This is a genomic window from Acinetobacter tianfuensis, assembly GCF_003611465.1.
Lineage (GTDB): Bacteria > Pseudomonadota > Gammaproteobacteria > Pseudomonadales > Moraxellaceae > Acinetobacter > Acinetobacter tianfuensis.
Map to the genome: position 1 here is coordinate 1 of NZ_RAXV01000006.1, position 103,944 is coordinate 103,944.

At 42.5% G+C, this 103,944-nt stretch carries 120 protein-coding genes and 2 pseudogenes; 26 read left to right on the forward strand and 96 right to left on the reverse strand.

The genetic code is table 11. The features are described 5' to 3' along the window. The 42 genes and pseudogenes from D7V32_RS04040 to D7V32_RS04240 all read right to left on the reverse strand — a co-directional run. Positions 1-670: pseudogene (locus D7V32_RS04040) on the reverse strand (hypothetical protein); the annotation flags it as partial. A 2-nt stretch (positions 671-672) separates the two neighbouring features. Beyond that, complete coding sequence (locus tag D7V32_RS04045) at positions 673-903, reverse strand: hypothetical protein (RefSeq protein WP_120376134.1); 231 nt, start codon at positions 901-903, stop codon at positions 673-675. Next, positions 896-2,803 carry a hypothetical protein gene (locus tag D7V32_RS04050; RefSeq protein WP_120401637.1) on the reverse strand — a complete coding sequence of 636 codons (1,908 nt, stop codon included), beginning with the start codon at positions 2,801-2,803 and terminating at the stop codon, positions 896-898. Before D7V32_RS04050 ends, D7V32_RS04045 begins: the two co-directional genes overlap by 8 nt. Positions 2,804-2,810: 7 nt before the next feature. Next, positions 2,811-3,203: a hypothetical protein gene (locus D7V32_RS04055; RefSeq protein ID WP_120401638.1), complete on the reverse strand. Its 393-nt coding sequence runs from the start codon at positions 3,201-3,203 to the stop codon at positions 2,811-2,813. After that, positions 3,200-3,496: a hypothetical protein gene (locus D7V32_RS04060; protein ID WP_120401639.1), complete on the reverse strand. Its 297-nt coding sequence runs from the start codon at positions 3,494-3,496 to the stop codon at positions 3,200-3,202. The genes D7V32_RS04055 and D7V32_RS04060 overlap by 4 nt, the downstream gene beginning before the upstream one ends. Then, a complete protein-coding gene (locus tag D7V32_RS04065) occupies positions 3,493-4,776 on the reverse strand; it encodes a hypothetical protein (RefSeq protein ID WP_120401640.1) in 1,284 nt (427 codons plus the stop codon). Before D7V32_RS04065 ends, D7V32_RS04060 begins: the two co-directional genes overlap by 4 nt. A gap of 52 nt (positions 4,777-4,828) precedes the next feature. Then, complete coding sequence (locus tag D7V32_RS04070) at positions 4,829-8,443, reverse strand: hypothetical protein (protein ID WP_120401641.1); 3,615 nt, start codon at positions 8,441-8,443, stop codon at positions 4,829-4,831. Further along, positions 8,433-8,846, reverse strand: a complete 414-nt coding sequence (locus D7V32_RS04075) for a hypothetical protein (protein WP_106985239.1) — start codon at positions 8,844-8,846, stop codon at positions 8,433-8,435. The genes D7V32_RS04070 and D7V32_RS04075 overlap by 11 nt, the downstream gene beginning before the upstream one ends. Then, positions 8,846-12,172, reverse strand: coding sequence for a tape measure protein (locus tag D7V32_RS04080; protein ID WP_120401642.1), 3,327 nt, complete (start codon positions 12,170-12,172; stop codon positions 8,846-8,848). The genes D7V32_RS04075 and D7V32_RS04080 overlap by 1 nt, the downstream gene beginning before the upstream one ends. 373 nt (positions 12,173-12,545) lie before the next feature. Continuing rightward, complete coding sequence (locus tag D7V32_RS04085; RefSeq protein ID WP_120401643.1) at positions 12,546-13,046, reverse strand: Pmp3 family protein; 501 nt, start codon at positions 13,044-13,046, stop codon at positions 12,546-12,548. 7 nt (positions 13,047-13,053) lie between these two features. Then, the gene (locus D7V32_RS04090) at positions 13,054-13,332 is read right to left on the reverse strand and encodes a DUF2845 domain-containing protein (protein WP_120401644.1); all 279 of its coding nucleotides are present in this window, start codon (positions 13,330-13,332) and stop codon (positions 13,054-13,056) included. A gap of 68 nt (positions 13,333-13,400) precedes the next feature. Continuing rightward, on the reverse strand, positions 13,401-13,967 hold the full coding sequence (locus D7V32_RS04095; RefSeq protein WP_120401645.1) for a hypothetical protein: 567 nt from the start codon (positions 13,965-13,967) through the stop codon (positions 13,401-13,403). Beyond that, positions 13,964-14,122: a hypothetical protein gene (locus D7V32_RS17200; RefSeq protein ID WP_171407572.1), complete on the reverse strand. Its 159-nt coding sequence runs from the start codon at positions 14,120-14,122 to the stop codon at positions 13,964-13,966. The genes D7V32_RS04095 and D7V32_RS17200 overlap by 4 nt, the downstream gene beginning before the upstream one ends. 135 nt (positions 14,123-14,257) lie before the next feature. After that, entirely contained in the window at positions 14,258-15,007 is a 750-nt protein-coding gene (locus D7V32_RS04100; RefSeq protein ID WP_120401646.1) for a phage tail tube protein, read from the reverse strand. Continuing rightward, positions 15,000-15,179 carry a hypothetical protein gene (locus D7V32_RS04105; RefSeq protein WP_106985246.1) on the reverse strand — a complete coding sequence of 60 codons (180 nt, stop codon included), beginning with the start codon at positions 15,177-15,179 and terminating at the stop codon, positions 15,000-15,002. Before D7V32_RS04105 ends, D7V32_RS04100 begins: the two co-directional genes overlap by 8 nt. A 7-nt stretch (positions 15,180-15,186) precedes the next feature. Further along, positions 15,187-15,609 (reverse strand): phage tail terminator protein, encoded by a 423-nt coding sequence (locus D7V32_RS04110; protein ID WP_120401647.1) that lies wholly within the window; start codon positions 15,607-15,609, stop codon positions 15,187-15,189. After that, complete coding sequence (locus D7V32_RS04115; protein ID WP_120401743.1) at positions 15,584-16,081, reverse strand: phage virion morphogenesis protein; 498 nt, start codon at positions 16,079-16,081, stop codon at positions 15,584-15,586. Before D7V32_RS04115 ends, D7V32_RS04110 begins: the two co-directional genes overlap by 26 nt. 7 nt (positions 16,082-16,088) lie before the next feature. Further along, positions 16,089-16,529: a gp436 family protein gene (locus tag D7V32_RS04120; RefSeq protein WP_120401648.1), complete on the reverse strand. Its 441-nt coding sequence runs from the start codon at positions 16,527-16,529 to the stop codon at positions 16,089-16,091. An 8-nt stretch (positions 16,530-16,537) separates the two neighbouring features. Beyond that, on the reverse strand, positions 16,538-16,897 hold the full coding sequence (locus D7V32_RS04125; protein ID WP_120401649.1) for a hypothetical protein: 360 nt from the start codon (positions 16,895-16,897) through the stop codon (positions 16,538-16,540). Between the two features lie 10 nt (positions 16,898-16,907). Further along, the gene (locus D7V32_RS04130; protein ID WP_120401650.1) at positions 16,908-17,984 is read right to left on the reverse strand and encodes a major capsid protein; all 1,077 of its coding nucleotides are present in this window, start codon (positions 17,982-17,984) and stop codon (positions 16,908-16,910) included. 3 nt (positions 17,985-17,987) lie between these two features. Continuing rightward, a complete protein-coding gene (locus D7V32_RS04135) occupies positions 17,988-18,356 on the reverse strand; it encodes a hypothetical protein (protein WP_120401651.1) in 369 nt (122 codons plus the stop codon). Between the two features lie 3 nt (positions 18,357-18,359). After that, a complete protein-coding gene (locus D7V32_RS04140; protein ID WP_120401652.1) occupies positions 18,360-19,331 on the reverse strand; it encodes a hypothetical protein in 972 nt (323 codons plus the stop codon). 58 nt (positions 19,332-19,389) lie between these two features. Continuing rightward, a complete protein-coding gene (locus tag D7V32_RS04145) occupies positions 19,390-20,232 on the reverse strand; it encodes an NPP1 family protein (RefSeq protein WP_120401653.1) in 843 nt (280 codons plus the stop codon). Between the two features lie 112 nt (positions 20,233-20,344). After that, positions 20,345-21,541, reverse strand: a complete 1,197-nt coding sequence (locus D7V32_RS04150; protein WP_120401654.1) for a phage head morphogenesis protein — start codon at positions 21,539-21,541, stop codon at positions 20,345-20,347. Further along, entirely contained in the window at positions 21,542-22,996 is a 1,455-nt protein-coding gene (locus D7V32_RS04155) for a phage portal protein family protein (protein ID WP_120401655.1), read from the reverse strand. Between the two features lie 8 nt (positions 22,997-23,004). Then, positions 23,005-24,414, reverse strand: a complete 1,410-nt coding sequence (gene terL, locus D7V32_RS04160; RefSeq protein ID WP_120401656.1) for a phage terminase large subunit — start codon at positions 24,412-24,414, stop codon at positions 23,005-23,007. Next, positions 24,404-24,868: a DUF2280 domain-containing protein gene (locus D7V32_RS04165; RefSeq protein WP_120401657.1), complete on the reverse strand. Its 465-nt coding sequence runs from the start codon at positions 24,866-24,868 to the stop codon at positions 24,404-24,406. Before D7V32_RS04165 ends, terL begins: the two co-directional genes overlap by 11 nt. 57 nt (positions 24,869-24,925) lie before the next feature. Beyond that, positions 24,926-25,567, reverse strand: a complete 642-nt coding sequence (locus D7V32_RS04170; protein WP_120401658.1) for a putative metallopeptidase — start codon at positions 25,565-25,567, stop codon at positions 24,926-24,928. Next, positions 25,527-26,003: a hypothetical protein gene (locus tag D7V32_RS04175; protein ID WP_120401659.1), complete on the reverse strand. Its 477-nt coding sequence runs from the start codon at positions 26,001-26,003 to the stop codon at positions 25,527-25,529. The genes D7V32_RS04170 and D7V32_RS04175 overlap by 41 nt, the downstream gene beginning before the upstream one ends. Before the next feature lie 71 nt (positions 26,004-26,074). Further along, positions 26,075-26,260, reverse strand: a complete 186-nt coding sequence (locus D7V32_RS04180) for a hypothetical protein (protein ID WP_120401744.1) — start codon at positions 26,258-26,260, stop codon at positions 26,075-26,077. A gap of 360 nt (positions 26,261-26,620) precedes the next feature. Beyond that, entirely contained in the window at positions 26,621-26,848 is a 228-nt protein-coding gene (locus tag D7V32_RS04185) for a hypothetical protein (protein WP_120401660.1), read from the reverse strand. A gap of 82 nt (positions 26,849-26,930) precedes the next feature. Next, a complete protein-coding gene (locus D7V32_RS04190) occupies positions 26,931-27,161 on the reverse strand; it encodes a hypothetical protein (protein ID WP_120401661.1) in 231 nt (76 codons plus the stop codon). A gap of 502 nt (positions 27,162-27,663) precedes the next feature. Further along, on the reverse strand, positions 27,664-28,404 hold the full coding sequence (locus D7V32_RS04195; protein WP_120401662.1) for a hypothetical protein: 741 nt from the start codon (positions 28,402-28,404) through the stop codon (positions 27,664-27,666). A 10-nt stretch (positions 28,405-28,414) separates the two neighbouring features. Further along, entirely contained in the window at positions 28,415-28,819 is a 405-nt protein-coding gene (locus tag D7V32_RS04200) for a PDDEXK family nuclease (protein WP_120401663.1), read from the reverse strand. Then, positions 28,816-29,079: a helix-turn-helix domain-containing protein gene (locus D7V32_RS04205; protein WP_120401664.1), complete on the reverse strand. Its 264-nt coding sequence runs from the start codon at positions 29,077-29,079 to the stop codon at positions 28,816-28,818. The genes D7V32_RS04200 and D7V32_RS04205 overlap by 4 nt, the downstream gene beginning before the upstream one ends. Then, positions 29,076-29,846 (reverse strand): DNA cytosine methyltransferase, encoded by a 771-nt coding sequence (locus D7V32_RS04210; RefSeq protein WP_213072539.1) that lies wholly within the window; start codon positions 29,844-29,846, stop codon positions 29,076-29,078. Before D7V32_RS04210 ends, D7V32_RS04205 begins: the two co-directional genes overlap by 4 nt. Before the next feature lie 23 nt (positions 29,847-29,869). Further along, complete coding sequence (locus D7V32_RS04215) at positions 29,870-30,610, reverse strand: ATP-binding protein (protein WP_120401666.1); 741 nt, start codon at positions 30,608-30,610, stop codon at positions 29,870-29,872. Then, entirely contained in the window at positions 30,607-31,518 is a 912-nt protein-coding gene (locus D7V32_RS04220; protein ID WP_120401667.1) for a hypothetical protein, read from the reverse strand. The genes D7V32_RS04215 and D7V32_RS04220 overlap by 4 nt, the downstream gene beginning before the upstream one ends. Continuing rightward, positions 31,515-31,823: a hypothetical protein gene (locus D7V32_RS04225; RefSeq protein WP_120401668.1), complete on the reverse strand. Its 309-nt coding sequence runs from the start codon at positions 31,821-31,823 to the stop codon at positions 31,515-31,517. The genes D7V32_RS04220 and D7V32_RS04225 overlap by 4 nt, the downstream gene beginning before the upstream one ends. Then, complete coding sequence (locus D7V32_RS04230; protein ID WP_120401669.1) at positions 31,820-32,074, reverse strand: hypothetical protein; 255 nt, start codon at positions 32,072-32,074, stop codon at positions 31,820-31,822. The genes D7V32_RS04225 and D7V32_RS04230 overlap by 4 nt, the downstream gene beginning before the upstream one ends. A gap of 50 nt (positions 32,075-32,124) precedes the next feature. Then, positions 32,125-32,616 (reverse strand): phage regulatory CII family protein, encoded by a 492-nt coding sequence (locus tag D7V32_RS04235; protein WP_120401670.1) that lies wholly within the window; start codon positions 32,614-32,616, stop codon positions 32,125-32,127. Between the two features lie 56 nt (positions 32,617-32,672). Beyond that, positions 32,673-32,921 carry a hypothetical protein gene (locus tag D7V32_RS04240; RefSeq protein WP_120401671.1) on the reverse strand — a complete coding sequence of 83 codons (249 nt, stop codon included), beginning with the start codon at positions 32,919-32,921 and terminating at the stop codon, positions 32,673-32,675. A gap of 117 nt (positions 32,922-33,038) precedes the next feature. Here D7V32_RS04240 and D7V32_RS04245 point away from each other — a divergent pair, with 117 nt between their 5' ends. The 6 genes from D7V32_RS04245 to D7V32_RS04270 all read left to right on the forward strand — a co-directional run bounded on the left by D7V32_RS04245 (position 33,039) and on the right by D7V32_RS04270 (position 35,704). Continuing rightward, positions 33,039-33,791 carry a S24 family peptidase gene (locus tag D7V32_RS04245; protein ID WP_120401672.1) on the forward strand — a complete coding sequence of 251 codons (753 nt, stop codon included), beginning with the start codon at positions 33,039-33,041 and terminating at the stop codon, positions 33,789-33,791. Between the two features lie 23 nt (positions 33,792-33,814). Next, positions 33,815-34,147, forward strand: a complete 333-nt coding sequence (locus tag D7V32_RS04250) for a hypothetical protein (RefSeq protein ID WP_120401673.1) — start codon at positions 33,815-33,817, stop codon at positions 34,145-34,147. 5 nt (positions 34,148-34,152) lie between these two features. Beyond that, positions 34,153-34,368, forward strand: coding sequence for a hypothetical protein (locus D7V32_RS04255; protein ID WP_120401674.1), 216 nt, complete (start codon positions 34,153-34,155; stop codon positions 34,366-34,368). A gap of 49 nt (positions 34,369-34,417) precedes the next feature. Then, the gene (locus D7V32_RS04260; RefSeq protein ID WP_120401675.1) at positions 34,418-34,756 is read left to right on the forward strand and encodes a hypothetical protein; all 339 of its coding nucleotides are present in this window, start codon (positions 34,418-34,420) and stop codon (positions 34,754-34,756) included. 54 nt (positions 34,757-34,810) lie between these two features. Next, positions 34,811-35,317, forward strand: a complete 507-nt coding sequence (locus D7V32_RS04265) for a hypothetical protein (protein WP_120401676.1) — start codon at positions 34,811-34,813, stop codon at positions 35,315-35,317. Between the two features lie 192 nt (positions 35,318-35,509). Then, positions 35,510-35,704, forward strand: coding sequence for a hypothetical protein (locus D7V32_RS04270; RefSeq protein ID WP_120401677.1), 195 nt, complete (start codon positions 35,510-35,512; stop codon positions 35,702-35,704). Between the two features lie 86 nt (positions 35,705-35,790). Here D7V32_RS04270 and D7V32_RS17205 read toward each other — a convergent pair whose 3' ends face one another. Next, positions 35,791-35,949, reverse strand: a complete 159-nt coding sequence (locus D7V32_RS17205) for a hypothetical protein (RefSeq protein WP_171407573.1) — start codon at positions 35,947-35,949, stop codon at positions 35,791-35,793. Positions 35,950-36,147: 198 nt separating this feature from the next. On the opposite strand from D7V32_RS17205, the gene D7V32_RS04275 reads away from it, so the two are divergent. The 9 genes from D7V32_RS04275 to D7V32_RS04310 are packed head-to-tail and all read left to right on the forward strand — an operon-like array spanning position 36,148 to position 40,642. Next, positions 36,148-36,570 carry a hypothetical protein gene (locus tag D7V32_RS04275; RefSeq protein ID WP_120401678.1) on the forward strand — a complete coding sequence of 141 codons (423 nt, stop codon included), beginning with the start codon at positions 36,148-36,150 and terminating at the stop codon, positions 36,568-36,570. Beyond that, a complete protein-coding gene (locus D7V32_RS04280; RefSeq protein ID WP_120401679.1) occupies positions 36,570-37,151 on the forward strand; it encodes a hypothetical protein in 582 nt (193 codons plus the stop codon). The genes D7V32_RS04275 and D7V32_RS04280 overlap by 1 nt, the downstream gene beginning before the upstream one ends. A 19-nt stretch (positions 37,152-37,170) precedes the next feature. Next, positions 37,171-37,872: an ERF family protein gene (locus D7V32_RS04285; protein ID WP_120401680.1), complete on the forward strand. Its 702-nt coding sequence runs from the start codon at positions 37,171-37,173 to the stop codon at positions 37,870-37,872. A 15-nt stretch (positions 37,873-37,887) separates the two neighbouring features. Next, complete coding sequence (locus D7V32_RS04290) at positions 37,888-39,081, forward strand: hypothetical protein (RefSeq protein ID WP_120401681.1); 1,194 nt, start codon at positions 37,888-37,890, stop codon at positions 39,079-39,081. Then, the gene (locus D7V32_RS17210) at positions 39,078-39,221 is read left to right on the forward strand and encodes a hypothetical protein (RefSeq protein ID WP_171407574.1); all 144 of its coding nucleotides are present in this window, start codon (positions 39,078-39,080) and stop codon (positions 39,219-39,221) included. The genes D7V32_RS04290 and D7V32_RS17210 overlap by 4 nt, the downstream gene beginning before the upstream one ends. Then, complete coding sequence (locus D7V32_RS04295; RefSeq protein WP_228200169.1) at positions 39,221-39,577, forward strand: hypothetical protein; 357 nt, start codon at positions 39,221-39,223, stop codon at positions 39,575-39,577. The genes D7V32_RS17210 and D7V32_RS04295 overlap by 1 nt, the downstream gene beginning before the upstream one ends. Continuing rightward, positions 39,577-40,224: a hypothetical protein gene (locus D7V32_RS04300; protein ID WP_120401682.1), complete on the forward strand. Its 648-nt coding sequence runs from the start codon at positions 39,577-39,579 to the stop codon at positions 40,222-40,224. The genes D7V32_RS04295 and D7V32_RS04300 overlap by 1 nt, the downstream gene beginning before the upstream one ends. Further along, a complete protein-coding gene (locus D7V32_RS04305; protein ID WP_120401683.1) occupies positions 40,221-40,421 on the forward strand; it encodes a hypothetical protein in 201 nt (66 codons plus the stop codon). The genes D7V32_RS04300 and D7V32_RS04305 overlap by 4 nt, the downstream gene beginning before the upstream one ends. Continuing rightward, positions 40,421-40,642 carry a hypothetical protein gene (locus D7V32_RS04310; protein ID WP_120401684.1) on the forward strand — a complete coding sequence of 74 codons (222 nt, stop codon included), beginning with the start codon at positions 40,421-40,423 and terminating at the stop codon, positions 40,640-40,642. Before D7V32_RS04305 ends, D7V32_RS04310 begins: the two co-directional genes overlap by 1 nt. A 129-nt stretch (positions 40,643-40,771) precedes the next feature. Here the strand turns inward: D7V32_RS04310 and D7V32_RS04315 are convergent. Then, positions 40,772-41,224, reverse strand: a pseudogene (locus D7V32_RS04315) (SOS response-associated peptidase family protein); the annotation flags it as partial. Positions 41,225-41,425: 201 nt separating this feature from the next. Here D7V32_RS04315 and D7V32_RS04320 point away from each other — a divergent pair. Continuing rightward, the gene (locus tag D7V32_RS04320) at positions 41,426-42,118 is read left to right on the forward strand and encodes a hypothetical protein (protein WP_120401685.1); all 693 of its coding nucleotides are present in this window, start codon (positions 41,426-41,428) and stop codon (positions 42,116-42,118) included. 78 nt (positions 42,119-42,196) lie between these two features. Here the strand turns inward: D7V32_RS04320 and D7V32_RS04325 are convergent, their stop codons facing one another. From D7V32_RS04325 to D7V32_RS04340, 6 genes are all read right to left on the reverse strand, one after another. Beyond that, on the reverse strand, positions 42,197-43,639 hold the full coding sequence (locus D7V32_RS04325) for an aldehyde dehydrogenase family protein (protein ID WP_120401686.1): 1,443 nt from the start codon (positions 43,637-43,639) through the stop codon (positions 42,197-42,199). Between the two features lie 112 nt (positions 43,640-43,751). Beyond that, complete coding sequence (locus D7V32_RS17215; RefSeq protein WP_171407575.1) at positions 43,752-43,925, reverse strand: hypothetical protein; 174 nt, start codon at positions 43,923-43,925, stop codon at positions 43,752-43,754. 23 nt (positions 43,926-43,948) lie between these two features. Continuing rightward, on the reverse strand, positions 43,949-44,098 hold the full coding sequence (locus D7V32_RS17220; protein WP_171407576.1) for a hypothetical protein: 150 nt from the start codon (positions 44,096-44,098) through the stop codon (positions 43,949-43,951). A 217-nt stretch (positions 44,099-44,315) separates the two neighbouring features. Beyond that, the gene (locus D7V32_RS04330; protein WP_120401687.1) at positions 44,316-46,478 is read right to left on the reverse strand and encodes a malate synthase G; all 2,163 of its coding nucleotides are present in this window, start codon (positions 46,476-46,478) and stop codon (positions 44,316-44,318) included. A 372-nt stretch (positions 46,479-46,850) separates the two neighbouring features. After that, positions 46,851-48,005, reverse strand: a complete 1,155-nt coding sequence (gene zapE, locus D7V32_RS04335; RefSeq protein WP_120401688.1) for a cell division protein ZapE — start codon at positions 48,003-48,005, stop codon at positions 46,851-46,853. A gap of 84 nt (positions 48,006-48,089) precedes the next feature. Next, on the reverse strand, positions 48,090-49,097 hold the full coding sequence (locus tag D7V32_RS04340; protein ID WP_120401689.1) for an AraC family transcriptional regulator: 1,008 nt from the start codon (positions 49,095-49,097) through the stop codon (positions 48,090-48,092). Between the two features lie 165 nt (positions 49,098-49,262). Between D7V32_RS04340 and D7V32_RS04345 the strand changes: the two genes are divergently transcribed. Together D7V32_RS04345 and D7V32_RS04350 are read left to right on the forward strand one after the other, a co-directional pair. Beyond that, the gene (locus tag D7V32_RS04345; RefSeq protein ID WP_120401690.1) at positions 49,263-50,771 is read left to right on the forward strand and encodes a flavin-containing monooxygenase; all 1,509 of its coding nucleotides are present in this window, start codon (positions 49,263-49,265) and stop codon (positions 50,769-50,771) included. Between the two features lie 49 nt (positions 50,772-50,820). Beyond that, positions 50,821-51,729 (forward strand): lysine exporter LysO family protein, encoded by a 909-nt coding sequence (locus D7V32_RS04350; RefSeq protein WP_120401691.1) that lies wholly within the window; start codon positions 50,821-50,823, stop codon positions 51,727-51,729. 111 nt (positions 51,730-51,840) lie between these two features. Here the strand turns inward: D7V32_RS04350 and D7V32_RS04355 are convergent, their stop codons facing one another. The 29 genes from D7V32_RS04355 to D7V32_RS04495 all read right to left on the reverse strand — a co-directional run bounded on the left by D7V32_RS04355 (position 51,841) and on the right by D7V32_RS04495 (position 74,053). Then, positions 51,841-52,038 carry a hypothetical protein gene (locus D7V32_RS04355; protein WP_120401692.1) on the reverse strand — a complete coding sequence of 66 codons (198 nt, stop codon included), beginning with the start codon at positions 52,036-52,038 and terminating at the stop codon, positions 51,841-51,843. A gap of 74 nt (positions 52,039-52,112) precedes the next feature. Continuing rightward, complete coding sequence (gene pyrF, locus D7V32_RS04360; RefSeq protein ID WP_171407579.1) at positions 52,113-52,811, reverse strand: orotidine-5'-phosphate decarboxylase; 699 nt, start codon at positions 52,809-52,811, stop codon at positions 52,113-52,115. Positions 52,812-53,030: 219 nt separating this feature from the next. Continuing rightward, positions 53,031-53,396 carry a lipopolysaccharide assembly protein LapA domain-containing protein gene (locus D7V32_RS04365; RefSeq protein ID WP_120401694.1) on the reverse strand — a complete coding sequence of 122 codons (366 nt, stop codon included), beginning with the start codon at positions 53,394-53,396 and terminating at the stop codon, positions 53,031-53,033. A gap of 15 nt (positions 53,397-53,411) precedes the next feature. Continuing rightward, positions 53,412-53,717, reverse strand: coding sequence for an integration host factor subunit beta (locus D7V32_RS04370; protein WP_067730193.1), 306 nt, complete (start codon positions 53,715-53,717; stop codon positions 53,412-53,414). A gap of 165 nt (positions 53,718-53,882) precedes the next feature. Further along, complete coding sequence (gene rpsA / locus D7V32_RS04375; protein ID WP_120401695.1) at positions 53,883-55,562, reverse strand: 30S ribosomal protein S1; 1,680 nt, start codon at positions 55,560-55,562, stop codon at positions 53,883-53,885. A 108-nt stretch (positions 55,563-55,670) separates the two neighbouring features. After that, a complete protein-coding gene (gene cmk / locus D7V32_RS04380) occupies positions 55,671-56,354 on the reverse strand; it encodes a (d)CMP kinase (RefSeq protein WP_120401696.1) in 684 nt (227 codons plus the stop codon). Between the two features lie 17 nt (positions 56,355-56,371). Continuing rightward, a complete protein-coding gene (locus tag D7V32_RS04385; RefSeq protein WP_120401697.1) occupies positions 56,372-56,803 on the reverse strand; it encodes an SRPBCC family protein in 432 nt (143 codons plus the stop codon). Positions 56,804-56,859: 56 nt separating this feature from the next. Further along, entirely contained in the window at positions 56,860-57,378 is a 519-nt protein-coding gene (tadA, locus tag D7V32_RS04390; RefSeq protein WP_120401698.1) for a tRNA adenosine(34) deaminase TadA, read from the reverse strand. A gap of 3 nt (positions 57,379-57,381) precedes the next feature. Next, a complete protein-coding gene (locus tag D7V32_RS04395; protein WP_120401699.1) occupies positions 57,382-58,509 on the reverse strand; it encodes an enoyl-CoA hydratase/isomerase family protein in 1,128 nt (375 codons plus the stop codon). After that, positions 58,506-59,219, reverse strand: coding sequence for a uracil-DNA glycosylase (ung, locus tag D7V32_RS04400; protein WP_120401700.1), 714 nt, complete (start codon positions 59,217-59,219; stop codon positions 58,506-58,508). The genes D7V32_RS04395 and ung overlap by 4 nt, the downstream gene beginning before the upstream one ends. 44 nt (positions 59,220-59,263) lie before the next feature. Next, positions 59,264-59,860, reverse strand: coding sequence for a 6-pyruvoyl trahydropterin synthase family protein (locus D7V32_RS04405; protein WP_120401701.1), 597 nt, complete (start codon positions 59,858-59,860; stop codon positions 59,264-59,266). Positions 59,861-59,981: 121 nt separating this feature from the next. After that, on the reverse strand, positions 59,982-60,941 hold the full coding sequence (gene gspK, locus D7V32_RS04410) for a type II secretion system minor pseudopilin GspK (protein WP_120401702.1): 960 nt from the start codon (positions 60,939-60,941) through the stop codon (positions 59,982-59,984). Continuing rightward, positions 60,941-61,582, reverse strand: coding sequence for a type II secretion system minor pseudopilin GspJ (gene gspJ / locus D7V32_RS04415; protein WP_120401703.1), 642 nt, complete (start codon positions 61,580-61,582; stop codon positions 60,941-60,943). Before gspJ ends, gspK begins: the two co-directional genes overlap by 1 nt. Beyond that, positions 61,579-61,959: a type II secretion system minor pseudopilin GspI gene (gspI, locus tag D7V32_RS04420; protein WP_120401704.1), complete on the reverse strand. Its 381-nt coding sequence runs from the start codon at positions 61,957-61,959 to the stop codon at positions 61,579-61,581. The genes gspJ and gspI overlap by 4 nt, the downstream gene beginning before the upstream one ends. Then, positions 61,949-62,503: a type II secretion system protein gene (locus D7V32_RS04425; protein WP_120401705.1), complete on the reverse strand. Its 555-nt coding sequence runs from the start codon at positions 62,501-62,503 to the stop codon at positions 61,949-61,951. The genes gspI and D7V32_RS04425 overlap by 11 nt, the downstream gene beginning before the upstream one ends. Positions 62,504-62,511: 8 nt before the next feature. Then, on the reverse strand, positions 62,512-63,126 hold the full coding sequence (locus D7V32_RS04430) for a TetR/AcrR family transcriptional regulator (protein WP_120401706.1): 615 nt from the start codon (positions 63,124-63,126) through the stop codon (positions 62,512-62,514). A 44-nt stretch (positions 63,127-63,170) separates the two neighbouring features. Continuing rightward, the gene (locus D7V32_RS04435; RefSeq protein WP_120401707.1) at positions 63,171-63,944 is read right to left on the reverse strand and encodes a TatD family hydrolase; all 774 of its coding nucleotides are present in this window, start codon (positions 63,942-63,944) and stop codon (positions 63,171-63,173) included. Positions 63,945-63,975: 31 nt separating this feature from the next. Next, positions 63,976-64,317, reverse strand: a complete 342-nt coding sequence (locus tag D7V32_RS04440) for a PilZ domain-containing protein (RefSeq protein ID WP_120401708.1) — start codon at positions 64,315-64,317, stop codon at positions 63,976-63,978. 14 nt (positions 64,318-64,331) lie between these two features. Beyond that, positions 64,332-65,315, reverse strand: a complete 984-nt coding sequence (locus D7V32_RS04445) for a DNA polymerase III subunit delta' (RefSeq protein ID WP_120401709.1) — start codon at positions 65,313-65,315, stop codon at positions 64,332-64,334. A 12-nt stretch (positions 65,316-65,327) separates the two neighbouring features. Then, positions 65,328-66,089, reverse strand: coding sequence for a 3-deoxy-manno-octulosonate cytidylyltransferase (gene kdsB, locus D7V32_RS04450; protein ID WP_120401710.1), 762 nt, complete (start codon positions 66,087-66,089; stop codon positions 65,328-65,330). Beyond that, on the reverse strand, positions 66,086-67,105 hold the full coding sequence (lpxK, locus tag D7V32_RS04455) for a tetraacyldisaccharide 4'-kinase (protein ID WP_120401711.1): 1,020 nt from the start codon (positions 67,103-67,105) through the stop codon (positions 66,086-66,088). The genes kdsB and lpxK overlap by 4 nt, the downstream gene beginning before the upstream one ends. 2 nt (positions 67,106-67,107) lie before the next feature. Further along, positions 67,108-68,835 carry a lipid A export permease/ATP-binding protein MsbA gene (msbA, locus tag D7V32_RS04460; protein ID WP_120401712.1) on the reverse strand — a complete coding sequence of 576 codons (1,728 nt, stop codon included), beginning with the start codon at positions 68,833-68,835 and terminating at the stop codon, positions 67,108-67,110. Then, positions 68,835-69,257: an ExbD/TolR family protein gene (locus D7V32_RS04465; RefSeq protein WP_120401713.1), complete on the reverse strand. Its 423-nt coding sequence runs from the start codon at positions 69,255-69,257 to the stop codon at positions 68,835-68,837. Before D7V32_RS04465 ends, msbA begins: the two co-directional genes overlap by 1 nt. An 8-nt stretch (positions 69,258-69,265) precedes the next feature. Further along, a complete protein-coding gene (locus D7V32_RS04470; RefSeq protein WP_120401714.1) occupies positions 69,266-69,907 on the reverse strand; it encodes a MotA/TolQ/ExbB proton channel family protein in 642 nt (213 codons plus the stop codon). A 31-nt stretch (positions 69,908-69,938) separates the two neighbouring features. After that, complete coding sequence (locus D7V32_RS04475; RefSeq protein ID WP_120401715.1) at positions 69,939-70,826, reverse strand: ParB/RepB/Spo0J family partition protein; 888 nt, start codon at positions 70,824-70,826, stop codon at positions 69,939-69,941. Further along, positions 70,823-71,605: a ParA family protein gene (locus tag D7V32_RS04480; protein WP_120401716.1), complete on the reverse strand. Its 783-nt coding sequence runs from the start codon at positions 71,603-71,605 to the stop codon at positions 70,823-70,825. Before D7V32_RS04480 ends, D7V32_RS04475 begins: the two co-directional genes overlap by 4 nt. Before the next feature lie 26 nt (positions 71,606-71,631). Then, the gene (rsmG, locus tag D7V32_RS04485) at positions 71,632-72,264 is read right to left on the reverse strand and encodes a 16S rRNA (guanine(527)-N(7))-methyltransferase RsmG (protein ID WP_120401717.1); all 633 of its coding nucleotides are present in this window, start codon (positions 72,262-72,264) and stop codon (positions 71,632-71,634) included. 86 nt (positions 72,265-72,350) lie between these two features. Then, entirely contained in the window at positions 72,351-73,040 is a 690-nt protein-coding gene (murU, locus tag D7V32_RS04490) for an N-acetylmuramate alpha-1-phosphate uridylyltransferase MurU (RefSeq protein WP_120401718.1), read from the reverse strand. Further along, positions 73,040-74,053, reverse strand: coding sequence for an aminoglycoside phosphotransferase family protein (locus D7V32_RS04495; protein WP_120401719.1), 1,014 nt, complete (start codon positions 74,051-74,053; stop codon positions 73,040-73,042). Before D7V32_RS04495 ends, murU begins: the two co-directional genes overlap by 1 nt. 120 nt (positions 74,054-74,173) lie before the next feature. On the opposite strand from D7V32_RS04495, the gene D7V32_RS04500 reads away from it, so the two are divergent. Both D7V32_RS04500 and D7V32_RS04505 read left to right on the forward strand, forming a co-directional pair. Next, positions 74,174-76,660 (forward strand): LPS-assembly protein LptD, encoded by a 2,487-nt coding sequence (locus D7V32_RS04500; RefSeq protein WP_120401720.1) that lies wholly within the window; start codon positions 74,174-74,176, stop codon positions 76,658-76,660. After that, entirely contained in the window at positions 76,660-77,979 is a 1,320-nt protein-coding gene (locus tag D7V32_RS04505) for a peptidylprolyl isomerase (protein ID WP_120401721.1), read from the forward strand. The genes D7V32_RS04500 and D7V32_RS04505 overlap by 1 nt, the downstream gene beginning before the upstream one ends. A 115-nt stretch (positions 77,980-78,094) precedes the next feature. Here the strand turns inward: D7V32_RS04505 and hfq are convergent, their stop codons facing one another. The 4 genes from hfq to tsaE form a co-directional block, all read right to left on the reverse strand. Beyond that, on the reverse strand, positions 78,095-78,613 hold the full coding sequence (gene hfq, locus D7V32_RS04510; RefSeq protein WP_120401722.1) for an RNA chaperone Hfq: 519 nt from the start codon (positions 78,611-78,613) through the stop codon (positions 78,095-78,097). A 92-nt stretch (positions 78,614-78,705) separates the two neighbouring features. After that, entirely contained in the window at positions 78,706-79,650 is a 945-nt protein-coding gene (gene miaA, locus D7V32_RS04515; protein WP_120401723.1) for a tRNA (adenosine(37)-N6)-dimethylallyltransferase MiaA, read from the reverse strand. A gap of 6 nt (positions 79,651-79,656) precedes the next feature. Beyond that, positions 79,657-81,669 (reverse strand): DNA mismatch repair endonuclease MutL, encoded by a 2,013-nt coding sequence (gene mutL, locus D7V32_RS04520; RefSeq protein ID WP_120401724.1) that lies wholly within the window; start codon positions 81,667-81,669, stop codon positions 79,657-79,659. Beyond that, a complete protein-coding gene (gene tsaE, locus D7V32_RS04525) occupies positions 81,666-82,136 on the reverse strand; it encodes a tRNA (adenosine(37)-N6)-threonylcarbamoyltransferase complex ATPase subunit type 1 TsaE (protein WP_120401725.1) in 471 nt (156 codons plus the stop codon). The genes mutL and tsaE overlap by 4 nt, the downstream gene beginning before the upstream one ends. 133 nt (positions 82,137-82,269) lie before the next feature. Between tsaE and D7V32_RS04530 the strand changes: the two genes are divergently transcribed. The 3 genes from D7V32_RS04530 to D7V32_RS04540 all read left to right on the forward strand — a co-directional run bounded on the left by D7V32_RS04530 (position 82,270) and on the right by D7V32_RS04540 (position 84,162). Further along, complete coding sequence (locus tag D7V32_RS04530) at positions 82,270-83,175, forward strand: pseudouridine synthase (protein WP_120401726.1); 906 nt, start codon at positions 82,270-82,272, stop codon at positions 83,173-83,175. Between the two features lie 111 nt (positions 83,176-83,286). Next, the gene (locus D7V32_RS04535) at positions 83,287-83,625 is read left to right on the forward strand and encodes a type II toxin-antitoxin system RelB/DinJ family antitoxin (RefSeq protein ID WP_120401727.1); all 339 of its coding nucleotides are present in this window, start codon (positions 83,287-83,289) and stop codon (positions 83,623-83,625) included. Positions 83,626-83,718: 93 nt separating this feature from the next. Beyond that, the gene (locus D7V32_RS04540) at positions 83,719-84,162 is read left to right on the forward strand and encodes a GNAT family N-acetyltransferase (RefSeq protein ID WP_120401728.1); all 444 of its coding nucleotides are present in this window, start codon (positions 83,719-83,721) and stop codon (positions 84,160-84,162) included. 76 nt (positions 84,163-84,238) lie between these two features. Here D7V32_RS04540 and D7V32_RS04545 read toward each other — a convergent pair whose 3' ends face one another. Continuing rightward, positions 84,239-84,955, reverse strand: a complete 717-nt coding sequence (locus D7V32_RS04545; RefSeq protein WP_120401729.1) for a pseudouridine synthase — start codon at positions 84,953-84,955, stop codon at positions 84,239-84,241. 231 nt (positions 84,956-85,186) lie between these two features. On the opposite strand from D7V32_RS04545, the gene D7V32_RS04550 reads away from it, so the two are divergent. Further along, a complete protein-coding gene (locus D7V32_RS04550) occupies positions 85,187-85,648 on the forward strand; it encodes a DUF441 domain-containing protein (protein WP_120401745.1) in 462 nt (153 codons plus the stop codon). A 99-nt stretch (positions 85,649-85,747) separates the two neighbouring features. On the opposite strand, the gene D7V32_RS04555 is transcribed toward D7V32_RS04550, so the two are convergent. The 9 genes from D7V32_RS04555 to hrpA form a co-directional block, all read right to left on the reverse strand. Continuing rightward, complete coding sequence (locus D7V32_RS04555; protein WP_120401730.1) at positions 85,748-86,938, reverse strand: MFS transporter; 1,191 nt, start codon at positions 86,936-86,938, stop codon at positions 85,748-85,750. Between the two features lie 234 nt (positions 86,939-87,172). Then, a complete protein-coding gene (locus tag D7V32_RS04560) occupies positions 87,173-87,499 on the reverse strand; it encodes a gamma-glutamylcyclotransferase family protein (RefSeq protein WP_120401731.1) in 327 nt (108 codons plus the stop codon). A 14-nt stretch (positions 87,500-87,513) separates the two neighbouring features. After that, the gene (locus tag D7V32_RS04565; protein WP_120401732.1) at positions 87,514-88,434 is read right to left on the reverse strand and encodes a LysR family transcriptional regulator; all 921 of its coding nucleotides are present in this window, start codon (positions 88,432-88,434) and stop codon (positions 87,514-87,516) included. Positions 88,435-88,690: 256 nt separating this feature from the next. Then, positions 88,691-89,677, reverse strand: a complete 987-nt coding sequence (locus D7V32_RS04570; RefSeq protein ID WP_120401733.1) for an ion transporter — start codon at positions 89,675-89,677, stop codon at positions 88,691-88,693. A 103-nt stretch (positions 89,678-89,780) separates the two neighbouring features. Further along, entirely contained in the window at positions 89,781-91,496 is a 1,716-nt protein-coding gene (locus D7V32_RS04575) for an AAA family ATPase (protein ID WP_120401734.1), read from the reverse strand. An 86-nt stretch (positions 91,497-91,582) separates the two neighbouring features. Continuing rightward, on the reverse strand, positions 91,583-93,610 hold the full coding sequence (locus tag D7V32_RS04580; protein WP_120401735.1) for a hypothetical protein: 2,028 nt from the start codon (positions 93,608-93,610) through the stop codon (positions 91,583-91,585). 228 nt (positions 93,611-93,838) lie between these two features. After that, a complete protein-coding gene (locus D7V32_RS04585; protein ID WP_120401736.1) occupies positions 93,839-94,600 on the reverse strand; it encodes a 1-acyl-sn-glycerol-3-phosphate acyltransferase in 762 nt (253 codons plus the stop codon). Between the two features lie 11 nt (positions 94,601-94,611). Then, positions 94,612-95,727, reverse strand: coding sequence for a beta-ketoacyl-ACP synthase III (locus D7V32_RS04590; RefSeq protein WP_120401737.1), 1,116 nt, complete (start codon positions 95,725-95,727; stop codon positions 94,612-94,614). A 30-nt stretch (positions 95,728-95,757) separates the two neighbouring features. Continuing rightward, positions 95,758-99,666 carry an ATP-dependent RNA helicase HrpA gene (gene hrpA / locus D7V32_RS04595; RefSeq protein WP_120401746.1) on the reverse strand — a complete coding sequence of 1,303 codons (3,909 nt, stop codon included), beginning with the start codon at positions 99,664-99,666 and terminating at the stop codon, positions 95,758-95,760. 492 nt (positions 99,667-100,158) lie between these two features. Here hrpA and ahpC point away from each other — a divergent pair, with 492 nt between their 5' ends. Then, a complete protein-coding gene (gene ahpC / locus D7V32_RS04600; RefSeq protein ID WP_120401738.1) occupies positions 100,159-100,722 on the forward strand; it encodes an alkyl hydroperoxide reductase subunit C in 564 nt (187 codons plus the stop codon). Positions 100,723-100,836: 114 nt separating this feature from the next. Here the strand turns inward: ahpC and D7V32_RS04605 are convergent, their stop codons facing one another. Continuing rightward, complete coding sequence (locus tag D7V32_RS04605) at positions 100,837-101,883, reverse strand: linear amide C-N hydrolase (RefSeq protein ID WP_120401739.1); 1,047 nt, start codon at positions 101,881-101,883, stop codon at positions 100,837-100,839. Positions 101,884-102,350: 467 nt separating this feature from the next. On the opposite strand from D7V32_RS04605, the gene D7V32_RS04610 reads away from it, so the two are divergent. After that, on the forward strand, positions 102,351-102,557 hold the full coding sequence (locus tag D7V32_RS04610) for a KTSC domain-containing protein (RefSeq protein WP_120401740.1): 207 nt from the start codon (positions 102,351-102,353) through the stop codon (positions 102,555-102,557). A 169-nt stretch (positions 102,558-102,726) separates the two neighbouring features. Here the strand turns inward: D7V32_RS04610 and D7V32_RS04615 are convergent, their stop codons facing one another. Both D7V32_RS04615 and D7V32_RS04620 read right to left on the reverse strand, forming a co-directional pair. After that, positions 102,727-102,942 carry a DUF1653 domain-containing protein gene (locus D7V32_RS04615; RefSeq protein WP_120401741.1) on the reverse strand — a complete coding sequence of 72 codons (216 nt, stop codon included), beginning with the start codon at positions 102,940-102,942 and terminating at the stop codon, positions 102,727-102,729. 143 nt (positions 102,943-103,085) lie between these two features. Next, positions 103,086-103,610 (reverse strand): GTP-binding protein, encoded by a 525-nt coding sequence (locus D7V32_RS04620; RefSeq protein WP_120401742.1) that lies wholly within the window; start codon positions 103,608-103,610, stop codon positions 103,086-103,088. Between the last annotated feature and the right edge of the window lie 334 nt (positions 103,611-103,944).

Sequence of the window (103,944 nt, forward strand, 5' to 3'; positions counted from 1 at the left end):
TATGAGTTGTCTGCTTAATCCAGCTCGCAACATCATCATTGAAATATGCGCCTTCAGATGAATGCGTAATGCTTCCTTGCTTGCTCCACGTTAAACCAAGTGATCCATAATCAACGGCATTTGTTGTGAGTGGCAAAAACACAAGAAGTTTTTCTGATGTTACCAGTTTTTCAGCGCTAATTTTTTCAATGCCATTTTTCACAGACCCAATACGAACATAATAAGTTCTCCCAGCTTCAATATCGGTATCAACATAAGCTCGCGCATCTCCTGCTAAAACAGCTTTCGGCACTGGCAAATTTTCAGTATTAATAGGCGTTTCAGAGCAGTAATAACGCTGCTCATCAACAAAGCCGTCTAGTTTCCAATTTAATTCGAGTCTATTGGTTTCATCATTCTTAAATTCAACCACCAAATCGTATGGTGGGTCGAACTCAATGAGTGTTTTTACATGGAATTCTTCACTAAAATTCTCAACTGAGCCTCTAATCACTCCAGCTCGATAGTAATAATCTTGATTTGGCTCAACAGTTAAGTCCTCATAATACATTGTTAACGATATGCCAATCGGCTCGCCCAAATTTTCTATAGCCGTTGAAACTGAATTTCTATAAATATTGAAATATTCAAAGTGCCCAAACTGCGCAAACTCAAGCCTTACTCCTGCCATTTTTACACCTCAATTTGAATCACATCACCGCTTGTAGCCAAGCGCTTTATCTCCGCATCACTAATAAACACGGTGGCACCTAAGTTATAACGTGTTGTGCTGGTACACATCACAAGACCCGAACCATCGATAACCAAAACTTTGTAATTCGGATGGTCTTCGCTGGTGATCGTGCCAATAAACTCAGGTGCTTTAGGTAGCAGTCCAATCAGTCGCTGCAATGCATTACTCATGATTTACACGCTCCACTTTGATAGTTTGATTGACTACCGCATGGCCGAATGAAACACTAACGCTGTCTACAATGCCCCACCATTCAGCATTAAAGGCTAATACTTCTCCTGGCATACACTCACCAACTTCAGTTGAAATCGGCATCGTAAATGTGTGGGTTTCAACCATACCTGCTTTTGCTAATTTTGCTTTACCGAAAGCACCCATGCTGCTGTGGTCAAACAGCGGATTATTCTCAGTAGGTAAAAGCGTATCAGCATTTGTCCCTGCACGTTTGACTTGAGCTGTCTTTCCGCTGCGGTCGTTTGTGAGTGTGATGCCGTTGTAGTCTGGATATAACTCGTAGTCAGTAGACTGTGTTGTGACAATGCTTTCAGGAATTAATCGATCATATTCATCAATGGTCAGTGAATCCCAAAAGGTCTTTTTATAAAGCGGTTTAACGGTCAGTGTATTGCTATTTTTTTCGCTATACACAAACCCGCCGCCACTTTCAGCAATCATTTTAATCACGGAAATCGGCGCTAAATTGCTGTAGCTCAAGCTATTGTTTGCAACGATCCAGCCCAGTTCATCAATCAGCTGCCAATTCAATTGCGTAGCGCTAAAAACACGATCCAATTCAGCCTGACATAACTGTACTGACGTTCGCTCATTCTCTTGTAAAAATGAACGTACAGGAGCATAAGGCTCTGAAAGCAATGCAGTTTGGCTTCGTCCAGTGAGCACATAAACATCTTGTGCAAACTTGCGTGAGCGACTGCGGTTTTCAAGAAGCATTTGGTGTTCATTGCTATTCACCATGATTTTTAGAATCACAGGCTGACCATTAATCGGTTCAAGTTTTGGCAATTCGCTTGTTGGTACAGTCAAGCTATAAGACCAACACCATCGACTGCGGTCTGTGCTGTAATTTCCATCCAGCACATTTATTTCTTTGCCATTGTCTAAGCGAATCACAGATAAAGTATTCAATATGTGCCACCAATTTTTATTTGGAATTGCTGGAATGCAGTCATCTGCCCCAAAGTTAAGAATGACGTTGTGTGAGTCAACCTCATGACAGAGGCATACAAAATTAAGGTCGCCCGTGCCTTCATATTTGGGAATCTCAGGTTCTGGCCACGGTTGAATTGGATGTTTGCGATAGTGGATAGATTTGGCTTTATCCCAAGCAATGTCATCCTTTGTGACCAGCTCTAAGCCTTTATCCCATTCAAAGCTGAAGCGCTTTTCAAAGACATGCGCGACCTGATGTGAAAACGTAATATTTCGGCGTTTACGGATCAGCTCTTGATGAGCAAATTCACGGTTTAATCGAAGCTTGATTGACTCATCAAAATACAGATCACGCGCAATTCGAATCTTCAGGTTTTCTTGCCAAGATACTCTTTGGTTTCGACTCAGCTTTAAGCCTTGGTCAAAAGCCGAGTGAATGGATTCAGACAAAGTAAGTGCTCGATCAAATCCAATTTCTTGACCTACGCTCATCACCAAACCCTGATCAAAAAAAAGAGCCTCATTCGAGACCCTTAAAATAGGTTTAGACCACGGTATTTGCGTGACACTAATTTGGGCTATGGCCCTCTTAAAGGCTGCGCTCAATTTTAGCTCAACACCAAGCTGGTGATTAATATCCTGCAGACCAGCTGAAACTGAAATAAAACCACAGTTGATGTATGCATTAATATAACCGCTGTTATCAACCGGCTGCAGATTTGAGCCTGAGATTTGCGCAGTAAAGCCAGTATTAATTACAGCTCTAACATAATTAGCAACTAGATCTGGATCATAAACAGCATGTAGATCGAAGGGTGCTGTAAGAGCGCTTGGCACAACAATATCAAGATAAGATGCTGTGAGCGAATACGGTTTCTTGTGTTCGTAATTGTCGCTCATATCACACCTAAATCACTGGTTTTAATATTATAGAATCTAGGCGCTGTGTGGCACCCATCACGATGTCATAACTATTTAAAATAATGTCTGCACCCATTTCAAGGTCTGCCACTGCATCACCATTTGCATTAAACAGCCTCGCCCAGACCACGGTACCTGTTTTAAGCGCTAAAACATCATTGGTTGGTTTGAGTTCAATGCTGTCCTCGTTAAGTCGACTAAAACAAGGTTTTGGCAATGTGAGTGTTGCTAGTTTGGCGGTGTCATCTGCAGGGATTAATACGCTTTCAGGTTTTGCAGAGTCATAATAAACAAAGGAAGCATTTCCGCTTCCTTGATCAATAAAATCAGCCAGCGCACGCAGTTGTGCGAGTCCAGCTTTAAGAGATGGTGTAATCATTTAGGCACCACATTATCTTGAATAACAGCATTGAATCGATGGTTGCTGTCGAAAGCAACAACGAATGTTTTTAAATTTGCATTAAGACCTGTGAATTGATACTGACCGTTTGCATCTGGTTTTCTCACAGTGATTGGCTGCAAATTGGCTTTACTGTATAAAACCACAAGTGAATCTTTATATTTTTCACCTAGTTTTTTTGTTGAGCCTTTAATAGCAGCAAGCACAGGGCCTGCTACCACCACTTGCAGCATATTTGAAGAGTGCAAAATCCTTCTAGATATTGGTTTCAATCCAACTCTCCTAGATAAAAATAAAATCCGCCTTTTTGATAACTTCCAGTACCGCCAGACGCAACAATATCTTGCACATACATAGATGAATCAGCTATCAAAGCAGTTAGTGCGTCCTCTTGAGTAGCCTTACCTGCAAAACAAATATGAAATAAACTTCCTCTTAGATATGTTTCCTTATCAAGAAAAGGTATCTCTAAAGCAGGAAAATTATTTTTATATGAATTGTCCATACCGGAGCGATATCCAAGAAAAAGTGGATAGGCCTCAGTATGATTAGAAAGTCTATTTAATATGTCGTACTTGGGGGTGAAAAATTTACCAGAATTTTGATTATGGCAAAGCATAGACACTCCATTTCCGTTATACATCAACACACCAGAAATTGAACTCGCGCTTCGATCGGTCAAGTGTGCTGATAAAAACCAATTTGGAATTACATCATTCGTCATGGAAGACTGAAATAACCCCGCCCCATGCAAAACGTTCCAGAGGCCATTACCAGGATTCTCATTTACTACGGCGTAAAAGCAGTTTTTATCACCCACCAAAGTAAAGTTGCTATTTGCTGCGGCACCGCCATTAGAATCTGAATAATTACCGGCCGCCGGGTTTCCAGTTCTAGACCAATACCATCGGGCCCAGCCGCGAACGCAATCACCGCCGGTTCCTGAAATTTTCCAATTCTTAGGTGGGTTAGCTGGATCAAAAGGAAGCTGTAAAACATCAGGATTTTGATAATCATCAATATGATCCATGTGCTCAAGCAAACCCACCATTGCATATTTGGCATAAGTGGAATTGTATGAGTTCACACCATCAGAAATAGACTCATCAACACGAATAAAAGGATGTTGCGGTGTTGGATTTTTTGCACGATAGACCCGCTTCACATCCTTGTCATCACGAAAAATAATGTCATAACCCAATGATGCTAATTTACTTGCACCTTTGGTTGTAACGGCAGTTTCATCAATCGCAACCTGAGGCTTTAGAATCAATTGCGTATCACTTGGTACACCTTTAATTCGATACTTTTGATTTAAAGATGCTGGCTCAAAACCTGTGAGCTCAACAATCTGCAGTAGCATGACTTTATGCGGTGCAAACAAGGCTAGATGCACATCGCCCTGCTCATCAATTGAAGCAGATGTCACACTAGGTAATGCAACGCCATTTACAAGACAGGCATCAAAAAGGCGGATCATGTCGCCCCATGTATTGCTAAGAACCAAGCCATTCAAGTGGCTAAAAAATTGAACTTCTACATCTGTTGCCATATTTGAAAACCCATAAAAAAGACCGCCAAGGCGGTCATATTAAAGTTGAAGTCTAAGCAACCCGGTCAATATCACCGCGCAGCATGATTTGGAATGAGTCTGAAAGCACGGTTGGCTCAGACTGTTTTACGGTGCGAATCACCCAAATCGGGTAATTTGCAGCAATCGAGTTAAAGCGCATAGTATTGCCATTCGCCCAGCCGCTGCCCCAGCCTTCTTTTTTAATTTTGAAGTATGGTGCATTGGTGATTGGATTGAGTGGTGCATAATCAGCTGTGGTGGTGCCGCGCTGCGCCAGCTCACCAGTGTATTCTCCAACACACTTAAACGTGGTTGCATCAGTAAATACCATGGCCCAGCGCTCTTGAATAGCGCCCTTATTACTCACTTCAATTGGATATAAAGAATCATTGTAGTTTGCTGAAATTGCGCCGCCAGTCGCTTCATCTGACCACACGGAATTCCATGTCGGTTGAACAAATAAACGTGTGTAGCGTGATTTCACATCACCAATGACCAATGCTGAGCCGACAATGGTATGAGCTGGATCATAGTTGTGCGTCAAAGGCTTAGTAAAAGTCACTTGGCCATTGATTTTGACATCACGCACCAAGCCCATATCCTGATAGCGATACTTAGCAGTAAGTGGTCCAGTCAAATTACCTAGCGCAAAATCACCACTTAAAGTCACTTTACCGTAGTCATAGTCCACAACATACATATCAAATGGCACTTTAGCTCCATCTGCATCTTCAAGTTCACACCAAGAAATTCGCTGATCAGCCAAAGCATAAACCTTGCCCGCGATATAGTCTGGCAACTCCTGCGATTTGCTCGCGCTGACAATGCCGATTTCACCGCTGCGGAAAATCGGCACCCGGCCATCAATGGGTAAACGCACTGCAGATAAACCAAGCAGGTCGGCATCAATTGGAATGTAGCTAAATCCGACTGCACTGTATTTGATGGTTTCAGGCAGCACCATGATTGGCTTGTGAATCCATTGCTTGCCATCTTTTGCATACTCAAGCTCAGCCACATACCAATCCTGCGCCATAATTTCCGCGCGGTTTGCTTCAGTGATAATCACTTTTTCACGAAATACAAACTGACCATAGCCCTGATCAAAATTAAAGAAGCCATCGCAGTCAGCCGTATCAATCGCACCCGAGCCATCTGGCACAATATTCAGCACACCGCCTTCAACTTTCACTGCAGATAAAGTCAGTGACTGAGCGCGAATTGGAATCATCGGAGCGCGGTATGACACCTGATTGGTTTTCACACTTTCCAGCTGTGTTGCCAGTGACTCCAAAACTGGATTATTCGCTCCACCTACATCCCATGATGTGATTTCAATATTACCGTTGCTGTACTGGATCTGACCCGCAAGCGTTCCAGCACCCGTGGTTACAGATGGGTTGCGATACAATGAGCCTAGCTTGTCCACATAGGTTGAACTGGCCAGTGCAAGCCTTACCGATCCCGCCAAAATCTGCTCTGCAAAACCTTCCGTTAAGTCAGTTTTAAGCACAGATCCAATTACGGTGTCGTTCCAGCTTTGCGCTGCAGATTCATCACGATATGAAACGCTCACCGTAACCGCAGTCGCCACTTCATTTAAAGTCAGCGTATTTGTGGTTTTGACATTCTGGTAATTAATTGTCATCCCCAGCATGCCTGCTTCAATTGCTGCAGCGCTTGAGTTGTATTTGCCAAAAAATGGCTGCACGATTTTTTCACGCTCAATGGATTCAAGCGTAGTGCTTGGTGTTACGCTTATCGTTCGCGTGGTGTAATTAATCGAACCTTGCTGCTGCCCCGCACCATTGATCATGCGGCCTGTAGTCGCATCAATCGGCATATCGCGCAGTTCAACTTCGCCCGAATGTCCCATATAACGCACTGGCACGCGGATTTTCACAGACTTCGGGACCAGCGGTGCAGAGCCGTTGTCCAACTCAACCGTAATTGATCCGCCTGACGGTACAGCTGAAAGGCTAACCGCAGACTTAGGGCCCTTTTGGCCAGACACATTGAAAGTGGTACCGCCATTCGGCAGTAAGGTCGGCATAAGCTTAGCCACGCCATCCGCATAGTCGATCGTACCTGTCGCATCCCCAGTAAATTGACCTTGACCATTGTCTGTTGCTGTCTTAGACACACCATTCAGTAGCCAGTCTACAGTCAGCGTGCCTGCCACAATCGAATCGTTTACAGGGATTTCAATATAGGCCTTATTAATGGCCAGCCCTGAACGCTCCTGCGCTGTGATCATATTGCTCCACGTTAGCAATATTGCGCTGCCAACGTCTGCCAATTCACCAACTGTAACCGCCATGGTGCCCGTTTCATAATCAATGCTGCCAGACCCAAATGAAGAGTCGGAACCGCGCAGCTGGCCCGCACCATTGTCACGCAGTGTGTAGACTTGGTTTTGCACTAAATATGAAAACTGCAAACTGCCCGGCGACGGCAGCGGCACCAGATTCTTAATCCAGTTAAAACCATTATTTTCCTGATTCACATAAATCAGCATCGATTCAACTGGCGCAGTTACTGCGGCAGCCGGCATAAATGTGACTGTTAGATTTGTTGTACCGGTTCCCGCATTGGCATTCCATGCAATTGCGCCATTTTGGTAGTTGATTGTACCAATTGAAGTGCCGGCACTATTCTTGAGTTCACCGCCTACATCGGTAATAGCCGACCCAAACAGAGTAAATTCAACTGATTTAGGCATTACGCTTGAACCGATAAAAAGCCCTTGCACCGTATTGACTGTAATATTTGAAAACGTCTTGCTTAACGCACCACTGGCTGTTTTGACCAACGCCGCAGAATCACCTGCAGCATTAATGTTCACCATCGGCGTTTCAGTCTGCGCGGATGGTACCAGCTGCGTGTAAACACTATCCGCAACGACAGAATAATCACCGACCTGAGCAGCTTCTTTCAGATTTGCGCTGGCATAGTATTTACCAGTATCCGCCACAATTGTGTCACGAATGATGGTCTGGCTTTTTTCACCGTTGTACCACTGCTTAGCAGATAGGCCTACAAAATCAGCTTTCAGTGCATCGCTTAAACCATAAGTTGCAATCTTATATTCAACCTGCTTACCGTCAATCGGTAAGATTGCTGTGCGTGTAGAGACCTCAGTAATACGCAAATACTGCTCAATTTCTAGAGACTTGCCTTCATTTGAAATCAACACAATTGATGCACCAATCGCGCTTTCGGCCTCTTGCGGGAACATAGCCACTTGCAGCGACTTCATGCCAAGCCAGTGCGTATCCAGCGGTGTGCCTGTCAGCTGCGCACCTTTAGCTAAGTAGTTTTCAATGCGGTTCTGTGCACTTGAGCGCTCATCTGTCCAGCTATTCGTACTGAATAATATGGCGGATACATTCGGATCTTTTGGATTTTCAGAAATAAAGACTGTAGCACCCATGAGTGCATCTGTATCAGCGGTATCCACTGCAGCATAAATTTTTTGGATTGATGTGCGACCTGTCGTGCGATCCATTTCAGAAATGTCATTGAACAGGTTGTTGCTTTGGCCATCGACAATTTCACGGCCAGAATATTTACCGCCACCATCTTCCGCATCAGTCTTAATGCGCTCAGATTCCAGCAGTTTTAAGTTATTGGTTTCAATCGCCATCGCTTACCTCGGTGAATCGCATAGTGACATTAAAATAGGTATCAAGTGATGTTGCTGGTGTACCTTTGATTGTTGAGCTTTCAAGAGCGCCATCTTTGTGGTTAAAAACCACATTGAAGCGCCGCTGATCATGCGGCCACTCAAACTGCAATGTGAATTGCTCCTGCAGGTTCTGCCATTCGCGCAGCTTGTTTAAATCACGCAGCTTGATCCAGCCTTTGGTCTTATTGGCTGGCTGCAACGTGATTGGGCGGCCCGCCTGTTTTCGGCCCTCTTGAATAATCAAGGCGCCATTAATGGCATATTCTTGGTTCTGCTGAATCGCAGACCAGTTTTCATCAGACCAAAAAAAACCATCCTCCAATTGGATGGTTTCTGATGAACTTTTACGGACTAATTTCATTACATGCTCCGTTTAAGCATTTCAAATTCTTGAAGCATTTCTTCAACACTGTTAACCGCTTCGGGTGTTCCTTGTAGCTCAGCTACTTTCCCGCCCGACTGTAACTCTAGAATCTTCTTCTCCGTCGGCTGAATATCTTGCAATGGCGTAATATCAAAACTTGAAGCAACCATTGGAGCATCAGGCATTGCCGGCGCTTGATAAGCAGGCTCATTGCTACCAGTAAGCCCTGAGCCAGTATTACCAGAACGACCACCTGACCGCTGTGCTTGCGCTCTTGCATTTGCCGCATCCGTTTTGGCTTTCATTTCGGCTTTAAAGTTATCCCAGTAATCATCAGAAGCCTTTTTCTCAGCGCTAACCTCTGGCTGATTCTGCGTAACTGGCTGACTTACCTGACTCACACTGCGCTGGGTTGCATCTGCAGCACGCTGAATCTCACCGAGTTTGGAAACAGTGGCTTTGCCAGTGGCATCAAGTTGAACCTCAAGGCCAAGTGATGCAGCTTTGGCCTGAGCCACAGCGATCTTAGCCTTGTTGCCGCTAGCAATAGTTGCGTTAAGCATTAACTCATAAGCAGACTGAATACCCTCTGCAGTAGCTTGGCCACTTTTACTGATAACATCAAAGTTCGCCTGTGCTGACTGAGCTGCTGCATCTAACTGCGCCTGTGTCTTGAGACCCATAGCACTAAAAGCAGCCTGCGCGGGATTAAGAGTGTCTGGCAACTGAGCTAATTTTTGCTCAATTTTACCTAAGCCTAAAGCGACCTGCTCACCAGTAATTAATCCCTGTCTTCCATACTCAACAAGCTTGCCCTTGGCATAATCAAGTTCAGCACCTGTCTGAGCTGTGTTAATTACATTATTAAGATTTGTGCTTAGTGCTATACCCGTATCAATCCCTTGGGCTTTATATGCACCTAGGTTGTCAATAATAATTTGGACGTCATTACTAGCCGAATTAAAGGTTTCAGAAAACCGGCCTTTCAGTTGTTCAGTATCTAAACCTGTACGCCCTAACGCCTCCTTCATTACAGCTTCAGTCAATGCTGCTGATTTCGCCGCTTCCTTTGCTGTTCCCGTGAATGCGGCTTTTGCATTAGCTTGGAATACTGTTAGGTCTTTTCCGCTTAATGCTTGCCCCAGCCTTAACTGTAGTTCTTCAGCTGTGATTTTTCCTTGATCTTTTAATAGGATTAATGCGGTAACTGAATCATTAATTCCTTTAGTTGAGTCAAACTTCATTGCATTCGAAATCTTTTCTAATGCCTCTTTAGTTGGCTCACCTTTTTTAATTAAAGCATCAAACTCGGTTACAAGCTTTTTAGACTCAACTGTAAGCTGATAAGCTTTATCACGGGCTTTTTCTGCAGCTAGCGCAAATGATTGCTTAACTTCAGCGGCAGCCTTAACTGCAGCCTCCTCAGCCTTCATTTGTGATTCCAGCTGCTCAATTGAGGTGAGAACTTTTCTATTTGCATCACCTGCAGAAGTGCCTAAATTGCTAATAGCAATTTCAGCATGTTCAATACCTTTAGCAACACCCTCACCTATAGCTGTACCAATTGGCTGAAATACAGTGGGGACCAACACACCAACCGCGGTAACTGCCACTCCTAAAGCGCCAAGGCGACTTATTAATGTCATAATTGATCCGCTAGTTGCTATAGATGCTGTTGTTGCGGCAGCAGAATTTGCGGCTAATTGCACCTTAGATGCAGCTGCTGACTTTGTGGCTGTGGCGTTGGCGATTTGCGCTTGAGTATTAGCGACCACGGCCACTGTTTCCTGTGTAATTGCAACTGATGCCACTCTCACACCAGCTGCTTTATCAAGGAACACACTTGCAATATTCAGTGCTTTATAAGCAATGAAAGTCTGCCCAGCTAACACTAATGTTGAAACAATCTGATCTAGATTTTCAGCAACAAATTTAAGTGCTTCTGCTACCTTCGCACTCGCACCAGTGGCCGCATCTGCCTCACCAATATACAAAGTCCATGCTGTTTTTAGGTTTTCAATGGACTGTCCAATCGTAATAGGCATTTTGGCGAATTCTTCATTAAGCGCCTTAGATTGACTTTCAAGCGCCTTAACAATCACCTCGGATGTGAGCTTCCCTTGTCCCGCCATCTCACGTAATTTACCAACATTTACACCTAAGCCATCCGCTAGAGCCCGTGCCAACCGCGGTGCTTGCTCCATCACACTGTTGAACTCTTCACCGCGGAGAACACCAGACTGCAAGGCTTGGTTAAATTGATAAATTGCCGCTTCGTTTGAGGCTGCTAGGCCGCCCCCTACAATTAATGACTTGTTTACTAGGTCAGTAATCCCTAAAGCACGCTCTTGAGAGTATCCAAGCTGATCCACTGCACTTTTGACACGGGTAAATAGTTCCGCTGTAGCTGTAAGATTTGATCGGGTTTCAATCGCAATCTTTTTTACCCCCTCGAAAGCATCTGTAAAGTTTCCGCTTTTGGATGTGGCAAGCCCAATCCTTGCCTCTAGAACCTTAAACTCATCAGCAGTTCGACCAATTTCTGCTGCCGATACGCCTACACCAAGTGCGGCCATTGCACTTGTTAACGCTGTATAGCCTGTTTTTAAACCTTGGATTTCCACACTTGCTTGTTTAACAAGTGTCTCACTCTTCTGAAGTTCTGCATTTGTTTTACCAAGTTCTGCATCTAGCTTGGTTGCCTCGGGTGTAATTAAACTTAGTTCAGACTTAAATGCGCCAAATGCCTGATCCGCTTGCTGCACCTCTTTCTCTAAAGCATTGATTTGCTGCTGTGCTTTAGCAATATCTTCCGGTGTGGCATTGGTTCTAGAGAATTCTTCAAGTTTGGTTTTTGCGGTAGCAAGGTTGGCCTTTAGTAAATTAAGAGACCGGACCGAATCCACACTAAATTTATTAAAACTTTCTGATGCGCCTATAACACCAGTACCTGTGCTTTTAATAATTTCAGTTGTTTCATTCAGTGACTTAATTAACGCAGACGCACGCTCACTGGCATTTTTAGGAATAATATTCCCAATTTCCTGACCAGTATCCTTGGCTGTGCTGGCTACATCCTGAAATTCACTGCCTAGTTCATCTAACTTACCTTTTGCCTGATCTGCTTTTTTGGGTAGATCGGCTGGTATGATTTTACCAATCTCTTTTGCAGTCTCAGCACTTGTTTTCTTGAGTCTCTCAGCTTCACTCTCAATGGTTTCGAATAGCTTTTTGCTAACATCTTTGGATTGCTTTGCCGCAGCAACAAGGCCTTTGCTATCGCCATCCATAATGAGTTTAAAAGTTAGGTTCTTACTAGACATGGCGACCTCAAATTTTAGGCATAAAAAAACCCGCTAAGTAGCGGGTAGGTATTCAGGAGGGTTTTATTTTCCAATTTTTCGATTGATCACGTAAAATCGTTTGCCATTTTTACAATCTACAAATGATGCAATTTGCTCTGGAAGGTTGCTTTTACTTTCAGAATATCCAACATACATGACTTCATCGCACTCGCTTAGTTTTGCAACAATGATTGCAGCATCATGATCATGCTCTTAAATAGCCTTAAGCCCATCATCACCAACTTTCTTGTGGAGTTTTGGATATAAATCCTTTGTATATTCAGTTACTGCATATTTATTGATTTTAGGCATCACAAATCCCTTATTAAAACTATTGGTTCAAAAAAGCACCCTAGGGTGCTTTATATTTTCCATCTTTAGAGCCTTTACAGTCTTTTTGGATTTGATCCAGAGCCAAAGTCTTACCATCTTTTAAAATTGGATACTCACCTTGTTTGTGGTAGTACGACATACCACTCCTTAGGCAATTCCCTTCCAAATCTCTTTGTGATAACTGTGGCTCTGGCGCATTCCTGTTCTTGTAAGCATTGATAGCGCTACCCGCTAAAGCATAAATAGCAACCACAACAATACCGCCAGCAACCCCTAGCACACCCAGAATTATCAAATCCCCAACATCAGATGGCTTATTGGTGGCACAAGAATTTGATGGCACAACCAAATCACTACCACAGCTCTCACAAACACCCAGTCCAGTCCTGCGCCAAATCTCATAAATAATTGCCGGCACAACAAAGAAAATCGCCAAAACAATCGTGATTAAAAAATTACCGCGGTTTTCAGACCATCCTGTGTGGCCACAGTTATTACAGCTAACGCATTTATTTGCCATTCAACCCTCAGCGCGAAGTCTTAATATGCGTTACTTTGCCGTTCTCGATAGTAATCGTATAGGTTTTATTGCCATCCACATAACTAACTTCACGCACTGGCGTTTCTTTACCGCCTACGTTTTTTGTGTAGTCATAAGTTGCAACAGGCTGACCAAGCTTAGCAACGATCTGCCCGTAAGTATCACCAACGCGAACGCGCTCACCATTAACACTGGCATTCGTCAAGTTAGCATTAGCAAATGAAAATGCAGTCATCAAAGTTGCAGCAACAAGTAATTTTTTCACTATATCCCCCAGTGTTTTAAGTATTTACTAGATATTAGCGTGATCAATTAGACATCACAATGTGAAAATCACTGATCTTTCTCAAGGCTCTTAATAAAAGCATCAAACTTCTTGTTTATAGCGTTCTGAGCTCGGGTTGCAATCGCCAGATTACGCATCTTTATCCGTTCAGCTTTTTGAGCTGCTTTAAGATAATAGCGGAATGAGCCATAACTCATTTGCATAACGCTTTCAGGCTGATGACCGTTTGATACCAGCACCTGAAATGCATCAAACCAGCTACTCTTTTTACGCGGATCCACATCATCACGGTGTTTTGGTTTCGGCTCAGAGAAGAATGCATCATTCACCTTAATCACAGCATCCAACAATTGGGTAATAAGCTGCTCATCACTCTTAAATAGCTCAATGAGCTGCTCAATACTGTATTTCAATGAATGAGCTATCAATTGAGTTGATTCAAATGCATGGGCCTCAAAGAGCTTGCTTATGGTTTCATCTGGATGATTATTCAAAAAGTCCTTAATGACCTGTGCTGCACCTGACCACTCATCAAAGTTATGCATTTGCAGCTGGTGTACCGATAGCTCACCAACTTTGATAGGTCGATTTGAGGCTATAAAAAAATCATTCATTGAAGTACCTTAGCTAAAGCCACAAATGCATTAATAATGTTTGAGAGTTGCCAGATGAAAATACCCATCAAAATGGCACCTGTTACCTTCCAATAACCATGTTTTTCCATTACAACCTCTACTTTTTGTAAAACTACTGCTATAATTTCAACCACAAATTTCTTTCCCTTGCTTTTATCTGGCGGGTGGAAATAAAAAGCCCAGCGATTGCAGTCGCTGGGCTTTTGCTTTTTATGGGCACAAAAAAAGATGCTTAATGCATCCTGTTTTAAGTGCCTGCTGCTGTAAATTTACGGCGTTGGTGCTTTGGGAATCTGCGTGTAATAACCGTATAAACCAAGCGCACCATCTTTGTCTTTTGATAGGTCGCCTAAGGCATCGCCGCTGATTTCGTATGAGCCAAATTCTTCATGAATTAAACCAAAGCTTGAATCAGGTGACTTCACTGTACGATGCAGAGCCAAGAACACTTTTTCCTTGCTAATTTTATCGATGCCTTCAAAGAACAATGCATATTCTTTGCCGAAGTCGGATGCAATCGTGGTGTGTGTAACTGCACCAGTCTTATAGCCAATTACAACCTTTGGTAGATCTACAAGAAATTCGATAGTTCCGTAAACCGCATCCAGCTTGTATTTTGTTGATTCGATAGGAACCGCTGGCGACTCACCATCTGTAACTATTGGTGCACTGATATTAAAACCATCCAGCTTGATCTTTTGGCCTTTAGTGACAGCACCTAAATCTAAATCTGCTACGGTTTTCGTATCCACTGCTACATTTTTACCAGACAGAATGTACGCTAAGTTGTCAGAATCAAGCTGCTCAAGAGTGCCGCTGAATGAAACCGCAGTAGTGTTGTATAGCACTAGATCAGTCGTGTCATCGCCTGACATGGATTCTGTATGTTCAATTTTTTCCGCAGTGATTTCTAGCGTGAAGTCAGGAATATTTCCTAGCTCTCGCATAGCACCAACCACACCCTCAACAATCGGAGCAAGAGAGAACTTGCCGCGTAATGAAATATACTTCTTAGCCATTTACAGGCACCTCTTTAGTTTTTAGCTTAACTTCCGCTTTGGTTTCGGGTTTGATCACTTCGATCGCACCATCTTCTAAAAGCTGCTTAATTTTTTCTGGTGGCAGAGCGCCAATAATCTGCCCTTTCTGCCATGAGCCAATCGGCTTTAATGCCTTGTATTGAGTTTTCATAAGGTTCCTAAATGAATTTTTCAGATTCAAAGATGATCGTCACATAGGCGAATGCTGCACTATACCCATCACTAATCGAGACAAATCTTAATTCGCTAGTGGATGAATCAGGCTCCCATCCAGATAAAAGCTGGATCACTTTTTCAGTCAACAATCCGACTTCATCACTTACAGCACGTCCATCGTTAAGCTGTGACTTTGCATTGCGACATGCCACAGTCACAGCCCATTGCTGGCCTAGTTTATTTAATGCCCCTCTTCCCACTTCAGCTTGTTTAACAACACGTGCAAAATTGACATGTACGGATGGCACCACCTGTGACATTTCTGAGATTTGTACTGAATTTAAAGGGGTGTAGATCTTAAGAAAATCAGGAATTTCCTTTAATTTCTCGACTATTTCATCACGCACTGCGAAGAATGTGCTCATCAATAAAAGCTCCTATAATGTTTAGTATTGATTGCTCATCTTCTGCGTTAATACCTAGGAAAGTTCTTGAGGGGATGTTTACCTCTTTCACCTTCCGATATTGACCACCAACAGCAAAGGTAATGTACTGGCCATTTTTAGGAGTGATATGCGCTCCAAAGTGAAAGACATGGGCATACGTTTTGTTTGATCCCCACTCAATACCGTTTGGACGCAAGTTAAAATGCAGCTCATTCATTAAATCGCCATTATTACGACCAGTCTGACCACTCTGTAGTTTTGCTCTCCAAGATTGCTTCCATGGATTGCCATCTACATTGTGTTGGTTAAAAAAACGCTCTTGAGTTGAAGTAACACCGTACCCACCAATTTCCACATATAAATCATCTTTATAAGTATCAAAATCACTAAGCTTCTTAAGAATTGCTTCTATTGGTGAGCTATCTATTTGAATTGAGATAGCAAAGGCCATAATCACCTCACTTAATGCTAGGCATCATATTTAAGACATCATCACCAAATACACCGCCGCGGTATGTTGTACCGATTGGCATTGTGGCTGGTACTCTTGCTGGCTTTTCTTCAGTGACCTCATTTTGAGGATTGAGAATATTCAAGGTTGCCTTACCATCTGCAACCCGTTTCAAGAAATCAATTTCGGCCTTATAGCGGTTTTCGATTTCTTCAGTTGGTTGCTGAAAGTAAAGCCGGTAGCGTGCAATGTTGCACGCAATCCGTTTCAATGTGCTGGGCGTATTAGGTAAAGGCAGAACGTAACGAACAGCGATATAACTGTCTATTTCCTCCGATGCATCCTGCAGCGCTTCTTCAATCGAATTCGCTACAGTCTGCATTGATTCCAGCCCTTGAATTTCCTCTTCCCCGAAACGCGCTTCTAAGTCATTCCGAGTCGCATACATGACATCACCTATTTATCGGCAGTAGTTGCTTTCTTGGCTTCAGCAGTCGCTTTCTTTAAAGCAGCTTCGGATGTGGCCAGTGATTTTTCCAAGCCCTCAACTTTCAATTTCAGCTCAGCCACTTCAGCATCAGATTTATCTTTGCCAGCAATCAGAATTTCTTCATTCGCCTTCAGCTCAGCAATTTCGGCTGTGAGGCTTGCGATTTGGGCAGCTGTGTTATCAAGCCCTTGTTCCTGAGGCTCTTGATATTCTTCAATTACACCAGATGCTAAAAGGGCTTGAATACGATCTGAATTCAAGCCCTTTACTTCATGCCCTGGTAATGTTTCACCAACACTACCAATGGCGATATATTTTTTTGTCATGTTTGTATCCTTAGATTGTAATGAAGCCAGAACCACCAACCACGCCATTCTTATTTGATGGCACTACGAGTGGAGCAGATTCAGTCATTAACTGAATACCACGTGGATCTTTAATGTACTCTTGAGTGTCATAATACTGTTGAGTAACACTGCCGTTCATTTCCTCAATCGCACAATGTGCAACCGAACCATTGGTGTCTGAGACTAAGCCGAAATAATCTTTAGGAATTAATCGTTTAACTTGGCTTTTATGGCGATATGTTTCGTCATAAGTCCAAAACTCAATGCCATCAAACTTACCTTTAAATGTCGCTGCTTTTTTCGCACCAAAACTTGGATTAACCGGCACAGAAATGCCAGCGTACGGCGTGACAAATTCCTTTTTAAATGCCTCATTATTCCAAAGCGACTGCCATACCAAGCCCGACATTAGCGCCGCTTCCGCTTCGCCGCCATCTGCTTCAAGTTGGCGTTCTAACATGCGACGGATATCATCAACAGGTGTTGCACCACTATCATTCCACGGTGTTGATGGTGTGTAGTTCAGTGCTGCAGTGCGCTTGAAGTCCACTTCGTTGCGTTCATAGTCATCAGAATGCAATGTATATTTACCAGTTTTAAGTAAATCTACTGCCATCAAGATAACTGAATTATCAATTGCATCATGATTGCGTTTCATTGTTGCAACCTGTGCAAGGATCATTTTTTCCTGGTATGAAAGTGATTGATTACCAGTTGAAATAATTCCCGCTGCGCGCAAACGCTCCAATAGTGCAATTTCGAAAGCATCTGCAGGTGTTACCTGATTTTTTGGCTTGTAATATGCGGGTTTTACATAACGCACTTCACCAGCTTGATTAGTATCAAATGCCTTACCTGCATTTTTAGGTGATACCAATGGCGCAAGATCATGATCAGATGAGATCTCTGCCAGCGGCACATCCTTTCGCTCAAACAATGGGCGATTTGGGAAAAACTTATCCAAAAGCCATGTATCTACAGGCTTGTAATTTGAGTGGATTAAAGCTAATTCACCAACATTGAGTAGCTCAAGTGGAGCTCCTTGGATATCAAAAATTTGTGGCATGTTTTACACCTTTGCTAGTTCAATTTTGTTTTTAGTTGCTTTGGCACGTGCCGCGTCATATTTAGCTGTAGCAAGTAAAACACCCGCAAGCGAAACACCCTCAACACTAAACACACCACCAAAATGAATTGTCATTTCAATGCCGGCTGCTGCCATTGCGGTTGCTTCCGCAACAGTAATGTCCTGACCACAAATGACATCCCATGTTTTCTCATCCGCAGCATGAGTTGCAACATTGGCTTCAGACAAAGTCAGTAAATCGCCCTGTTTGTATGCTGTGGCGGTAGTAACTTTCGCATTAGCACGACGAAGTTTTTGATTATCCAAAATCAATAAACGACGACTTGTGCTTCCATTAATTATTGCTGTCATGACTTAACCCTTTTTATTTTGTTGAGCAAATGTTTGCGCGCCAGCTGTAAATCGATGTTGATCGCCACCTTGCCCTTGTTGTCCACCTTGACCACCTGTAGCTTGATGGCTAAACAGATGCGCAAATTGCTGTGGAATCTGCTGTTGTTGTGGTTGTGTCGCTGGCGGTGTGCTGCCTGCTGAGAATTGCTTTAGCTGCTGTGACATGAATGCAAATGAACCATCATCCATGTCAGTGTAAGATTTCTTTTCTTCAGCACTGAATTGCTTATTCAAAGACGTTTCAAGGGCTTTGATATCTTCTTCACGCTTATCAGTTTTGAACTTTTTAAGTTCCGTTTGTGCTGCGTCACGCTCTTTTTCAGCCTGTACGCGGGCTGCTTTTTCTTGCTCTAATTCGGTCACGTCTGTGTCCTCTGGTTGATTAAAGTTTTTTGGTGTGTGGCTTGCGGCAACGGCGTTTGTATTGTCATCTGCGCCTAAGGCACAAAAGGACACTTCACGGATGCGGCCGCCGCGGAATACAGCAATAGGTGCTTGAAAGGTTCGCCCATTCACAATGACTGAACCTTCTTTGACCTCTTCCACCGTGGCAGGATAAATCCGAACCGACATCTGCCATGGAAAGTCATCATCAGAGTCTTGAGCGACTTGGGTTCCAAACTCATTAGAGAGTAAATTCCCTTCAATTTTCAGTCCTTCAGCATGACTTACTGAATGGGAGTTAATTGCTCCAGCTCGCTGGCTTGTGCGATGCTCAAGTAATGCAGGAATGCGGCCTTTAATTTGGATTGAGTCAAGATCGAATACCACCTTGTCCCAATACCAGTGATCTGTGATGGCTTCACCGCTATAAGCAACGCCTGAAAATGTTCGCTTTTTCTTTCCATCCTCCGGCTTGTCTACGCTGACCTGACCGAGCTGAAAACAAAACTGATCATCTTTTTTAGGTTGCTCTTGATTTGTTTGTGGCATTTTTCATGCTCCATAAAAAAAACCACCTCGAGTGGTGGTTTTTCTGTGTAAATGTTTATTAGTTAAAACTAACTTTCCCCTTCCACTCAGAAGGCATATGGTTATTCAGCCATTTTTTGTCATCAATTCTGGGCACGGTTTCCCCCCAATTGGCTGTTTTAATAATATTCTTAAATTCAGCACTCGTTTTACTATAATCAACATAGTCTCTCATATCTTCACCAAACCATCTTCCAATTGGAGTCGGATTTGTATTAGTAACAACGTGGTTTTTATCGCCATTAGCAAAATCTAAATAATGAGTTGCTTTTTTCGCAATATATTTTACTGCGTATACATTCTTTTGATCTTTTAAGTGCGCTGCTGTTCCAACACTTTTAGTTTTTACATCTTTATGCTCAGCATGAGAAATAAATTGTGGAACGCCATCCTTTAACCAGAGAACCGCATGCTCCCACTCATGTTTATGTTCGCCAAATCCAAATGGAGCTTTAGATTCATCTTTCACCGCATACAAACCAAATACTCTTGCAGTATAGGATTGGTCATTTTTTGCTTTTATCTCGTTATAAAGTAAATACGCTTTCGGCAGCTGATCTTTGTAATCGCAATAAACAGACATTTTTCCATTAGGTTCAATACCAGGATTTGCCACCAGCTCTCCAGCAGTATGCCAAACTGGAGAAGATGCCAAACAACCATCAGTACCAAATGCCATTACGATTCTGCCACCAGAAATTGCTTCCGGCTTTAGAGATTGTCTCAGCTGCTCAGGTAATGCAGCACAAGCAGCTAAGCTATTACCGCTTCCGCATTTGGCATCAGTCCAAGCAAAAGAAAGTGTTGGGATTGAGAAAAAAATAGCTGAACCACATAGGAATTTAATTAAATTATTGTTCATAAGTTTGCTAAACCATTGAATAAAAATTTAATTTACTTCAACAAAATGAGGTTGAAACATACTTATTTTTAGGTATTTTCAACTTTTTTTATTTGAAGTAAGTCACAGATATTTAAATTTTTCTCAACCTGTATACAACACTTGAATTAATGAGTTCAATATCTACAACTTCAAACGACAAACCTATTGGGATTAGGATGCCTTCACCCGCATTCAGCTTTTCAAGATCAATCCCTAGACCTTTAGCATTTTCAATTTGAATCATCACATTAGACTGACCCTCTAAGAGCATTGGAGCATCCAAAGTGACCACCTTGCCCACTTCAAGCGCAGCAGCATAAGCCAGCGTGGTTGAACCAGTAATCACATCAGCACTATTGGCTGATACGGCGTGAATCTTTGCCATATCGTCTTTTACCCAGCGCTTAAGCACTTCTTCAGCTGAACTAATCGATGATTGCTGTAGATAGCTCGTAAGCGCCACATCATTACCCTGTACATAATCCAAGAAAGTCTTAATCGCGCTCGGCCTGATCGATGGATCCAGCGGAATAACTGTATTGGACACCACGTCGAATAGATCTCGGCTAGAGTCAGTCATCGGTGCTAAAAGACTGGTGAGCTTTTTCGATGCAGTCCACTCGGCCTTAATGACTTCCTTTTGATCGAGGAGGTATTCCTTATCCAGTACTGATACATTGATCTTTTTATCAACCAATGCTTCCAGATCACCAAATTGCAAAGGATGTGATGACCAGTCCAAAGCTTCTGCAACCTCTGGCAACTTATCATCCAGTGTAATGCCATATTTAAGCGCCTGCTTCTCAGTCAAAGCAATAACGGTACATCTGCAACGGAATGAAAGTGGTGGGTAATGCGTCAGCCAAAATGGATGGTCAATCGGCAATACAATGCGATTCAATGCCAAATGCGCAGGACGTACACGGCTGTCATTGATCGCTGAGTACATCAGATAAGGACGTTTATCTTTATTGCGATTCTGCTGCTGCCAACGTCCATGACCATACGCACTTTGGATATTAGTCCGAAATACGTTGTCCAGGTAATGCTTAGGTAAAATGATCTCAGATTCAGCCACAAGCTTCTGGAAATCGTTAAACGTTCCGCCATTAGCCAAAGTCTTATTCAGCGACTTAATGACCGTCTCAACTTGCTCAAGACTCGATAGAAAGCTCACTGTAGTAGCCATCTGCCTTGTCTTGAGATCCATTGAGTAAAACTCATCAGGTAGCACGATCTTTTTGCTATGAGCGTACTGCAGCGCCTCAAGGAACGTGACTGGTTGCATCTACTTCCCCTTGGCAGCTGTTGCATATCCCAACACATCTGCCGCATATAAAGCCTGATCCAGACTCGCAGCAAACTGAGACTGTGTTGCATCGGGTATTAATCGAGTCAAATTAAATAGCAAGGCCTCTGGTGTATCAGACTCAGCTGCCAATTGTTTAATCTGCTCATTAGTCAATAACTGCAGTTCACCTTGGCCATCCGTGAGCTCTTCAACTTCCTGCTGTTCAGTTGACTGCTTTTGTACTGAGGCTTTGAAGCTGAATGCGCGCTTCTGCAATGCAGAAAAAGCTTGCTGAATGGGTTCCGCAGCAGGCTTAAGGTCACCTTCTTGCAAGTTATACTCACGCATGAAGTATGACTCTGAAAGATTTGCACCAGCATTCTTTAAGTGCGTATCCCGCTCAGCCTGGTCTTTATTCAGTGGTTTAGATCTCTCACCTAAAATCACTTTATGTACAGTCCAGTTATTTAGTGCACATAATGCATTCACAACAGCTTGCAGTGTTGGAGTGACCAACCGAATATCAGATTTAAGCTTATCGCCACGAACATTTTCATGAACCTGCCCTAAAGCATAGCTACCTTTTCCGTCCGTTCCGCTGGTGAGCGTTTGCCCGAGTACTACTTTTTGAATCTGCTGTGCCAGGGTTTTATTAAATGTCTCAAAAGCCCCATTGGCTGAACCAGAGCCCTGAGTTGATAGTACCTGCACATCATCCTTAGCATCGATGGAAAGTACGCTTTGCGCATGGGCATTAAGTAATGCTTGGTTCATATCCTCTGTTTCAGTATCTTCACACTTACCCAGTAGGATTGGCGTGCCAAAGCGTTCTAAAAACTTTGCCCAAAACTTAAAACCATTCTGCTTAAAGAAGAACAACCAATACAGTGTCGCCAATAATGCCTTGCCATAAGGCTGTTCAAATGTGGCCTTACGACGAGTGAGGAAGAACTTTAGAAATTGATCAACTTCGCGATCTGTACCACCACCGTCTTGACGATAGATCAAGCGCCCATCGTTTTTAGGCTCAAACCATTGCATTGGCTTTTCACCAATCCACTGCAATCCTAGATATCCCTCTTGTTTTACTTCGTATACAGCCTCTTGCACTGAATAGCCAAAGAGCAAAGCATTTAGTGCAGCAGATGCAATTTCGAAGTACCACTCATCAAGCTCAGCTTTTAGATATACTGCCTCTGGTGTATCACTAGGCTCAATGCGGAACGGCGTAGCCAATAACGCATCAATACGTGTCTCTACTGCCTGCGCAATCTCATCATCATCCAGCAATACAGATAAGCGATGACGAGCAATACCCGCTTTACGCAATACCTCATCATTGTCAGGACGTCTTCCAAAGTGTGTGAAAAAGTTAGAAATTGCTTCTTGAGTGTATAGACCACCTTTAGACAAAGCCTTCTTTGACGCTTTGTCCTTTTTAGACTTTGCCATGTGTTTTCCTATTGATATGTACGACTTCCAGCACCAGCTGGTTTTTTACCAATTCGAGCTTCATTTAACTCCGTGAAGCCATCACTACATCCATCCACTTGGTCATCATGCGTACCGTTTGGGAAGTTGCGAAGCTCATCAATGAGTGCCTTGTTCCAGTCTCCACGGAGCATCTTCACATTGCCAATGTTGACCTGTGCTGCAAATGGCTGTGCCCGCGTGATCTTGTCACCTGATACCGTCTTGGCTTTAACACTGAAGCCTGAAAGCATCGTAATGAAGTTTTTAGCTTGCGATTTACCTGCCTGCCCAGGATCTTGCGGCAACCGTATCGAAACAGACTTACCGTCCATCTGAGCCGTCTGCTTAATCGTATTTTCTACACCATCAGGCCCCCATCGGCCGCGCACCATATCCACAATGTAAATGATGTTTTCTTTGGTCTTCAGCATTCGCGGCCCAGCAGTCCAGTCACCTTCGTTTTCTGAGGCAGCCAAGTCCCAAGCGCGCACTTCTTTTATGAATTCCGCGGGCAGCGCATCGACAATTTCAATTCTGTCAGGCTTAAAAAAACCGCCAGCTGGCGGTGATGGTAATTGGCGATACTGTCCTGAGAAAACATACGGCGCAGCATCCTCCATAACCTTCAAACGCTCAATTGAATGCTTTGCTGGCCAAAGTGCTGTGCCGTCATCTTGAATAGCTGGTAGGCATAAATGCTCCCATTCTTCACCATTACCACCAGCAAGCAACCATCCTGCTAAATCTTCTTCATGCAGACGCTGCATAATTACAATGATTGGCGTATCTGGTGAGTTGGTCCGAGACTCAAGCGTATTCTGAAACCACTCAATTACATTGCCACGAATTGTGTCTGAACTCGCTTCACTGGCTTTGTGCGGGTCATCGATAATAATAGCCCCGCCAAATTCCTTTCGGATCTTGCCAGCACCAAAACCCGTGATCGTGCCGCCAGTACCTTGCGCATAGCAGACTCCACCCGCCTGGGTACGCCAATCATCTTTAGCCTTGCTGTCATCACGTAGCTGAAAATCAGGAAATACACGTTTATATGCTGTTTCCTGCACCAAGTTTCGCGTCTGAAATGCATTATTGGCTGCTAGTGTTGCTGAGTAGCTGATATGAATAAATTCACAATCAGGCACCTTTCCAAAACACCATGCCATGAAATTGATAACAGCCAACTCTGTTTTAGAATAGCGCGGCGGGATGTTGATGATTAAGCGCTTAGTTTCTCCACGAAATACTCTCATTAGAGCATCACAAACTACACGATGGTGCCAGTTGTGCATCCACTTGTACTTGCGGCGCTCTTTAAACATATAGCGTGAAAAGAAGTACAAATCCTCCTGCGCTTCGATTTGAATCGCAAGCTCACGTGCCGGGTCAGTATTCATCAATTACCCGCTCCCTTGCTGCAAGGTAGCTTTCAGTTGGAACATTGGTGGTTACTGTTTCAATTGGCTTACCACCTTTGCCAGTAATTTCTTGCTTAGTCACACGGCCATCGGTTTCTTGAAATGCCTGCTTCAGTAAATTCTGCTTTGCCCGCTTATTACGTCCTGAGTCCTCATACATCTTCTGAAGCTCCATAAGCCGAAAGGCTTTATTGGCAATCGCAATATCTTCAATGTTTTCTCGAAAATCCTCACGGGTGCGTTTAAACAAGTCTTTTAGTTTTTTACTCAAGTTGCGGCCAGCAACCTTCGTTGGATCGTAAAGTGCCACCTGTTGCCGCGTGATTTCAATCTCATATTCTTGCTTTACAGCTTCTACTACTTGCTGAGGGGTTTCAAAGCATGCAAGAGACTGAACTATAAACATTTTTACAGGCTCTTTTAGTGCTGCCATAAACTCACCTTTGTATAGCTACGTATAGCAAGATAGGTAAAAAAAGAGCCCTAAGGCTCAATTAATTAGACAGTTCCCACAACACGCAGCAATATTTGTTTCTGAAACAAACGGCGCCTGCTTCGCAATCTCAACCAGTCGCTTAACATTTTCATCCGCGCCCCAACGCTTGGTCTCACCAAAGAACACTTCAACGTCATGGCCAGCCAAGTAATGCTTCGGCAAACCAGTATTATCGCTATAGATCGCTTCGCCATCTTCGTCACGCTCAACACCAATGTGGTAAAGCTCATGTTCGATGAGTCGGCAGAAATCTCTGTCAGTTGCCTGTTCACAGTAAGCTGCATCAACAGTTATGAGATAAACAGGTACGGCGCCGAACCAGTCGCGCATCTGCTGCTCTTGCCGGGCTTTCTTCCATCCACCCTGGTTAAACATCACTTTTTCACACTGACCCAGTACCATCCGCTTTTTAGCCATGGCAGCCGATGAAGCCCATGCAAATGACAAAAAGCTCTCATCGTCATGCAACAGCTCAGCAATATGGTCGTGATCTGGGTTATGAAGCTCACCACCAATGGTCAGCCAGTTTTTAATAACCCAGTCTTTCAAATCTGGTGCAGGTGCAAGCAAAATTGCTTCTTGCTCTTCTGCTCGATCAATCAGATCTGTCGGCGGAAATGGTCTGATCTGTTCCATTGAATATTTGCCTTTTCAAATTCTTTAGCCATTGGCTTGTTCTATAAGAATCAATCTGCAGAGGACCCGATTCTTGAATTTTGTACCGTTCGGCAGACTCTATTCGAACCACAGTAAAGCCCATCTCAGCTGCGTCATCATAACGATCCAAGCTCCACGCCTTATTTGCTAATTTTCCGCCACGACCGCCCGACCAAGGCCCACCTGAGATCTCAACTAAGATTCGATGTTCAATTAAATGAAAATCAAAACGCCAATGCTTTGTAGATTTAAACTGGAATTTCTTTTCGTATTTAATATCCAGGACATTGAGCGCTTGTTCGAAATCTTCTTCCGCTTCTAAATATTTTTCTTTTGCCTTAGGTAGCGGCTTAGTTCTCGGTTTGGTTTTTGGTGGGCGCTTTTTAGTTTTCCAGAAATAGTCATCTGCATTCATATACGGCGTCCATTAAAAAAACCGCACCAGCTTTTACTGGTACGGTTTAATCACACAATATTTAAACAAGCCTAGTCATCATTTTTCCAAAATAATACTGATACTTTAAATTCATGCTTTAATAAAAATGCGCTAATAATAATAAAAAAACCTATGGGAAATAAAAAATAATCAACTGCAAGCAATCCATAGACTGCTACAAACATCCCCAGTAAAATAAATATGTAAAATGTAATAACACCAACTATTTCACTCATTTTTTCCACCAAAACAATGAAGAACATAATCAAGCGTTAGTTAAACATATCAGTCAGACCCACCCCATACCTAGAACTTGGTATTTTACCTTTCATTAAAAAAGTACATATATATTTAAACAAATACATAATATTACAAGAAATCCATATTTCATTTTAAAATTTAGCCAACATTTTATTCGTCGACTAAGAAAAAAACCTGCTTATCTCTCCCAAAATAAGCAGGTCAATGTTCGCTGATATTTTTTAATATTGCTAATATTTATTTATTGACACCGACTATACACATCCAATGTTTCAAAAATATTAATAAAAAACAAAACAACATAAATATCAGAAATACTGTAATACCCATAGCAACTATTTAACTTTTTTCACCTTTAAGCAGTCTCGACAAATTTCAAGATGGCCATCTGCACAATGATGAATTTCGGTCACGCCATGAAAACCTAAAAGACATTTTATAATCTGAAACATATTTTCCCCCTTTAAAAAAAAGCCCATACGGGGAAAGGTTGTATGGGCTGAAACTAAGGACACCCGATAAGGTGCTGAAACTACAGCTAGTTTCAGTTGATTATTTTCCATACATTACACTAATTTACATTAGCATAATGTGACAAACTAAAGCCCTATAGTGAGAATAATTGACAGAAAACAAAAAACATTCCTAATATTTAACTTCAAGCTGATAGTCGTCTTGAGTGACCTTAATTTTAATATTTTTATACTTTCTCTTATTGGGATCCATTGCTGACCCTGCAACTTCTTTGAAAAAATCCCGATCATTCATTAGCTCACCATAAGCCTTAAAGCCTATCAATATCTTTTCAGGCTTTTCACTCTCATTTGAAAGATCTTTCAGAATATCATCTAGTTTTTTAACTGTTGGGAATGACATAAAACTCAATCCAAAATTGAAAATTATAATTATCACCCACAAGTATGAAGCTAAAGTGTCAGTGACGCATCACAGGCAAAAAAAACACCAGTGCTTAAAGGGGCTGTATCGCAAAACGCCCAGCAGCTGCCATAAATTAAAAAAGCCCCACATTGCTGTGAGACTTCCCCTTAATTTTTTGCGCTGATTAAGGATTGTTGTTATTTGTTTTTATTAAATAACGCTCGTATATTAATTCAATAATGTGACTTAAGTCAAATTTCAAGCGGAAATTGCAAATACACTCAACAAAACAATGAAACAATGAGACAATAAAAAATCCCACACTCAAACTGAGAATAGGATTTGATATAAAAAAATACCCGCAAGATATGGGCTGCGGGTATATAAACTTTAAATTATGAAAAAGCCCACCATTTGGCGAGCTTTTAAATTCTTTGCAGGGCGACCAATACAAAAACGCCCATTATATAAATACTTATACTCAAGTGTTCTGTTTGTGTCAAGCTATAGCCGCTTCGTCTCCTTCGAATTCAAAGTGAAAAGCGCGGCACAACCTATCCCTAATTTCATTTTCCCATTGGGCCACGATCGACTCCCCTAAAAGTTCGTATTTTGCATATCGTTCAGAGTATCCAGATTTTGATACCTTTAATTTTGCAATAGTAATTTTCTCATGAAGTGTATATGAGCGTTTTCCAGTCCCTTCACATTTTTGGCAAGGTTTAATACCGCACGGATAACCCTTGTCATTAAATAGCTCTAACTTACCCAATCCTTGGCAGGCACTACACATTGCTTTAACTGTTACACGTCCACGCAGTACAACTTCAGCAACCCCCTTTGCAATATTGGATAAATCACCTTGTGCATTATTTGGTTTAAAATTATTTTTAACCATTTCCTTGTGTATTTTCACAGCCAATTGATTTCGCACACGGAAAAAGTTTGCAGATTGAACACTACCTTGCCTGATTTCGACCTTGCCTGGAATATCATCAATTCGCTTTCGCGAACTTACACCATTGATAATTCTAGTTTCGTATATTTTTTCAGCCGGCGTAATCAAAGCTATGCGCTCAAAACCAACTTTCTCAATTAACAACTCAGCCCACATGCGAGCATGTTTATGTAGTAATGCAATCTCGCCAAGGACAATACTTTTAGAAATCTTCTTACCACTATCACCTTGAGCAATAGCAAGGCGAAGAAACTCCAAAAAATCAAACTTTTCAACCAACATAATCGCCTTCCTATAAATCCAACAAAACCATAATTTCTTTAATCGCTTTACCACTTTTCACTTGCTCGGTACTAAACCGAATTACCTGATAACCCAGCATGGTTGCCGCGTTATATTTCTCCATATCCCCGATATAACCTTTGCCCCTTGTATGCCTACCGCCACTCCAAATACCACCCTCAACCTCAACTAAGATCATCTTTCCTTTTAGATGAAAATCAGCTCTCCATTTCCGCTCTGGGTGAAACTTAAATTCACGCTCAAATTCAACTTTTAAAATCTGCAGTTCCATTGCAAGTTTCGCTTCAAATTCATTCGATACTTGCCCAGCCTTAACACTCAATCTTTTTGGGCTTCGCTTAGATTTCGTAGTACCAATCATTTTCTTGTATTCAGCAATTGAGTAGCTGGTCACCACTTCACCCCAAACAGCTGTTTTGCTTTCCCGCTCAAGTAATACCGATATTCACGATCACCGCTGCCGACGATATAAATCAATCCCATATCAGCAAGAGTTTTCAAATATCGCTGTACTGCGCGGCGTGATAGATCTGGCATGACTTGCTTTTGAATTTCAGTTGTTGTCGCTACTGGTGTATGCTTAATTGCCAGCAGCGTATCTATGCCGCGGTTTAATACTGCGGCCTTGGCGTAATTGACTTGACGTTCATTCATGCTGCACCGCCTAAATATTCAAATGCGCTTTTAGCCACGACTGGAACTTGTCCATTTCCAATGGCTTTAAGTCTGTCCATCCCAAAGGCCACATCATGATTAATTCTGCGAACAAGGGGTTGAGGTAAATCGGGTCTTCTTCGCAAGTCCTCAATGCTTCTGATGTCTTTGCCCCACGGTAACCCGGAGAACCTCTGTATCTGTTTTTGCTTGAGCCTTTTCCCTCGCTTGCGCCTGGTGTTGGTAGCGACAATCCAGGTGCGTTCTCGTTTATGAGCTCCACCGGTATTTGCACATGAAATAATTCCCCATTCTGCATCAAACCCCATTTTGGCAAGATCACAGAGGATTCTATCGAGTCCTCTAGTAATGAGCATTGGGCTGTTTTCAATGAATGCGTATGTTGGCTCCACTTCGCGAATGATCCGGGCAAACTCTGACCACAATCCAGATCTTGCTCCATCAAGTCCTTGTCCCTTTCCTGCGATACTGATGTCTTGACATGGAAACCCGCCAGAAATGACATCAACAATTCCTCGCCATGGCTTTCCGTTAAAACTGCATACGTCAGACCAAATTGGGAAAGGCGGGAGAATTCCATCATTTTGTCGTTGCGCCAAAACTTGTGCTGCGTAGGCATCACGTTCAACTGCGCAGACTGTGTTCCATCCCAAGAGATGCGATCCGAGTATTCCACCACCAGCGCCTGCGAAAAGAGCCAACTCATTTAAATCACCTGTATTTTTATTTTGTTCAAGCCAATCGATCGTAAGGTTGTCATGCTGATCTTTCACACCCCACCTCCCACACGTTGATCCGCCCAATTGCACTCAACCACCGTTAAACCATCATGTTGAAAGCGTGACCAGAGACGATCGCCTAAATCCTTCTGCAGTTCTGCCAAGGTCAAATTCGAAACAATCATGGTTGCCTTACCTGCGTCATAACGTGAATACAAAACCTTGTGTACTAGCTGTAGGCGGTTCTCGTGACGGTCATGCAGCCCATATTCATCCAAAATGAGTAAGTCGTAATCTGTAAAGCGGTATACGGCGCTACTCTCGCTGTCATCAGGTTTCTTCCAGGCATTTGCAATCTCACTGGCCATGTCTTCAGACGTGATGTAACGAACTTGAATTCCCTTGTTCAGCAAAGTACGCGCTGTAGCACAGCTAAGGTGTGTTTTTCCCGTACCTGTTTTGCCAGTCATGATCAGATTGCGTTTGTGGCCAACGATCATTGATTTAGCAAAATTCACACAGTTGGCCAGCGCTTTGGATTGGCCTTCATGTGTAGCTTGGTAATTTCTAAAACCTGAATCCTTGTGACGCACTGGAATCATCGCCCCGCCAAAATGCAGTTCACGTACCATCTGATCTACACGCTTCTGGTGCTCACGGTTGTTTTGATTCACGTTGTTCTTAGCGCACTCAGGGCAAATCTGATTTGGGCCAGCTTGTACCATGCGAACATTGTGCTCAGCGCAGAATGCTTGCACCTGAGGAAAGCTCATTGAGATCATCGCGTTCATTCGAAATCCTCCGGTATGTGTACCTGTGTTGGTGCGCCTGTCGGTTGTGGGATTGAATCCCATGCATCATTCACATTTCGAGATGGTTTTTCAGAGGTGCGGGGTTTTGATTTTTTTGCTTCGCGTTCCGCATTGGCCAATTGTTTTTCAAATTCCTGAAAAATCCACTGTGCGAATTTACGCAGTTTTTGGTTATCAGAGAGCTGATGATTGTTTTCATGGTGAGCGTTGAAGTTCCCCAGATGAAATTCAAAATCTGCCATGCCTAGAATTTCAGAAACTCGTTGTGAGTGCTTCGTGGCTTTCAGAGCTGTTGCCAGTTGTTCAAGATTTGGTGTCCATGCCTCACATGAATTTTGGTTTTCCGCTTGCGCGTTCTTGTGTGTGTTTATATCTGTAGTAATCTCTGTATTTGTCCCCCTTTTGAAATGGGGAGCCTCCCCATTTTGAAAGGTAGACCCTCCCCATTTTGAAAGTGATAGGGTGGTCATTTCAAAAAGCACAGGGGTAATGAGTTCGATAAACAAAACATTGTTGTATTTCTGATTGTTAGCTTCGATTGTGCGAAATTGTCGCTTGATGACGCCAAAACTCTCCAAACGATCAAAAGCTTCCTTGACTTGCTGTTTTGAGAAGCCAAATTGATCCGAAAAACTCTGATAAGAACGCTGTAAAAGATCTGACTTGAACTTCTTTTTTACGCGCACAATTTGACCAGAATCTTCATCACGAACGACTGTTGGGCGATGCCAGTACACGATTTCTGAAAGCAAAATAATGGCATTTACATCTGGTTTTCCATTATCAAGACGGAGCGTATTAAACCAATTTGTAGGTAATATATTCCCTTCTAAATGGACGCTGCCGACCTGATCCACAACCTCATGGCCAGTGCTAAATAACCTCATACAGCATCCCCTTTAGGCATTTCGTAAATAAAACTGCCATGCATTAAAATTCTATTAGCTCTACGTAAACTCGCTACAATTTCAGCAGCTTGATACACGGAAATTCGATGCTCATTGACCAATGCCTCTATGAACTCGTTTCGAGTGATAGCTGCGTTTTTCTCATCGCGGTTTATCTTGCGCAGATTGGCTTTTCTGACTTCCAGAAATACTTCTAATGACCGTAGCGCAGGCTCATACCATGACTGCGTCCACTGCACCTGCTTGTGTGCAGGCTTTTGCTGAATGGCTTTATTGGTGATCATGGGACCTCCGCAAGCGCTTGTTCAGCTGCAGTAAGCCTGCGTTTGGCCAATACCTCAGCCACCGTTGCCGCGCGAATCAAATGTGCCAATGCAAAGCTTCTATTGCCATTTAGTAGCACGCCATCTCCTTGCACTTTATGAACAGTCATCAGGTGGTCTGGCTTTTTTGGATCCGTGAAAACAACAACATCACCAGCTAAAAAGTCGGATTTGTCATTGCTTGGCTGTTGTGTTAAATTTGATTTGTTCATCGAATTGCCTATAAAAATTTAATGAATGTTTAAAAGCCTGATCTGAACCATCAGGCTTTTTCTATTTGTAATGCTGATAAATATTTTGCGCACTCGCCTTTCATGGCCTTACGCAATGACTGAATTTTTTGCTCCATTCCTTCCAGAATTCTGTCCGTCTCATCCATTTCTGCTGGCGTTACAACACCATCCTCCAGCGCATTCAGGACTTGCTTGTTTGCTGCGCCATTTCCCACATTCATGCCAAGAAGCGACTCAAGAACACTTAACTGGCGCTCACTCTCACCCGATCCAGTGATAGGCATAAGGGCCAACCCTAATTTGTGCGCCCAAGACTTAATAACTGCTGGGTTTTGGGTATAGATAAGCATTGCCTCAAATGTCTTTAGACTTGGCAAATGGCTCTCCATATTGGGATTTGCATAATTTAAAATCGTGTTATGTGACACATCTGCAGCATCAGCAATTTCTTTTGGTGTAATGCCTTTACTTTTGTGGATCATTTGAAACAGAGCAGATTTGGTTTCTTTTGATATATCCATGTGAACCCTATGATTAATTTCACGTTTATTTAAAACATTGACCGAGTGATAATTGGTTAAACCGGGATGGATTGATTTCTCAAATAATCAAAATCAGCCTCAGGACATAATGAGTCGCAAGAAACTTTACCTTTGCTTGCTTTATCAATTCGAATAGCTAAAGGTGCACCACATTTTTTGTTCACGTAGATGATTTGCTGAAGATTGCCAACGGTTGTTAAGCACTCTTTTGCAAAGGTTTTACGCCCTTCTGGCGTAAGGCTTAAAAGGTAGCTTTTAAGTTGCTCGGCACTAGAGGAAGACATCTCATATCTCCTTGTTGAATATATTTAGTAAATACTAATTTTAATTACTAAACATGTCAATAAATCTTTAGCTTTTACGAATTTACTTTTTACTAAAAACTATGTGAAATACTAAATATGGATAAAACTGCCTTAAGACGCATAAATTTGCGCACAGCCATTGATGCTGCCAATAAAAAATTGGGATTTAAGTCGGACGTTGCTTTTTGTGAACACTATGATTTAAACGCTAGTCACATCTCCCAGCTCATTAATGGGCATGGAAGTTTTGGCGAACGTGCAGCAAGAAACCTTGAGAAGAAGGTGGATTGGCCTACAGGGTTGCTTGATGAGGATTCAGGTAGCGAAGGTGTGAAAGGTCCCGGGCATAGCGGTGGCATCCATATATCCCCCATTGAATTTCGATCTGGTGAGACAAAACCAACCAATGTGCGCATCCCTGTCTATAAAGATATAAAAGCATCTTGTGGTGCTGGAATTGAGAATTTTTTAGAAGACGTGAGCGAATACTTAGATATAGACCCATATATCTTAAAAATCATGGGCATTCAAACCAAGCCTGAAAACTTAAGAATTATTTACTCTGCTGAATACAGCATGTGGCCTACAGTTGCGCCAGACAGCCCACTATTTGTTGATGTATCAGATAAAGATCCTGATTCACTAAAGAATGGGAATGTCTATGTTTTTACGCATAACAATGAGCTGAGAATGAAGCGGATATTTGTGAGTTATGCTGGTAGTAGATCTGTGAGGCTTGCAAGTGACAACCCAGACAAGGTTCGCTACCCAGATGAATTTATTAGCAATGAACAGCTTAATGAGATTAATTTTGTTGGACGGCTAGAGTTGGCTTTAGTTAAGCCATAGGGATAAATCAAAAGGAAAACAAAATGATAGCAACACTCAATAAATCTAAAACTGCGCTATCAATTAACCGCCAAGAGTTTAAATTGGCGCTAGGTAAAATCGGTGATGGCATTGATAAGCAGGTAGCCGCACTTAAAAAAGCCAAGCAAAGCTATGATGTTGCGGAAATGGCACGTGAAGTTATCAGTGAGGTAAATATCTTTGAGACTATTATTGAGGGCTTTAACGAGGCTGAAGGCACTAATTTAAAGCTTGCTGACATAACTAATCTCGATGTAGCACAAGGCTGGGTAGATGAATTCTTGGAAAAGTATTCGGGTGCAACCCAGCAAACAAATCAAGGAAATGGCAAATAAAATTAATGCAAAAAATTGAAGTAAATTCTCACAAGATCAGCCATGTGTCCTATCAGCATCTTTTGTTAACCGTGGCGCTCAAAACTGGTGAGAAGTTTATTTATAGGCTTCTTGATGCTAAGACATTCAAAGAATTTATTGATTCAGCAGATAAAGATAAATTTTATAGAAACCAAATTGAGGCTAATAAAAAATTTAAGCGGATTCAGCTTTTTGTGTAATACACCACCATAAACCCAAGGAAAAATCTACTTTGGATTGTTTTCAATTATGAAAAAAATAATTAGCGTTATAAAAACTTGGTATAGAGGCGATTACGGAGATCCAGAGTATAACTTTGTGACCCAGGAGTATGAGTTTAAAAGAACTCCTTATAGACATTGGACCGCAAAAGCTACCGAAATGCTGCTTATAACGCCTTATTTGTATGTATGGAGAGCTTTTCGAAAAAATCCTAATTTAATTTTAACCCAAGTTTCTACATTCCTTGCAATTGTTATAGCTGCGCTATCTCTATATCTGCAAATCAAAGATGATAAGATCGAGCACAAGCAATGTAAAATAACAGGCTCCGAAAATAATACTGTCATCATTCAATGCATTAAGTGATTTACTACTATTAGCACCCACAATAATGGGAACTCAATATATTGGAATTAAAATATGATCTTAGATCGACAGCTACAGCTAGAAATGCTTCAAAAAATGAGCACCACTTACCCTGAATTTTATAATTTTCGTGAAGAATATAAGTTTGGAACTGATGACTACAACAAGGTCGTATCCAATCTATATTATTTAATGCAACATGATTTAATTGAAAGTCGAAGCATCATGGATTCAAAATCCATGAGCGGATTAAAAAAACCTCAAATTAATTTACCAACAATCAATCAAAACGGTCTTGATTTCCTTGCAGATGATGGTGGACTGTCTGCAATCCTAAGTGTTATAACGATTAAGTTTGAAACCCAAACACTTAAAGCAATCCTAGCAACCAAAATTAATCAGTCTGATTTACCCCATGAGAATAAGAAATCAATGATTGATGCACTCGAAGATCTTCCTGCTGAGTCTATAAAACACCTGACCACCAAACTACTGGATGAGTGTGTTGATAATCTGCCAGCAGCAATTCTTCTAATTGGAACGTGGTTAGGCTCCTTCTAACCAATTTAAGCAACACATTTCCGCCATCAAGAAGAAATATATCTACATCTACGTCCATCTCAGTGTAAATACCGGGGTGCTTACCGTTTAATTGAAAACATAAGCCTTTAAATAGATTCGTAAAAAATTACCTTTTACTGCGAACCCGACGCAGTCATTTAGAGCAGATCGGGTGGTTTAAATAGGTCGGCAATGATTGAAAAAATAAAAAAATGGTGGAATGGTGAGTGGGTAACCTATGGTGGATCTGATGCTTTTGGCATTGGGTTGGATAGGCACTGGACATCACGTTTTGCACACTCACTTTTAGGATATCTTAAAAAGCATCAAGCCTGGATAATCCCCACCTTCATAACTGTCGCTGTATCTATTTATTTAGCAAAATAATGGTACTTACCCTTAACGAAACCAAGGGAATCCATATACGATCTTTTGGTTGGTTAGTAGTTTGGATTTCTTGCGAATTTCCCTGATTAGTTTTTTCTTTCAGCAATGTGATTATTTAATCTTACTTTTGCTTTGGAGAGTTTACGTTTTTTAATAAAAGGTAATTTACCTATGGTTTGCATTAAAATTAATGAGATTAAGAAAATATTTAGCAATAACGAAATATAAAGCAAATCAACATCCACTTATACAAACTCCATTCAACCCACCACCACGGTGGGTTTTCTTTTGTCTATATTATCATTTACTAAATTACTTACTAATTTTATTTAGCAAATCTATTGACTATTTATTTAGTAAATACTAAATTACACCTTGTAAACAACAAAAAAGCACATCAATCCTCTTACCTACTGATGTGCTTTGCAAACTGCGAGATAAGTATGAACAAAACCTTAACCCCGATCAATAGCTTTAAAGTAACTCTTGTTACTTCAGCTATCGCGTTTGGCGCTTTAGCCTTCGCATATAACCCAGACTTCAGCATTCAATCTGCAAAGCAAACTGCTCCTGCACTATCAGCTGTAGCTGCAATGCAATTCAACACAGCCAATTCAGGCACTGCAGTTGTCCGCTTAGACGGTTTTACCCTAGACGTCAGCTTTGACTTCGAACGCATCGATGACTCATACGGCGTACCCGGCAGTGAATTCACCAATGTCGAAATCACAAACCTATCTGTAGACAAAGTCATGGATACATCTGGCTATCCAATCCGCGACTTTACCGACCTCAATGACCATCTAAGCATCAACGCCATGCTGGTGTCTCACATGCTGCAAAACAATATGTTGGAGGCTATCTAATGAATGCATACACAAAACCTTTCCGCGAAGACTTAGGCATTGATGATGCTGGCTTCCACCGCATCCGTATGGGCAACACGGTTTACTGCGTAAAAGACAATCTGATTTACACGCTTTCTGCAGATGGCCAGCTGACGCAAGTGGATGAAAGCACACTGACAGCAAAGTCTTGGATTCGCCGCAACGTAAATGAAGTACTTGGCTTTCAAAAACTAACTGGCCGCTTCATCCGCAAAGATCGCCGCGGCTATGTCATCGATATTAATGGCATTCAATACCTCGTACCCGCGGGTATGGATCTGACTAAAAATCTAGACCGCAACGTGTTTGGACGCAATGCCCCAGTCTTCTACTGGTCAAGCATGCGTCAGATCAAAGATGGTCTGCTCATCCCTGTCGCGGCCGAAATAGTCGAATCATTGCCATTTCAAACTGCGGTTAAAAGTGCAGTCAATCCGCAGCGACTTATAGAGCGAGCTAAGCGTAAGCACAACAACAATCGTTGGCACTCTCGTCATGAATGCGAGCAGTACAAGCTTAAAAAGAACAACACCGACGCCTTTGGCACAACTTTTAAATAAATGAGCTGGGAGAAATAACATGAACGCATTACAACAAATTCAGCTCGAATTAAAAGCGCCAAAGAGCAAATACAACTCTTTTGGTAAATACCACTACCGCAGCTGCGAAGACATTCTTGAAGCAGTTAAGCCTTTGCTGCAGGCAACCAACTCAACTTTAGTTATTACAGACGAAGTGCAGCAAGTTGGTCCTGTTGTGGTTGTCACAGCAAAAGTCGTGTTTACCGATGCCGATGGCAAAGAAACGACAGTTACGGCGCATGCTGGTGTAGAAATTGATAAGAAAGGCATGGACGTTGCGCAGACATTTGGTACATCCAGCTCATATGCCCGCAAGTATGCCCTAAACGGAATGTTCTTAATTGATGACACCAAGGACTATGACTCTGATGAGTATCACAACCAAGTAAATCAGCAAGCTAACCGCAACCAGTCAAATCAGGGCCAGCAGCGCCAATCTGCACCCAAGAATCCGCCAGCACAGCAGCAGGCCAACAATCCTCAGCAAAAACCTTTAGAGCAGCGTTATCAAGATGCTTTGGTATCCATTCGTAATGCCAAAAGGCCTGAAACATTGGATAAGGCCGTTAATACCTTTAGCAATACCAAATTTAATAATCAGATTCAGCAAGCCTGCCGTGCCCGTGCAGATCAAATGGGTTGGTCGGATGCCCCACCGCAGCAAAATCAAAACCCGCAGCAAAACAGCATGCATAGCTAATTGGAGAGTATAACAATGAACCCTATTCTTTCTAACACGCAGGCCTTTTCGGCTCTTTCTGCAGGTCAAAAAATTGAAGCGCGTCATATGCAATCAGCTGAATTTGATTCGCTAGACAACTTCCCTGCAACAATTTTTGTGAATCCTGAATATGAGTTTCGTATTGCCGTGGTTTACATGACCATCGGTTCAATGCGGGTGCCGGAGTCAATCTCAGAATGCCCAGCCAAAGGCACTCAATGTTTCCTGCCGTCTATTCTCACTGAAATAAAAGCCAAGGGCTTTAAGTGGAAGAATTCGGACATCGACTTGAGCTTGCTCTCGCGTGGTCTTGTTCATTTGTATGAAGAAAATGCCATTACGCATGCAAATGCATTAATTGCTGCAAGTCGCGGATCTGTAGAAGCTCCTTCAGCATCTAATGACCTATTGCCTTGGGAGGAAGATGACCAAAATTCAACATCAAATGATGTTAAAGAAAAGACATTTGAAAGCCAGTCGAATATTCAAACTATCAAGCAAGGTCCAGTCACTGCAGTAGAAGACAGTTTGAGTGAAGAAATCGAAACAGATCCGGTAAAGATCGTTGAGAAATTTACGGCCCAAATCAATGCTTGCACATCCAATGATGCAGTTTTAGCACTACGCCCCGTATTCATGGCCAATGGCCACTTGGATCGTGAGCACACTCAGCACCTGTGTAAGTTAACTGAAGATAAATTGCTTGAACTGGATCCTAAGCAATATACGCCAAAGCTTGAATCTCCATCTGAAAACTTAAGCATTGAAGAGCCTCAACGCCTGCAGGCAGAAGCGGAAAAGTTAGTTACTGGTAATAAGTTAGCCGAACAAGCCGAAAGTGAATATCAAACTCTTTTAAATGAACTTCTCGAAGGTGTAGCAAATGCAGCCACGCCTGCGGAAGTTAATTCGCACACTCGATACACAAAGCCATGGACAGAGCTGCAGCGTAAACCTTTGCTTGATGCAATTCATAAACGCTTGCAAGAACTCGCACCAGCTGCAGCTGAAATTAAAGAGCCGCCATCACTAATGGTTCAGATTCAAAATGCACCAGATCTGACAGCCTTAGATGCTTTAGAGATTGATGTATCTACACGCCATGCAGAAATTCAGCCAAAGCTCATGGGTTATGTGAAACGCCGCCGTTTTGAGCTTGAAAATCAAGCAAGTGAGGTGTCTTCATGAGCTTCCATTACTCAACTATCACCCGAACACTGACTGTGTTCGGAGTGAAAATGACACATATTTTTAAAAATACTAGCGCTGGTGAAATTGAAGAATTGATCATTGATGCGAAGTTTAAAGAAGCAAATTGGAGAGTGTGATGGATATTCAGCAAAAACAAGCCAAATGGAAGCAAGAGCGTCCGTTATTTGAAGCGGAGTTTATTCACTCTCATCTTCTACCGTTTTTCAATTTCAATGAAAACACTGGTGATTACGAAATTAAAAGTGAATTTTCAGAAGATGAAGATCGTAAACTGGCTTATGAAATTTTAAATACTGGATGGGTTATGTGGTTGCGTGCAAAGCGGGATGCCAAAAACCAAGCTGTGCCTGAAGGTTTTGTTTTGGTGCCAAAGGATACGCTGAATAAAGCACTCAATCCCAATGATTATGATGAAGCTGTTTGTTCTGCAAATGAGCTTTTAGCAGTAATCGAAGCACAGGAGCAAGGCTAATGAAGAATAGATTCTACCTTCGCTCACCGCACGGAAATACGGGATCAAATATGGTCTTTCATGCTGTGAATGGTCAGGGATACACAACAAATCTTGCTCTTGCTCACGTTTATTCACTGGCGGAGGCTCAGCGAGAATATGAGCTTGCGAGAGATGGCGAACACCCCGTTTCAGCTGATCATGTTGATAAATTATCTGTAGAAAAAGTAGATCATCAGGGCCTACCAAGCGAATCGGTTTATGCGGACTGGGCTAGTTCGTATGTTGTTTATAAAAAGGGGGTATACGACGGTAATGATGTGTATTGGGTGAGTGGTGAAGGTGTTACAACTGATTTATCACAAGCGGATATATATACCCAATCAGAAGCGCTTCAGATTAATCAATCTAGCTTTGTTGCCTTGCCATTTGATTTGGTAGAAGCAAAAGCTCGGCGCACATTCAAAGCTTCACTTTTCAATTCTAGAAAAATGATTACAGCTGCAGGATTGCGTATACCCAAGCGAATTCAAAAATTAAGACGTAGACAGCCAAGCCCTATGACGCGTTTTAATTGCCCTGAGTGCGGAAAAATCAACTGGCAGCATAATCCGTATGATTTTGAGGGATGTAATCACTGCTGTCATGGTTCAGGAGTTTATGCATGATTGAACTATCTCCCGCAGAAATCGAACTTCTAGAAGAGCTCCGTGAAGAGTTGGGCCCACGTGTTATTTCAAATGTTGGCTTACCCGCATATCTGCCAGCAGAATTGGTGCAAGTTCTTTATAAATTGGTTTGTGAAAAAGTGGCTGAAAATGAATTGCCAGCTGCAGTAAGAAAAAGTTTGAAGGAGGTGTCTTGATGGGAGCTGCAATTGATTTAACAAATGTTGAGCGTCGAATCTCAACTGGTGAATTTGCGCTTCGCATGAATATTTCAGAAAAAGAGTTGTATTCACGCATTAAAGATGGTCGCATTAAAACGCCATCAAAAGATGGGCGAAAAAACTACTGGCTGAATAGCTATGTTTTAGAGTGTATTGTAAATCCGGATGGTGATAACATGGACACACTAAATGCATAAAGCACGCATTAAAAACAGGTCGCATTTAGCGGCCTTTTTTTTGCAATAAAATCAAATGTGAGTAATATTGTGAGTAATAAGTAGATAAAAATAACAGTTATAATTAAAATACAATAACTTACATCAACAATGATGACTTGCATTCATCGTAATCATGGTTGCAGAACGGATTATTTCTTCGCTCTTTTGGCAAATCTCATATAACGCCGCGATATATGCGGGTTTTCCATCCTTACGCCTCACACCCCAGCGCTGCGGCTTATTGTCTATATATTTAGACTCATAAAACTCAGACACAGGTATAACGCCAAATTTACATTTGCTGACTGCATTCACAAAACTGGCTTTTTGCAGCAAGGTTTCATTGCGGGCATTATAGGTTTTCAGCGCTATGGATTTATCTTCTGACCATTTGGGCACCATGCCAAAACCCACTTTTCGCCACTCTAACCCTTGTTCAGACTGAAACAACAGCGGTAAATCATAATTTGGATAGACCTCATCAGGGTATTCAAAACTGATTTCAGGCAAGTTTTGAGACTTTAATTGCGCCAAGGTAATCGGTTTGAAGTTGGCACACATATTTGCCATAATCCACAAAAATTCAATCTTTATAATAAATGAAAAATCTAAATCAAAGGCGCTTTATCGTTTTAATTCTGAGTATGAACTTATACCCAATCATACATGCGGCAAAAGTCTCTGTACATACAGTTTCATTTTTACCTTTTAGTATCGAAGCGCTCTATCTCAATGAATATCCATTTAAACAAGACCTGATCAATGAGACCGAAAGATGGCGAGGCGATTAATGTCTCTGACTTTAAAATTACAGCTCCAGAAATGTTTCCTGAAATCCGTTTTGCAAAACGTGCTCAAAATAGTTATCGCTTAATGCAAAATCAGCAAAGGCAACGAGATCAGTTTGGCGTGATTCTTCCTGGCGCAGATGAAGCCTACACGACAGAATTAGAACATAAATTTAGCTGGTTTACAGTGAACTCAGATGAAGGACGTGTCAGGACAGATTGTACAGGCACGTTTAAAATCAATCCTCAGGACGCGCTGCCTTATTTCACCACTGCAAATTCAGCAATTCAGTTTAATTATCAACAAGGAAAACAAAAACATAGCGCATATTTAGAGTTTAAGGATAATAATCAATTTATTCCAATTGAAGATCGAAAAATTCATGCGGCAACGGATTACAAAAATGGACTGAAATTTGATGTGTATATTAATGATATCCAAAGCATGAAAACCGAGTCTATTTCCGCCCATCATTCAATGTACAATTACAAAGTTCAGGTCAAGCTGTATATGACGGCCTATCAACGTAAACCCATGCTGTTGATGAATCACCAAATGCACTATCAAGACAATTGTTCAAGCAGGGGTATTGGCTCTGTTCTATATTACAAAACCCGCTGGAGCCGTTTTTGGGACTATATTCTTCCAGATATTTCATGGAAATAAGCTAAAAAGATATGGGGCTCAATCTAACCTGCTGCGAAGTCTATTTCACAAAATAAAATAGACTTCACTTTGTGTATTTTAAGCAGGGAAAGTCTGCCAATGGGTGCGGGTGAATTCCTCAAATATCCATTCACCATTAAAACGCCCTAAACCTAAATTACGTTCGCCGCCAAAGGGCGCATTGGAATGATCCGCCACACTGATGCCATTGATATGTGTCATACCAATATCCAGCTTGGCTGCAAATTCTCCGCCGCGCGCTAAGTTTGAGGTACATACGGCACTGGACAAACCAAAGCGGGTTGCATTTGCCAATTCAAGTGCATGCGCTTCATCTCGCGCTTTTAATATCGGCAAAATTGGCCCAAAACTCTCTTCTAAAGCAATATCAGCGTGTGCATCCACATGCGTGAAAATATGCGGTGCAACCAATTGACCTTCGATACCGCCTGCATAGGCTAAAATGGCATCTTGCTGTACGGCATTTTGAATAATGGTTTTTAATTTATCGACCTGCGCATTGTTGATGATTGGACCTATAAGGGTTTCAGCATCATTCGGATCACCAGCCACAATACTTTTCACACGTTTAATCAATTTGTCGACATAAGCATCGTGCAAGGATTCATCCACAATCACTCGATTAGTACTCATACAGATTTGTCCTTGATGCAAAAAACGCCCCATCACGGTCAGCTCAACGGCTAAATCTAAATCTGCATCATCTAAAATCACCAAAGGCGCATTACCGCCAAGCTCCAGCGCCAAACGCTTAATTCTAGAGCTTCCTAGCGCTTTGACACCTACCCGCTGACCGACTTCGGTTGAACCTGTAAATGAAATCATCTTAGGCACAGGATGCTCTACAAAATAGTCGCCGATTTCACTGCCGCTGCCAGCAACGACATTCAGCACACCCTGCGGCAATCCTGCTTCCTCAAATAATTTAGCAAGCAATGTACCGCCTGTTACAGGCGTATCACTCGCAGGTTTCAGTACGATACTATTGCCGCAAGCAATAGCCGTCACCACTGAACGCATAGACAAGTGAAATGGGAAGTTCCAAGGGCTAATCACCGCAATCACGCCCAATGGTTTCCTCAGCACAAAACTTTTTCTGCTCAGGTCTTTACTCTCAAGCCGAACAGTTTGCATTTTTTCAGGAAAACTTAGTGATTCTTGGATAATGCCTAGAGATGCATCAACTTCAATATTGGCTTTTAAACGTGTGCTTCCCGACTCATCAATCAGCCATTGAATGATTTCTTCTCTACGCTGCTGAATGACCGCACTTAAGTTCGTGATGACTTGCTTACGAATATCTATTGACTTCGTGATTTCAGATTTAAAGGCAGCTTCTGCTGCATCATATGCACTATCTATATCGGCACAGCTGGCCGCCTGCAATTCAAAAATCAAGTCTTGGCTATAGGGATTGAAGTTCTTAATTTTGCGTATCGATGTCCCTGCCTTCCACTGTCCACCAATGTATTGCAAATCTAATGCGGTATATGCTGACATCCGTCCCATTCCATTTTTATCATTCATTCCAATGTAAAGGCTTCAGCATTGAAAAGCTATGAGAAAAACAGAATGAAACGTTAAGAAATAATTTCTTGCACAATTTCTAAATTTAAACAGGCTGATTAATCTGCTGAATTGCTTTATAAATACGCCAATAGATATAACAGCTGACAAGCACTTCAAAACTGAGATCTTTTATTGTAGTTAAATGCTCAAGTGCAGCTTCATCCATGTGTACAGTCAACATGGATAACAGGACTTCGATGACAATGCCGATAGCCATAAAGAGGGCTAAACTCTGAATAGTTACGGCAAATACAATGCGATAAAGCGTTTTAAAAAATCTCGGCCATGTTCGCCGCCATTGGCTTTAACGATGGCATTCACCCAGCTAATCAATAGCCCGATTTGTAAAATAAAGGAAGCCCATGCTTCGGCTGGCTTAGATTCAGGCATTAAGCTTAGGACTCAGCAGCTAAAGAAAATTAAAATTGAGCTGGCGATGTAATAATTTTTATAATGGGTTTCAGAGACTTTATTTAAACGAATATCGTCTACAAGCCTATTCACATTCCAGAAATACATTTTTAAGCGGCTCAACGTTTCTTTTAGATAAACTTTTATATATGAAAAAAGCCTCCGAAGAGGCTTTTTTAGTCAAATAGGCTAACGATTAGTCACCTGTATAACCTTTTAACTTTAAACGGTAAGCATGAAGAAGCGGCTCTGTATAACCAGAAGGCTGCTCTGCACCTTTAAACACGAGGTCATACGCAGCTTGGTAAGCAAAACCGTCAAAACCAGGCGCCATTGCTGTATAAGCAGGATCATTCGCATTTTGTTCGTCGACGATTTTCGCCATACGCTTCATTACTTCTTCAACTTGAGCAGCAGTTACGATACCGTGACGCAGCCAGTTCGCTACGTGCTGTGAAGAAATACGCAATGTTGCACGGTCTTCCATCAAACCAACGTTGTTGATGTCTGGAACTTTCGAACAGCCTACACCTAGGTCAACCCAACGCACAACATAACCCAAGATCCCTTGAAGGTTGTTTTCAAGCTCTTTGATTTTCTCTTCTTCAGTCCAGTTAGTCTCCGTCGCTAAAGGCGGCGTTAACAAGTCATCTAAAGACAGCGCTTCAGTTTTGAGAAGCTCTTGCTGACGAGCAGAAACGTTGCATTGGTGGTAGTGAATCGCGTGAATTACAGCGCCAGATGGAGACGGAACCCATGCACAGCTTGCGCCAGCTTCTGGATGCTCAATCTTAGTGTTGTACATATCAAGCAGCATATCCGGTTTTGGCCACATGCCTTTACCAATTTGCGCTTTACCGCGAAGGCCAGCTTGAAGGCCAATCATCACGTTACGGTTTTCGTACGCTGGGAACCAAATTTGAGACTTCACTTCGCCTTTACGAACGAATGGGCCTGCTTCCATAAAGGTATGAATTTCATCGCCAGTACGGTCCATGAAACCTGTATTAATGAAGATCGTACGGTCTTTCGCTTGCGCGATACAGTTTTTCAAGTTTACAGATGTACGGCGTTCTTCATCCATAATACCGATTTTTAATGTTTTCGCAGGTAAGCCTAGTGCTTGCTCTGAACGTTCAAACAATTCAACTGCAAATGCAACTTCTTCTGGACCATGCATTTTTGGCTTCACGATGTACATAGAACCTTTACGCGAGTTCTTGTTTTCGTTCTCGCCTTTGATGTCTGCGAAAGTAAGCAATGGCGTGATCAATGCATCCATGATGCCTTCGTAGATCTCAGCGCCATCTACAAGGATTGCAGGGTTTGTCATTAAATGACCAACATTACGAAGAAGCATTAGTGAACGGCCATGAAGTTTCGTTTCACCGCCAATTAAGTTCTTGTGCGTACGGTCTTTATTCAGTGTACGTGTAATCGTTTTGCCGTTCTTCTCGATAGACTCAGAAAGCGTACCTTTCATTAAGCCTAACCAGTTACGGTAGCCTTCAACTTTCTCTTCAGCATCTACTGCAGCGATCGAGTCTTCCAAGTCTTGAATTGTTGTTACAGCAGCTTCAAGAACAAGGTCTTTTACGCCAGCAGGGTCTGCTTGACCAATTGGGCTTGTCGCATCTACTTCAATAATGACATGCAAACCATTGTTCAATAGAACGATTTCTGTTGGCGCAGCTTCTTCGCCATTGAAACCTACAAATTGAGCTTCATGCGCTAAAGTTGTTTTAGAGCCGTCTTTTAACGTTACAGCTAATTTTTTAGCTTCTACAGCATACTGAGTTGCATCTGCGTGCGAACCGGCTGCAAGCGGGAAAATTTCATTTAAGAAGTTTTTAGCGAAAGCAATTACTTTTTCGCCGCGCACTGGGTTATAGCCCTTGCCTTTTTCCGCACCGCCTTCTTCAGAGATCACGTCAAAGCCGTAAAGCGCGTCGTATAAAGAACCCCAGCGAGCGTTCGCTGCGTTCAAGCAGTAACGTGCATTACGCACTGGTACAACCAGCTGCGCGCCAGCAAGCAATGCGATTTCTTCATCTACATTTTCTGTGCTGATTTGGAAATCTTCTACTTCTGGTACCAAGTAGCCAATTTCAGTTAGGAAAGCTTTGTAAGCTTCGAGTTCAAATTTGTTGTTGCGGTGCCATTCATCAATTTTAGCTTGAATGTCATCACGCTTAGCCAATAGTGCTTTGTTCTTTGGGCTAAGATCGACAACGACTTGTTCGAAGTTTTTCCAGTAAGTTTCACTGTCCAAACCTGAACCTGGAAGTGCTTCATTTTCGATGAAATCGTAAAGTTCTTTAGCAATCGCTAACTTGCCTTTTTGAATACGTGCAGTCATTGTCTTTCCTGATATTGCTACTTTTTATAACAAGAGATTCCAGTATACCTATTTATACTTAGCTGAATAGCACTATCACATTACTAAATAGTGATCATTTTTTAGCAAGTAAATACCCTCATTTTCTTGCCCAAAAAGTAGATCAGCAATGCAACATCACCAGCTTGAATGCTCTTTTACAGTTTATAAAGTTTTTGAAATGTCTAAATTAGACTTAAGTTCAGATTTTCGCTTTAAAATTAAGCAAAACCTCAAAATAAGCTAAATTTACGCTCTTGATTAAGCCATGAATAACAATAAATGTCGATGAATTCAGCAGTTCAAATACATAAAAAAAGCGCCGATATTCGGCGCTTTTTTACACTGCTAGAATTACTCAACGACTTCTTTAGATTGATCGGCCTGAATCTGTCTATGAGAAGAATGCAGGTAATCATCTGACTGCATTTCAAGCAAACGAGAACGCGTACGCTCAATTTCAAATGCGAGCTTCTCACCTTGATAAAGATCAATAATCGAATCTTCAGACGTTAAAATTAATTTAACACCGCGGTCATAAAATTCATCGACCAAGTAAATAAAACGGCGCGTACCTTCTGACAAATAATCGGTCATATGCGGCACATTGCTGACCAATACCGTATTATAGACATTGGCAATTTCAATGAAGTCTGCCGGGCTGCGCGGTTTTAAACAAAGATCCGAATATTCACACCAAAGCACATCTTCCGTGTGGCCAATAGTTTCTACAATGCGCTGGTTAATAATAATCGGCTCTTGCGACTGTGTCTGACCTTGCGTTAATGCGCTGAAACGCTTTGCCATCCAAAGTTTATTTTCATGTGTCAGCGGCGACTTAAACAGCTGCGCCTGTTTCAGCACACGCAAGCGGTAATCTACGCCGGCATCCACATTTAAAACAACGCAATTCTTCTTCACCATTTCAATGGTTGGCAAGAAACGGTCACGATGAATACCATTTTTATATAAACCGTCTGGCGCAATGTTTGAGGTTGCAACCAATGTAATGCCGCGAGTGAAAAGTTTTTGGAACAAATCACTCAGAATCATGGCATCCGTAACGTTGGATACAAAAAACTCATCAAAACAAATCACCACGGCTTCTTTATAAATTTGATCTGCCACCAAATCTAATGGATTGCGCTGTCCAGATAGCTTGTTCAGCTCACGGTGCACATACTGCATAAAATGGTGAAAATGCATACGGGTTTTACGGCGAAATGGAATGGATTCATAGAACTGATCCATCAGCCATGTTTTACCGCGGCCTACACCGCCCCACATATAAACACCCTGCGGTGAACTTTGACGGCGGAAACGGCGGAATGCTTTTTTAGATGCTTTGAAACGCTGCAGCAGCTCTTGCCAAACACGATCAAGTTCATGCACTGCTTGCGCCTGTGCTTCATCTGGCAGAAATTGACCCGATGCCAATACTTGCGCATAACGGTCTGCAGGTGAAATTGGGGAGAAAACCATGCTTTGCTGTGATTGAATGTCTGACATAACTTTGAATACTACTTTGGGCTAATAAAATTATAGCGAAAATTGAAGCTGAATATATAACACTTTGGGATGACACTGCTTAGGCTATTTCATATATTGCCTCGGACTGCGTCCAAACCAGCGTTTAAATGCGTGATTAAACGCCGCTGGCTCCGAATAGCCCAGCAGCTCTGCAATAATTTCAATGGAATACTCATTGTATTCCATTAACCGCAGCGCTTTATCCTTAATAATATCCTCGCGGATTTGTTTATAACTGGTATTCAGCTGCAGCAGCTGATGACGCAGCGTACGTTCAGGCACATTCAGCGCAGACGCCGTTTCCGCCATGCTTGGCATGCTGCCGCTTTGCAGCTCTAAATAATCCTGTACCCGCTGAATCAGCGATGGAACCGTTTCATCAGAGCTTAAGCGCTCTAGCTCAGCTATGCATTTTGCTTCATACAAATTAAAGGTAATAGAATCTGCAGAAGGAATTTTCACATCCAGCACAGAATCTTCAAACCAAAATGAAGCCAATGGCGCACCGAATTTCACATTTGAACCATAATACTGATGATAAACCTGCAGCTGCTGCAGATCTTCAGGCTGTTCAAACGGCAATTCAACGTTAATATACGGTGATGAAAGTCCCATCATCTTGTATAAATCACGAATAAATTTATAGGTCCCTGAAATTTCGGACTGCGCCAGCATCAAGCCCAGCTGTGTATTCATATTTTGCGGACGGTAACACAGCGCAGCCTCATGCACACTCAGCGCCATACCCAGCTGCCCAGTTAAATGAGTCAGGCGCTGAAAACGGATGCCTTGCTCCAGTACAGTCCGAATATTTTGACACGTGACCAACAGCATCAGCAAAGGCCCATAACCCGCCAGCGTATAATGCTGACCAATCCATAAACCCAGTTCTGGCTCTACATCCTGACCAATAACTTTTAATACGTCCCACTCCAAGCTTGGGTGAATCACCGAAGCTGGATCTAAGGCATCAATGCGCAAGCCTATGCTTTGCAGCTTTTGATCAACGTCTATGCCTGCCTTACGCATGCCTTGCACCAAATACATCAGGCTTAGAATAGATCGCTTCATAAACACCTAAAATTAAATCTAAATTCTTTTTCTATTACACTTTTACTATAAAATTCGAGCAATGAACATTGCCGTTTTGATCAATCTTAGTGTCAGGCGAATCATTCCATTTCAATTTAATTTTGCTTTATGCTACTGCCATAATCAAAAAAAGAGTCAAATGGCATGGTAAATCGCTCCATTCAAAATACACAAAACAATCGCGCCAAAATTGCAATTATCGGCGGCGGCTTCGGCGGTATCGCCATCGCTATCCGCTTGCTGCAAAGCAATATTCAAGATTTTGTCATCTTAGAAAAATCCAGCGATTTTGGCGGTACATGGCGTGAAAACCAATATCCGGGCGCCGCTTGTGATGTTCAGTCACATATGTATTCGCTGTCTTTTGCGCCCAAAACAGACTGGTCAAAACGCTATGCCGAAGCGCCTGAAATTTTTGAATATATCCAAGGCCTCATTAAATCGCACGAATTAGAAACATGCACTGAATTAAACTGTGAGGTGCAAGCCATTCATTATGAAGAAGAAAGCTGCCAATGGCATTTAAGCTTAAATCATGAACGCATGCTCAGCGCACAATATGTTATTTTTGCCTCTGGCCCGCTGCATGTGCCGCAAATCCCTCATATACCCGGTATTGAAAAATTTAAAGGCAAAATCTTCCATTCTTCACAGTGGGATCACCAATTCAACTTAAATGATAAAAAAGTTGCTTCAATTGGCACTGGCGGAAGCGCTATTCAATACATCCCCGAAATTGCGCCGAAAGTACAAAAACTGTATGTCATGCAGCGTACTGCTGCTTGGGTGATTCCACGTGATGAACGGCGCTATCTGCCTATAGAAAAGAAACTTTTTGACCGCTTTGACTGGTTCAGAAAAATTCACCGCGCACGTTTATACTGGTCAAATGAATCCCGCGTTGTACCCATTGTTAAGCCTCAAGTCATGAAGTATGCTCAAAAATTGGCTGAAGCGTATATTCGTCACCAAGTGAAAGACAGCGCCACAGCAGAAAAACTGATTCCAAATTATATTATGGGCTGCAAACGCATATTGGTCTCCAATAAGTATTTCCGCAGCTTCAACTTACCTCATGTCGATTTAGTCACAGACGGTATTTTAGAAATAACTGAAGACAGCATCATTACCAAAGATGGTCAAAAACGTGAAATTGACTGTCTGATTTATGGCACAGGATTTATTACTGACCCTCGTATTTACTTAAAATCATTCAGCTGTACAGGCCTCAACAACCTCGAACTCAAAGATGCATGGAAAGATGGTGCTGAAAGTTATTACGGCATCACCACCAAAGGCTTCCCTAACCTTTTTCAGCTGCTTGGACCCAATACCGTCTTAGGCCACAACTCGGTTATTTTTATGATTGAGTCACAGGTCAATTATATTTTACAGCTGATCCAGCTCACGGAAAAAACACACAGCAAAGCTATTGTGGTGAAAGATGAGGTTCAAGACCGGTTTAATCTTGATTTGCAAAAAAACTTTCAAGGCACAATCTGGCAATCTGGCTGTGTCAGCTGGTATCAGCAAGATGACGGCAAGAACTTTTCTTTGTGGCCAACCTACACTTGGAAATATTGGCTGAAAACCAATAAAGTGAATCCAGCTGACTACTTGCTGCTGCAGCCTTCACAAAATCATGCGGCTTAAATATTAAACTGGCATAATAGGCAGCTAATTCTTTACTGCCTATTCTGTTATGCAATCTCTTTGGCTGATTTTCCAGCTCCTCTTCTGTTTATTTATTGGATTTATACTTGCCCGCAAACTGCCAGAAAGACTTGAAAAACTCTGCTTTAAAATACTGCCTTACTTTACTTATTTATTACTCATAGCAATTGCCATCGAGTTTTCTCAGACCCTGCACAACTTAAGCAGTCCTGCACAAATTCTGTCCACAGCCGTACTGATTGCTTTGGGAACGTCAATCGGCGCTTTCATCTGCTGCTATGTTCTATTCAAAGCCTTTGGCTACAAGCCTATGCAAGGCAAAGTCTCGGCAGACTTATTGCTTTCTTCACTGCTCAATATCAGCTATGCCTTTTTTGCATTAGCACTCGGATATGGCATGGCAGAACTATTCAGCTATTTTCAGCTCAATGTACACATCAGCACTTGGTATTTACTTTTAGTCTTTATGTTCCTAATTGGACTGGACCTCGCTTATTCACCTTTAGACCGCTCATGGCTAAACTGGAAAATTTTGCTCGTGCCGCTTGCCTGCATTGCGGGCTCATTACTTGGCGCAGTTGCAGTTTCTTATATGATTAGCAGCATCAGTCTGAAAGATTTGATTATGCTTTCCCAAGGTTATGGTTTTTATTCAATGACCGGCATTGTTGTAACAGAACTAAAAAATGCACAGCTCGGCAGTATTGCGCTTATCAATGATTTATTCAGAGAAATTTTTGCCATTTTATTTATGTACTTAATCGGCTGGCGCTATCCGCGCTCTGCAATTTCATCGGCTGGAGCAACAGCCATGGATGTGACTTTACCCATGGTAAAACAGTCATGCGGCAATGATTTTATTCCGCATGCCATGGTCAGCGGATTTATTCTATCTGTATTAGCGCCAATTGCTGTCAGCATCTTAGCTGCGCTTTAATCGCCTCTCCTATACGCCAAAGTTCCTGCGCTATTCTATAAAGCAGAGCTTTGGCATGTTTTCCCCTATCATATCCAATTAAAATCCATACTTAGAAAGCTTAAATCCGAGTTAAAAACTGAGATCAATATCACCGATAAAATCACCAACAGCATCAATTGCATCTGAAGCAATTTCGATCACATCAAAATCAGGAATCCAATCTGAATGATTTAACTGTTTTTGCTGCTCTTGTTCTTTATCTTTCTGAATTTCAGCTATATCTACATTTTGCAGCTCTACAGCAGCTTCAGTTTTTTCACTATCCATATACTTATCTCTTATTTTAATTTTTGATGTTCTAACATAAAAGAGCCTTTCATTCGAAAGGCTCTTTATTGCATTTATGACATGGATGCCAAAATATCTTTTAAAGTTTGACGCGGGTTTTCAGACTTGGTAATTGGACGCCCAATGACCAAGTGTGTTGAACCGTCTAACATTGCCTGCTTCGGTGTCACAATGCGCTTTTGATCATCCGCATTTGAACCTGCTGGACGAATGCCAGGGGTTACCAATGAGAAATCCTGACCAAGCGTTTCTCGAAGCATTTTCGCTTCTTGTGCAGAACAGACCACACCATCTAACCCGCTGTCTTTAGTCAGCTGAGCAAGGCGTTTTACATGCTCAAACGGCTCTGCATCTAAACCCAGATCAGCCAAATCTTCACGGCCCATTGAAGTTAAAACCGTAACAGCGATCAGCTGCGTACTATAATTCCCAGCCTTCAAGCGTTCAACACATGTTTCCATCATCTTGCGGCCGCCGGATGCATGTACATTGACCATCCAAACGCCCATATCTGCCGCTGCGCATACAGCCTGAGCAGTCGTGTTTGGAATATCATGAAATTTTAAATCTAAGAAGACTTCAAAGCCTTTATCATGCAGCGCTTTAACCACACTTGGGCCTTCATGGGTAAACAGCTCTTTACCAACTTTAACGCGGCACAATGCAGGATCAAGCTGCTCAGCAATTGTTAATGCGTCATATTGGCTTTTAGCATCGAGTGCAACAACAATACTCAAGAGACTACCCTTTATATAATCAAGACAAATCGACTGCATTATAAAGCTATTCCTTTTGCGCAACCAAGCTTAAATCTGGAATATATTACAAAGCTTTTCTTATTCAACTCAAAGGCTGCTTTTATTTAAAGCTCAGTAAAGAAAAAACTCCTTAAGGAAAAAATCTTTAAGGAGCCTAAATATATATTGCTTGATTTATCTGGCTTCAAACAAATATTTTATTTCAATTTCACATTAAAGCGGATTTGAAGAGCGGTCTTCTGGATGAATATCCATCACCGTCTTCTCATGCCGAGTGGTTGCCGCAGCTTCAGAAGCAGCCAATTGTGCAGCTTGGATTTGCTCCTTACGCAATCGATCAATATCTTTACGAAGACGTTTAATTTCCCAATTGTTTTGGAATACTCGGAAAATTTGTACACCTAGCAGTAAACCCAATACAACACCTAAAGCCAAGGTCAGCAATAGAAGCAAGCCTAAACGCATTGCAGGTACTTGAGTAAACAGCAAATCTACAGAAAGTTCCGTACTATTTTGCAAAACCAAAAATAGTGAGTAACCAAAAAGCAAAATTAAAATTATTGCGAGTACGTAGCGCATAGGCACCCCTAAATATTATTTGCCTGCTGACTCGTTAACAGCATCACGCAAGGCTTTACCCGGTTTAAAGTGAGGAACTGCCTTTGCCGCCACTTCTACTGATTTACCAGTTTTAGGGTTACGGCCAACACGAGGCTCACGGTGATGAAGTGCGAAACTTCCAAAACCACGGATTTCAATACGATTGTCTGATGAAAGAGCTTCAATCATCTGATCAATCATAATTTTAACAGCTTCTTCAACAAGCGGTTCTGCTAAATGAGGATTCTTAAGAGAAATACGCTCTATTAAGTCAGACTTATTAAGTGCTTCAGTAGTCATCTGCGACCTCTTTAATTATCAAGCTACTTGGAATCTATTTGCAGATAATAACCTGTTTAAATACAAAACGGTAGCGCAATAATGACTTACTGCGCTACCGTTTACAGTATTTGTATAAAAAGTATTAGTTAACTTACATTAAACTAACACAATTTAATCATTTACTTAGTTGCCCATTTGAGCTTTGATCAAATCACCAATAGTCTTAGGACCATTGTCTGAAGTTGCTGTAGCTGTCTTGTTCAAGTTAGCTACTGCTTCTTTCTCTTCAGCTTCGTCTTTCGCTTTAACTGACAAGTTAATAGTGCGAGACTTGCGGTCTACATTGATGATCTTAGCTTCAACTTCTTGACCAACTTCTAGGAACTTAGTCGCATCTTCAACGCGGTCACGGTTAATTTCAGAAGCTTTCAACTGAGCTTCAACTTCGTCAGCTAACTTAACAGTTGCGCCGCGAGCGTCAACAGCAGTTACAGTACCTTTAACCAAAGCACCGCGTTCGTTAGCAGCAAGGAAGTCGTTGAACGGATCGCTGTTCATTTGTTTGATGCCAAGGCTGATACGGTTGCCTTCAGCGTCTACTGAAAGGATAACCGCTTCAACTGTGTCACCTTTCTTGTAACGACGGATAGCTTCTTCGCCTTGTTCGTTCCAAGAAATGTCAGACAAGTGAACTAGACCATCGATGCCGCCTGGCAAACCGATGAAGATACCGAAGTCAGTGATAGACTTGATCGTACCTGAAACTTTTTCACCTTTGTCGTGGTTCTTAGCAAACTCTTCCCATGGGTTAGCACGAGTTTGTTTGATACCAAGAGAGATACGACGGCGTTCTTCGTCAACTTCAAGAACCATAACATCAACTTCGTCACCGATCTGAACAACTTTAGACGGGTGGATGTTTTTGTTAGTGTGGTCCATTTCAGAAACGTGTACTAGACCTTCAACGCCTTCAGCGATTTCTGCGAAACAGCCGTAGTCAGTTAGGTTAGTTACGCGCGCTTTAACGATAGAACCTTTAGGGTAACGGCTCATGATCGCTAACCATGGATCTTCGCCTAATTGTTTAAGGCCTAAAGATACGCGGTTACGTTCGCGGTCGAATTTAAGTACTTTAACAGTAACTTCTTGACCAACTTCAACAACTTCTGATGGGTGCTTGATACGTTTCCAAGCCATGTCAGTGATGTGAAGAAGACCGTCGATACCGCCAAGGTCAACGAACGCGCCGTAGTCAGTAAGGTTTTTGATCGTACCAGTAACTGTTTGACCTTCTTCAAGCTGAGCAAGAAGAGCTTCACGGTCAGCTGAAGATTCAGCTTCCATAACAGCACGGCGAGAAACAACAACGTTGTTACGCTTAGCGTCAAGTTTGATTACTTTGAATTCTAACTCTTTGCCTTCCAAGTGAGTAGTATCACGGATAGGACGAGTGTCAACTAAAGAACCAGGAAGGAACGCACGTACTGGACCGATGTCAACAGTGAAACCGCCTTTAACCTTACCAGAGATAACACCAGTAACGATTTCGCCGTCTTCAAAGATTTTTTCAAGTTTAGTCCAAGTTTCAGCGCGTTTAGCTTTTTCGCGAGAAAGAACTGTTTGACCCATACCGTTGTCAAGAGCTTCAACAACAACGTCTACAGTATCGCCAACTTGAACTTCAAGTTCACGTTGTTCATTCAAGAATTCAGCGCGGTCAACAACGCCTTCAGATTTAAGGCCAGTGTCAACAGTAACCCAGTCAGAGTCGATGCTTACTACAACGCCTTGGATGACAGCACCCTTTTCAACGTTGAGGTTTAATTCGCTTTCTTCAAAGAGGGCTGCAAAAGATTCGGTCATGATATACCTGATAAAGTCAGCGGTCTTGGATCAGACAAGGCCGGTTTAATTAAGCGTCTACATAGTCCATATAAAACTGATCAAGCTATGCTTCTGCTGAAAAATAAGTTATTTAGCGAATTGCTGATCTGCATACGCAGTCATCAACTCAAATACTTCATCAATATTCAATTCAGAACTATCAATGATGTACGCATCTTCCGCTGGCTTAAGGGGGGCAACTGTACGTTCCATATCCCGCTTATCACGCGCTTCGATATTAGCTAAAATGTCGTTTATTTTAACATCCAAGCCCATAGCCTGCAACTGGTTTACACGGCGCTGAGCTCGAGATTCAGCCGAAGCTGTCAAATAAATCTTCACTTGAGCCTGCGGAAAGATGGAAGTTGCCATATCGCGGCCATCTGCAACCAAGCCCGGCGCTTGCGCAAATGCATGCTGACGCGCAAGCAGCGCTTGTCTAAGCTCTGGAATAGCCGCTACTTTTGATGCAAATTCACCCACACGCTCGGTACGGATGGTTTGACTCACATCTTCGCCTTTCAGCAAAATTTGAATACCGTCTTCAGTGCCAATAAATTCGATATCTAAATTTGCAGCAATTTTTGTACACGCATCCAATTTAGTTTCCAATGCATCAAGCAGCCCGTCTTGATGCAATGACAAGCCGAGCAAACGGTACAGCGCGCCAGAATCCAGCAAATGAAATTGATAATGCGCCGCCAGCTTAGAGGCCAAAGTACCCTTGCCTGAGCCGCTTGGGCCATCGATGGTAATAATTCGAACAGTCATTGCTTTTCCGCTGTGTTTTAGACAGTTTTCGCGAGTTTAGAAAACCCCATTTTAATCGCTGCTTTCAACTGAGCAAGGATTAATTTACTCACAAAAGGCGCACGCGCCTGTAATTCAATTGTATATGTCACTAAAGTTTTCGCATCATCAACAGGCTGAAACTGAATGATGCCCAGATGATGCTTTACCAATGGATTTTTAATAATCTTATATTCAATACGCTCATTCAGCTCAAGCACAATAATCTGCTCCTGCAGCGGCTTGACTGGACCGAAGCCCATACGGCGCACCGAACCCACACCATCTGGACGCTCAGGATCAGCTGAATCTTTCACACGCACGACTTGTACTGGTGCAAAAGCAACATTATAAGTCGCATGTTTAGACAACAATTCGAATACCTGTTCTACAGGCGCATGAAATTCTTTTTGTATGGTAATCGAGTTCATAGATAGATCCTGAAAGTTATTGTGCTGTTTTTATGAAATAGCAAATATCATACGCTTTAGCCCTGATCATTTAAGGCCTTTTCTTGTAATTTTTGCTGTTTTTTTTGCTCACGGCGCATCTTAAAAAACAGGCTGAGCTGCTCCGAACATGCCGCATGCAAAGCGCTTTGTTCAAAGTCAAAAATATGATTATAGTAACCCGTTTCAAAAAGTTTACGCGCACTGACCAATGAGCCGGCTTTGGGCTCAAATGCGCCATAAACAACCCGTGAAATACGTGAATGCACCAATGCGCCCACACACATGGTGCATGGTTCTAAGGTAACATACAGCACAGCATCTGCTGGCATGCGATAATTTTCAAGCTGGGCGCAAGCTTGGCGGATTGCTTGAATTTCAGCATGAGCAGTCGGGTCATGCAAAGAAATTGGCGCATTATAACCTGCGCCAATAATTTGATTTTCACTGACGATAATTGCGCCGACCGGTATTTCACCCTGTCCCGCAGCAGATGCAGCCTGCTCCATCGCCAGCTGCATCCAGTATTCATCACTGAATTTTTCAACAGCACTCATGTATTAACTGATTACACCATAATGTTTCAGCAACTCATTCCAGCTTTGATTAGAAATGACTGGCGGATTTGCACCTAAAATACCCTTAAGCGACATATCTGCGCCTTTTTCCCAGTCTGGCGCTAAGTCTTTATCGACCAAGCGCGCACGCACACCTTCAACGAAGTCGGCATGACGAATTTTCCACTCTGAAATTTGAGTTTCTAATTCAAAGACTTCATTCCAAGAATGTATTTTCTTGCCCCACTGCCACAACAGCCACGTTAATGCTGCCGTCGCGGGTGAACCTTTTTGCAAGTTTTCGCTCGCTTGACGCAGCCAATCGCTGCGGGCATCACTTAAACCGACAATCGCCTCATAATCATGTTCAAAATTTACGCCGCGGCATACACTTTGAATAACATCTAAAGAGTTTTGCAGCGGACCAGGCCCAACTGGACGATGCATACTGTTTAATGTGTCATCAATCGCACGAAAATCGCCTGCTGGATAATGATCCCAATGAATATTGACCACTTTATCTAAGACATTATCACGCTGCGCATCACAAATATGTGTCGCCCAGCCAATCCCGTAAGCGCCGGCAGCAGTCATAATTGAACCAGTCAAACCTGTAAACAGCCCAACCGCGCCGCGATCCGCCAAGAAGCGGGTTGCCCCTACATCTGGATATAAACCAATATTAATTTCAGGCATTGCCAGACGCGAATACGGTGTAACTAAACGAAAAGGCGCCGCCATAAACAAGCCCAAACCGCCGCCCATCACATAACCTTCACCCCAAACCAATACAGGTTTAGCATAGTTATGCAGCAGCAGGTCTAATGCATACTCCTGTTCAAAAAACTTATTGGCTGCGCTTGCTTCATCATTAATGACCAATTGACGCAGCTTACGCACATCACCGCCTGCACAGAAAGCTTTAGGTGTCGTTGAATCCAGCCAAATTGCTTTAACATTGTCATCGGCATGAAAATCCTGAAAGACCTCAAGCAGCGCAGTGACAATAGACTCATCTAAAGCATGCAGCGATTTAGGGCGGTTCAGACGAACAATGCGCCAGCCGTTTTTCACTTCCTCTACAATTAAGTCCGGATGATAGTTTTTTGAAACAGGAGAATAAGTTGTCATGCGTCCAGCTGCCAATCAATAGGCTCAATGCCATTTTGTTTAAGATAATTATTAGATTTTGAAAAAACCTTACAACCAAAAAAACCGCCTCGGTTGGCCGCCAATGGAGATGGATGCGCAGCTTTTAAAACCAAATGCCTATTTTGATCGATTCGTTGTCCTTTACGCTGCGCATATGCTCCCCAGAGAATAAAAACAATATGCTCGCGCTGTTCATTCAATACATCAATCACATGGTCGGTAAAATCTTCCCAGCCGCGTTTTTGATGCGATGTAGGCTGTCCCGCCTCTACCGTTAAAACCGCATTTAAAAGCAAAACACCTTGTTCTGCCCAGCGGGTTAAATCACCATGTTTGGGCGCAGTAATGCCTAAATCACTTTGCAGCTCATGATAAATATTGCGTAAAGATGGCGGCAAAGGCACACCTTTCTGCACGGAAAAACTTAAGCCATGCGCCTGATTTGGACCATGGTATGGATCTTGCCCTAAAATAACCACTTTGACATTTTCCAAAGGGGTCGTATTCAGCGCATTGAAAATCAATGCATTTGGAGGATAGATGACTTTATCCGCTTGAATTTCCCGCACAAGAAAGTCTTTTAACTCATCCATTTTCGGGCTAAGCAAAAATTCACTCAGTCCAATTTTCCAGCCTGCATCAAGCTGCACTTTATTCAGCTTAGCTTGCTGCTCTTCCGTAAAAGACATACCTGTGTCCGATCCTTCTTACAATATATCCGTTAAACGCTGCATTAGAGTTTAACTTGCAATTCTACCTGCGGGTTTTGAAATTTAATGCCTTGTTTCAGCTGTTCAAACATTTGCGGATTTGACCACTCAGACTGAATCTGTTCTGAAAATTCAATCTGATCCAGCGAAAGCATACCCATTTGTTCGTTAAGAATATCTTCTAAAAAGCTTTGTGCATAGCCCGTATCGGTCTCATGCACAATCACTGAGTAGACTTCTACATCACCTTCGCCATTTTGAGTTTCAGTTGATGCAAGCACCTGCTGCGCCAAATGAAAAAAGATACGTGAAAACTGTTCTGCTGACGGTGAAACAGGCAAAGATACCCAGCGTGCACTAAAGGTTTTGCATGCTTGAATATATTCAGCACTGTCTTGATTCCAAAAGCATATTGCATGGTCAAAACTGTCGTATAAGTCTTTGATTACGCCTTTCAGCAGTCCGAAGTCATATACCATTTGGCCATGATCGAGCTTGGATGCCTTCAACAGCAGCTCAACTTTATAACTATGCCCATGAATAGAACGCTTACAGCGGTCAGATGTGCAGTTCCGCACAATATGAGCATTTTCAAACTTAAATAACTTACGAATTATCATATGCCGTAATGCAATCAATATCTCTAGATGAACTTGGATTATAAAGCAAAAGTAAAACCTTGAGCATTAATTTTACTGCTCAGCCCCATTGACAAAACACATTAAACAAAATGGCGGGCTTTTAAAAGGGCTTCATACTGCGGTAAGCCACATAGACTGTTTTTTCTTTTCGAACCATTTCTGAGCTGAACTGACGTTTCCTGCCGCCAAGCTCCACATGTATTTTAGCCTTAAACTGAGCAGACTGTACACCTAAAAAATCATTAACTGCGTCACGTTTTTCAGCGGCAGCTTCTGAAAATGGCGATAAGGCCCAAAGGTCATTGACCGATTCAAAATACTCAAGCTTAGCTTGCTTTTGCTCTAAGGCTTGTTTGACGCTATTAATATCCAGCGACTCATCTATACTGGCCAGCAAAAATGGCGATGCTGTATTAATATTAACTTTCGCATCTCGGCTGTTCAGGGCTGATACATAAGGCGCAATCAGCTTATCTTTGCCATTTTCAAAACCGCGCACGGCTTTCAGCTCATCTACATCATGAAATTTAGTGTTTGGCGGCACTGCCGAATTTTGTAAACCGCGGTAGTAACTGCTTTCAGCCCCCATTGAACCCGCAGTTTCATCATCCTCATCCTGCCAATCAATCACTGCTTCACTCAGCTGAGCCGGCAAGCCAGCACGCACTAAAATTTTCTCAAACCACTTTTTAGCATTTTCATTCACAGCCCCCTCATTATTTATCAGGCTGTTCAAGTTAAATTTCCCTGATTGATCTTCCAGCGTACCAGACACAAAGCCATCCTCGACTGGAAAAGCTGGCATCGGTTTCGCCCAATTTTCCTGCAAATGATCGACTTGCCCTGCATTCTCAGCATCATCTTTCAGCAGTTCTGCAAAAAAAGCTTCTGCACTTTTTGCATACATAAGCGACTGATTTTGACGCATCAAATAAGCTGTATTTTCAGCGGTATTTGCCTGCTGCTGCGCAATGCCGGCAGCTAAAATTGTGGCTAACGCCACCATCACTAAAATCGTTAACAGCGCAACACCGCGTTCAGAACGTGCATATTTATGCATCAGGATGTCCCGCCATTATTGCTATCGGTTAAAAAATCAGTGTTCAGCAAACTATAAATCCACTCATAGCCCACACCATCTACTGTTAAAGCTATTTTTATGCCGCGCGGCAAGCGCTGTTTCTCTGCAGCCTGATTTAAATCGACAGATGCATCTGGCCAAGCAGTCAGCTCATTCGGATTAAGCACCGTAATTTGATACTGCTCTACCCCCTCTAGCAGCACACTGGAATCAGGCTGATCTTGTCCAGCTTGATTAATATTAGCGTATTTTAAACGATAAAGTTTTTGCTCATCTTGACGATATTGATATTCAATACGCTCATCTGGTGCTATCCCCTGATTTAACGGGTCAGCTACACCCGTTTTACTAAAACTTAAATGACCATTTTGCAGCACCAAAGCAGGCTGGATATTATTATTAATATTTGCTGTTAAAGGCACAGCCTGCACAGTATCACGTAAAATTTGCTGATAAGTTTCCTGCAGCTGGCTTAGTTTGGCTTCGTGCATAGCATTTTGGGTTTTAACTTTGCCAATATAATCAAAAACCTTCCAGCCCAAAGCTGAAAGCACGGCAAAAATTGCAATTGCAACCAGCAGCTCAACCAAAGTAAAACCTAAACTGGCGTGTCTCTTCATGGACTTTCTACCCGGTGATTAAAAAACACCAAATTGGTTATACCCGCTTCAACCTGACCCGCTTCGTTATTATACAAACTGACTTGCACATCAATCCGCTGCACATTCGGGCTAATAGTTTGCTGTGCTGATTTATCTATTTGCCAAGTTTCACCCTGCTGCGCTGTCTGCTTTGATGAAGTACCGCTCAGCCATTCTTTATTAATTTCCATCAATGCAATTTCATTTAAAGCGGTAAATTGCGCTTTAGTCCGAAGCACCGCATTTGATGTCGCTTGAGTATATTGACGGGCAACATTCGTTAAGGAAACCGCTGCCACAGCAAATATTGCCAAAGCCACCATCACTTCAAGCAGTGTAAATCCCTTAGCTTTCATTGGCTATTTTACCCAAATGATCAATTCTTATTTCTTCACCCACTGGACGGTCTTCTAAATAAAACTGCACACGTACAGGTTTTGCTTCGCCATTGCCAAGCCAAATCAATTTTGGCGCATTCTGCTGCAATAATTCTGAATTTCTTGCATTTGCATACTGGTGCTCTAAGGGCTGCACATCAAAAGATACATGATCTGGCAATACGCGCACCTTAAAATCATTGAAGGGCTTCCATGTATTATTTTGACTGATCAGCGCTGTATTCTGCTGCTGCGGCAAATACTCTACGGCACTGTATTGAAAATTGGCAACATCGGTTGCTATTTGCGGATTTAGCGCAAGAATGCGCGATTGATCGTTGGCGGTGCGCAGCATTTTGCGCATATCCATAATAAACACTTCACGCGCCTGCATGGCCTTGCGCTGATCCATTCCGCCAATATTCATCAGCAGTAATGAAGCTAAAATACTCATGATGACAATGACCACCATCAGCTCGACCAGTGTAAAACCGCGCGTTGATGATGATCCTTGCTTAATCATGACCTGCCTTATGCAAACTGAGGTATATGATGTGTCAGCTTCGGCATTGCCAAAGCCTGATCAATATAAGCGACACGCAACGTATCACGTGAGCCTAAATAACGCTGGTAGAAGCTAGAATTAAGAATAGCAGCTGCGCCATGCGTTAAAGCCCAAATAGATGCCAGATAATCACGCACAGCCATATGGCTTTCAATAGAAGCCAAATACGTCTCTGTCATACGGATAATCAAACGCAGTCTTTGCTTGCGCACCTGATAAAGTTCACTGAATAAATGCTGAATACCCGCTCCTGTTGTAGACAGCCGTTCTTCAATTTGATGAAACAGCACGGTACGTTCAGGATGGTGCAAATGATGCAGCATAAAGAATGCCAAATGCTCAGGGAACTGCTTATCTGTATCTTTAATCATTTCCAGCAGCATGCGCTCATTACGAATAATCAGCAGCATGTACAGCTCATCTTTACTTTGAAAGTGTTTATACAGAGTGCCCTTGGCTAAATCCAGTTCCGCTGCCAACGCATCCAGCGTCATTCCAGCTTCACCATTTTCAAGCAGAAGCTGCTCTGCAACTTGAAAAATTAAAGCTTCTCTTGCTCTGAACTGAGCCTGACGATCCATCTTCACCCTAATAACTCTCTTCTGCTCTTATATGATTTCAATTTTTACTTCTGATTAAGCAGATTCTCGAAATTTTGCATCGTAATTCGAGCAATCTCCTCAACTGGCTTATCATATACATCACTTAATGTTTTGGCTACATAAGGCACATATTTTGGCTCATTAGACTTTCCTCTATATGGCATTGGCGCCAAATAAGGACTGTCTGTTTCAATGAGCACACGGTCTAGCGGCACTTGCTTCAAAACATCACGCAGGTCTTGCGCATTTTTAAATGAAACAATACCCGAAAATGAAATGTAATAACCGCAGTCCAGTACCGCTTTTGCAGTTTCCCAATCTTCTGTAAAACAATGCAAAATGCCGTGTGTCGATTTCTCTGCGCGAATAATATCTACCGTATCATTTTTTGCAGAACGCGTATGCACCACGACTGGTTTTTTTACGGCTTGTGACGCATGGATATGACGGGCAAAACAGTCTTTCTGCTCTGCAACAAAATCAGTACTATGATAATAATCCAGACCCGTCTCACCCAGCGCCCAAACCTTTTCAGGCTGCGCCAGCTCAATCAGATATTCAGTCGTTGCACGCGCCATTGTTGCAGCATCTTCACAAGGATGCACCCCAACGGTATAACCGACATCTGCATGCCGCGCTGCAATTTTTGACAGCGCGATATGATCATCCAGATCAACTGAGATACTCATAAACTTTGAAACACCCACTTCACGGGCTTGGGCCAAAGCCAGATCCAAATCACCGTTATAAGGAGCCAAATCCAGCATTATTAAATGGCAATGCGTATCTACAAACACAATGAGTACCTGCTAAGCGTAAAATTAAACACTACATAGTGTAACTTCTGCGTCCTTCAGTTTTAAGACCTGCAAGCAAACGTTCTGCTTCAGAACGGAAATAAATCCCTTTTTCACCGCTTAATTGAATACCGAAGCCTTGAGGCTTGATGCCATTTTGCTTTTGTGAAATCCAAATCACCTTACCCGTTAAAGGCACTTTTTGTGTCTGTTCCGGCAAAGTCGCCAAAATAAAAACCTCATCGCCCATTTTTACTGACTGACTAGACGGCACAAATAAACCGCCGCCTGCAACATACGGCATATAGCAAGCAAATAGCGTATCCATGTCTGGGATATTCGCTTGAATAATTCCGCCCATACGTGGCTGCATCATGTTCCCCTTTTTTATATATTCATCAATTTGATGCACAGCTGATCAAGTACAAGATTCGTTTGTACATTTTGTTCAATAAACCGCTTAGAGTCTTGAAAATCAGCATAAATGCTGAATAAAGCCTCTAAAGAATACTGTTCTGGCAAATCACTGTAGTTCAAATCAATATTTTTAATAGATTGATTTAGCTTGACACAAATTATATCGGACAACAAGTATTCAAACATTTGACTAAATTCACTAAAATTCAGCGCTTTATTCCACTTGGTCGCAATTGCCATAGGCATATTTTTTTGTTTGATTAATTTTTGCCAGTCATTGATAAAATCTTGACGCAAATTCAGCCATTCACTCTGCGCCAGCTCAACAGCACGTAGCGGCATTTGGTTCGACAGGTTCATCAGCAAACCATGCGGCAGCATAGTATCAGCGGGCAAATGCGCCTTAAGATATTGTTCTGACTGTTCAGCAGAAATACGGTCTAAAGCGAAATGCTGCAAACGGCTTCGAATGGTCGCAGGCAATTTTAAATAATGATCCGCCAGCAGAATAATGACAATCCGCTCACCCGGCTCTTCCAAAGTTTTAAGCAGCGCATTGGCAGAAGCGGTATTTAAGGCTTCTGCCGGCTCAATCACAATGACACGCCAGCCATCTACCGTTTGCTGTACAAAAGGCAAAAGTTCTCGAATTTTTTCGATTTTAATTTTTGCATTTTGCTTCTTGTTGTCATCATCGGTAGAAATATGCACATAATTTGGATGAGTGTCCGCTTTTAGCCATTGGCAGCTGCCGCATTCACCGCATGGCCTATTATTCACATGACGGTTCTGACATAAAATCCATACTAAAAAAGTCTGCGCGAATGCTTCTTTGCCGCAGCCCGCTTTACCGTAAAACAGCAAACCATGGCCAAGCTGCGGAAAACGGCTGGTCAGTGTTCGCCAAATAGTTTCCTGCCACGGGTATACTTGCGCCGTCACATCATTCTGCATGCATTATTGCCCTTACTGAAAATTCGACACATCCATTTGATTTAAACGGTCTAAATCCTCTTGCGTATCTACACCTGGCGGCAGATTTGCCTCTGCAATATCAATCGCAATACGGTGACCATTTTCAAGCACGCGCAGCTGTTCCAAACTTTCTAATTTTTCCAGCATGCCCATATCCCAAGTCACGTACTCTTGCAGCAGCTGAACACGGTATGCATAGAGGCCTAAATGACGATAAGCCTGATTATGCAGCTTTTGTTCAGCCAATTTTGCACCGTCACGGTCATACGGAATGGTTGCACGGCTGAAGTACAGCGCTTGCTTATGTTTAGACATCACCACTTTTACAATACTGTCGCGTTTAAACTCATCCAAGCGATGAATTGGCTCACAAAGCGTAGACATTGAGCTTTCTGGCTGATCTTGCAGCAGCTGCGCAACCTGCTTCACCAGCTGTGCAGGCAACAGCGGCTCATCACCCTGCACATTCACAATAATGTCTTCACTTGCCCAGCCTTTAATACGCGCGACCTCACTTAGACGGTCTGTACCTGACGGATGATCAGCCGATGTCAGCACAACATCTATACCTTCCGCACGGCATACGGCAGCAATGCGCTCATCATCTGTCGCCACACACAAATCATCGAAGCCTTGCACTTTTTTCGCCTGATCAACCACACGCAAAATCATTGGGCGGCCATGAATTTCAAGCAATGGTTTTCCCGGTAAACGTGAACTGGAAAAACGGGCTGGAATGACAATATGTTTCATAGAGATGTGCCTTCAGGAAGTGGTATGCCAAGCTGTTTTAACTGCTGATACAGTGTGCTGTAGCATTCCGCTGACAGCACTGCATCCACAGGAACAACCCAAATTTCACGCCGCATATCTGGATTTTGTTTCAGCAGCGGCAATATTTTAACTGCGTCTTTTTCTGTCGTAATCATCGGATTGCTGTCTTCAAACTGCAAATCCGTAATTTCATAATCATGGTGATCTGGAAATTCATGACATTGAAACTGCTTTATCCCCATGTTTTCCAAAGTATTGTAAAAACGCTGAGGAAAACCGATACCCACCACAGCATAAAAAACAGCATCTGGATTAAATGACTGAGCCGATGCGCCATTCAGCAAATACGGTTCAGCTGCAGCCAAATGCATATGCAATGCAGTTTCTGGCTCAGCCGCATGCTCAATGACTGTACCCGACTGCAAACGGCTTTTCGGCTCACGTAAATAACCCTCAGGCAGTATTTTCTCATTACCCAAACCGCGGTTATTGTCCAGCACAATCCATTCCAGCTGGCGGTTTAACGCCAAATGCTGCAGACCATCATCACAAATAATCAAATCCAGCGCATGTTTTTGCAGCAGCAGTTCAATACTTTTTTGACGGTTTGGCCCAACAGCCATCGGAACACCTGTTGACTGTACAATCAAAGCAGGCTCATCACCAACAGCCTCAGCCTCTGCATTCACATCAACATATGCTGGAAATGGACCTTTTCCGCCATAGCCGCGGCTGATCACGCCAACACGGACATCTAAACTTTGCAAATAGTTTACTAAGTGAATCAGCAGCGGTGTTTTACCGCTGCCGCCAACCGTAATATTACCAATAACCATAACTGGAATTGGCGCCGTATAGCTGGTTTTAATACCAAGCTGATACAGCTTTTTATTCAGCAAAAAACCGCCGCGATAGAGCCACGATAAGGGCCTAAACACAATTAGCCACTTTGCTTGTTTATTCCAAGCATCCTGAATTAATTGCGCTGCGGACATGCTTAGTGTTCCTCAAAATTGCGCTGGTGCAGCTGGAAATAAGCGCCTTGTTTCGCAAGCAACTCACTGTGCGTACCATGCTCAACAATTAAGCCTTTATCCATTACTACAATACGGTCAGCATTTTCAATCGTAGACAAGCGGTGCGCAATCACAATTGTTGTACGGTCTTGCATCGCCGCATCAAATGCCTGCTGAATGAAGTATTCAGATTCATTATCCAAGGCACTGGTCGCTTCGTCTAGAATTAAAATCGGCGCATTTTTCAAAATCGCGCGGGCAATCGCAATACGCTGACGCTGACCGCCCGATAGATTCAACCCCTGCGCGCCGAGTTCTGTATCATAACCCTGCGGCAAGCTCATAATAAAATCATGTGCATAAGCTGCTTTCGCCGCCGCAATAACATCGTCATCAGAAGCGCCTTCCAGCTGACCGTAAGCAATATTTTCACGTACAGTGCGGTTAAACAGAATCACCTGCTGATTTACCATTGAAATTTGCTGACGTAAAGCATTCAGCTCAATCTCATGAATATCAAGCTGATCAATTTTCAGCGCACCAGAACTGATTTCCTGATAACGCGGCAGCAGATTAACCAATGAGGTTTTACCTGCACCCGAACGCCCAACTAAAGCAACCGTTTCACCAGCCTTCACTTTTAATGTAAAGTCAGTCAGCGCTTGGTAGCCATCTGAATACACCAAATTGACATGATCAAACTCGATATCACCCTTAATTTTTGGTGTTTTCGTACCTTTATTTTCTTCTTCTGGCAAGTCCAGCAATTCAAATACTGAATATGCCGCAGCCATACCGCGCTGAATTTTTTCATTAATATCTGTTAATGAACGGATTGGTTTTGCCAGCATGCCGGCAGCTGTAATATAAGCAACGAACTGGCCAGCAGAAGTATCCTGCAAAATTTCTGGACGCAGCGCGATATACATAATGATAGCTAAAGAAATCGACATGATCAGCTGTACAACCGGGCTGTTCAGCTGCTGTACAACAACCATTTTTAATCCGCGGCGCAGGTTTTCCATAGAACTGTCATGAAAACGCTTCTGCTCATAGGCTTGACCCGAAAAACCCTTCACTACCATATTGCCATTTACAGTCTCCTGCACAATATGGTTAACATCACCCATTGTGTTTTGCACTTGCTCGGAAAGCTTGCGCATACGCTTAGCCGCTTTGCGGATCAGCAGACCAATTAATGGGCCAAAAATCAAAATAATCAGCGTCAAGCGCCAGTTGGTATAAATCAAATATCCCAGCAGCGCCAAAGTAATCAAACCTTGCTGAACAAGCGTTTTAAGCGATTCCGTAGAAGCAGCGGTTAACTGCTCTACGTTGTACATGATTTTTGCTGTGATGTGACCGCTTGAATTATCTAAATAATATTGCGAAGGCAAACGCATCAGCTTGGCGAACACTTCCTGACGGATATTAAAAATTAAATTACGCGATACAACTGCCGTAAAATAACCGCCCATAAATAAGCCTAAACCGCGGAAGAACATCAGTACAACAACCAGCACAGGAAATAATGCCGTGAAGCTTTGGTCTTTTTGCTGAATCGCATTAATGATTCTTTCCAATAGCTTTGCTACAGAAACCTCAGTTGCTGCATTAATTGCAAAACCGAGGACGATCAGCAATGCGATACCCCAGAACTGCTTTAAGTAGCTTAATAGGCGCAAATAGACCTTAAAATCGTGCTTCACTAATAACCTCGAGTAGGTACTTTGGTACTGATATTCACGTTGACAAAACCAAGCTGCCCCGCAACATCCATAACGCGTATAACGTCTTGATGAGCGGCCTTAGCATCAGCGGCAATCACAAACATTAAATCACGGCGATCCTGTGAAATCTGTTTAATTACAGTATTTAAGTCTACTGCTTCTTTACTTTCCACAGACTGGCCATTTACAGCATAGTGCCCTGAGGCATCTACTGTAACTTCAATTTTTTTATCAAACTGTTTTGGCGGCACACCTTGCGCATCAGGCAAAGTTAAATTCATGCGGCTCATTTGATTAAACGAAGTTGATAAAAGCAAAAACACCAAGATGAACAGCAGACAGTCAATCATTGGCGTTAAATTAATATGAACATCTTCCACTTGGCGGCGTCTGAATTTCATTCTTCGCCTCAGCTTGCTTGTTTCAAATCTTGCTGCGCTTCTGCAGTTTCTGCCTGATAGAACAGCGCCGCATGAAATAGCGTTGCCTGCTGCTCAAGCTGTGCAGTATATTCTTGCACCAAACGCTGGAAATAGCGATGTGCAAATAAAGCTGGAATTGCAATCACCATACCTGCCGCTGTGGTAATCAAAGCTTTCGAAATACCTGGCATCATCATCGCAGCGTCACCGCTTGCACCGATATCCACCATTAGGAAAGATTCGATAATCCCAACAACTGTTCCCAGCAAACCCAGCAAAGGAGCAACTGCGCTCAGCGTTCCCAGAAAGTTAATATTTCTTTCTAGATAGCCAATTTCCTGAGAAGCAGTCACTTCCATTTGAGCACTGGCAAACTGCTGCGATTGATGCTTGCTGTCATAGCCCGCCGAAAAAACACGGCCCAACGTGCTGGTTTGCAGCTTTTGGTCCTGACGCAATTTTTGCATCACTTGATCAACACTTTGATGCTTATTCATCAAAAGAGCAGATGGCAATACCGCCGCCTTTTTTAAACGGATAAAACGCTCAATCGCGATCGCTGCCGTAAAAATAGAGCACAGCAATAAAGGCAGCATCAGCCACCCGCCTGCTTTGACTAATTCCCACATTTGATTTTCCCCAATAAATCGAAATACAAAATTAATCAGCTAAGCAAATATTTAAAATACCATCCAACTCTTCTAATGAATGGTAATTAATTACCAGCTTGCCTTTTCCTTGCTTGTTATGATCAATTTTCACATCTGCGCCAAAACGGTCAGACAGACGCTGTGACAATTGCTGAATATCTGCTGCAACTGCAGGTTTTTCTTTTGCTTGCTTAGGTGCATTCATTTCACGAACCAGCTGCTCGGTTTGACGCACAGACAAACTTTTTTCAATCACCAGTTCTGCAACTTTCAGCTGATCTTTAGCTTTTAGTGTCAAAATTGCGCGCGCATGCCCCATATCCAGCAAGCCTTGCTGCATAAAGTCTTTCACAGACTCAGCCAGAGTCAGCAAACGCAATAAGTTACTGACTGTTGTACGCGCTTTGCCTACCGTATCCGCTATTTCTTGATGGCTAAGGCCAAATTCTTCATGAAAACGCTGCAGCGCCATCGCCTGATCAATTGGGTTTAAATCTTGACGCTGAATATTTTCAATCAGCGCCAATGCAATCGCAACCTGATCCGTCAAATCTCGAACAATAGCCGGTACTTCAGTTAAACCTGCCAGCTGAGCTGCACGCCAGCGGCGCTCACCTGCAATAATTTCATAGGGATGTTTTTCATCATCGATTGGACGAATCACAATCGGCTGCATCACACCATGTTTTTCAATCGATGCTGCCAGCTCTTGCAAATCTTGCTCATTAATAAAACGGCGCGGCTGATATTCACCGCGCTGCAATAAATGAACATTAATTTGTTTCAGCTGGCCATGATCCAAAGACTGCGCTTCTAGCTGCAATTTCTCTTTTTGGATGGAACCAAGCAAAGCATCTAAACCACGGCCTTTAGCTAATCCGCGTTTTTTGGTCGTCATGCTTTAATTCCTTTTTTTACTTTGCTTTTTTTTAACATTTCAGCAGCTAAATTTAAGTAAGCCACTGCACCCTTTGAGCTTTTTTCGAAATAAATCACTGGCAGACCATGTGCCGGCGCTTCCGCTAAACGGATATTTCGCGGAATCACGGTGTCATACAGCTTTTTGCCAAAATACTGTTCCAACTCTGCAGAAACATCACGTGTTAAAGCATTACGCGCATCATACATTGTACGCAGCACACCAATAATCTGCAGATCAGGATTCAACGCCTGCTGAATGCGGTCAATCGTCTGCGTTAAATCAGCCAACCCTTCCAATGCATAGTATTCACACTGCATTGGAATCATCACACCATCGACAGCAGCCAAAGCATTCACCGTAATCAAGCTCAGACTCGGCGCACAGTCTACAATGATATAATCAAATTTACCGTCAATTTCTTTTAACGCTTCGCGCAAAATAAACTCACGGCCCGGCTGTTCTGCAATTGCAAGTTCCACACCCGCTAAATCACGGTTCGCGCCAAGCACTTTATAGCCAACTTCAGCTTTAGTAATCGCTGTTTCAATCGGCACTTCGCCTAGCAGCACATCTGTTACCGAATACAGCAGATCATTTTTCTGGATGCCTGAGCCCATCGTCGCATTGCCTTGCGAATCCATATCCACCAGCAAAACACGCTTTTTTAATACGGCTAATGATGCAGCCAAATTTACTGCGGTTGTAGTTTTACCGACACCACCTTTCTGGTTCGCAATCGCAATAATCTGTGCCATGGTAACCCCAAATCCTTTGAAAAAAATTAAATACGCTTCAATAGAAGCAAGTGACGCTGTTCATCCAGACGCGGTACTTTCAGCTCTACAATATCGCAGCTGAATTGATCTTTAAACTCTTCAACTTCTTCACTTGGGATCAAGCCTTTCATTGAAGCAATAATGCTTTGTTCATGCATAAATGGAATTGAAGCATGAATAAAGTCAGTTAAAGATGCAAATGCGCGGCTGGTGATCACATCAAATTTGCCTAACTCTTGAATACTTTCTTCATTTTCGACACGCGTCTGCACCGCAATCACATTGCTGAGCTTTAAGTCTGCAATAAACTGCTTTAAGAAACGAATTTTTTTACCGTTTGAATCGAGCAGCACACACTGGCGCTCAGGCTGGCACAGCGCAATAATCATACCCGGCATGCCGCCGCCAGTACCAATATCTAAAAGCCTGCCCGCAGGCAAGTCTTTTAAAATGCTCAAACTGTCCAGCAAATGCTTGACTAGCATCTCTTTCGGGTCACGGATCGCAGTCAAGTTATATGCCTTATTCCATAACACCAAAGCATCTTGGTACTTGAGTAATAAATTTAAAGCTTCATCGCTTAAGCTTAAACCTAAAGCTTGACTACCCTGCTTAAGTTCTTGAAAAAAAGTATGCATAAACGATTTACGTCTCGAAAAAGTTAGATGGAAGTATAACGATTTATCCTGCCCGTCACAGCAGGATGTGTTTAGTGAATATGCACTTAAACGTACATACCTTGACGAATTTGCAAATCTAAAGCGGTTAAACGCTCTGGCGTGCCCACATCAACCCAAGCCGCCTGCATTTTTTCAGCTGAAACCTTACCCTCAAGCATTGCTTCTTTCAGCAATGGCGCAAGCGGGCGCTTACCAGCATCCAAGCCATCAAACATTTTTGGATTTATGACTGCGATGCCGCTATAAGTCAAATTTTCACCTGCATGCGCTTGATCAAAGGTATATGCGCGGCCAGCATACAAAGTAAAATCACCTTTAGGATGCTGCTCTGGATTTTGTACAAACACCAAATGTGCCAAATCATCATTCAGCTGAACATCCAGCAAGACATTAAAATCAAATGTCGTCCAAACATCACCATTGACTAAAATAAAAGGTTCTTCACCTAACAGCGGCATTGCATTAATAATACCGCCTGCAGTTTCTAAACCTTCAGCTTCACGCGTCCAGCGGATATCTACACCAAATTGAGAACCATCGCCCAATTCGCCAATTAAAATATCAGCCAGCCAAGCAGAGTTGATCACAATTTCTGTAACACCAATGGCTTTTAATTTTTCAATATGCCAAATAATTAGCGCTTTACCGCCCACTTCCAGCAAAGGCTTTGGCTTATAAAGCGTTAAAGGACGCATTCGGTTGCCTAGGCCAGCCGCTAAAATCATGGCTTTCATTATGCTTCAACCTCGTATTTGCCATATTTTTCTTCAAATGCCGGCAATACTTTATCGTATATAAACTGCATAAACGGCTGCAATTCTGCATAAGGCTTGCTTTCTTCAAGTAAATACCACATTACACGCGGTAAGTCTTTCAAATAACCCGACTTGCCGTCACGCTCAAATAAACGGACAAAAATACCTAAAATTTTAATATGGCGCTGAATCGCCATCATGTCTGCGTCTTGTTTAAACTGATCAAGGCTGCGGCCTTCTTTAGCCGCTGCTGGAAGCAAGTTATAGAAAGTTTCAAACCAGCTATAAACACGCGCAGGATTCCACTGCACATAAGCATCACGGGTAATAGAGATCAAGTCATAAGTATCCGCACCAATGACTGCATCTTGAAAGTCAATGACTCCTTGCTCCTGCTCTCCTTCCAGCACCATCAAATTACGGCTATGAAAATCACGGTGCACAATCACTTGCGGCTGAGCTAAAGCTGCATTGGCTAAAATAGCAAAAGTACGTTTAATCAGCGCGCTTTCCGCCTCTGTCGGCTGGGTTTTCAAAGACGGCAGCAGCCAATCGGTCAACAACTCCATCTCTGAAATTAACTTTTCATACGAATATGCTGGGAAATGGCCTGCACCATCAACCGCTTGCAATTCGATCAACTGTTTAAAGCTTTGCGTATAATGAGCATCTACTGTTTCATCATTCAGCAAGGTCGAAAGTAGCACATCGCCAAAATCTTCCAGCAATAAAAAACCTTGGTCCAAGTCTTTTGCCACAATATGCGGCACGCGCACACCATGCGCATCAAAAAATTCATCAATCGACACAAAAGGACCACAATCTTCTTTTTCTGGTGGTGCATCCATCAGCATAAATGTTTTATTATTCAATTTGATTCGTGCATAACGACGGAAGCTCGCATCGCCTGCTAAAAAATGAGTTTCAAACTGATCTGACTTGAGTACAGATGTAATCCATGATTGTATCAATTGTTCACGTTGTGTATTCATTTGCAATAAATTCTAATACAGGCTGACTTTTTAAAGTGCTAAGTGTAGCTACTTATCAACTTTTTCTCTATGATGCGACAATAATTAATTGCGATTAAGCACTCTTGGTTAATGAGACAAATGAAGCATCAGTTTAAATTTAATCCTTTAGCGACTGCGATCTTAACGCTGCTGTGCGGCAGCTCTTTGTCAAGCCATGCTGCTGACCAGACTGCTTCGTCTGTAAACAATGAAAAGTTAAAACAAAGCATTTCTGAAGCCTATCCTGGCCAACATTTTTTTGAACAATATTATGTAGACAAAACCTCACCTGAAGCGCAGCAGCGCCAAGGCACACAAATGAGTTCTGCATACTGCCAAGGCGCATGGATTACTCCAATTGCTTCGAACAGCAAAGCGCCTGCTCCTTCAGACACAACATCAACCATTACTGCAGATTACGGTCATTTTGATCCGAATGGCGATTCCATTCTTGAAGGCAATGTTTTAATTGACCAGCAAGGCCGTCAAATTCGTGCAGATCAAATTAAAATTGACAAAACACAAACCTATGCCAATGCTTCCGGCAATGTACAAATGGCGCAGGCTGGGCTTATCTCACAAAGTGACAGCATCAATTACAACCTGAAAACACAGCAAGGTGATTTAAGCAATAGTCTTTATATTGCTGAAGAGCAGCATGCGCATGGCCGTGCAGAAAAAATTGCCCGCACATCAACCAATACAATTGAGCTTTCACAAGCCACGTATACAACGTGTCCGCCTAATGAAAAACCGACATGGAAAATTCAGGCGAATCACATTAACTTAAATCAGGAAACTGGCCGCGGTGAAACCAAAAGCACTAAACTTTATATCAAAGATGTGCCCGTTATAGCCGTGCCTTACTTCAATTTCCCAATTGATGACCGCCGTACAACAGGCCTGCTGACACCAAGTTTCGGCTTAACCAATGATGGCGGCATTGAATTTGCTGTTCCTGTTTACTTAAATCTAGCGCCAAATTACGACGCAACCATTGCGCCGCGCTACATTGCCGACCGCGGTGCAATGTTAGAGGCTGAATTCCGCTTCTTAACCAAAAATTTTGGTGAAGGTTTAATTTATGGCGGCGTTTTACCTTCAGATAACGAATATAGCAGCGAAGACCGTAAATCGCTGCACGCAGAACACAAATGGCAAATTAATAATCAATTCAGCACCAACTTTGAATACAATTATGCATCTGACAAAGACTATTTCTCAGATTTAAATAATAATCCAAATTCCAAGACTGACCTCAATCTGCGCCGCGCTTGGGAATTGAATTATAAAAACGGTATTCCTGGCCTAAAAGCACAGCTGAAAGTTGAAGACTTCCAAACACTGGATAAAACCGTTAAAGATGAAGACCGCCCTTATGCCCGTCTTCCGCAATTTTTACTGAATTACACAGCTGGAAACCCGCTCGGCTTACAGTACGAATTCAATCACGATACTGCTTATTTCAAAAAAGATATTGATGATTATTCAGCCTATTCAGCGGCAAATATCAATTCATTTGAACCAAGCGGCACCCGTATTTATAACGATTTTTCTGTACGCTATAATTTCCGCACTCCTTATGCTTTTGCAATCCCCGAAGCGACTGTGCGTAACGTCAATACATTCTTTGATAAAAACACCGTCGACTTCTATAACAATGGCGGCGCCAGCAGCACGCAAACCAGCTCATCTAACGAAACAAAGTCGATTGTCGTACCCCAGTTCACGTTAGATACAGGCTTGATTTTTGAAAAGCAAGGCGAATACCTGCAGACATTTACACCGCGTGTATTTTACGCATACTCACCTTACCGCAACCAAGACAGCCACCCGAACTTCGACTCTGCAACTGCCTCTATCAGCTATGACCAGCTATTCAACCCATACCGTTTTTATGGCCATGACCGCTTAGAAGACAACAACTTTGCATCTGTCGGCCTCAGCTACAGTATTTTTGACCAAATTGGCTTGGAACGCTTAAAAGCAAGTATCGGACAAAGCTACTACTTCGAAGACCGCCGCGTAAGTTTAAACAGCCGCAGTGACGAATTTGACCGCGAACGCCACACTGGTCCAGTGATCAGCTTAACCAGCCAGCTTTCAGAGCGCTTCACCGTCAATGCAAACGGTGCGTGGATGGCCAATGGCGATAATGCTCAGCACGATATTCAGGCCTACTACACCGGCGACAAAGGCAATCTTTACAACTTAGGCTATTTTAAGCGTAAAAATATTCCAAACCGCCAAGATGCCTACGATCAAGCTGTAGCTTCCTTTATTCAGCCCGTCAGCAACAATTGGCGGATCATTGGTCATGCGCAATATGATTTGGATAACAGCGTGGCGCGCGAATATTTACTTGGCGTGAACTATGAGTCATGCTGCTGGGGCTTATCAGTATATGGCCGCTCTTACTATAACGACCTAGACAACGTTAAGGATGACGGCGTCAATCCTAAACGCGCCATTATGGCGGAGTTTACACTCAAAGGCCTAGGCGGATTTAATAATAAGCTTTCATCATTGCTTGAAAACCGTATTTTAGGTTTTAACAATATCAATCAGACTTGGACAGAACGTTAATGAAGACAACACAGCTAAAAAAAGTTTTCAAAGCAACCGCTCTTGCTCTTTGCTTGAGCGCAACCCTGCCTGCCTTCGCTGCAGGACAAACCAAAGATGAAGTTGTTGCTGTTGTCGACAATAGTGTCATTCTGCGCAGCGATTTAGCGCAAAGCGTTGCTGAAATCAGCCACCAGCTGCAAGCGCAAAAGAAAACTGTACCTGCTGAAAAATATCTAGAGCAGCAAGCACTAGAACAGCTGATTACCCGCCAAGCACAGCTGGAACAGGTCAAACGCTACAATATCAAGCCTGATGAAAAAGCGCTGAATGAAGCTGTGTTAAAAGTTGCCAAAGACTCAGGCACAGCAAGCTTAGAAGCATTTCAACAGCGCTTAGATGCAATGGCGCCAGGCACATATGCAAGCCTGCGCAGCCGTATAGCAGAAGACATCGCCATTGGCCGCTTACGTCAGCAAGTTGTCACTTCACGCATTCAAATTTCAGACTCTGACGTGAAGAACTTCCTAAACTCACCTCAAGGACAAGCAGCGATCGGCAGTCAAGCGCATGTATTGCACGTCCGTATTTCAGGTGAAAATCAAGCGGATGTAGAAAAAGCAGCAAAGCAAGTGAAAGAAGAACTTGGCAGCAGCAATGACATCAAATCTATCGATAAAAAATACTCTACCAGCAGCATTAAAGTAGAAGGTGCAGACATGGGCTTCCGCAGCCTTTCTGACATCCCATCAGAACTTGCTGCCCGCGTAAGCACATTGCAGGAAGGCCAAACTACAGAGCTGATCCCTGTACGTGACGGCGTCCATGTCTTAAAACTGATTGAGCGCAAAGTTGCAGATCAAAAAGCGATTGTATCTCAATTTAAAACACGCCACATTCTGATCCAGCCATCTGAAGTGGTTAGCCCAGAAGATGCAAAACAGCAAGCTGACAGCTTATATAGCCGCATCAAAAAAGGGGAAGACTTTGCAGTATTGGCCGCAACCTTCTCTAACGACCCAGGTTCTGCACGTGATGGCGGCAGCCTAGGCTGGGTATCTCCAGGCATGATGGTTCCAGAATTTGATGCAAAAATGAAAAGCACTCCTGCAGGTGAAGTTACAGAACCATTCCAAACTCAATTTGGCTGGCATATCCTGCAAGTAACTGAAACCCGCCAGCAAGATATGACTAAAGAATACCAAGAACGCATGGCGCGCCAGCTTCTAGGCGAACGTCAATTTGATGCTGAATTAGACAGCTGGATCCGAGAAATCCGCAACAATGCCTTTGTTGACATTAAAGATCCAAGCTTAGACCGTAAAAAAAATAACTCTTAAGCTAAAATTAAAGCCAGCATCTATTGCTGGCTTTACACCAATACTGGTCAAACTTTTAAGTAAAAATTTGACCATAAAAAAGCCTCCCATTTGGGAGGCTTTTTTAATTCATCAATTAACGATTATTTTCGTCTTCTTGAGAATCTTCAAATTTTGATTCGCCATCAAAACCGCCTTGACCGCCGAAGCCGCCTTGACCGCCGAAGCCGCCGCCCTGACCGCCGAAGCCGCCCTGACCGCCGAAGCCGCCTTGACCGCCGAAGCCGCCCTGACCGCCGAAGCCGCCTTGACCGCCGAAGCCGCCGCCTTGACCGCCGAAGCCGCCCTGACCGCCGAAGCCGCCTTGAGCTTGACCGCCGAAGCCGCCTTGAGCTTGACCGCCGCCGAAGCCGCCAGCACCTTGAGCACCAGCAGGAGCGCCAGCAGGACGCGGATTACGTGCTGGAACAACAGTAGAGATTGCATGCTTGTAAACCATTTGGCTTACAGTATTCTTAAGTAAAACCACATATTGGTCGAAAGATTCAATGTGACCTTGCAGCTTAATACCGTTAACAAGGAAGATTGAAACAGGAATACGTTCCTTACGGAGAGAATTCAAGAACGGATCTTGTAAGGTTTGACCTTTAGACATGTTATAACTCCAAAAAATATAAAAATCAGCGCAAAAACTACCTTTGATTTTTCAATTAAAAATTATAAAAAAGGCAGTAACTAAATTTTGCTTTATCCGTAACAGTTTCGCAAGTCTTCTTGAGCCTGCTTAATCGTAAAATATGTTGTAAATTTATGCGCTTCTTGCAACGATCTTAACCACGTGTATTGACGTTTAGCAAGTTGTCGTGTTGCAAACAGAGCCTTATCTTCCATTTCTTTACGATTTACGATACTTTTATCACTATTTCTTAAAAATTCTACAGCTTGTCGATAGCCAACAGAGCGCATTGAGGGTAAATTCCCATCTAAATCGTATTTTATCATGAGTTCTTCGACTTCATTTAAAAAACCGATTTCCCACATTATTTCAAGGCGCTTTTCTATTCGCTTATGCAATTCTAATCGATCTGGCATGAGGGCGTAATTATGAAATGTGTATCGGTATGGTAAATTTTTCGGCTGTTCTGCCTGCAGCTGTGTAATCGGCTTGCCAGTTAATTTATACACTTCCAGCGCACGGATGATCCGCTGCTTATCGCTGACTTTAAATTTTTGCCCTGCCAGCGGATCAACAGCACAAAGTTCTGCATAGACAGCTTCCCAGCCTTCAGCCCCACCTTTGGCCTCAATTACCTCACGGACTGCATAATCCGCACTTGGTAAATTCGACGACAAGCCCTCAAGCAATGCTTTAAAATACAGCATCGTACCGCCGACCAATATCGGAATCTTACCTCTGCTGTGCATGTCATCAATTAACGCGCCCGCATCCTCCACAAAATTTGCAGCCGAATACACCTCTAATGGCGAAATAATATCAATCAGATGATGCGGATACTGCTCTAATTCAGCTTTAGTCGGCTTGGCCGTACCAATATCCATATCGCGGTAAACCAGCGCAGAATCGACAGAAATAAGCTCGAATTTACCTTGCTCATAAAGCTCGCATGCCAAAGCAGTTTTTCCGCTTGCAGTAGGCCCCATTAAATTGATGACCGGCAATTGATTTGACATGTACAGCTACTCTCCTCGAGCAAAAAGTTTATCTAGTTGAGCCAATGGAAAAGCGCGCCATGTTGGACGGCCATGATTGCACTGGCTGGCAAATTCAGTTTGTTCCATCTGGCGCAGCAGCGCATTCATTTCTGAAAGGCTTAAAATTCGGTGTGCGCGTACAGCGCCATGACAAGCCATACCCGCTAAAATCTGATCGCGTTTTTGCAGCAAGCCTTGCACCTGATCGCTAAGATCTAAATCATTTAAAAGTTCAGGAATAAGAGCATCGAAATCAGCTTTATGCAATATAGCTGGCACGCCGCGCACAATCACTTGCTCATCGCCATACTGATCTATCTCCAAGCCTAATCTAGCCAGCTGATCACGCAAATCATCCACACGCATCGCCTGCATGCGGCTAATTGGTACAACTTTTGGAATCAGCAATTGCTGAGACATCCAAAATTCAGGCTTGTCCCATGCTTCTTTCATTTGCTGCAGCACAATACGCTCATGCGCTGCATGCATATCGACAATAATCAGACCTTCTGTATTTTGCGCCAATATGTAAATACCATGCAGCTGTGCAATTGCAATACCTAAAGGATGCTCATCTACTTTAGCTGCAATATGCGCCTGCAAAGACTGATCTGCATCTTGGACAACTGAATTTTGATCGCTGCCGCGCAATGGCGCTAAATAACTCTGCAATGCATTATTTAAGCGCGCAGAACCCGCTTGCTGCGAATTATAGCCGCTGCTATAGCCTTGATAAGCATGCGTTTCTGCTGGAGACGTGTAGCTGACACTTTGCGGCTGTACTGAAGCAAAATCCCTTAAACCCTCACCGTCAGTCACGTTCGCTGCAGACTCATACGATTGCATCGTCCCTGCACTGGCTTGCATCTGTTTATGCAAATCAAATTGTTCCTGATAGCGCGGCTGATGCAAAACAGGTGCTGACTGAGCTTCTGCTGGCTCTGTTTTCATTGCCGATGCCAATTCAGCACTGGCTGTTTGGAACTGCGCTAACGTTTCTTTAGCATAATGACGGACAAATTCATGCACTTCACGCTGATTTAAAAAGCGGATTTCATGCTTAGTTGGATGTACATTGACATCAATATTTTCAGGGTCAACTTCTAAAAACAATAAATAACCCGCATGCTGATGACCGTGTAAAATACCGTCATAAGCCATGCGCAGCGCATGCGAGATGGTTTTATCTTTTACAATACGGCCATTTACATAAACATATTGCAAATCCGCTTGCGCCCGCGCATCAGATGGATGGCCCAGCCAGCCGCTTAAGCGCATATTGATGCTGTCTGCATCAATCCAATAAGCATTTTCAGTAAACTGACGGCCAAGCAGCTGCTGTACACGCTGAAACCGCAGCGCGCCGCTATCCGCAAGAGGTAAATTCAGTTTAATACTGCCATTATGTTCCAGTACAAAACGGATATCAAAATGTGTCAGCGCTAAGCGCCGTACAATCTCTTCAATATGTCCAAACTCTGTACTCGGTTTTTTTAAAAATTTACGGCGGGCAGGCACATTAAAAAATAAATCTTGCACACGGATATGCGTACCGCGAGGCGCAGCGACAGCTTGTATTTCCTGATGATCGAATGCTGTGCCGTTTACTTCAACCTGATAGCCAACACCCTCATCAGTCTGGCTGCTGGTCAGCGTTAAACGTGACACCGCGGCGATAGATGCCAAAGCTTCACCGCGGAACCCCAAACTGACAATCGCCTGTAAATCTTCTGCTGACTGAATTTTACTGGTGGCATGACGCATCACCGCCAAAGGTAAATCTTCTGGGTGAATCCCGCGGCCATTATCTATAATTTCAATGAGTGTGCTGCCGCCTTGTTCTATACGGACAATCAGCTCTGCTGTGCCTGCATCAATCGCATTTTCCAGCAATTCCTTCACCACCGATGCAGGGCGTTCAATCACCTCACCGGCAGCAATCTGGTTAGCTAAAGCGGGTTCAAGCGCCCGAATACGGCGCACACTCAAATCACTCATGCAAAACGCGCCTCTAGGGCTTGTTTTAAGGCTGCATCATCAAAAGACAATGCTGCATGACGGGTCATTTCATCTTCTGATTTTTCGATATTAATCATCAATTCAGGCGCTGGAATTTCATCACCGCCTTTCGATGGCCATTCGAAAATAAATAGCGCATTTTCTGTTTCTAAATAATCACGGATACCCATCAGCTCAAGCTCATAGGGATCGTTTAAGCGGTATAAGTCAAAATGAAAGATATCTTTGCCTTGTACGTTATACGGCTCAACCAAGGTATATGTTGGGCTTTTTACAGCCCCTTTATGACCAAGCGACTGCAATAAAAAGCGGCTCAGCGTGGTTTTGCCTGCGCCTAAATCACCAATCAAGTGAATCACTCCAGAGTTAAAATGCTGCGCCAAAACTTGAGCTAAGTTTTGTGTATCTTCTTCATTGTTTAAAGCTAAATTAAATGAATACTGCATAATACTCACGACATGAACCAAAAGAACAATTATGATAGCATCGCAAGGCTTTAAAAACCTATGACCCATATTCAGTTTGTGTAAAATTTCACGGCTTGAAGCCTATCCATTTACCTGATTCATTCATATTTTCATGCAGCTGTCCGATTTCACTCCCCCTATGCTCAATGGCGTCAGCGCCAGCAAAGTTTTCCTAAAACCTCTAAAGCCTCAGCCTGACAGTGTCTATGCTTATTTATGCAGTGAGTTTGCACATATAGGTTCAGAAGAATGGGCTCAACGTTTTGCAGATGGCTTGGTATATGACGCACAGGGGAAGCAACTGCATATTCACTCACCGTTTCATGCTAACAGTCATGTGTTTTATTACCGTTTTTTAGCGCATGAAATCCATGTGCCTTTTGAGCACCGTATTCTTTTTGAAAATGACCACTTCATCGCTGCAGATAAACCGCACTTTCTGACCATTAGCCCTACAGGTCAATATGTGCAGGAAACTTTACTGGTACGCCTAAAAAAGCAAACAGGCAATGAACAGCTCACACCGATTCACCGTTTAGACCGTGAAACTGCGGGTGTGGTGTTATTTTCAAAACGTGCCGAAACTCGCGGGGCATATCAGCAAATGTTTGCTGAACGTACAGTACAAAAAACCTATCATGCCATTGCGCCATTTCAGCCTGAACTGATTTTCCCTCAGACAGTGCGCCTGCGCATGGAAAAAGGCAATCCCTTCTATACGATGACCAGTGTTTGCGGTGAAGCAAACAGCGAAACACATATACAGCTGCTGGAACATAATTCGAACTGGGCAAAATACCTCTTAAAACCGCATACAGGCAAACAGCATCAGCTGCGGGTGCACCTCAGCCACCTTGGTATTCCAATACAGAATGATCCGTTTTACCCGCAAGTAAATCATAAGGCTGACGATGACTTTGCAGCGCCATTACAGCTGCTTGCAAAACACATTGCCTTCCAAGATCCCATTTCAAAGCAGCACTTTTCAATTAATTCAGAATTTGATCTGACACTGTAATATGTTTGTCATTACAAATAAGTGATATTTTCTGAACAGAAATATTGTAATTGCCGTGTAATGGATTAGAATAAATGCGAAAAGTTAAGTATTTTAAAGCTTTCTAAAATTATGAGAAAAACTGAAGTCTATCAAATCCGCTTGGATTCCCAAGAGAAAAAACAGGCCTTTGCTGTATTTAAGCAATTGGGGATTACGCCTGCTCAAGCTGTACGCCTATTTTTCAAGCAGGTTGTACTCACTAAGTCCATTCCCTTCTCAATTGAAAATCAAAGCATTAATTTGGAACAGCTGATTAAGCTGCGTAAATTAAAACAGGACAGCAAAGCTTTAAATGGTGATGCCCATCATTCAGATCCTGTTTCCGCTGCAGATTTAGAGCTGGACGATGATCATATTGATCTTTTTGAAGAGCTGAATGCCATTTTAGGCGAAAGTGACAAAACTTAACACTGTTGCATTTTCAAACAATTTAAAAATCAATCATTTTCAGTTTTTCGTTATGCTTCAAGCAAACATGATAATTGCAGCTTGGAGCGCAGAATGATTGTAAGAAGAGCCCGCGAAGAAGATTTAAACCAGCTTGCCGTATTATTTGATGAGTACCGCCAATTTTATGGCGCTTCCTCAAATCTTGATCTTTCCTATCATTTCTTAAAACAGCGCTTTACCAATAAAGAAAGTGTCATTTTTATTCATGTCAAAGACCATGTTTTTACTGGCTTTGTTCTGCTTTATTTGAGTTTTTCATCAGTTGCCTGCTCAACCTATTATATTTTAGATGATGTATACGTCACCCCGGCATACCGCCGTCAAGGTTCTGCCAAGCAGCTGATTGACACAGCTATTTTATTCGCCCGTCAAGAAAATGCCCTCCGTATTAGCCTTGAAACCCAAAAAAGCAATTACCAGTCCCACCAGCTCTACGAAACAATGGGTTTTGTAAAAGATGATGAGTTTCAAACCTATCACTGTTTCTTAAAGTAAGTTACTTACATATACATATTTAAAATACGATTCAGCAGTCCACGATAAATTTCAGGACTGCCCTTAAAAACGCGTATTAAACTTCACGAAACTTCGCCATCTCAATCTGCGCTGCCGAAAGGTAAGTCCATTCTCCCTCCTGCAAGCCAGATAAGTCCGTCAAACCAAGTTTGCCAATCTGCTTCCTATGCAGCTGTTCAACTTTATTGCCGACTGCCGCCAACATACGTTTCACTTGGTGATATACCCCCTGATGAACAGTCATTTGCAGCTGGTATTCAGCCAAGCGCTGCACATTGGTCGCTGCAAATATGCCGCTTTCATTACGCAGCTCTACCCCTTGTTCTAATTGCGCCATTTGCTCCGTTGTGACAGGGTCTGCCGTATTCATACAGTACACTTTAGCTACATGCTTTTTGGGATGTGTCAGCGCCTGTAAAAACTGCCCATCATCCGTCAGCAGCAGCAAGCCTGTAGTATCCTGATCCAAGCGCCCCACACATTGAATCCCTCTGTTCATCAGCGCGTCATCAAACAAGTCAAATACACTGAAATGATGGGTTGCCTGATGCGAACACTCATAGCCTCTGGGCTTGTTCAGCGCAATATAAACTTTTTCACGGTACTGATAAGTTTCACCGTGTACAGTAAATTCCAGATTATTTAAATTCAGCTTATGTTTTGGATTTATGAGAGTTTCCCCATCTATGCTGACTGCGCCATTTTTAATCAGCAGCTGGCAATGCTTACGCGAGCCTAAACCTTGTGACTGCAGCATTTTTTCCAAAAACATAAATATACCCCATTTTCTAAGTACATATATTCTAAATGAACAGACCAAGAAAACCCAACTTGCTGTTTATATAACATCATCTACTGCAGAAAAATCACACGTTCCTCTCAGCATTTTATACTTACGCAAATTTTAGAATCCATGCCATATCAGCAGCGCATTTCTGCTGCGCAAATCACTGCCTGCAATTCAGGTATAATGCTTCATATTTCAAACTTCTCCCTACGTGTTATGTCTCTGACCAGCCTAGATTTAAACCTAATGGTTTTAATTGTTCTTTTAGCTTGCGGCATTTTCAGCCATAACAGCGCTATTACGATTGCAGCGGGTGTACTGATTGTTTTCCGCATTACGCCTTTAAGCGAGTTTTTTCCTTATTTACAGCAGCACGGCTTAAATATTGGTGTAATTATTTTAACCATTGGCGTACTGACACCGATTGCCAGCGGTAAAATTCCAGGCGCAGAAATTTTAAAATCCTTTATGCATTGGAAATCTATTTTAGCCATCGCTATAGGCGTATTTGTGGCTTGGCTTGGCGGCCGCGGCGTGCAGCTGATGAGCAATCAGCCTAATATTGTTGCTGGGTTACTCATTGGCACTGTTGCCGGTGTAGCCGTTTTACGCGGCGTACCTGTGGGTCCGCTCATCGCAGCAGGCATCTTGTCGCTCCTCATTGGCATAGGACAATAATCTTTAAACCATAAAAACCTATGCAAAACTCATGCATAGGTTTCAAAATCAAATCATTCACAAAGCTGATGCGGTATCTATCCAGATGTTCTAAATAACTTATACTGTTTGAATAAATGTTTTTGTAAATAAGTGCTGAGTAAACCAAATACCGAAGAGCGAAAGCACACTCATTACAACACCAGCCCATAACCACGTGCCCGTGAGAGATACCAGCCATGCAATACATGGCGGCAATACAAACTGTGACAATGCAGAAAACTGTAAAATCAAACCGATCGTCGTGCTGATTGCACTCGGACTTGGCGCAAAGTGCAGCGCTTGAGAAAAAATACTGGCAGCAACCAAACCGCCAAAGAGCGAAAAGCTAAATACAGAAGCATACTGAAGTACAAATGGCATCTGCGTCTTAAAGGCATAAAAACTAAATGCACAAAAAATTAAAATTGCAAAACCGGATTGCATTAATTTTTTTGCATTCAGCCCCCGCTGCAGCATGATTCCGCATGCGAAAGTCCCTACAGCATTTGCAATAGACACACCAGCTGTCAGCATACCCGAAACTGCTGGCGCAATCTGGTTCTGTTCATAAATAGTCGGCATAAAACCCACTAAAGCAAACCATTGCCCTGCATAGGTGCCAAAGATACAAGCCAACAGCCAAGCCGGCGGATGTCTTAAGGTCATCCGTATTAAGCTTCGCATCTGTACAGGCTGGGTCACTGGTACAGGCTTAGGAATCATCAGCGCAATCATTACCAGAAAGAAAAAGGTCACTGCGGAAAAACCAAACCAGATCGCAGGCCATGACCACTGCTGCATCAATAGCGGCGCAGCCATTAAGGCAATCCCCATACCGCCGCCCATATATGCCGTCCACAGCCCCATTTTCATCGGCAAGCTATGTGCTGGCGCCAATTCACGTATTAATGCAGGCCCGCTGAGCGTAACCAGCAAAAAGCCAAAACCCTCTATTGTACGCATAACAAACAATGACAGCACAGACTGCATTAATCCGGCACAGATACTTGCCGCCGTCAGCAATGCCAAACCTAAAAGCACACAGCGTTTTAAACCTAGCTTTGCAGTATAGCTCCCCAACAACAGCGCAAAACACATCCCTGCACACTGAATAAATGACAGCAGCAAGCCTGACTGAACCAGAGTCAGGCCAAGCTCCGCTTGCAGCACTGGAATAGCGACTGGCAATTTTCCTATATGCATCGCTGCAGCAAAGCCTGCTCCGATAACCCACAGGTCTTTACCCAGCCATTGAATCCGATAAGACATTTAGTTGAATATTCCAGTTTTATAACACACCAATAATATCAAAGCTTTAGCATATAGCCCATCCATACAAAGTATGAATAAATCTCTATTTTTCTGGAAAATATTGAAATATTGATGCAGCTGAAACGATTCAGTTCTGCTTAAAACTCACACTGCGCCATAATTGCATAAATAAAAAAATGCCGTCATTTTAATTATGACGGCATTTTTTTATTTATACAGTGTATAAGCAGTTTAAGGCTTAAGCACATAAGCCTGACTTTTCATACTGTCGCCATTTTCCAAATAAACAGTCACATTTGTACGCTCATATTCAGCACCTTCAAATTCATCCAATGCAGACCAATGCGAAGCTAAATTTTCAGATTGAAATACATAACCGCTCACCTCATCACCTTGAGAACTTAAGCGGATACCAGGACTGCCCAAAGCAGCACCCCAGCCGCTATTTTCCAAATGACCAAGAATATAGCCCTGCAGCCAAGTCCCGCCAATACCCTCCATTACATGCGCATTCGGCTGCCCTAAACGCAAAGTGCCATATACAAATAAACTTTGCATCACATAATCCCCTTTTATGCCGAATAATAACTATGACGCTTTTGCGAGAACTTCTCTAATTGCTTTAAGAAGCCTTCAAAATAACTTTTGTCACGCTCTTCAATACGAAAACCTGCATATAAAGTTCTGCGCAGTCCTTGTTCAGACACACAATTTAGACGGCGTGATGTTACCCAGCCTTTTTGCTCATATTCATTCACGACCCAATCCGGCAGTGCGCCTATGCCGCGTCCGCTTGCAACAAGCTGAATCAGCATTTGCGTCAAGTCTGTAGTGCGGATAGATTTAGGTAAAATATTCGCAGGGATAAATAATTTCGCCATAATATCTAAACGGTGTTTATCCACCGGATAGGTAATTAATGTTTCTTCTGCCAAGTCCTGCACAGTAATACTGTCCGCCCGCACCAATGGATGCGTATTCGACAGCACCAGTCTTGACTCATATTCAAAAATTGGGAAATATTCTATGCCCTTAAGCGCGATTGGATCTGCGGTAATCAGCAAGTCAAACTCGCCATTTTGCAAAAGCTCATGCGGGTTTGCTTCAAAACCTGAGGCAAAATCCAAATCCACATCAGGGTATTGCTGGCGGTAGACATTCAGCAAAGGCATCAGCCAGTCAAAACAGCTATGGCATTCTGAAGAAAATGTAATACGGCCTGTTTGCCCATGCACTATGCGGGTAATATCACTTTGTGCAATTTGCACCTGCGGCAGCACCTCATCGGCCAATTTCAGCAAACGCTGCCCCGCATTAGAAAAAGTAACAGGGCGCGTACGGCGGTTAACCACCTCCACACCATACCAATGGTCTAATTCTTTCAATTGATGAGAAATAGCCGACGGCGTTAAGCACAAATCATTAGCAGCCAAAACCAATGAACCATGCTCTCTCAGCGCTGTTAAAGTTTTTAAATGACGTATTTCCAACATAATGGCTCGTTCCCGCACTACGATAAGTAATTAAAAAAGGCCTATGAATGGCCTCTCTAATTGTCAATACTGAATATTACTCATCTTAACATATATTAAAATAATTATATTCAGCATTAAATTTACAACGCTGAAAAATACAACAGCCCCCTAATGTGAAGAAAAAATGCCGCAAATATAAACAGCAAAACCACCGTCTTCAAAAACGGTGATACCCCAGCACATCGGAAATGCCCCCACAGCCAAAGTATAAAAACTAAAGCTCTGGCAGTTTCTTTCCGCAGTGCGGGCAATATTCATATTGCTCACGCTCCCGTTTCAGCGCCTCCTCTCTCTGCTCACGCATCAGCTGCAGTAAAATATTCTGCGTTTGCTCTTTATTCAGCCCAACGTCTTTTCGGATTTCTTCAATTTTGTCTTGATCAATAGCCAAATCAATTTCAGAATGAAGCAGCAGTTCCCTAAACCGCAACTCCATAAATTGCTTGCGCTGTTCCAGCTCGTTCGCCAAACCATTGGCCAAAATACCCGCTGGAAGCGCCGCCAGTCCAACACCTAAAATCGTAATCAGCGCCCCTAAAAAACGCCCTAATGGCGTAATTGGCGTGACATCTCCATAGCCTACAGTGGTTAACGTAACCACAGCCCACCACATCGCAGCAGGAATAGAGGTAAAAACTTGCGGCTGCGCTTTACTTTCCACTACATAAATGCAGGCTGCAGCCATCACAATCATAATACTAAGAATAAAAATAACAGCTTGAAATGAGCCCTTCTCACGTTCAATAACCCTGAGCAAAATTTGCAGTGAAATAAAATAGCGCGTGAGTTTCAGCAGCCTTAATAAGCGCAAAATTCGTAAAAAGCGTAAATCTATAGGTACAAAGAAGTTGATATATGCTGGCAGAATAGCTAACAAATCAATTACTGCACCGCCGCTTTTAATCCATTTCAGCCGATTTTTCCAGCCAGATTCAAAAGGTTCTTTTTCAGCAATCGACCAAAAACGCAGCAGATATTCTGCACTGAAGATAATGATGGAAATGTGTTCAAAGGTATCAAAGAAAAAACGGTAAGATTGATAAATATCATTAACTGATTCCAGCAATACCGCAGCAGCATTGCCTAAAATCAACAGAATCAGAAAATAATTGACCGCCCGGCTAAAAGCCGTTTCATAGTCGTCATTATGTAAATTATTGTAGACAAACTTTCGCAGCGTATACCAAGCTGTCAATGCCATAGCAGTCAAATTTATATGAGAAATGATGCATCAGTTTAACTGATGCATCATCAAAATAAATCCAGCAGCCTCAGCATTTATCTCATTTATGCAGCGCCTCAAATCACTCTACAAACAGCAGCGCCAGCCGCACTTGATCATATCCCATACGCGGGGCAGTCAGCTCAACAATTGGACGCAGTTTAATGCTGCCGTCATCATTGAAATTTTCAGCATCATTGCGCTTGGTTAAACGCTTATAAATTTTGCGTACTTGCTCTACCGTTTCCTCACCTGGATTTGCTACAGAAATATCCAAGCCTTGTTCCTTTTGCAAGCGGCCCAAATGATTAATAATTGTAGCAGGCGTTAAACCGCGTTCAACAGCAATGTCTGAAATTTCATAACCCTCTTCAAATAAAGCGCGGGTTTCATCTAAGGTTGCAGATGCATAGTTTTGCTTCCCGCCGCTTCTCGCAATTTTCTTTTCATTGCGCTCAATTTCATATTCATTCAGCGTGCCGCCGCAGTGACGGATAAATGCTTTATGCTGCGCCGTTAAATCAATATCTGCAAATTGATTTTCTGCTTCTGCAGACAACTCTTGAAAGCGGCGGTCTGCTTTAATCGCTAAACTATCCAGCTCAAGCGCCTGCTCATTAAAACCTAGCAGACGTAAGCCCTGCAGCGCTTTTAAGCGTGACAGCGCCACATAGCCCTGACCTTTTTCAAAAGTATGCGACAGATTAATTTCTGCAGCTTCCAAAGTCATGCCTTGTGATTTATGAATGGTGATTGCCCATGCCAAACGAAGCGGAATTTGCTGAAAACTGGCAATAGTTTTGCCTTCATCATTATCGACCGACCACGTTTCAGGTTCAACAATTAAGGTCGTGCCATCTGTCAGTTTGACCTTCGGCAAGATGCCAAATTCATCATCTTCCTCAAAACCAATTACTTCGCCAAGACTGCCGTTGATATAACCCATATCAAAATTGTTTTTTACAAACATGACTTTGGCATTTTTCTTCAAACTTAAAGTTTCAGGCGCGCGTACAGAAGATTTTAAAGTTTCAATCAATTTGTCATTGCCGTCACACTGCGCATCAAATTGTTTAGTTTCCTGCTCAATTTCATTTAAGTGCTTAAAGTTAATGCTGTCCACATCCATATTATGGGTGTACAAACGGGTAAATGTGTCGCCAATGTCCTGATTGCGCGTATTGCGCAGCGCCTGCATATGCTCTTCAGTGATACTTTGCGCGCGAATGGCATTTAAAATATCATTCAGATAGTCATTGCCCTGACGGTGTTGTTCCGTCAAGTAACACACGCGGAATTTTGCTTCGACCCATGCTTCTGACATAAAGCAGAATTTGTCACGGTTACGCTCTTCATTGCGCCCAACTGGCGGCAGCTGAAAAAAATCACCGGCTGCAATCACTTGCACCCCGCCAAAAGCCTCATCACTTTCTTTAAAATATTTTAGAACCTTATTCACCAAATTCAGCTGCTTGGCATGCAGCATTGAAATTTCATCAATGATCAGCACTTGGGCATTTTCTAAATGCTCTTTTAAGTATTTACGCTCTTTCATGCGTTTCAGTTCATCTTCTGAAATCGCATCTTTAATACCGATACCCGCCCATGTATGAATAGTCATGCCGTTCATATGCGTTGCTGCAATACCCGTTGAAGCGGTAATAGCAACCGTGACTTTGCGTGCCTTCAGGTAGTTAATATACTGATTGAGCGTATAAGTTTTACCCGCACCTGCCGAACCTGTTAAAAATACATTTTCGCCAGCTTTTAATAACTTGAGTGCGGTTTCCTGCTTCATAAGACCTATACCATTAAAGAACCGCTATAGCCTACCGAGTTTTAAGCCAAAAGTTAAGCTTCATCCTCCAGAGTCTGACGCGCATCTTACAAATCAAGCCGTTTTTTTCGTTTTTGGTTTTGCCAGAAAATAAATCTTTTCGCCCGCTCAATTGCTTGAGCCTCTGCTTTTTCATTGTTAGGATATTCCAGCTGATCATAATACAGCTCTCCGCCAAGCAGCATACAGCCAAGAGTCATTTGCGCAGCCGAACCTCGGGTAACATGAAATGCAGTATAATCACCTTCCACAATTCGATGAGCATAGCTGGCTGCTAAACAATGCCTGAATATTTTCGACTCTTCTATAATGCGGTCGATTGATACCAGCTCTTCAAAATACCAGCCTTCAAAATCAATAAGACCATCTTCAGTGACCGCCTGCCATTGCTCACTAGCGCAGTCACGGCGCAGCTTAGACATAATCTCTTCTTTTTGAATATCATCATGCCAACGTGTTGCCTGCTGAAATAACCCTGCCCATGTTACCGTTTTTGGTACAGGTTTATTTTCTGCAAAATAAGCGCCCAAGTAATCCCGCACATAAGCATCGTAAATAGATTCCCTTACACGCTCATATTGCAAATAGAACAGCTGCCGAAAATCATCCAGCTGAATCCGATGGCGGCGCAATGTAAGATGAAAGTCGCGGTTTTGCTGATTTTCGACCCGTATAAAAGCCATAAGATCTGCAGGCAAATCCCTGCACACCTTTTCTAAATGCTGCAAATAAGCCTGTATCACACGGCTTAAATTTAAGTACACACGCTTAAATGCTGTTTCATCTTCCGTGGCAATACTGCGCAGCAGCGCCATCCACTCATCCAAATATAAAATCGAATGGCTAATCGCAATACGGTTATCATCAATAGATTGTTTAGTACCTTGCAGCACAGCATGCGCATTTACAGGCCGGTCAAACCAGTGTTCCTGTATGGCTAGATCATGGCAACGGTATATAAACATACGCGCCGCAACATATTGAAAATACTGCAAAGCAGCCAATATCATTTGCGGATGCTGCCGGCTGCTGTCAATAAAGCTCATAGCCGTGATGGCCACACGCACACTGCTGTGCTGTATATTTTCACTTACCCAGTCCGCAACTTCTGCAGATTGCCGATAAAGCCAATTCACAGCGCGTGTATTATCAAATAGCGGCAGCTTCGCAGCTTTTTTCTGCCAGACTTGCGTATTTGGCTGCAAAAAATTTTGCTTATTTAAAATACTCTGCTGAGGCCAAACCTCACGGTGCATAATGCGCAAAAAGCCAAGCAAAGCAGGCTGGCCTGCAGCATGCGGAAACATCAATAAAATATCATCACGATGCTCCTGCAATTCATGCAAATTAAAGCGCTCTTCAAAACACAGCGCCATAATACGGTAGACTTTTATATCTAAAAATTGCACTGCCGTATAACAGAATTCATCCAAGCTTTCCATTAGCGGCTGTATGGGCAAAAACTCACCGTCAATCAGCAGCTCAAATTTAAACATTTGCTTAAACAGCTCTTTTACTTCTTCAGGCAAGGGTTTCGCCTGCCGTAAAAACTGCTGCAGCACGGGCGTTTTATACAGCTTTGCTTTTATCATCAAATGATCAGTAATTTCAGCCTGAACCTGCGTAATGCCCTGCAAAAAAGCCTCCGCACGGACTTCAACACAGCACCATTGATAAATTTGGTCGACAAGAAGCTGACGAATCTGCTGTGCTTTACTGCGCAGCAGCAAAGAATGCTGCGGCTTGCGGTCTCCCGTTAAAAAATACAGTTCATGCAGAAAAAAATCTTCCAAGGCTTCAGCATGCTGCCCTTCATGCATAAAGTTGAGCTGCATCAACGGCTGCGCAAGTATGGCTTTAAAGCCTTCAAACTTCGGAGTATTAAATTGAATGAAAAATAAATCGCCAGCCAAGCTAATACGCTGCAAGCTTTGATCAATCTTGAACATATTTTGAGTTGTGATATGGCTGACCAGCGCCAGCTGATCTGCATACAGCTGGTTTAAACTATTTGAAATACGCAGCAGCTGCTTGGCAATCACACATAATGCGGCTGTATTTTGCTGATGATCCATCACTGCCTCCGCCTGCGTTATTCAAAAAAACCTAGGGGCTAAAATCCAATATAATAAATATTTTTCAAACGCTCCAGCAGTTTCGTTCCATCCATGAAGCAGATAAAATTAATAAATAAAAAATATGCACAAAATATTGTTTAGCAAAATTATTTTTATAATTAAAAACTTAAAAACCAGTTTAAGAAAAATTAAAAATATGATTTATGAATACAAAAAGATTTGAACTCACATCCCATGATGCTGCTGACGGATTTCCCTCAGCAAATCTAAACCCTGATAAATGTCCTGTTGGATCTGCGTTCGAAAATTCTGCATTTGCTCAATATTTTCGATCTGCATAATGCTTTGACGCGGCATAAACTGAAAATAAAACGGTACACGTTTAGGAATAGGCCGTTTAGGCAATGAAGGAATGACCTCACCATGACGCAGCAGCTTATCCAGCTTTGGCACTTTCAGTAAAGCCTGAAATGCTTTGCTGTTCACAATCGTGCTGGCATCAAAAGCAATGTCAAAAGCCTCATCACCGCCTAATGCGGCAAAAGGTACAATATCATACTGAAACTCTTGCGCCAGCTTTAAAAAACCATAACGCTGCTTCCAAATCAGCTGATAAGCCTCACCTTTGCGTTTTAGCACTTCACGGCCGCCACCCGGAAAAACCAATATAGAATAGCCCTGCTGCATCACACTGCGGACATATTCCTGCACCCCATCTACAGCGCCAAATTTTTTCACAATTTCACGCCAGAGCGGCAAATAAAAGTGGCTATGGTCCGCAATGCTGACCACAGCCACTTTATGTTCGTTATATAGATAATCAATAATCATCGGCGCATCCAATACACCATAGATTGTATGATTGCCTACATACATTGCAGGTTTTGATACCTCGATATATTCCGTACCTAAAAAAGTAGGCGTGAAATACATTTTGGACAAAGCGCTAATGCGCTTTATCCATTTTGCATCATGCTCAACCTGCAAATATGCTGGCCTTAAGCAGCATCATGCTTTTGCACAAGTATAGAACCTACTGAATAGCCTGCGCCGAATGAGCAAAGCACGCCATACTCGCCATGGTTCACTTCGTTCGCTGTACGGTGTAATGCAATCATTACACCTGCAGATGAGGTATTGGCAAATTCATCAAGAATAATTGGCACTAAATCAGGAGTTGCATGCTCCTTACCAACAACCAGCTTAAGAATCAATTCATTCATGCTGGCATTGGCTTGATGTAACCAAAAACGCTTCACATCCGTTGCTGCAATTTTGTTGTCTTCCAATTGTTTCGTGATCATTTTCGCGACTAATGGACAAACTTCTTTAAATACTTTACGGCCGTCTTGACGGAAACGGTTGTTGTCGATGTCTGCATCGACTTCACTCATATTTAAGTAACCGAAGTTGTTACGAATGTTGTTTGAGAACTGTGTAAACAGATCAATATCTAACACTTCAAAACCAGCTTTGGTTTCAGTTTCTTCAATAATCGATGCAGTTGCAACATCACCAAAAATGAAGTGGCAGTCACGCATACGGAAATCTGTGTGGCCAGACGTAATCTCAACGTTAACCAATAACACACGGCGGGCGCCTGATTTGATCGCATCATACGCTTGTTTGATACCGAAAGTTGCAGCTGAACATGCAACATTCATGTCATATGCATAGCCTTGAATACCCAATGCTGTTTGGATTTCAATCGCTACAGCAGGATAAGCCCGCTGAATATTTGAACATGACAAAATCACCACATCAATGTCTTCTGCAGTCACGCCTGCATTTTCCATCGCTTGTTTAGCTGCAGCAACACCCCATTCCGCTTGAAGAGAAATTTCATCATTTGGACGTTCATGAAGCACTGGGCGTAAACGGTTTGGATCTAGAATACCTCTTTTTTCAGCAACATAACGCGCTTTTACGCCCGATGCTTTTTCGATAAATTCGGCACTTGAACCACGAAGCGCTTCTAGCTCGCCTGCTTCAATTTTTTCAGCATTGTCGCTGTTGTACTGTTCCACATAAGCATTTAAAGCTTCAACTAACTCTTCGTTAGTAATTACGTCTTCTGGATGATAAAGACCTGTACCCGTAATGCGGATGCCCATGTAAAACTCCTTTTTGAAATTACCTATATATTAACTGATCCCAAGCTTTTCCCATAGTTTTTGCAAACGGGATGGAGAAATTGGCATCTTGGTTTTCATCGGCTGAGAAAATAATGAGATGCGCAATTCCTCAACCATGAAATACAGTTCTTTCAGGCGAATATCGTTTTTGAACTTAAATAATTTTTCCATCCATGGGTCAACTTGATCAATGGCAGAATTATCCCTTTGCAGATTATTTGGTAAGCGCTCCAAACGCAACACCAGAGCCTTTAAATAGCGTGGAAATTCTTGCCAAATATCAGCAGATTTTACATATACAAAATCCGACAAACTCATCAAATCCAGCTGATCTTCAATGTCATCAATATTTTTTCCAAACACAGAATCGTCTAAAACCAATAGTTTCCGACGTATATCCTGCCATTGAATGTAAATTTCACTCAGCATAGACAAAGCATGCTGACCATGCATCAAGAAAGATTTCTTTACATTTAAAACGAGGTTTTGATACTCTTGCTCATTGACAGGAAGCTCATTTATTGAAAGCTGAAGTGTGGCATAAACTAACATTTGCTCTAGTTTGGCTTTGTCACCTAGCGGTGAATAAGCCAATGCCAAGGGTTTAGAAATCTGTTTTTTCAGCTGACGAACCAAGTCACCCAGCTGCATATGCACAAGACGAATCACACCTTCGCGGTGCTGACGGACAGCCTCTGTCTGATCATTAAATGTCTGAATAACCACACCAGATGCATCTTTTTGCTCAAGCAGCGCAAAGTTTTTAGCCGGCACCAAAGCCTGATACTGTTTCACCACCACACCAGTGACTTTTTGTGAGGCTTCAAACACAAAAGTTTCAGGAAAATTGTTAAATTCTCCTTTCAGCTGTTTGACAGGGCTGTGTGTTTCTGTACGGCAACGGGCTTTGAGTTCTTCCAAATCACGGCCCTGCTCAATCACACGGCCCTTTTCATCAATCACTTTGATCAGCGGCAATAAATACTGTTCCACCCGCTCCCAAGAAAAATCTTTTCCTGTAATTTGCTCTCCGCGGAGCTGGAATGCCAAGAAACTGAAAATATGCTCCCGCAGATGCACCGCATCAACACGATCCATTAATTTACGGGCTGTATCAGGTATCGGTACTAAATGACGGCGTTTATCTTTTGGTAATGCTTTAAGTAAAGCTTCTATCAGCTCTTGGCGCCAGCCTGGTATCCCCCATGACCAAATATTTTCATCCACTTGCGGCAAAGCCTGAATTGGAATTTTGACTGTTGCCCCATCCTCATCATGACTTGGATCAAAACGGTAGCTGGCAGCCAAACGGAGTTCACCATTACGCAAGAAATCAGGTAATTGCTGCGTCGTTGGGCGGTCATTCATCCATAATGCATCATCATCAATAAATAAATGACGCGGATCCTTCGGTTCAACTGTTGCGCGCCAGTCTTCAAAACTGCGGCGGCTTGCCACCTCTTCAGGCACTTTAGAGGCATAAAATTGATAAATCGTTTCTTCATCCACCACCAAATCACGGCGGCGAAGTTTATCCTCTACGCGCTCAACCTCCTCAAGCTTAAGTAAATTATGCTTTAAAAATGGCGGGGTCGTACCTAAATTACCCGTAGTTAAAGCATCGCGCAGGAAAATTTCATGCGCAGCAGGCTGATCAACCTTTTCATAATTAATCGGACGCTTAGGCTCAATAATGAGGCCAAATAAAGAAATTTGGTCATAAGCATTGACCACACCTGCCTTTTTCGACCAATGCGGCTCAAAGTAATGATGCTTCAGCAAATCGCCCGCAGCCAATAAAATCCACTCAGGTTCAATTTTCGCCAGCGTTCGAATATATACCTGAGAGGTTTCGACCATTTCAAAGGCTATTACCCAAGGCGTATTGGTTTTATGCAAAGTCGATGCTGGGAAAATACGCGCTTTTTGCTGACGTACTGCCATAAACACATTGCGCTCATCTGTTTTATTCGCAATGAAGGACAGCAAGCCAGTTAATAATGCCCGATGCAGATTTTCATAATTGGCTTTCTTTTCATTAAAAGACAGTTTTAGGCCTTGCGCTAAATCGACCAATTGCTCATGGGTTTTCTTCCACTCACGTAAACGCAGCCAGCTGAGAAAATGATTACGTGCAAACGTCCTGCGCTTGTTTTCGCTCATCCCCTTATTTTCTGTCAAGGTTTCCCATAACTTAATATAAAACAAAAAGTCCGAATCAGCTTCACGGAACAGCGCATGTTTTTGGTCTGCCTGCATTTGTTTGTCTGCAGGACGCTCACGCGGATCTTGCACCGCAAGAGCCGCTACAACCACAAGCACTTCGTTTAAAGCGCCAAAGTGCGCGCCGCCCAAAATCATCCGTGCGAGGCGCGGGTCGATTGGCATTTTTGCCATCTGTTGACCGATTTTGGTTAAGGAATCTCCCCCAACCCCTCTTTTAGAAAGAGGGACTTTTTCAGCTCCCCCTTTTCCAACAGATGAGGCGTTGTTTGCCGCAAGAGGAGGATTTGATTTACGTTCAGAGAGCGCCCCAAGCTCAATTAACAGCTTACGGGCATCATTCACCAAACGATGATCTGGCGGCTCAATAAAATCAAAGTCTTCTAATTCACCAAAGCCCAAACTTTGCATTTGCAAAATAACCGAAGCCAAGTTGGTGCGCTTAATTTCAGGTTCAGTAAACTCTGGGCGGCTTTGAAAATCTTCTTCGCTGTATAAACGAATACACACACCCGGCGCAATACGGCCGCAGCGGCCTTTACGCTGATTGGCCGCTGCTTGTGACACCGCTTCAATTGGCAAACGCTGTACACGGGAACGATAGTTATAACGTGAAAGACGGGCAAAACCGCTATCAATCACATAACGGATATTCGGAACAGTTAATGCCGTTTCCGCCACGTTCGTGGCAATAATAATGCGCCGTCCGCCACCTGACGGATTGAAGATTTTTTGCTGCTCACTCAAAGCCAGACGCGCATACAGCGGCAGCACTTCAGTATGCCGCGGACCATGCTTTTGCAATGTTTCTTGCAATTCACGAATTTCTTGTTCGGTGCTGGCAAAAATCAAAATGTCGGCATGTTCAGGATGGCCTTTTTCCTGCGCATCTTGAAAACACTCTTCTACTGCTGAAACCACAGCCCGCGGCAAGTTTTCTTCAAAGTCATCAAATTCATCATCATCACTGCCGCCAATACTGAGTTCTGAAATTGGGCGGTAACGAAGCTCCACAGGAAAACTTCGTCCTTCGACTTCAAAAATCGGCGCGCCATTAAAGTAATTGCTGAAACGGTTTACATCTAAAGTTGCGGAAGTAATGATAACTTTTAAGTCTTTGCGGCGCGGTAAAAGCTGTTTCAGATACCCCATGATGAAGTCAATATTCAGTGAACGCTCATGCGCTTCATCAATAATAATCGTATCGTATTTATTTAAAAAACGGTCATTGGCCAATTCCGCCAGTAAAATACCGTCTGTCATCAAACGCACGATCGAGTCTTGCGAACCTTGTTCATTAAAACGGACTTTAAAGGAAATCGACTCCCCCAGTTTTTCACCGACTTCTTCGGCAATACGCTGTGACACGCTGCGCGCAGCCAAACGGCGCGGCTGAGTATGTCCAATAAGGCCAGTTAAGCCGCGTCCAGCCAGCATCGCAATTTGCGGCAGCTGCGTGGTTTTACCCGAACCTGTTTCGCCTGCAACAATAATCACTTGATGCTGCTGAATCGCTTCAATTAATTTATCTGCATACTGAGTTACAGGTAAATCTTGATTCAGTTTAATATTTGGAATTTTAGAAATGCGCTCACGCACTTTGGCATTTGATTTCTCAAACAGCTCTTGGTACTGCGTCTCATTAGCATCTTTCCCTTTTTTGAGGCGACTTAAACGATGACGGTCACGGACCATCACCAGCTGTTCTGCATGAAAAGGACGCTGCACTGAGAAAATACCCGTAAGAAAAATCAATTCGATATTTTACGTGCTTCATGAGTGAAGCGGTAGCTATTTTACGCTCCAGAGTATAGAAATACTGCAAATACATTTGATTAGGCTTTACAGTAAAGTAGTTATATTTCACATAATCATTCCATCTATAATTTTTATTTCCCGTTTTTTCATCGCGTTTTTAGAAAAAATTTACTTTTTTTCAATTCAGCCTTGAATTTTAAAGGCATAAACACCATGTTGAATACGGGACAAAAACAAAGATGATTTTGTCATCTAGCCATCATATTGCTGATGCTAAATGAACAGAATGATTTGATGGAAATGGCTTGCACTGCAGCTAATTCGGTTTTTCCGATTTTTGTAATGTAAAAATACCATTTCAGCAATCGCTTAAAATTCGATAGTCTTTATTCCGAAAATTAAATACTTACCTCAATCATGGAGACAATGATGAGCTTGATTAATACTGAAGTTAAACCGTTCAAAACTACAGCATTCCAAAATGGTCAATTTATCGAAGTAACTGAAGCTGACCTTAAAGGCAAATGGTCAGTAGTTTTCTTCTACCCAGCTGACTTCACTTTTGTATGCCCAACTGAACTTGGTGACCTTGCTGACAACTACGCTGAATTCCAAAAATTAGGCGTAGAAATCTACTCAGTTTCTACTGACACGCACTTCACGCATAAAGCTTGGCACGATTCTTCAGAAGAAATCAAAAAAATCCAATACGTAATGGTTGGTGATGCAAACTGGACTCTTGCTAAAAACTTTGACGTACTAATTGAATCTGCTGGTCTTGCTGACCGCGGTACTTTCGTTATCGATCCTGAAGGCAAAATCCAAATCGTTGAAATCAATGCTGGCGGTATTGGCCGTGACGCTCAAGAACTTCTTCGTAAAGTTAAAGCTGCTCAATACGTACACGCTCACCCAGGCGAAGTTTGCCCAGCTAAATGGAAAGAAGGCGATGCTACTCTAGCTCCTTCAATCGACCTAGTTGGTAAAATCTAATCTGTATTAGATTGAACTGATTCAAAAAAACCGTGCTTATAGCACGGTTTTTTTTGCTTAATAATAAAGTAAGGCGTTTACCGAACACGGCTGCGTCCGTGATTCCTCTTTACATTAACTAATGCCTAAAAATACAAAAGGCTTCGTTTCAACAAAAGATGCCGTTGCATCGCCTGCATAAGTACTGCTTTGATCTTTGCCTAAATTCAGCTTCTTGGTTTTACCGTCTTTAAAATTGATCTTGTTTAAATCAACCCAAAATACATTCGGCGAAACCGCAGATTCGAAGAAATAAAGATGACGCTTATGGTCCACTACCGTTCGCCAGCGGGTAGATGAAATATTCGGCTCTTCTTCCGTGTTCAGGCCGAATGGAACGGAAACATTGCGGATTACACTGAATACGCTGGCTAGACTGCTGTTGGAATCGGCTTTATTTGGAATGGCTTGAATATAAAAAGAAGCGCGCGCAAAACGGTCAGCCGCACGATTTGTTCCCGGAAGGAAGGTTGTGCCGCCAATTTGTTTCCAATATTGATTTAATGCCAGCTGCTGGTCAAAAGTCGGAGAGTTGGTCATAACCTGATACGTTTTGCTGTGATGAATCACCTGCTTGCCGCCGATATATTCAACAATTGCACTATCGCCGCTTTTATCTGAGATAGATAAATGCAGTGCAGCTAAGCGGCTTTCCCCAGGAACTTGATCTGTAATCACATCAAAGGGTTCTTTTTGCAAAAATTTAACAGCCTCATCTACGGTTGAAAAATTATCCAAAACATACTGAGCCCATAAAGAAATACTCAATTTTGGTTTTTTTGACTTTTCAGCCTGCGGATATTCAGATTCGACCAGCCATAGTAAATTTGCATTTAAACCGGCTTCATTTACACCATCCGTCGTTGAAATATCATAGCCCGTTGCCACAACGCTGCCGTATTTCGCCGTCCAGCTTGCAGATTGAGGCCCTGCCTGTCCAGCCCGCTTTACACCGCTTGGCAAAATCCAAAGATTCGTCCCCACATCAGATTTCCAATCCATAGAGCGGGCGGTCATCACATTATTATTTTCGCCATGAAAAACCACACGCGTACACGCTTCAGCCAATGAGGACAGCATAATTCCAGAAGCAGCCAATACGCATAAAATCGTCTTTTTCATACATAACACCTCTATAAAATCTAAAAAATTAAAATTTGTTTTAAAGTTTATTCATGTAAAATATATAAAACGGCACATCGGTTTTATCAGGCACAAAAAGTCAAAAAAATCTCACCCCCCTCTCCAGCGACCACCTAAAAATAACTAAAACCCAGCTATTAGAATTAGGCCTTTACCCAAGCATAAAGTGATTATTTTTCACCCGTATTAACTATTAACCTTATAACACGCTCTGTACAAAATTAATAATCTGTTAAACTTCTCAAAATATTTGATAATTCATTTTATGATCAAGTAAAAATACCAAAATGCAAAATTATAAAAAGTGTTTAGCAGCACACAAACATTTAAATATTCGCTTTATTTTTACAATTCTGCTACATCGTCCCGTCCAAATTTATCATAAGTTCAAATAAAGCCTGCAGCAGTTTAGCAGCTGAAACATAATAATTTTAAGGGGGTTGCTTATGGGAACACCGCTTGCTGTAAAAACATGGAAATACAGCGCTTCTTCACGTTATCTAAAAATTTTTTATACCAATGGGACAGGTGATTTATTCCACCCGGTACCTGAGTTTATTTATAACAATATGATGAGATGCAGCGACAAAACTGCATTTGTGCATAAATATTTAGAATATGATTTACACTTTACCCGGATTTCTATTCAGTAAGACTCTAAGAAGCAATCAAATATATTTCGATTGCTTCTATTCTTCTTTTTAAGAAAAAAAGCGCTGACGTTATGCCAGCGCTTCAATCTTTCTTACAGCAGAAAATAATTCTTCAACTATTCCATTTGAACAATAAGAAAGCATAACCTTGATTTTACTTCAGCATCTATTATGCAACTTCTTGAATTAACCTAAAACGGGGCACTTCACGGTCATCTTCCAAGCAAACACTTTCATTAAACATAGCAAATGGGCGGACCCAAATAGAATAATCACCATATAAACACTGGTAAACCACTAATTTTTCTTCTGTTTCACTGTGCGTTGCTGTATGCAGCACCTGATATAACTGACCTTTATAATGCTGGTATATGCCCTTTTTCATTCCATTTCTCTAAACATCAAATAGGCAAAAGCATAGCATGTAAAATCTGCAAACTGAGTATTACTCATAAGTGAATCCCCTTTTAACAATGATTAACAGTTAAATATTGCACATGCTTTACTTCATTGCATTATAGCCCTCATCTACAGACGCACTTCCTGCAATGCAATTAAAGTTTCGACCATCATCAATACATCATCTTTTTCACGGGCATCCACGGTAAAAAGCGGATACTGGCAATTATTTTGCATCAGCCAATCACGGTAAATTTTCAACACTTGGCTATTGCGCAAATCAAGATGTGTAATACCAATCACAATATTATTGCTGTATTGTTCAAATGTCCGCAGATAGAACTCTAGGCTTTTTAAGCGCTCCACATGCATATGATCAATCAACAGCACAATACCAATAGAGTCCTGACATATTTTTGGCCATATAAAATCGCAGCTCTCATGTCCCGGCGTCCCATACAGTCCTACATGCGCGCCGTCATTTAAGCTCATTTCCCCGTAAACGATATCCAGCTTCTGCTTCGTATTTTCAGCTTCGTCAAAATTTGAGGCATCTAGCTTTTTAAGCGGAATATCCGAAAGCAGCTTAATGGCTGCAGACTTGCCAGCGCCAATTTTGCCGCCAAATACAATTTTGTATTGCTGCAATAGCATACAACTCACCTTCACCCATGTTTTGTAGATGCAAATCACATTTTTAGCTGAATTTAGCATAAATGTTTACATTTTGTAATATTCTTTACCTATTAAAGAATTTTTTAAGCATTCTCAGATATCTCTTTCAAAGCTTTGACAGCAACAGCTTGAAGCTAAAATCGATTATTGCTTTTTTATATAAGCTCTCAGTTTAGTTTTTAAAACATCATTTTTTTCTTACACTTAACACGCTAAAAACATTACAAATCCAGAAAACCGATCATTACTATAAAAACAAACTGTTTTAACTATTTTTATATATTTCGTATTATTCTCTTATCAAATAAACATT

Excerpts from the sequence above, each read along its gene's own strand:
- D7V32_RS04045 (WP_120376134.1), bottom strand. The coding sequence starts at position 903 with ATGAGTAATGCATTGCAGCGACTGATTGGACTGCTACCTAAAGCACCT.
- D7V32_RS04050 (WP_120401637.1), bottom strand. The coding sequence starts at position 2,803 with ATGAGCGACAATTACGAACACAAGAAACCGTATTCGCTCACAGCATCT.
- D7V32_RS04055 (WP_120401638.1), bottom strand. The coding sequence starts at position 3,203 with ATGATTACACCATCTCTTAAAGCTGGACTCGCACAACTGCGTGCGCTG.
- D7V32_RS04065 (WP_120401640.1), bottom strand. The coding sequence starts at position 4,776 with ATGGCAACAGATGTAGAAGTTCAATTTTTTAGCCACTTGAATGGCTTG.
- D7V32_RS04070 (WP_120401641.1), bottom strand. The coding sequence starts at position 8,443 with ATGGCGATTGAAACCAATAACTTAAAACTGCTGGAATCTGAGCGCATT.
- D7V32_RS04075 (WP_106985239.1), bottom strand. The coding sequence starts at position 8,846 with ATGAAATTAGTCCGTAAAAGTTCATCAGAAACCATCCAATTGGAGGAT.
- D7V32_RS04080 (WP_120401642.1), bottom strand. The coding sequence starts at position 12,172 with ATGTCTAGTAAGAACCTAACTTTTAAACTCATTATGGATGGCGATAGC.
- D7V32_RS04085 (WP_120401643.1), bottom strand. The coding sequence starts at position 13,046 with ATGGCAAATAAATGCGTTAGCTGTAATAACTGTGGCCACACAGGATGG.
- D7V32_RS04095 (WP_120401645.1), bottom strand. The coding sequence starts at position 13,967 with ATGAATGATTTTTTTATAGCCTCAAATCGACCTATCAAAGTTGGTGAG.
- D7V32_RS04100 (WP_120401646.1), bottom strand. The coding sequence starts at position 15,007 with ATGGCTAAGAAGTATATTTCATTACGCGGCAAGTTCTCTCTTGCTCCG.
- D7V32_RS04105 (WP_106985246.1), bottom strand. The coding sequence starts at position 15,179 with ATGAAAACTCAATACAAGGCATTAAAGCCGATTGGCTCATGGCAGAAA.
- D7V32_RS04110 (WP_120401647.1), bottom strand. The coding sequence starts at position 15,609 with ATGAGCACATTCTTCGCAGTGCGTGATGAAATAGTCGAGAAATTAAAG.
- D7V32_RS04115 (WP_120401743.1), bottom strand. The coding sequence starts at position 16,081 with ATGGCCTTTGCTATCTCAATTCAAATAGATAGCTCACCAATAGAAGCA.
- D7V32_RS04120 (WP_120401648.1), bottom strand. The coding sequence starts at position 16,529 with ATGTATGCGACTCGGAATGACTTAGAAGCGCGTTTCGGGGAAGAGGAA.
- D7V32_RS04125 (WP_120401649.1), bottom strand. The coding sequence starts at position 16,897 with ATGACAAAAAAATATATCGCCATTGGTAGTGTTGGTGAAACATTACCA.
- D7V32_RS04130 (WP_120401650.1), bottom strand. The coding sequence starts at position 17,984 with ATGCCACAAATTTTTGATATCCAAGGAGCTCCACTTGAGCTACTCAAT.
- D7V32_RS04135 (WP_120401651.1), bottom strand. The coding sequence starts at position 18,356 with ATGACAGCAATAATTAATGGAAGCACAAGTCGTCGTTTATTGATTTTG.
- D7V32_RS04140 (WP_120401652.1), bottom strand. The coding sequence starts at position 19,331 with ATGCCACAAACAAATCAAGAGCAACCTAAAAAAGATGATCAGTTTTGT.
- D7V32_RS04145 (WP_120401653.1), bottom strand. The coding sequence starts at position 20,232 with ATGAACAATAATTTAATTAAATTCCTATGTGGTTCAGCTATTTTTTTC.
- D7V32_RS04150 (WP_120401654.1), bottom strand. The coding sequence starts at position 21,541 with ATGCAACCAGTCACGTTCCTTGAGGCGCTGCAGTACGCTCATAGCAAA.
- D7V32_RS04155 (WP_120401655.1), bottom strand. The coding sequence starts at position 22,996 with ATGGCAAAGTCTAAAAAGGACAAAGCGTCAAAGAAGGCTTTGTCTAAA.
- terL (WP_120401656.1), bottom strand. The coding sequence starts at position 24,414 with ATGAATACTGACCCGGCACGTGAGCTTGCGATTCAAATCGAAGCGCAG.
- D7V32_RS04165 (WP_120401657.1), bottom strand. The coding sequence starts at position 24,868 with ATGGCAGCACTAAAAGAGCCTGTAAAAATGTTTATAGTTCAGTCTCTT.
- D7V32_RS04170 (WP_120401658.1), bottom strand. The coding sequence starts at position 25,567 with ATGGAACAGATCAGACCATTTCCGCCGACAGATCTGATTGATCGAGCA.
- D7V32_RS04175 (WP_120401659.1), bottom strand. The coding sequence starts at position 26,003 with ATGAATGCAGATGACTATTTCTGGAAAACTAAAAAGCGCCCACCAAAA.
- D7V32_RS04180 (WP_120401744.1), bottom strand. The coding sequence starts at position 26,260 with ATGAGTGAAATAGTTGGTGTTATTACATTTTACATATTTATTTTACTG.
- D7V32_RS04185 (WP_120401660.1), bottom strand. The coding sequence starts at position 26,848 with ATGGAAAATAATCAACTGAAACTAGCTGTAGTTTCAGCACCTTATCGG.
- D7V32_RS04190 (WP_120401661.1), bottom strand. The coding sequence starts at position 27,161 with ATGTCATTCCCAACAGTTAAAAAACTAGATGATATTCTGAAAGATCTT.
- D7V32_RS04195 (WP_120401662.1), bottom strand. The coding sequence starts at position 28,404 with ATGTTGGTTGAAAAGTTTGATTTTTTGGAGTTTCTTCGCCTTGCTATT.
- D7V32_RS04205 (WP_120401664.1), bottom strand. The coding sequence starts at position 29,079 with ATGAATGAACGTCAAGTCAATTACGCCAAGGCCGCAGTATTAAACCGC.
- D7V32_RS04215 (WP_120401666.1), bottom strand. The coding sequence starts at position 30,610 with ATGAACGCGATGATCTCAATGAGCTTTCCTCAGGTGCAAGCATTCTGC.
- D7V32_RS04220 (WP_120401667.1), bottom strand. The coding sequence starts at position 31,518 with ATGAGGTTATTTAGCACTGGCCATGAGGTTGTGGATCAGGTCGGCAGC.
- D7V32_RS04225 (WP_120401668.1), bottom strand. The coding sequence starts at position 31,823 with ATGATCACCAATAAAGCCATTCAGCAAAAGCCTGCACACAAGCAGGTG.
- D7V32_RS04230 (WP_120401669.1), bottom strand. The coding sequence starts at position 32,074 with ATGAACAAATCAAATTTAACACAACAGCCAAGCAATGACAAATCCGAC.
- D7V32_RS04235 (WP_120401670.1), bottom strand. The coding sequence starts at position 32,616 with ATGGATATATCAAAAGAAACCAAATCTGCTCTGTTTCAAATGATCCAC.
- D7V32_RS04240 (WP_120401671.1), bottom strand. The coding sequence starts at position 32,921 with ATGTCTTCCTCTAGTGCCGAGCAACTTAAAAGCTACCTTTTAAGCCTT.
- D7V32_RS04245 (WP_120401672.1), top strand. The coding sequence starts at position 33,039 with ATGGATAAAACTGCCTTAAGACGCATAAATTTGCGCACAGCCATTGAT.
- D7V32_RS04250 (WP_120401673.1), top strand. The coding sequence starts at position 33,815 with ATGATAGCAACACTCAATAAATCTAAAACTGCGCTATCAATTAACCGC.
- D7V32_RS04255 (WP_120401674.1), top strand. The coding sequence starts at position 34,153 with ATGCAAAAAATTGAAGTAAATTCTCACAAGATCAGCCATGTGTCCTAT.
- D7V32_RS04260 (WP_120401675.1), top strand. The coding sequence starts at position 34,418 with ATGAAAAAAATAATTAGCGTTATAAAAACTTGGTATAGAGGCGATTAC.
- D7V32_RS04265 (WP_120401676.1), top strand. The coding sequence starts at position 34,811 with ATGATCTTAGATCGACAGCTACAGCTAGAAATGCTTCAAAAAATGAGC.
- D7V32_RS04270 (WP_120401677.1), top strand. The coding sequence starts at position 35,510 with ATGATTGAAAAAATAAAAAAATGGTGGAATGGTGAGTGGGTAACCTAT.
- D7V32_RS04275 (WP_120401678.1), top strand. The coding sequence starts at position 36,148 with ATGAACAAAACCTTAACCCCGATCAATAGCTTTAAAGTAACTCTTGTT.
- D7V32_RS04280 (WP_120401679.1), top strand. The coding sequence starts at position 36,570 with ATGAATGCATACACAAAACCTTTCCGCGAAGACTTAGGCATTGATGAT.
- D7V32_RS04285 (WP_120401680.1), top strand. The coding sequence starts at position 37,171 with ATGAACGCATTACAACAAATTCAGCTCGAATTAAAAGCGCCAAAGAGC.
- D7V32_RS04290 (WP_120401681.1), top strand. The coding sequence starts at position 37,888 with ATGAACCCTATTCTTTCTAACACGCAGGCCTTTTCGGCTCTTTCTGCA.
- D7V32_RS17210 (WP_171407574.1), top strand. The coding sequence starts at position 39,078 with ATGAGCTTCCATTACTCAACTATCACCCGAACACTGACTGTGTTCGGA.
- D7V32_RS04295 (WP_228200169.1), top strand. The coding sequence starts at position 39,221 with ATGGATATTCAGCAAAAACAAGCCAAATGGAAGCAAGAGCGTCCGTTA.
- D7V32_RS04300 (WP_120401682.1), top strand. The coding sequence starts at position 39,577 with ATGAAGAATAGATTCTACCTTCGCTCACCGCACGGAAATACGGGATCA.
- D7V32_RS04305 (WP_120401683.1), top strand. The coding sequence starts at position 40,221 with ATGATTGAACTATCTCCCGCAGAAATCGAACTTCTAGAAGAGCTCCGT.
- D7V32_RS04310 (WP_120401684.1), top strand. The coding sequence starts at position 40,421 with ATGGGAGCTGCAATTGATTTAACAAATGTTGAGCGTCGAATCTCAACT.
- D7V32_RS04320 (WP_120401685.1), top strand. The coding sequence starts at position 41,426 with ATGAGACCGAAAGATGGCGAGGCGATTAATGTCTCTGACTTTAAAATT.
- D7V32_RS04325 (WP_120401686.1), bottom strand. The coding sequence starts at position 43,639 with ATGTCAGCATATACCGCATTAGATTTGCAATACATTGGTGGACAGTGG.
- D7V32_RS17215 (WP_171407575.1), bottom strand. The coding sequence starts at position 43,925 with ATGGCTATCGGCATTGTCATCGAAGTCCTGTTATCCATGTTGACTGTA.
- D7V32_RS17220 (WP_171407576.1), bottom strand. The coding sequence starts at position 44,098 with ATGCCTGAATCTAAGCCAGCCGAAGCATGGGCTTCCTTTATTTTACAA.
- D7V32_RS04330 (WP_120401687.1), bottom strand. The coding sequence starts at position 46,478 with ATGACTGCACGTATTCAAAAAGGCAAGTTAGCGATTGCTAAAGAACTT.
- zapE (WP_120401688.1), bottom strand. The coding sequence starts at position 48,005 with ATGTCAGACATTCAATCACAGCAAAGCATGGTTTTCTCCCCAATTTCA.
- D7V32_RS04340 (WP_120401689.1), bottom strand. The coding sequence starts at position 49,097 with ATGAAGCGATCTATTCTAAGCCTGATGTATTTGGTGCAAGGCATGCGT.
- D7V32_RS04345 (WP_120401690.1), top strand. The coding sequence starts at position 49,263 with ATGGTAAATCGCTCCATTCAAAATACACAAAACAATCGCGCCAAAATT.
- D7V32_RS04350 (WP_120401691.1), top strand. The coding sequence starts at position 50,821 with ATGCAATCTCTTTGGCTGATTTTCCAGCTCCTCTTCTGTTTATTTATT.
- D7V32_RS04355 (WP_120401692.1), bottom strand. The coding sequence starts at position 52,038 with ATGGATAGTGAAAAAACTGAAGCTGCTGTAGAGCTGCAAAATGTAGAT.
- D7V32_RS04365 (WP_120401694.1), bottom strand. The coding sequence starts at position 53,396 with ATGCGCTACGTACTCGCAATAATTTTAATTTTGCTTTTTGGTTACTCA.
- D7V32_RS04370 (WP_067730193.1), bottom strand. The coding sequence starts at position 53,717 with ATGACTACTGAAGCACTTAATAAGTCTGACTTAATAGAGCGTATTTCT.
- rpsA (WP_120401695.1), bottom strand. The coding sequence starts at position 55,562 with ATGACCGAATCTTTTGCAGCCCTCTTTGAAGAAAGCGAATTAAACCTC.
- cmk (WP_120401696.1), bottom strand. The coding sequence starts at position 56,354 with ATGACTGTTCGAATTATTACCATCGATGGCCCAAGCGGCTCAGGCAAG.
- D7V32_RS04385 (WP_120401697.1), bottom strand. The coding sequence starts at position 56,803 with ATGAACTCGATTACCATACAAAAAGAATTTCATGCGCCTGTAGAACAG.
- tadA (WP_120401698.1), bottom strand. The coding sequence starts at position 57,378 with ATGAGTGCTGTTGAAAAATTCAGTGATGAATACTGGATGCAGCTGGCG.
- D7V32_RS04395 (WP_120401699.1), bottom strand. The coding sequence starts at position 58,509 with ATGACAACTTATTCTCCTGTTTCAAAAAACTATCATCCGGACTTAATT.
- ung (WP_120401700.1), bottom strand. The coding sequence starts at position 59,219 with ATGTCTTTTACGGAAGAGCAGCAAGCTAAGCTGAATAAAGTGCAGCTT.
- D7V32_RS04405 (WP_120401701.1), bottom strand. The coding sequence starts at position 59,860 with ATGATAATTCGTAAGTTATTTAAGTTTGAAAATGCTCATATTGTGCGG.
- gspK (WP_120401702.1), bottom strand. The coding sequence starts at position 60,941 with ATGCATAAATATGCACGTTCTGAACGCGGTGTTGCGCTGTTAACGATT.
- gspJ (WP_120401703.1), bottom strand. The coding sequence starts at position 61,582 with ATGAAGAGACACGCCAGTTTAGGTTTTACTTTGGTTGAGCTGCTGGTT.
- gspI (WP_120401704.1), bottom strand. The coding sequence starts at position 61,959 with ATGAAAGCTAAGGGATTTACACTGCTTGAAGTGATGGTGGCTTTGGCA.
- D7V32_RS04425 (WP_120401705.1), bottom strand. The coding sequence starts at position 62,503 with ATGATTAAGCAAGGATCATCATCAACGCGCGGTTTTACACTGGTCGAG.
- D7V32_RS04430 (WP_120401706.1), bottom strand. The coding sequence starts at position 63,126 with ATGGATCGTCAGGCTCAGTTCAGAGCAAGAGAAGCTTTAATTTTTCAA.
- D7V32_RS04440 (WP_120401708.1), bottom strand. The coding sequence starts at position 64,317 with ATGCAGCCACGTATGGGCGGAATTATTCAAGCGAATATCCCAGACATG.
- D7V32_RS04445 (WP_120401709.1), bottom strand. The coding sequence starts at position 65,315 with ATGCAGAATGATGTGACGGCGCAAGTATACCCGTGGCAGGAAACTATT.
- kdsB (WP_120401710.1), bottom strand. The coding sequence starts at position 66,089 with ATGAAACATATTGTCATTCCAGCCCGTTTTTCCAGTTCACGTTTACCG.
- lpxK (WP_120401711.1), bottom strand. The coding sequence starts at position 67,105 with ATGTCCGCAGCGCAATTAATTCAGGATGCTTGGAATAAACAAGCAAAG.
- D7V32_RS04465 (WP_120401713.1), bottom strand. The coding sequence starts at position 69,257 with ATGAAATTCAGACGCCGCCAAGTGGAAGATGTTCATATTAATTTAACG.
- D7V32_RS04470 (WP_120401714.1), bottom strand. The coding sequence starts at position 69,907 with ATGTGGGAATTAGTCAAAGCAGGCGGGTGGCTGATGCTGCCTTTATTG.
- D7V32_RS04475 (WP_120401715.1), bottom strand. The coding sequence starts at position 70,826 with ATGACGACCAAAAAACGCGGATTAGCTAAAGGCCGTGGTTTAGATGCT.
- D7V32_RS04480 (WP_120401716.1), bottom strand. The coding sequence starts at position 71,605 with ATGGCACAGATTATTGCGATTGCGAACCAGAAAGGTGGTGTCGGTAAA.
- rsmG (WP_120401717.1), bottom strand. The coding sequence starts at position 72,264 with ATGCATACTTTTTTTCAAGAACTTAAGCAGGGTAGTCAAGCTTTAGGT.
- murU (WP_120401718.1), bottom strand. The coding sequence starts at position 73,040 with ATGAAAGCCATGATTTTAGCGGCTGGCCTAGGCAACCGAATGCGTCCT.
- D7V32_RS04495 (WP_120401719.1), bottom strand. The coding sequence starts at position 74,053 with ATGAATACACAACGTGAACAATTGATACAATCATGGATTACATCTGTA.
- D7V32_RS04500 (WP_120401720.1), top strand. The coding sequence starts at position 74,174 with ATGAAGCATCAGTTTAAATTTAATCCTTTAGCGACTGCGATCTTAACG.
- D7V32_RS04505 (WP_120401721.1), top strand. The coding sequence starts at position 76,660 with ATGAAGACAACACAGCTAAAAAAAGTTTTCAAAGCAACCGCTCTTGCT.
- hfq (WP_120401722.1), bottom strand. The coding sequence starts at position 78,613 with ATGTCTAAAGGTCAAACCTTACAAGATCCGTTCTTGAATTCTCTCCGT.
- miaA (WP_120401723.1), bottom strand. The coding sequence starts at position 79,650 with ATGTCAAATCAATTGCCGGTCATCAATTTAATGGGGCCTACTGCAAGC.
- mutL (WP_120401724.1), bottom strand. The coding sequence starts at position 81,669 with ATGAGTGATTTGAGTGTGCGCCGTATTCGGGCGCTTGAACCCGCTTTA.
- tsaE (WP_120401725.1), bottom strand. The coding sequence starts at position 82,136 with ATGCAGTATTCATTTAATTTAGCTTTAAACAATGAAGAAGATACACAA.
- D7V32_RS04530 (WP_120401726.1), top strand. The coding sequence starts at position 82,270 with ATGCAGCTGTCCGATTTCACTCCCCCTATGCTCAATGGCGTCAGCGCC.
- D7V32_RS04535 (WP_120401727.1), top strand. The coding sequence starts at position 83,287 with ATGAGAAAAACTGAAGTCTATCAAATCCGCTTGGATTCCCAAGAGAAA.
- D7V32_RS04540 (WP_120401728.1), top strand. The coding sequence starts at position 83,719 with ATGATTGTAAGAAGAGCCCGCGAAGAAGATTTAAACCAGCTTGCCGTA.
- D7V32_RS04545 (WP_120401729.1), bottom strand. The coding sequence starts at position 84,955 with ATGTTTTTGGAAAAAATGCTGCAGTCACAAGGTTTAGGCTCGCGTAAG.
- D7V32_RS04550 (WP_120401745.1), top strand. The coding sequence starts at position 85,187 with ATGTCTCTGACCAGCCTAGATTTAAACCTAATGGTTTTAATTGTTCTT.
- D7V32_RS04555 (WP_120401730.1), bottom strand. The coding sequence starts at position 86,938 with ATGTCTTATCGGATTCAATGGCTGGGTAAAGACCTGTGGGTTATCGGA.
- D7V32_RS04560 (WP_120401731.1), bottom strand. The coding sequence starts at position 87,499 with ATGCAAAGTTTATTTGTATATGGCACTTTGCGTTTAGGGCAGCCGAAT.
- D7V32_RS04565 (WP_120401732.1), bottom strand. The coding sequence starts at position 88,434 with ATGTTGGAAATACGTCATTTAAAAACTTTAACAGCGCTGAGAGAGCAT.
- D7V32_RS04570 (WP_120401733.1), bottom strand. The coding sequence starts at position 89,677 with ATGGCATTGACAGCTTGGTATACGCTGCGAAAGTTTGTCTACAATAAT.
- D7V32_RS04575 (WP_120401734.1), bottom strand. The coding sequence starts at position 91,496 with ATGAAGCAGGAAACCGCACTCAAGTTATTAAAAGCTGGCGAAAATGTA.
- D7V32_RS04580 (WP_120401735.1), bottom strand. The coding sequence starts at position 93,610 with ATGGATCATCAGCAAAATACAGCCGCATTATGTGTGATTGCCAAGCAG.
- D7V32_RS04590 (WP_120401737.1), bottom strand. The coding sequence starts at position 95,727 with ATGGGCATCCGCATTACGGGTACAGGTCTTTATCATCCAGAAGACGTA.
- hrpA (WP_120401746.1), bottom strand. The coding sequence starts at position 99,666 with ATGGTCCGTGACCGTCATCGTTTAAGTCGCCTCAAAAAAGGGAAAGAT.
- ahpC (WP_120401738.1), top strand. The coding sequence starts at position 100,159 with ATGAGCTTGATTAATACTGAAGTTAAACCGTTCAAAACTACAGCATTC.
- D7V32_RS04605 (WP_120401739.1), bottom strand. The coding sequence starts at position 101,883 with ATGAAAAAGACGATTTTATGCGTATTGGCTGCTTCTGGAATTATGCTG.
- D7V32_RS04610 (WP_120401740.1), top strand. The coding sequence starts at position 102,351 with ATGGGAACACCGCTTGCTGTAAAAACATGGAAATACAGCGCTTCTTCA.
- D7V32_RS04615 (WP_120401741.1), bottom strand. The coding sequence starts at position 102,942 with ATGAAAAAGGGCATATACCAGCATTATAAAGGTCAGTTATATCAGGTG.
- D7V32_RS04620 (WP_120401742.1), bottom strand. The coding sequence starts at position 103,610 with ATGCTATTGCAGCAATACAAAATTGTATTTGGCGGCAAAATTGGCGCT.